The 115,343-nt window shown below is 49.1% G+C and carries 101 protein-coding genes (2 of these 101 cut by a window edge); 61 read left to right on the forward strand and 40 right to left on the reverse strand.

Translation table 11 applies throughout. From position 1 onward, the window contains the following. From ACJJI0_RS00500 to ACJJI0_RS00520, 5 genes are all read right to left on the reverse strand, one after another. On the reverse strand, window positions 1-1,247 hold the 5' portion of the coding sequence (locus ACJJI0_RS00500) for a HupE/UreJ family protein (protein WP_444884201.1). Its footprint begins 106 nt before the window's first position; 1,247 of the gene's 1,353 nt are visible here — the first part of the coding sequence; its start codon is at window positions 1,245-1,247; its stop codon lies beyond the left edge, outside the window. Window positions 1,248-1,277: 30 nt separating this feature from the next. After that, entirely contained in the window at window positions 1,278-3,029 is a 1,752-nt protein-coding gene (locus tag ACJJI0_RS00505) for a hypothetical protein (protein ID WP_444884202.1), read from the reverse strand. Between the two features lie 365 nt (window positions 3,030-3,394). Next, entirely contained in the window at window positions 3,395-4,006 is a 612-nt protein-coding gene (locus tag ACJJI0_RS00510; protein WP_444884203.1) for a TPM domain-containing protein, read from the reverse strand. Continuing rightward, window positions 4,006-4,767 (reverse strand): TPM domain-containing protein, encoded by a 762-nt coding sequence (locus tag ACJJI0_RS00515; RefSeq protein ID WP_444884204.1) that lies wholly within the window; start codon window positions 4,765-4,767, stop codon window positions 4,006-4,008. The genes ACJJI0_RS00510 and ACJJI0_RS00515 overlap by 1 nt, the downstream gene beginning before the upstream one ends. A gap of 17 nt (window positions 4,768-4,784) precedes the next feature. Beyond that, the gene (locus ACJJI0_RS00520) at window positions 4,785-5,399 is read right to left on the reverse strand and encodes a LemA family protein (RefSeq protein ID WP_444884205.1); all 615 of its coding nucleotides are present in this window, start codon (window positions 5,397-5,399) and stop codon (window positions 4,785-4,787) included. A gap of 86 nt (window positions 5,400-5,485) precedes the next feature. On the opposite strand from ACJJI0_RS00520, the gene ACJJI0_RS00525 reads away from it, so the two are divergent. From ACJJI0_RS00525 to ACJJI0_RS00555, 7 genes are all read left to right on the forward strand, one after another. Further along, window positions 5,486-6,022, forward strand: a complete 537-nt coding sequence (locus ACJJI0_RS00525) for a YaeQ family protein (RefSeq protein WP_444884206.1) — start codon at window positions 5,486-5,488, stop codon at window positions 6,020-6,022. A 14-nt stretch (window positions 6,023-6,036) separates the two neighbouring features. After that, window positions 6,037-6,519, forward strand: coding sequence for a YajQ family cyclic di-GMP-binding protein (locus ACJJI0_RS00530; protein ID WP_252082598.1), 483 nt, complete (start codon window positions 6,037-6,039; stop codon window positions 6,517-6,519). Between the two features lie 11 nt (window positions 6,520-6,530). Beyond that, a complete protein-coding gene (locus ACJJI0_RS00535) occupies window positions 6,531-7,466 on the forward strand; it encodes an esterase-like activity of phytase family protein (protein ID WP_444884207.1) in 936 nt (311 codons plus the stop codon). Window positions 7,467-7,819: 353 nt separating this feature from the next. After that, window positions 7,820-8,755, forward strand: coding sequence for a YjiK family protein (locus ACJJI0_RS00540; RefSeq protein ID WP_444884208.1), 936 nt, complete (start codon window positions 7,820-7,822; stop codon window positions 8,753-8,755). Next, window positions 8,756-9,346 carry a uracil-DNA glycosylase family protein gene (locus tag ACJJI0_RS00545; protein WP_444884209.1) on the forward strand — a complete coding sequence of 197 codons (591 nt, stop codon included), beginning with the start codon at window positions 8,756-8,758 and terminating at the stop codon, window positions 9,344-9,346. A gap of 2 nt (window positions 9,347-9,348) precedes the next feature. Then, entirely contained in the window at window positions 9,349-10,071 is a 723-nt protein-coding gene (ung, locus tag ACJJI0_RS00550; RefSeq protein ID WP_444884210.1) for a uracil-DNA glycosylase, read from the forward strand. 332 nt (window positions 10,072-10,403) lie between these two features. After that, window positions 10,404-11,204: a hypothetical protein gene (locus tag ACJJI0_RS00555; protein WP_444884211.1), complete on the forward strand. Its 801-nt coding sequence runs from the start codon at window positions 10,404-10,406 to the stop codon at window positions 11,202-11,204. Between the two features lie 260 nt (window positions 11,205-11,464). Here the strand turns inward: ACJJI0_RS00555 and ACJJI0_RS00560 are convergent, their stop codons facing one another. Beyond that, window positions 11,465-12,400 (reverse strand): LysR family transcriptional regulator, encoded by a 936-nt coding sequence (locus ACJJI0_RS00560; protein ID WP_444884212.1) that lies wholly within the window; start codon window positions 12,398-12,400, stop codon window positions 11,465-11,467. A 69-nt stretch (window positions 12,401-12,469) separates the two neighbouring features. Between ACJJI0_RS00560 and ACJJI0_RS00565 the strand changes: the two genes are divergently transcribed. After that, window positions 12,470-13,207, forward strand: coding sequence for an SDR family oxidoreductase (locus tag ACJJI0_RS00565; protein ID WP_444884213.1), 738 nt, complete (start codon window positions 12,470-12,472; stop codon window positions 13,205-13,207). A gap of 177 nt (window positions 13,208-13,384) precedes the next feature. Here ACJJI0_RS00565 and ACJJI0_RS00570 read toward each other — a convergent pair whose 3' ends face one another. The 3 genes from ACJJI0_RS00570 to ygfZ all read right to left on the reverse strand — a co-directional run bounded on the left by ACJJI0_RS00570 (window position 13,385) and on the right by ygfZ (window position 16,132). Then, entirely contained in the window at window positions 13,385-13,948 is a 564-nt protein-coding gene (locus ACJJI0_RS00570) for a hypothetical protein (RefSeq protein WP_444884214.1), read from the reverse strand. A gap of 247 nt (window positions 13,949-14,195) precedes the next feature. After that, a complete protein-coding gene (locus ACJJI0_RS00575; protein ID WP_444884215.1) occupies window positions 14,196-14,744 on the reverse strand; it encodes a hypothetical protein in 549 nt (182 codons plus the stop codon). Window positions 14,745-15,091: 347 nt separating this feature from the next. Next, window positions 15,092-16,132, reverse strand: coding sequence for a CAF17-like 4Fe-4S cluster assembly/insertion protein YgfZ (gene ygfZ / locus ACJJI0_RS00580; protein ID WP_444884216.1), 1,041 nt, complete (start codon window positions 16,130-16,132; stop codon window positions 15,092-15,094). Between the two features lie 114 nt (window positions 16,133-16,246). Between ygfZ and ACJJI0_RS00585 the strand changes: the two genes are divergently transcribed. Both ACJJI0_RS00585 and ACJJI0_RS00590 read left to right on the forward strand, forming a co-directional pair. Continuing rightward, window positions 16,247-16,492, forward strand: a complete 246-nt coding sequence (locus ACJJI0_RS00585) for an FAD assembly factor SdhE (RefSeq protein WP_252082577.1) — start codon at window positions 16,247-16,249, stop codon at window positions 16,490-16,492. 43 nt (window positions 16,493-16,535) lie between these two features. Further along, window positions 16,536-16,919 (forward strand): protein YgfX, encoded by a 384-nt coding sequence (locus tag ACJJI0_RS00590; RefSeq protein ID WP_444885899.1) that lies wholly within the window; start codon window positions 16,536-16,538, stop codon window positions 16,917-16,919. Between the two features lie 30 nt (window positions 16,920-16,949). Here ACJJI0_RS00590 and nadB read toward each other — a convergent pair whose 3' ends face one another. Further along, a complete protein-coding gene (nadB, locus tag ACJJI0_RS00595) occupies window positions 16,950-18,566 on the reverse strand; it encodes an L-aspartate oxidase (protein WP_444884217.1) in 1,617 nt (538 codons plus the stop codon). A 169-nt stretch (window positions 18,567-18,735) separates the two neighbouring features. Between nadB and rpoE the strand changes: the two genes are divergently transcribed. The 5 genes from rpoE to ycjG all read left to right on the forward strand — a co-directional run bounded on the left by rpoE (window position 18,736) and on the right by ycjG (window position 22,799). Further along, window positions 18,736-19,350 (forward strand): RNA polymerase sigma factor RpoE, encoded by a 615-nt coding sequence (rpoE, locus tag ACJJI0_RS00600; protein WP_226647383.1) that lies wholly within the window; start codon window positions 18,736-18,738, stop codon window positions 19,348-19,350. A gap of 117 nt (window positions 19,351-19,467) precedes the next feature. After that, entirely contained in the window at window positions 19,468-20,172 is a 705-nt protein-coding gene (locus tag ACJJI0_RS00605) for a sigma-E factor negative regulatory protein (protein ID WP_252082571.1), read from the forward strand. 1 nt (window position 20,173) lies between these two features. After that, window positions 20,174-21,349, forward strand: coding sequence for a MucB/RseB family sigma factor regulatory protein (locus tag ACJJI0_RS00610; protein WP_444884218.1), 1,176 nt, complete (start codon window positions 20,174-20,176; stop codon window positions 21,347-21,349). Between the two features lie 5 nt (window positions 21,350-21,354). After that, window positions 21,355-21,807 carry a SoxR reducing system RseC family protein gene (locus ACJJI0_RS00615; protein ID WP_444884219.1) on the forward strand — a complete coding sequence of 151 codons (453 nt, stop codon included), beginning with the start codon at window positions 21,355-21,357 and terminating at the stop codon, window positions 21,805-21,807. A 44-nt stretch (window positions 21,808-21,851) separates the two neighbouring features. Beyond that, the gene (ycjG, locus tag ACJJI0_RS00620) at window positions 21,852-22,799 is read left to right on the forward strand and encodes an L-Ala-D/L-Glu epimerase (RefSeq protein WP_444884220.1); all 948 of its coding nucleotides are present in this window, start codon (window positions 21,852-21,854) and stop codon (window positions 22,797-22,799) included. Here the strand turns inward: ycjG and mpaA are convergent. Beyond that, complete coding sequence (mpaA, locus tag ACJJI0_RS00625) at window positions 22,787-23,491, reverse strand: murein tripeptide amidase MpaA (protein WP_252082561.1); 705 nt, start codon at window positions 23,489-23,491, stop codon at window positions 22,787-22,789. The two genes, ycjG and mpaA, sit on opposite strands and share 13 nt — an antisense overlap. Before the next feature lie 175 nt (window positions 23,492-23,666). Between mpaA and ACJJI0_RS00630 the strand changes: the two genes are divergently transcribed. From ACJJI0_RS00630 to acpS, 8 genes are all read left to right on the forward strand, one after another. Then, complete coding sequence (locus ACJJI0_RS00630) at window positions 23,667-25,061, forward strand: Do family serine endopeptidase (RefSeq protein WP_444884221.1); 1,395 nt, start codon at window positions 23,667-23,669, stop codon at window positions 25,059-25,061. A gap of 133 nt (window positions 25,062-25,194) precedes the next feature. Further along, on the forward strand, window positions 25,195-27,000 hold the full coding sequence (lepA, locus tag ACJJI0_RS00635) for a translation elongation factor 4 (protein ID WP_252082557.1): 1,806 nt from the start codon (window positions 25,195-25,197) through the stop codon (window positions 26,998-27,000). A gap of 43 nt (window positions 27,001-27,043) precedes the next feature. Next, window positions 27,044-27,811, forward strand: coding sequence for a signal peptidase I (lepB, locus tag ACJJI0_RS00640; protein WP_252082555.1), 768 nt, complete (start codon window positions 27,044-27,046; stop codon window positions 27,809-27,811). Between the two features lie 48 nt (window positions 27,812-27,859). Then, on the forward strand, window positions 27,860-28,300 hold the full coding sequence (locus ACJJI0_RS00645; protein WP_444884222.1) for a DUF4845 domain-containing protein: 441 nt from the start codon (window positions 27,860-27,862) through the stop codon (window positions 28,298-28,300). Continuing rightward, window positions 28,293-28,973, forward strand: coding sequence for a ribonuclease III (gene rnc / locus ACJJI0_RS00650; protein WP_444884223.1), 681 nt, complete (start codon window positions 28,293-28,295; stop codon window positions 28,971-28,973). The genes ACJJI0_RS00645 and rnc overlap by 8 nt, the downstream gene beginning before the upstream one ends. A gap of 113 nt (window positions 28,974-29,086) precedes the next feature. Further along, on the forward strand, window positions 29,087-29,986 hold the full coding sequence (gene era / locus ACJJI0_RS00655) for a GTPase Era (protein ID WP_444884224.1): 900 nt from the start codon (window positions 29,087-29,089) through the stop codon (window positions 29,984-29,986). Window positions 29,987-30,010: 24 nt separating this feature from the next. Further along, entirely contained in the window at window positions 30,011-30,760 is a 750-nt protein-coding gene (gene recO / locus ACJJI0_RS00660) for a DNA repair protein RecO (protein ID WP_444884225.1), read from the forward strand. Continuing rightward, a complete protein-coding gene (acpS, locus tag ACJJI0_RS00665) occupies window positions 30,757-31,146 on the forward strand; it encodes a holo-ACP synthase (RefSeq protein ID WP_444884226.1) in 390 nt (129 codons plus the stop codon). The genes recO and acpS overlap by 4 nt, the downstream gene beginning before the upstream one ends. A 35-nt stretch (window positions 31,147-31,181) precedes the next feature. Here the strand turns inward: acpS and ACJJI0_RS00670 are convergent, their stop codons facing one another. Then, a complete protein-coding gene (locus ACJJI0_RS00670) occupies window positions 31,182-33,947 on the reverse strand; it encodes a response regulator (RefSeq protein WP_444884227.1) in 2,766 nt (921 codons plus the stop codon). Window positions 33,948-34,235: 288 nt separating this feature from the next. On the opposite strand from ACJJI0_RS00670, the gene cysM reads away from it, so the two are divergent. From cysM to ACJJI0_RS00730, 12 genes are all read left to right on the forward strand, one after another. Further along, window positions 34,236-35,126: a cysteine synthase CysM gene (gene cysM / locus ACJJI0_RS00675; protein WP_444884228.1), complete on the forward strand. Its 891-nt coding sequence runs from the start codon at window positions 34,236-34,238 to the stop codon at window positions 35,124-35,126. Window positions 35,127-35,801: 675 nt separating this feature from the next. Next, on the forward strand, window positions 35,802-38,048 hold the full coding sequence (gene relA / locus ACJJI0_RS00680; protein WP_444884229.1) for a GTP diphosphokinase: 2,247 nt from the start codon (window positions 35,802-35,804) through the stop codon (window positions 38,046-38,048). A 9-nt stretch (window positions 38,049-38,057) separates the two neighbouring features. Then, on the forward strand, window positions 38,058-38,885 hold the full coding sequence (gene mazG, locus ACJJI0_RS00685) for a nucleoside triphosphate pyrophosphohydrolase (protein ID WP_444884230.1): 828 nt from the start codon (window positions 38,058-38,060) through the stop codon (window positions 38,883-38,885). Between the two features lie 143 nt (window positions 38,886-39,028). After that, window positions 39,029-39,682 carry an adenylate kinase gene (gene adk, locus ACJJI0_RS00690; RefSeq protein WP_444884231.1) on the forward strand — a complete coding sequence of 218 codons (654 nt, stop codon included), beginning with the start codon at window positions 39,029-39,031 and terminating at the stop codon, window positions 39,680-39,682. Window positions 39,683-39,849: 167 nt separating this feature from the next. Further along, window positions 39,850-40,848 carry a ferrochelatase gene (gene hemH / locus ACJJI0_RS00695; RefSeq protein ID WP_444884232.1) on the forward strand — a complete coding sequence of 333 codons (999 nt, stop codon included), beginning with the start codon at window positions 39,850-39,852 and terminating at the stop codon, window positions 40,846-40,848. Window positions 40,849-41,110: 262 nt separating this feature from the next. Continuing rightward, window positions 41,111-41,917 carry a hypothetical protein gene (locus tag ACJJI0_RS00700; protein WP_252082525.1) on the forward strand — a complete coding sequence of 269 codons (807 nt, stop codon included), beginning with the start codon at window positions 41,111-41,113 and terminating at the stop codon, window positions 41,915-41,917. Window positions 41,918-42,082: 165 nt separating this feature from the next. Further along, window positions 42,083-42,781: a tRNA (adenosine(37)-N6)-threonylcarbamoyltransferase complex dimerization subunit type 1 TsaB gene (gene tsaB, locus ACJJI0_RS00705; RefSeq protein ID WP_444884233.1), complete on the forward strand. Its 699-nt coding sequence runs from the start codon at window positions 42,083-42,085 to the stop codon at window positions 42,779-42,781. A 6-nt stretch (window positions 42,782-42,787) separates the two neighbouring features. Further along, window positions 42,788-43,585 (forward strand): undecaprenyl-diphosphate phosphatase, encoded by a 798-nt coding sequence (locus ACJJI0_RS00710; protein ID WP_444884234.1) that lies wholly within the window; start codon window positions 42,788-42,790, stop codon window positions 43,583-43,585. Window positions 43,586-43,590: 5 nt separating this feature from the next. Next, on the forward strand, window positions 43,591-44,472 hold the full coding sequence (locus ACJJI0_RS00715) for an NAD(P)-dependent oxidoreductase (RefSeq protein ID WP_444884235.1): 882 nt from the start codon (window positions 43,591-43,593) through the stop codon (window positions 44,470-44,472). Between the two features lie 84 nt (window positions 44,473-44,556). Beyond that, window positions 44,557-45,693: a tRNA-queuosine alpha-mannosyltransferase domain-containing protein gene (locus ACJJI0_RS00720; RefSeq protein ID WP_444884236.1), complete on the forward strand. Its 1,137-nt coding sequence runs from the start codon at window positions 44,557-44,559 to the stop codon at window positions 45,691-45,693. 141 nt (window positions 45,694-45,834) lie between these two features. Continuing rightward, window positions 45,835-46,593 (forward strand): thiaminase II/PqqC family protein, encoded by a 759-nt coding sequence (locus tag ACJJI0_RS00725; RefSeq protein WP_444884237.1) that lies wholly within the window; start codon window positions 45,835-45,837, stop codon window positions 46,591-46,593. Window positions 46,594-47,013: 420 nt separating this feature from the next. Then, window positions 47,014-47,979 carry a DUF2279 domain-containing protein gene (locus ACJJI0_RS00730; protein ID WP_444884238.1) on the forward strand — a complete coding sequence of 322 codons (966 nt, stop codon included), beginning with the start codon at window positions 47,014-47,016 and terminating at the stop codon, window positions 47,977-47,979. A gap of 91 nt (window positions 47,980-48,070) precedes the next feature. On the opposite strand, the gene ACJJI0_RS00735 is transcribed toward ACJJI0_RS00730, so the two are convergent. The 3 genes from ACJJI0_RS00735 to ACJJI0_RS00745 are packed head-to-tail and all read right to left on the reverse strand — an operon-like array spanning window position 48,071 to window position 50,445. Next, window positions 48,071-49,006, reverse strand: a complete 936-nt coding sequence (locus ACJJI0_RS00735) for a TauD/TfdA family dioxygenase (RefSeq protein ID WP_444884239.1) — start codon at window positions 49,004-49,006, stop codon at window positions 48,071-48,073. Further along, window positions 48,999-49,769, reverse strand: coding sequence for a class I SAM-dependent DNA methyltransferase (locus ACJJI0_RS00740; protein ID WP_444884240.1), 771 nt, complete (start codon window positions 49,767-49,769; stop codon window positions 48,999-49,001). Before ACJJI0_RS00740 ends, ACJJI0_RS00735 begins: the two co-directional genes overlap by 8 nt. Further along, on the reverse strand, window positions 49,747-50,445 hold the full coding sequence (locus tag ACJJI0_RS00745) for an iron-containing redox enzyme family protein (protein WP_444884241.1): 699 nt from the start codon (window positions 50,443-50,445) through the stop codon (window positions 49,747-49,749). The genes ACJJI0_RS00740 and ACJJI0_RS00745 overlap by 23 nt, the downstream gene beginning before the upstream one ends. A 1,065-nt stretch (window positions 50,446-51,510) precedes the next feature. On the opposite strand from ACJJI0_RS00745, the gene ACJJI0_RS00750 reads away from it, so the two are divergent. From ACJJI0_RS00750 to ACJJI0_RS00760, 3 genes are all read left to right on the forward strand, one after another. Continuing rightward, complete coding sequence (locus tag ACJJI0_RS00750) at window positions 51,511-51,753, forward strand: hypothetical protein (RefSeq protein ID WP_444884242.1); 243 nt, start codon at window positions 51,511-51,513, stop codon at window positions 51,751-51,753. A 235-nt stretch (window positions 51,754-51,988) separates the two neighbouring features. Next, on the forward strand, window positions 51,989-53,338 hold the full coding sequence (gene pcaB / locus ACJJI0_RS00755; RefSeq protein ID WP_444884243.1) for a 3-carboxy-cis,cis-muconate cycloisomerase: 1,350 nt from the start codon (window positions 51,989-51,991) through the stop codon (window positions 53,336-53,338). Then, entirely contained in the window at window positions 53,335-53,751 is a 417-nt protein-coding gene (locus ACJJI0_RS00760; protein WP_444884244.1) for a nuclear transport factor 2 family protein, read from the forward strand. Before pcaB ends, ACJJI0_RS00760 begins: the two co-directional genes overlap by 4 nt. A 77-nt stretch (window positions 53,752-53,828) precedes the next feature. Here ACJJI0_RS00760 and ACJJI0_RS00765 read toward each other — a convergent pair whose 3' ends face one another. After that, window positions 53,829-56,936, reverse strand: coding sequence for a cellulose binding domain-containing protein (locus ACJJI0_RS00765; protein ID WP_444884245.1), 3,108 nt, complete (start codon window positions 56,934-56,936; stop codon window positions 53,829-53,831). A 767-nt stretch (window positions 56,937-57,703) separates the two neighbouring features. Between ACJJI0_RS00765 and ACJJI0_RS00770 the strand changes: the two genes are divergently transcribed. Then, on the forward strand, window positions 57,704-59,788 hold the full coding sequence (locus ACJJI0_RS00770) for a neutral/alkaline ceramidase (protein WP_444884246.1): 2,085 nt from the start codon (window positions 57,704-57,706) through the stop codon (window positions 59,786-59,788). Window positions 59,789-59,877: 89 nt separating this feature from the next. Here ACJJI0_RS00770 and ACJJI0_RS00775 read toward each other — a convergent pair whose 3' ends face one another. After that, window positions 59,878-60,795 carry a haloalkane dehalogenase gene (locus ACJJI0_RS00775; protein WP_444884247.1) on the reverse strand — a complete coding sequence of 306 codons (918 nt, stop codon included), beginning with the start codon at window positions 60,793-60,795 and terminating at the stop codon, window positions 59,878-59,880. A gap of 493 nt (window positions 60,796-61,288) precedes the next feature. Between ACJJI0_RS00775 and ACJJI0_RS00780 the strand changes: the two genes are divergently transcribed. Continuing rightward, window positions 61,289-61,774: a hotdog fold domain-containing protein gene (locus ACJJI0_RS00780; RefSeq protein WP_444884248.1), complete on the forward strand. Its 486-nt coding sequence runs from the start codon at window positions 61,289-61,291 to the stop codon at window positions 61,772-61,774. Window positions 61,775-62,016: 242 nt separating this feature from the next. Continuing rightward, a complete protein-coding gene (locus ACJJI0_RS00785; protein ID WP_444884249.1) occupies window positions 62,017-62,499 on the forward strand; it encodes a hypothetical protein in 483 nt (160 codons plus the stop codon). Between the two features lie 114 nt (window positions 62,500-62,613). Here ACJJI0_RS00785 and ACJJI0_RS00790 read toward each other — a convergent pair whose 3' ends face one another. The 6 genes from ACJJI0_RS00790 to ACJJI0_RS00815 form a co-directional block, all read right to left on the reverse strand. After that, the gene (locus ACJJI0_RS00790) at window positions 62,614-63,132 is read right to left on the reverse strand and encodes a 6-carboxytetrahydropterin synthase (protein ID WP_444884250.1); all 519 of its coding nucleotides are present in this window, start codon (window positions 63,130-63,132) and stop codon (window positions 62,614-62,616) included. A 269-nt stretch (window positions 63,133-63,401) separates the two neighbouring features. Next, window positions 63,402-63,989: an endonuclease dU gene (locus ACJJI0_RS00795; protein WP_444884251.1), complete on the reverse strand. Its 588-nt coding sequence runs from the start codon at window positions 63,987-63,989 to the stop codon at window positions 63,402-63,404. A 3-nt stretch (window positions 63,990-63,992) separates the two neighbouring features. Then, window positions 63,993-64,550, reverse strand: coding sequence for a DUF1415 domain-containing protein (locus tag ACJJI0_RS00800; RefSeq protein ID WP_444884252.1), 558 nt, complete (start codon window positions 64,548-64,550; stop codon window positions 63,993-63,995). Between the two features lie 8 nt (window positions 64,551-64,558). Then, window positions 64,559-65,092 (reverse strand): DUF2058 domain-containing protein, encoded by a 534-nt coding sequence (locus ACJJI0_RS00805; RefSeq protein ID WP_252082489.1) that lies wholly within the window; start codon window positions 65,090-65,092, stop codon window positions 64,559-64,561. 144 nt (window positions 65,093-65,236) lie between these two features. After that, window positions 65,237-66,331 (reverse strand): PaaI family thioesterase, encoded by a 1,095-nt coding sequence (locus tag ACJJI0_RS00810; protein WP_252082487.1) that lies wholly within the window; start codon window positions 66,329-66,331, stop codon window positions 65,237-65,239. 119 nt (window positions 66,332-66,450) lie between these two features. Next, entirely contained in the window at window positions 66,451-67,923 is a 1,473-nt protein-coding gene (locus ACJJI0_RS00815; protein WP_444884253.1) for an alpha/beta hydrolase, read from the reverse strand. 786 nt (window positions 67,924-68,709) lie between these two features. Here ACJJI0_RS00815 and ACJJI0_RS00820 point away from each other — a divergent pair. Both ACJJI0_RS00820 and ACJJI0_RS00825 read left to right on the forward strand, forming a co-directional pair. Further along, a complete protein-coding gene (locus ACJJI0_RS00820) occupies window positions 68,710-69,225 on the forward strand; it encodes an RNA polymerase sigma factor (protein WP_252082484.1) in 516 nt (171 codons plus the stop codon). A 609-nt stretch (window positions 69,226-69,834) separates the two neighbouring features. Further along, a complete protein-coding gene (locus ACJJI0_RS00825) occupies window positions 69,835-72,846 on the forward strand; it encodes a TonB-dependent receptor (RefSeq protein WP_444884254.1) in 3,012 nt (1,003 codons plus the stop codon). A gap of 316 nt (window positions 72,847-73,162) precedes the next feature. Here the strand turns inward: ACJJI0_RS00825 and ACJJI0_RS00830 are convergent, their stop codons facing one another. Next, on the reverse strand, window positions 73,163-73,645 hold the full coding sequence (locus ACJJI0_RS00830; RefSeq protein ID WP_444884255.1) for a PraA/PraB family alkane oxidation protein activator: 483 nt from the start codon (window positions 73,643-73,645) through the stop codon (window positions 73,163-73,165). Between the two features lie 1,138 nt (window positions 73,646-74,783). Here ACJJI0_RS00830 and gnd point away from each other — a divergent pair. Further along, a complete protein-coding gene (gene gnd, locus ACJJI0_RS00835; protein WP_252082477.1) occupies window positions 74,784-76,304 on the forward strand; it encodes an NADP-dependent phosphogluconate dehydrogenase in 1,521 nt (506 codons plus the stop codon). A gap of 104 nt (window positions 76,305-76,408) precedes the next feature. Here gnd and rdgC read toward each other — a convergent pair whose 3' ends face one another. The 5 genes from rdgC to ACJJI0_RS00860 all read right to left on the reverse strand — a co-directional run bounded on the left by rdgC (window position 76,409) and on the right by ACJJI0_RS00860 (window position 80,962). Further along, window positions 76,409-77,401: a recombination-associated protein RdgC gene (rdgC, locus tag ACJJI0_RS00840; RefSeq protein WP_444884256.1), complete on the reverse strand. Its 993-nt coding sequence runs from the start codon at window positions 77,399-77,401 to the stop codon at window positions 76,409-76,411. A gap of 695 nt (window positions 77,402-78,096) precedes the next feature. Then, window positions 78,097-78,435: a hypothetical protein gene (locus tag ACJJI0_RS00845; protein WP_444884257.1), complete on the reverse strand. Its 339-nt coding sequence runs from the start codon at window positions 78,433-78,435 to the stop codon at window positions 78,097-78,099. 10 nt (window positions 78,436-78,445) lie between these two features. Then, complete coding sequence (locus ACJJI0_RS00850) at window positions 78,446-78,949, reverse strand: hypothetical protein (protein WP_444884258.1); 504 nt, start codon at window positions 78,947-78,949, stop codon at window positions 78,446-78,448. A gap of 90 nt (window positions 78,950-79,039) precedes the next feature. Next, window positions 79,040-80,140, reverse strand: coding sequence for an alpha/beta hydrolase family protein (locus tag ACJJI0_RS00855; protein ID WP_444884259.1), 1,101 nt, complete (start codon window positions 80,138-80,140; stop codon window positions 79,040-79,042). Between the two features lie 423 nt (window positions 80,141-80,563). Next, window positions 80,564-80,962 carry a VOC family protein gene (locus ACJJI0_RS00860; protein WP_252082467.1) on the reverse strand — a complete coding sequence of 133 codons (399 nt, stop codon included), beginning with the start codon at window positions 80,960-80,962 and terminating at the stop codon, window positions 80,564-80,566. Between the two features lie 462 nt (window positions 80,963-81,424). Between ACJJI0_RS00860 and ACJJI0_RS00865 the strand changes: the two genes are divergently transcribed. The 3 genes from ACJJI0_RS00865 to ACJJI0_RS00875 all read left to right on the forward strand — a co-directional run bounded on the left by ACJJI0_RS00865 (window position 81,425) and on the right by ACJJI0_RS00875 (window position 84,341). Further along, window positions 81,425-82,486, forward strand: a complete 1,062-nt coding sequence (locus tag ACJJI0_RS00865) for a bile salt hydrolase (protein ID WP_444884260.1) — start codon at window positions 81,425-81,427, stop codon at window positions 82,484-82,486. A 74-nt stretch (window positions 82,487-82,560) separates the two neighbouring features. Next, the gene (locus ACJJI0_RS00870) at window positions 82,561-83,433 is read left to right on the forward strand and encodes a GNAT family N-acetyltransferase (RefSeq protein WP_444884261.1); all 873 of its coding nucleotides are present in this window, start codon (window positions 82,561-82,563) and stop codon (window positions 83,431-83,433) included. Continuing rightward, entirely contained in the window at window positions 83,433-84,341 is a 909-nt protein-coding gene (locus ACJJI0_RS00875; RefSeq protein WP_444884262.1) for a polysaccharide deacetylase family protein, read from the forward strand. Before ACJJI0_RS00870 ends, ACJJI0_RS00875 begins: the two co-directional genes overlap by 1 nt. Before the next feature lie 147 nt (window positions 84,342-84,488). Here the strand turns inward: ACJJI0_RS00875 and ACJJI0_RS00880 are convergent, their stop codons facing one another. The 4 genes from ACJJI0_RS00880 to ACJJI0_RS00895 form a co-directional block, all read right to left on the reverse strand. After that, the gene (locus ACJJI0_RS00880) at window positions 84,489-84,815 is read right to left on the reverse strand and encodes a YceK/YidQ family lipoprotein (protein ID WP_444884263.1); all 327 of its coding nucleotides are present in this window, start codon (window positions 84,813-84,815) and stop codon (window positions 84,489-84,491) included. 22 nt (window positions 84,816-84,837) lie between these two features. Then, window positions 84,838-85,359 carry a hypothetical protein gene (locus ACJJI0_RS00885; protein WP_444884264.1) on the reverse strand — a complete coding sequence of 174 codons (522 nt, stop codon included), beginning with the start codon at window positions 85,357-85,359 and terminating at the stop codon, window positions 84,838-84,840. Window positions 85,360-85,645: 286 nt separating this feature from the next. Continuing rightward, on the reverse strand, window positions 85,646-87,118 hold the full coding sequence (locus ACJJI0_RS00890) for an aminoacyl-histidine dipeptidase (RefSeq protein ID WP_444884265.1): 1,473 nt from the start codon (window positions 87,116-87,118) through the stop codon (window positions 85,646-85,648). Between the two features lie 116 nt (window positions 87,119-87,234). After that, window positions 87,235-89,202: a VacB/RNase II family 3'-5' exoribonuclease gene (locus ACJJI0_RS00895; protein WP_444884266.1), complete on the reverse strand. Its 1,968-nt coding sequence runs from the start codon at window positions 89,200-89,202 to the stop codon at window positions 87,235-87,237. Between the two features lie 350 nt (window positions 89,203-89,552). Between ACJJI0_RS00895 and ACJJI0_RS00900 the strand changes: the two genes are divergently transcribed. Both ACJJI0_RS00900 and ACJJI0_RS00905 read left to right on the forward strand, forming a co-directional pair. Beyond that, window positions 89,553-90,641, forward strand: coding sequence for a Glu/Leu/Phe/Val dehydrogenase dimerization domain-containing protein (locus ACJJI0_RS00900; protein WP_252082454.1), 1,089 nt, complete (start codon window positions 89,553-89,555; stop codon window positions 90,639-90,641). Between the two features lie 250 nt (window positions 90,642-90,891). Next, complete coding sequence (locus ACJJI0_RS00905; RefSeq protein WP_444884267.1) at window positions 90,892-93,711, forward strand: M16 family metallopeptidase; 2,820 nt, start codon at window positions 90,892-90,894, stop codon at window positions 93,709-93,711. Window positions 93,712-93,847: 136 nt separating this feature from the next. On the opposite strand, the gene ACJJI0_RS00910 is transcribed toward ACJJI0_RS00905, so the two are convergent. Then, the gene (locus tag ACJJI0_RS00910; RefSeq protein WP_444884268.1) at window positions 93,848-94,459 is read right to left on the reverse strand and encodes a glutathione S-transferase family protein; all 612 of its coding nucleotides are present in this window, start codon (window positions 94,457-94,459) and stop codon (window positions 93,848-93,850) included. Window positions 94,460-94,549: 90 nt separating this feature from the next. Between ACJJI0_RS00910 and ACJJI0_RS00915 the strand changes: the two genes are divergently transcribed. After that, complete coding sequence (locus ACJJI0_RS00915; protein WP_444884269.1) at window positions 94,550-95,911, forward strand: metal-dependent hydrolase family protein; 1,362 nt, start codon at window positions 94,550-94,552, stop codon at window positions 95,909-95,911. Between the two features lie 60 nt (window positions 95,912-95,971). Here the strand turns inward: ACJJI0_RS00915 and ACJJI0_RS00920 are convergent, their stop codons facing one another. From ACJJI0_RS00920 to ACJJI0_RS00930, 3 genes are all read right to left on the reverse strand, one after another. After that, window positions 95,972-96,682, reverse strand: a complete 711-nt coding sequence (locus tag ACJJI0_RS00920) for an SIMPL domain-containing protein (RefSeq protein ID WP_444884270.1) — start codon at window positions 96,680-96,682, stop codon at window positions 95,972-95,974. Window positions 96,683-97,082: 400 nt separating this feature from the next. Continuing rightward, window positions 97,083-97,829, reverse strand: a complete 747-nt coding sequence (locus tag ACJJI0_RS00925; RefSeq protein WP_444884271.1) for an aspartate/glutamate racemase family protein — start codon at window positions 97,827-97,829, stop codon at window positions 97,083-97,085. Window positions 97,830-97,929: 100 nt separating this feature from the next. Next, on the reverse strand, window positions 97,930-99,126 hold the full coding sequence (locus ACJJI0_RS00930; protein WP_444884272.1) for a hypothetical protein: 1,197 nt from the start codon (window positions 99,124-99,126) through the stop codon (window positions 97,930-97,932). Between the two features lie 75 nt (window positions 99,127-99,201). Here ACJJI0_RS00930 and ACJJI0_RS00935 point away from each other — a divergent pair, with 75 nt between their 5' ends. The 8 genes from ACJJI0_RS00935 (at window position 99,202) to ACJJI0_RS00970 (ending at window position 108,535) form a co-directional block, all read left to right on the forward strand. Continuing rightward, the gene (locus tag ACJJI0_RS00935; protein ID WP_444884273.1) at window positions 99,202-99,642 is read left to right on the forward strand and encodes a VOC family protein; all 441 of its coding nucleotides are present in this window, start codon (window positions 99,202-99,204) and stop codon (window positions 99,640-99,642) included. A gap of 60 nt (window positions 99,643-99,702) precedes the next feature. Continuing rightward, window positions 99,703-100,809 carry a hypothetical protein gene (locus ACJJI0_RS00940; RefSeq protein ID WP_444884274.1) on the forward strand — a complete coding sequence of 369 codons (1,107 nt, stop codon included), beginning with the start codon at window positions 99,703-99,705 and terminating at the stop codon, window positions 100,807-100,809. After that, window positions 100,806-101,477, forward strand: a complete 672-nt coding sequence (locus ACJJI0_RS00945; RefSeq protein WP_444884275.1) for a GntR family transcriptional regulator — start codon at window positions 100,806-100,808, stop codon at window positions 101,475-101,477. Before ACJJI0_RS00940 ends, ACJJI0_RS00945 begins: the two co-directional genes overlap by 4 nt. Before the next feature lie 339 nt (window positions 101,478-101,816). Next, entirely contained in the window at window positions 101,817-103,223 is a 1,407-nt protein-coding gene (locus tag ACJJI0_RS00950; RefSeq protein WP_286036970.1) for an aspartate aminotransferase family protein, read from the forward strand. Window positions 103,224-103,346: 123 nt separating this feature from the next. Then, window positions 103,347-104,732, forward strand: coding sequence for a glutamine synthetase family protein (locus tag ACJJI0_RS00955; RefSeq protein WP_444884276.1), 1,386 nt, complete (start codon window positions 103,347-103,349; stop codon window positions 104,730-104,732). 601 nt (window positions 104,733-105,333) lie between these two features. After that, window positions 105,334-106,677, forward strand: a complete 1,344-nt coding sequence (locus ACJJI0_RS00960; RefSeq protein ID WP_444884277.1) for a glycosyltransferase family 4 protein — start codon at window positions 105,334-105,336, stop codon at window positions 106,675-106,677. Then, window positions 106,677-107,429, forward strand: coding sequence for a class I SAM-dependent methyltransferase (locus tag ACJJI0_RS00965; RefSeq protein ID WP_444884278.1), 753 nt, complete (start codon window positions 106,677-106,679; stop codon window positions 107,427-107,429). Before ACJJI0_RS00960 ends, ACJJI0_RS00965 begins: the two co-directional genes overlap by 1 nt. Beyond that, complete coding sequence (locus ACJJI0_RS00970; protein ID WP_444884279.1) at window positions 107,426-108,535, forward strand: prenyltransferase/squalene oxidase repeat-containing protein; 1,110 nt, start codon at window positions 107,426-107,428, stop codon at window positions 108,533-108,535. Before ACJJI0_RS00965 ends, ACJJI0_RS00970 begins: the two co-directional genes overlap by 4 nt. Here ACJJI0_RS00970 and ACJJI0_RS00975 read toward each other — a convergent pair. After that, window positions 108,470-109,087, reverse strand: a complete 618-nt coding sequence (locus tag ACJJI0_RS00975) for a class I SAM-dependent methyltransferase (protein WP_444884280.1) — start codon at window positions 109,085-109,087, stop codon at window positions 108,470-108,472. The two genes, ACJJI0_RS00970 and ACJJI0_RS00975, sit on opposite strands and share 66 nt — an antisense overlap. A gap of 107 nt (window positions 109,088-109,194) precedes the next feature. On the opposite strand from ACJJI0_RS00975, the gene ACJJI0_RS00980 reads away from it, so the two are divergent. Beyond that, on the forward strand, window positions 109,195-109,917 hold the full coding sequence (locus tag ACJJI0_RS00980) for an acyltransferase (RefSeq protein WP_444884281.1): 723 nt from the start codon (window positions 109,195-109,197) through the stop codon (window positions 109,915-109,917). A 44-nt stretch (window positions 109,918-109,961) separates the two neighbouring features. Then, complete coding sequence (locus ACJJI0_RS00985) at window positions 109,962-110,474, forward strand: shikimate kinase (RefSeq protein ID WP_444884282.1); 513 nt, start codon at window positions 109,962-109,964, stop codon at window positions 110,472-110,474. Between the two features lie 72 nt (window positions 110,475-110,546). On the opposite strand, the gene ACJJI0_RS00990 is transcribed toward ACJJI0_RS00985, so the two are convergent. Further along, a complete protein-coding gene (locus ACJJI0_RS00990) occupies window positions 110,547-111,017 on the reverse strand; it encodes an Lrp/AsnC family transcriptional regulator (protein ID WP_152452743.1) in 471 nt (156 codons plus the stop codon). Between the two features lie 277 nt (window positions 111,018-111,294). On the opposite strand from ACJJI0_RS00990, the gene ACJJI0_RS00995 reads away from it, so the two are divergent. Further along, window positions 111,295-114,852: an indolepyruvate ferredoxin oxidoreductase family protein gene (locus ACJJI0_RS00995; protein ID WP_444884283.1), complete on the forward strand. Its 3,558-nt coding sequence runs from the start codon at window positions 111,295-111,297 to the stop codon at window positions 114,850-114,852. A 50-nt stretch (window positions 114,853-114,902) separates the two neighbouring features. Here the strand turns inward: ACJJI0_RS00995 and ACJJI0_RS01000 are convergent, their stop codons facing one another. Further along, window positions 114,903-115,343: the 3' portion of an OprO/OprP family phosphate-selective porin gene (locus ACJJI0_RS01000; RefSeq protein WP_444884284.1), read on the reverse strand. 870 nt of this gene lie beyond the right edge of the window; the window shows 441 of its 1,311 coding nt (coding positions 871-1,311); its start codon lies off the right edge, out of view; its stop codon occupies window positions 114,903-114,905.

Raw genomic sequence — 115,343 nt, forward strand, 5'->3', positions numbered from 1 at the left:
GCACAGCATATAGTGGCAATTGTGTAGCGTAGGTTAGATTCCCAGTTTTTCTGTCGAAGTCTGGCCAAATAAAGCAGAGGCCAGATTGCTAAAATTATTAAAATTTGACCAGCCTCTACGCCGAGATTAAAGGCTAACAAGCTCTGCCAAATATTAGGTGAATTGATGTTGAGTATTTCATGTAATACAAAGGAAAATCCTAGTCCATGTAGTAGGCCCAGCATCAAGGACGTCAAAAAAATTGTACGCTCGGTGGATATAGAGGTGATCGATTTTTGTCTCATTGAAAGCCAGGCAATATAAATTATGGAAATGGCGATTCCGGTTTCAATCAGTGGGACAAACCAGACAGTGTTAGGAATAAAACCAAAGAAACCTACGGATAGGGTAATACTGTGGCCGATAGTGAAGGCCGTGACACGCCAGAATAATAAGGGGAGAGCGAGGGCACCAAGACTAAGACAAAGTACAAAAAGCACATGATCTAGCCCCTGAATAATATGTACCATGCCCTCCTTTAGAAAGGTATTGATGGCATCTATACTGGAATAACGGATTTGAACAGGCTCTCGCATTAGCCCCCTAGAGCGGAAAATCTGGATTTTCCCAGGGTTATAACTGAGGATTAAATTTGCAGTATTTTCTTGATCGGGAAGCCCTGGATTCAGGGAGCTAAAGAGTTGATATTCTTCCAGCGGTTGCTGAGTGGGGTAATGGATGTGGATATCAACCAGTGTGTCACTGACATGGAGCGAGTTGTTAAGTGCTCTCTGTACAAAGTTATTAGAAAGGGCTCGTTTTGCCTCTGCAAGTGTGGCAAAGGCTGGCTCGTTGCCAATAGGATAAAGGCGTACTGACTTTACATGCCCTTTAAGCTCCTGATCAGTAGAGAGGATATGTGTCGCTGCTGCGGCAATATTGCCCAGCCCCTCAGGGTGGATTGTGAACTGTTCGACATCCACATAGTGAACCAATCGATCATTTTCCAGGCTGTTGCGAGTATATGGTACTTGATATGGAATTTTCCCCGAGTAGGGATCAATACCATGTTGCGCCTTATCCGCCAGTAAATAGGAAAGAGGCAGTCTCATATAGAGGCTGGCTCCATTGGCGCTGTGCTCAATATGTAGAATTCTTATATTTAGGTTTAGTGAAAAATGGGCTTCAGTGATTTGAGATATTACAGATAGGTGGAGAGCCAGAGCAAAAGAAAGGAGGTTAATTAAATTTGAGATATTTTTTTTCATAGCACTTGGTTATCAACTCTAGTGGCAACCTTATCGTATAGATAGTGGTGTAAAGGCGGATATCTTCCAATACTTGTCTGATTGGGTTATTTCTATACTTGCTCGAGTTTCTCGCGGTACTTGCTCCATATGTCCCCAGCTGTAATCTTCAATCATTGAATGCCACTTTCCAACAATTCTGAAAGTTTTATTTCCGTTCAGGACCATTTGATCTGCATGCTCAATTTCCAGGTCACGGATAGATCTAATAGAACCCTTATTGCCGCTGTTGGTTAGAGGTTGGTAAACTTGTGACAAGTTTTCGACGGTAAAATCAAATTTTTCGCTGCTTACTAGATTGGCAAGCTGATCGTTTAATTTTTCACTTTGAGGTTCTTCATAGGCAGCGGAAAGACGATCAAGTATTGTCTCGGTAATTTCTTTTATTTCTTGCTTGTTTATGGTGCCGGGCAGGGGGATGCGCAGTTCACTTGGAAGAGTGTAATAAATGGGTACGGCACAAATAATTACAATGCCGTAAAAGAGTATCGGATGTTTGTTTTTTGTCTCAACCTTTTTGCTTCGCAGGGTGAGAATGAAAAATACTGCAAAGCAGAAGGAGAAAAGCACCGCCATGGGTATGGCCGCTATGGTATTCTCAATAGGGATTGGATCACTATTGGGAGCACGGTAATCATATAAATAATTGCGCCATTGAATGTCGGGAAAGTCCGGCATAACATGCGTTGGGAAAGGACCTGCCGGATCTTGTATTAGTGTGGGAACTGATTTGATGGATTCTGTAAAGAGGTTCCAGTCGATAGTAACACTTTGTGGTAGCTCCTTAACATGATATTTTTCCCGGTAACCGATCAGTAATGAACCTATCTCGATTCGCTCATGCTCTCCTATTGCGGTAAAGCCTGTATCGTTTGCCTTGAGAAAAACTGTTTCTGTGCTGATAGGTTCAACCAGCGTTTGGTTGATACTAGTGGGATTTTTTTTCTGTAGGAATTTCTCTGTAGTTGCGCTTAATTCTTTTCTTCGCTTGGCTGTAAGGGGCTTCCAGGCATCAAAGGGTTGTTCGGTCCATTGTAATAAATCTCTTGGGCGCAATAAAATTTCGTGGCGAACCTGGCGAGGTTCCACATAGAGGAAAGATCTAAGGGGGTAGCGATTGTGCCGATTTATAGCTTGGTTTTCAAAGCGAGTATTCCAAGGATCTCCCCAATCAATTTTCAGCTTTTCTATTTGAGACAAATATTGAAAACTGCTTACGGATGTGTGGCCGTGTTGACTGGTAAATCCTATTGTGGCTAAGACAGCCCCATCGGAATCCAGTGGTGGACGTATTTCCAGATTGCTCAAGCCTTTTATTGGAAACTCGATATCTGCCAACAGTATGGTTTTGTCGGCTGGAAAATTCGGCCTTAGCAGGCCTGTCCTTGGATCTATTCTTCCCGCAAAAGGTGAGTTTCTCGGTTTTCTCTCGGCAATTCTGACAGAGGTTATAGTCGGCTCAATTTTACCCTCTGGGGAGTGCACCTCAATGGCGATCTCTTTTTGTGCAAGAGCAAGTCTAGCTATTTCATAAATACTCTTCGTAGGTGGTATTCCCGGCCAAAACGCGTTCGCATCAGCTGCAGAAATCTCTAGGCTGATATAAAGGTTGTTATTGAGTATCTCTATTTCTGCAATATTTGGTGCAGTCTCCGCACCGGTGAGATTGATATAATCGGCGCAGATAGTGGAGGACAGTGAAGCCGATATAAATAGCCAAATTGTAATTAAGATATTTCTCATTAGGTTTTCTAATTTTTTGGTTGCGAGGGATCACCGTCGTTACAGGAGTAACTAGTATTTGGCACTGGAATTTTTTGTGAGCTGGGTGCTTTTATACGGGTATTGAGGTTTTTATTTGACATGTTTTTTATGCTTAATATTGATTGACAAGTCCTGTTAAATTGGCGTGGATGACTTTGTTTTTATCTTGTTTGGTTTTTGCTTTTAATGGTTTTTATAAGTACATAATCACCATAAGCTTTAATTTTTCATAGGGATTATTGCTCCTTTACTGCAGCTTAGTAGAAGGAGTTGTTAAAGCGTAGGTATAGAAGTATTGTGGCGTTAAAATCACGCCTGAAGGGTAAGTAGGGCAGTAAATTAGGTTAGTTAATTAGAATCAGGTGGTTGGGTAACTCATCTTTCACAACACTACAGGGGGCTGCATCTTTTAATAAGTCTCCACATTGTGAAATACAGAGTAACAGTGCTTCCCCAGCCTTACCGCGCTTAATTTCCCGTACAAATTGCTCGATAATAACCTGCCAGTTGTCGTTGGATACATGCTGAGCCAAGCCGCGATCTGCCAGAATTTCTACATAGTGCTCCGCTTCACAAATAAAAATCAACAGACCCAGTCGATCTTTGGTGCTATGTAGTTCTTGTTCAAGAAATTGACGGCGGGCTAGGTTTGAGGCGCGCCAGTATTTGATCTTTTTGGGTACAAGGCGCATGGTTATCGGCCGCCAGCGAAACAGTACTGCCAGCGCGATAAAGAGAACCCACTGTAGCAGAAAGGCTTGCTGAAAGCTGAGCCACCAGGGTAGGAATTGGAATAGTGGCGATAACAGCAGGGTTAAGAAGGCAGCCCAAAGGGTGGAGATATACAAATAGTTATCGGCTTCCCGCGCGACAATAGCTACCAACTCCGCGTCGGTCTGGGTCTCCACTTCTTTGATGGCCTCCGCCACCTGGCGTTGATAGCTATTACTAAGCATTACCATCCTCCCGAAGCACCTCCTCCGCCAAATCCGCCACCTCCTCCACTAAATCCACCGCCTGTACCAGTCCCGGATAAGCCTCCTCTAGGGTGCCCCGCGCCAAAGCCTCCGCTACCATAGTAGCCGCCAAAGCGACCGCGTTTATAATTACGCCCATGAATTGGTGAGCTGAGGACCGAGCTACCAAACAGATGCAGCATTACCAGTAAGAGAAATAGCCCAACTACAAAGGCCAGGCGTCGGCCCTCCTTGGTCTCGATCGGTTCGGCCACATATTCGTTCTTGGTGGCGGCAATTATTGAGTTCACGCCGGCATTAATTCCACCGGCATAACTCCCTTTCTGGAATTCCGGCAGAACCTTGGTCTGAATAATATTGGCAGATAGCGCATCGGTGAGAGCACCTTCGAGGCCGTAGCCAACCTCAATTCGGAGCTTGCGCTCTTTGGGAGCTATCAAGAAGAGAATCCCATTGTTTTTCTTCTTGTGGCCCAGCTTCCACTCTCTTGCCAATTGATTGGCGTATTCCTCTATGGTGATACCCTGGAGCTCTGGGAGGGTGGCCACCACCAGTTGGTTACTGCTCTCAGATTCGTATTGCTGAATCAATTCTGTAAGTTTGTATCTCTCTTCGGCAGTTAGTAGCTCAGCTTTATCCACCACCCTCCCGGATAGAGGAGGGAGCTGTACCTCGGCCCATAGAGCCAAAGCCAGTAATGCTGTAATGAGCGTCAACAAGGTCAGAAGGGAGCGTGTCATAAGGGTTTCCCGGCGGCCTACTGGAAATTGACTTCCGGAGCCTTCTCTGCCTCTTCGCTGGTGGCCTGGAAGGTCTCCCTCAAAGACATATCTCGATATAGGAGTGCGTGCCAAATACGACCGGGAAAAGTGCGAATCTCACGGTTGTAGCGCTGCACTGCCTGGATATAATCCCGGCGCGAGACACTGATGCGGTTTTCGGTGCCTTCTAGCTGGGATTGCAAGCTGAGAAAGTTTTGATTGGCTTTGAGGTTGGGGTAGCGCTCGACCACAAGCAGCAGCCGTGACAAGGCGCTGGATAGTTGTGCCTGTGCGGCTTCGAACTGTTGTAATTTAACCGGATCGTTGAGCAGGTTGCTGTCCAGCTGAAGTGAGTTCACCTTGGCGCGCGCCTCGGTTACGGCCTGAAGGGTTTCCCGCTCATGCCCGGCATAGGCTTGAACGGTTTTCACCAGGTTAGGCACTAGGTCTGCGCGACGCTGGTACTGGTTTTCCACCTGAGCCCAGGCGGCTTTTACCTGTTCGTCATAGGTGGGGATATTGTTTACGCCGCAGCCACTGATGAGACTTGCCATCAGACACAGCATGGTGCAGCGCCAAATTGGCAGGCTGTTGCCGGTAGCAGAGGTCATGCGGAATATCCTTATTCTTCCGTAAACCAACCAAGAATAGTCCGCCTCAGTTGTAGTGCTGAAGGTGGCGTAGAGATGGAGCCGAAATGGCACTAAAAGCAACAATTTTCAAAGCCAAGGTGCAAATAGCCGATATGGACCGTGACTACTACGCGGAACACCAGCTGACCTTGGCGCGCCACCCTTCAGAAACAGATGAGCGTATGATGGTGCGCTTATTGGCGTTTGCACACAATGCATCCGATTTATTGGAGTTTACCCGAGGCCTCTCATCTGATGAGGAGGCGGATTTATGGCAAAAGAGCCTCAGTGGAGAAATCGACCTATGGATAGAAGTGGGTCTTCCAGCCGAGGAGCGCTTGCGCAAGGCCTGTAACCGTGCCGGGCGGGTTTTAGTATACAGTTACGGGCGTCGTGCCGCACCGATCTGGTGGCAAAAGCTGGAGAGTCAGCTCGAACGTTTTGACAACCTTAGAATTTTCCATCTCGCTGCGGACACGACTGAGCAATTGGCGCAGATGGTTGAGCGCAATATGGATTTCAGTATCACCATTCAAGACGGCCATATTTGGTTGGCCGATAACGATCACAATACGGAGATTACTCCGCAAATCTGGAAATAGGAGCCGAGAATTTAATGCCTTCTTTTGACATTGTATCTGAAGTCGACAAGCACCAGCTGACTAACGCAGTGGATCAGGTAAACCGCACTGTTACCAATCGCTTTGACTTTAAAGGCGTGGATGCGGAAGTGGAGATGAGCGATTTCTCTCTGGTGGTCCGTGCCGAGGTGGATATGCAAGTAGACCAAATGGTGGATATGCTGCGTGGTGCCCTGATTAAGTGTGATATCGATCCGCTGGCTATGGATGTAGGTGAAAAAGAGCAGTCTGGTAAGCTGGTTAAAGTGGGAGTGACCCTAAAGAATGGCCTGGACAAAGAATTGTCAAAAAAAATCGTTAAGCTGATCAAAGATGAAAAGCTCAAGGTGCAAGCGGCTATTCAGGGTGAACAGGTGCGGGTTACCGGGAAAAAGCGCGATGATCTGCAACAGGTAATTGCCTTACTTCGTGGTAAGGAACTGGAACAGCCACTGCAATTTAATAACTTCCGCGATTAAATGGCTACACAGTGATCAAAAATTATCTCTCTGGCATTGCTATCGTGCTGTTCTCCCCCTTGCTGGCGGCAGTGGAAATTTCCCCCGCCAAGCTGCAAGCCAGCTATTGGGTGGATAATAGCGAAGGTCTGGATATTTCTGGCCTAAGCTTTTGTGCTGGCAAGTTGCTGGCAGTTTCCGATAAGAATTCTAGAGAGGTTTACTCATTAGAGCTCAGCGAAGGTTCCGCCGATCTGGTGTCCTTTTTGCGTTTGAGTGGTCTAGGAGTGCCGGAACGTGACGAGCCTGTTAATGTCTGGGAGAGCTTTAAAGCGTTTTTCCGCCCCGCAGAAGATCTGGACTTTGAGGGCGTTAGTTGTGGTGAGAATCAGATCTTTCTGGTTAGTGAGCATTACAATCGCATTGCCGTGGTGGACCCAGAGGGGAATGCGCGCTGGCAAGAGCATATCTGGTCGGGTGAAGCCAAATCTCAAGGTTTCTTACAAAAGAGCAACGCTTCCAGTGAGGGCCTGGTAAAAGCTGGCGATACTTTCTGGGTGGCGATGGAGCGTGAGCCAAGGGGCCTGTTGAAGCTGGATTCAGATGGAGAAGCCAGCGCATTCACTTTGCCACAGGTAGAGGGTTTAAATTTTGCTGATCGCTCTGAGGATTTAGCCGGCCTGGACTTCTTTAACGGCGCCCTCTATACCTTGGAGCGCAATGCGCACGCAGTTTGTCGCAGAGTATTGCCCAGTCTACGGGCGGAGTGGTGTCTGGATTATCGCTCGCTTGAAGAGTCTCCAGAGCGTGTTTATGAGGAAACCCGCTATGGAAAAGGTGAGGGATTGGCTGTGGGCGAGAAGGGCATTTTTGTGGTGCTGGACAATAACAATGTTGGCCGTGCGCAAGAGCCTGAAGATAAGCGCGCGTTACTGCTACACCTTGCAATGCCGGAAATGGCAAATTAATTGCAGCTCTATTGGCACTATGCCGATAAATTTCGGCGTCACGTTTATTGCGCTCGGCGTCGAACTCTTTTCATTTCCTCTCCTTTTATTTGCCAACTTTTGGCTTGGGTTTAGTCTGCCTCCTAAATCGGGTATCGTATTATCCTCCTTGTAGCGCAAAAATTGTCGATGGGTATTATGGTGGCTATGCTATTTCCTAGTGATTAGCGATCTAGAGTATGTTGGCAGCGGCTTTATGGAGAGAGACTTTTCCATTTCTCTGAAAGGTAAACGGTGAATTAGAAGATCTAAGAATGCGCCAAATCACTAATTATCCTTTTAGTTCATTCATTTCTCGATGGATTGGAAAAAACGTGATCAAGCGAATTTTATTTTTCTTTATCAGTTTGTTGGTGCCTTCAGCGATGGCTGCTGACATTATTCCCGCTAAAAAAGTACAGCATTATTGGGTAAATGCCAGCGCAGGGTTGAGCCTCTCTGGTTTAACTTTTTGTGATGGCAGACTTCTTACTATTTCAGATAAAAAGTCAGAGAAAGTTTATCAGATCGTTTTAAAGGGTGTTCATGCCAAGCTGGAGCCCTTTGTCACACTCTCTGGTTTGAATGTTCCAAAGAAAGATCGGCCGACAAACGTATGGTACTTTTTATTGGATCTTACCCGACCGGCAGCGGCAATGGATTTTGAAGCAATCAGCTGTGTAGATAATAATTTATATTTATTGAGTGAGCGCTACAACCGCATTGCCGAAGTTGATATGCAGGGGCAGGGCCGTTGGCTGGAAAATATGTGGTCGACCACAGCTAAGGCTCAGGGCTATATGCAGGGGTACAATCTATCAGGCGTAGGCTTACAGAAAGTTGGCGATGATTTTTGGATGGTGCTAGAGCGTGATCCCCGTGCTTTAGTTAAGCTTGGCCCTAAGGGGGGAGTGCAAATTTTTACACCGCCGGCTGTAGAGGGGCTAAATTTTCGCGGACAATCAGAGAACCTGGCGGGTTTGTCCTATTATGATGGCGCGCTGTTTACTCTGGAGCCCAATGCGTCTGCGGTATGTCGGAGAGAATTACCTAGCTTGAAGGCGCAATGGTGCCTGGATTATTGGGAGCAAGAGAACTCTTCTGAATTGGGCTATGAAGTATCCCGCACTGGGGGCAAAGGCGATGGGTTGGCAGTGGGCGATACGGGCATTTTTATAGTATTTGACAACGACAATATCAGTCGTATACATGACCCTCAAGATCGCAGGGCGCTTCTGTTACATCTAGCTTATCCCGAAGGGGCGCAATAGGTGGTCGTCGAGAGGTTACCAACCTTATTGGAGGAGATACGCGCTTGTCGTCTATGTGAGGATCACCTGCCACTGGGAGCCAATCCGGTGCTGCGAGCGGCAGAATCTGCTCGTTTGTTGATCATTGGTCAGGCGCCGGGAACTAAGGTTCATGCCACCAGTATCCCATGGAATGACCCCTCTGGTGATCGTCTGCGCGAGTGGCTGTCGATCGATAGGGATATCTTTTACGATGAATCCCAGATTGCCATTATTCCCATGGGCTTCTGTTATCCGGGGCGAGGTAAGGGAGGAGATTTGCCACCGCGCCCGGAGTGTGCTGTCACCTGGCATAAGCGCTTGCTGCAACAGCTACCTCACTTGCAACTCACGCTGTTGGTGGGACAATACGCCCAGCGACACTACCTGCCGCATTGGTATGGCAATATTACAGAGAATGTGCGCCATTACCGCGATGCCCTGCCCGCAGGGTATTTCCCTTTGCCCCACCCGAGCCCGCGCAACACACTTTGGCTGCGGCAAAGACCTTGGTTTGAAGAGGCTGTGGTGCCCGAGTTGCAAAAGTACGTAAAAAAGATTCTGAAGGTTTGATAATGCCGGTTCCGGAAAAAGTTAAGATTCACCCCTCCTGGTACGATGTGCTGAGCGAGGAGTTCAAGAAGCCTTATATGGCGGAATTACGTCAGTTTCTGCGGGGAGAAAAAGAGGCTGGTAAGCGCATCTATCCACCCGGTGGGCAGATCTTTAACGCTTTCAACTCCACCCCATTTGATCAGGTGAAAGTGGTGATTTTGGGGCAGGACCCCTATCACGGGATAGGCCAGGCGCACGGTTTATGCTTTTCTGTGATGCCCGGCGTACGAGTCCCGCCATCGTTACAAAATATTTACAAAGAATTGCACTCTGATATGGGAATACTTCCAGCGCACCACGGCTGCCTACAACCCTGGGCAGAACAAGGAGTGCTGCTACTCAATGCCACCCTCACTGTAGAGGATAGTAAAGCTGGTGCCCATCAGGGGCGCGGTTGGGAGCAGTTTACCGATGCCGCTATCCATAAGCTGGCCGAGCAGCGTGAAGGTCTAGTGTTTATACTCTGGGGTAGTTACGCACAGAAGAAAGGCGGTTTTATTGATCGCAAAAAGCACCTGGTACTACGCGCCCCTCACCCATCCCCCCTTTCAGCGCATCGTGGTTTTTTTGGCACTAAGCCGTTCTCTCAAGCTAACCATTGGTTGCAGCAGCGAGGTGAAAAGCCCATTGAATGGGCCCTGCCAGAAGAAAATCAGTTAAAAAGAGTTGCTGTAGAAGTCTAATAGCTGCCCCCCTTCGATAAAAATCATTTCTAAAAATAAATACCCAGCTTGCGATCGTTAAGGGTAGGCTGGGCATATTAGGTCAATTAAGTTGAACAGTATTTGTCAGTGTTTAAGGTAAAACCTTTGCGTTGGTGTATTTAAGTGCCTGAAGGGCTCTCTCGCACAGATGGGGGTTATCTGCTTTTTTATAAACTGTCTATAATGATTTTGGCTGAAATATTGCAGTTTTTTATCAGGGCTTATGAGAAGTTTAATCTCATATGTATGGCTAGTGCTGCGTGAAAGCTTTATGAATCTGACGACTTAATTGGGGGGAGCCAGTGCCGCTAATGCTGACCGACTTAGCCGATTCTATTTTGGATTTTCTCTCGGCGCCATTTATGGAAGCCTTTCTCACTACAATTTTTATTGGTTCGGGGGCGGCTTTAAAGAAAACAATTGATACGAGTGCTTTTAGAAGTTTGTGGACTAATTTTTTTAGTGATTCTGACTCTGAAATTCATGTGGTGCTTCCTCTAATAAAGCAAAAAACACTTTTTTCTGATTTTGCCAGTAGGCAAAGCCAGATTCCGGATAATGTGTTGTTTTTGCCTTATGATGAGGCTGTTGGGATGCAGCTTCTAAAAGAGGCTATTGAAAAAGCCTTTCCAAGAAAAAAAGTAATTTGTCATGATTCCAGAAACTTTGTCGGTGATCAAGAAAGTTTTATTTGCATTGGAGGTCCAGCTGTAAATGCTGTGAGTCGTGATTTGTTGCTTACCAGGAAGTTAGATGCAAAATTCAAGATGGATTTTTTGGGTCGATCTGCTTTTGATGAGGTTGATGAGAGTGTTTATAGGTCGAATACATTAAAAGGATCAATCACCGAAGATTACGGATTTATCTTTTTTGCAGAAAATCCTTACCATAAAAATAGCTGTATATGCTTAGTTTTTGGTATATGGTCTCATGGGACTTATTCGGCTGTGCAGGCTTTGTGCCAGAAGGGGAAACCTTTAAAAGAGTTAGTCAGACACCTTAAAAACAATAAATCTTTATTTGCTGTCACAAAATCTACGGTTAGGGGGTTGGTGACAGGCTTTCCAACTGTGGAGAAGGTGAGAAGAATAGAGTCTTCCTGTCAAATCTAAGAGCTTGGTATTTAGTTGATTTCGATGCTTGTTGTTAGAAGAGTAGGCTTTCTGGGTGTTTTCCTGAGAGGCTCTAAATGCAAAGAACTTTGCCTATTGGGATTGTGATTTTGGGCGGAGCCCTTTAAGGGCTTTTGTTATTGTAATGTTACTTGAGATAAGGTTAAAAATTCAGCCCCAAATACTCTTAAGGAATACTCTGGTGGCGATAAAGGTGAGGGGCGATTGGTGGTTGACCGTATAGGATTCCCTTCATGCTGCTAGATACTCCAATTAAATAAATTTTTTTCCTCTGTAAGAAAGTCTAACAATGCAGCGAGTTTCTTGGGTTTATTTAGTCCCTGGCGGTAAACGGCATGAATGTCCATTGGTGGAACATGCCAGTCTGGAAGAATATTAACGAGTGAGCCTTTGCCTAACTCTTCCATAATATTGTTGATTGGTAATTGCGCAATTCCCAGCCCATTGACTGCCGCATTTTTCAGGGCTGAAATATTAGCACAAAAGAAATTCCCATTAACGGGCAAAGTCATTGTCGATTGTTTAGAGGTTAGCGCCCACTCGGTATCTCCAGGGTTAAATTGAAATCTCAGGCAGTTATGGCTTATTAGGTCGCTGGGCTGCTGTGGTTTTCCCTGTGTGGTGAGATATTCAGGGCTGGCTACGAGAATTCGCGTTGAACTGCCAAGCTTTCTGGAAATCAGGCGCTCATCATGTATGTCGCCAACACGAAACGCGAGGTCAATGCCTTGGGAGAAGAGGTCTTCAAAGTCGTAAGTGAGGTTTAGAGAGACGGTAATTTTTGGCCAGCGCTTCAAAAAAGTGGGTAAAACTCTCTTGGAGAGAAATTCACCCAGGGCTGGCGGGGCTGAGATTCGCAATAAGCCTTGGACCTGCTGATCCATTACCAGCACATCATTTTGCATGGTTTTAAAGTCTTCTATCAAATGCAGAGCCCGGTCATAGGCAATAGCCCCCACTTCTGTCAGTGCAACACGCCGGGTGGTACGATCCAATAGTTTGGCTTTTAGGTGGGATTCCAGTCTTGAAACCTCCTTACTAACCGTTGATTTAGGAAGTTCCAGCTGATCTGCAGCCAGCGATAGGTTTAATGTCCTACAGACATGGACAAAAACAGATAAAGTTCTAAGGCTGATTGTTTCCAATTCGCGAATATTCATTTTCTTTTTATACAATTGTTTCCATTTTCTCGAATAATAGAATGCTCCTGTGTTTGAAGCAACCTAACTCACAGGAGATTTACCATGTCTAACGATCGAATTGCATTGATCACCGGTTCAAATCGAGGAATTGGTCTGGAGGCTGCCAAGCAGCTTTCTGACCAAGGAGTCAAAGTAATCCTGTCTGGTCGAGATAAAGCGAAATTGGAGGCCGTTCAAGCTACTTGGAATGGTGAGGTGGCACCAATTGATATTATTGAGCTGGATATTACCAAAGCTGAAGATAGGGCACGAGCTGCTCAAAAGATTGCGGAGCAATATGGTCGGCTGGATATTCTGGTGAATAATGCCGGTGTTATCGTTGAGGGGGAGTGGGGCCAGAACAATAGTGAAACAGTTTCGCAGGAGGATCTGAACACCACTTTTAATATTAACGTATTCGCTCAAATTGGTCTAACGCAAGATCTTCTGCCACTGCTAAAGAAGAGTAAAGCTGGCCGTATCGTGAACGTGAGTAGTATTCTGGGTTCTTTAGCTGTGAATGCTGACCAGAACTCTGGTTGGAGTGCAGTGAAGCCCTTCGCTTACAATGCGTCAAAGGCTGCGCTTAATATGTTTACAGTTTCTTTGAGCCAAAGTCTTGCAGATACTGGTATTAAGGTAAACAGCGCACACCCAGGTTGGGTTAAAACCGATTTGGGTACCAGCGCGGCGCCAATGGATGTGACCGAAGGGGCGAGAACTGTTGTGGAGCTTGCCTTGATTGATAGTGACGGTCCTAACGGTCAATTTATTCACCTTGGTGAAGAACAGCCCTGGTAAATAGTTGAAGTTACAGCTGGGTAGTTTTCAGAGACCCCGTATCTATTATTTGAAAAATAGGTATGGGGTCTTTGGTTTTTGAATGACGGTTGATTTTACTGTGCAGCAGATTTTTTTAGGTCTTGGATCTACTAGAGAATAATTTTTCATGAATTATCCAGAGGCTTCCCTGTGTGGTTAACGGCGCCTTCTTAGGCGCGCGCTATGAAGCTGGCTGGATTCTTTCTTTTCAACGGACTTCCATAAAGGTCGCATTAAGAGCCTGGCAAAGGCGAAGCCGACAAAAAACAAATTACATATGTAAGCAAGAAAATATGGCCCAAACCCTCTTTTGAAAATTATCCCGGTTGCGTTTAGGGTGCTTATGATAACAATGGAGGAAGCTATAGCAAAGAGACCGTAATAGGTGAATTTCATTACGGGAGAAACAAATTTAAAATGTCTTTTTTTCCATAGGTAGACAATAAAACCCATGGTAGCAATTCCCATTATGCTGCTGCTGATAGACCAGACATATCGTGCCTCGACATGAAAATTTAACAGGGCAAGAGAGAATGCAGAAAGTAGGGCGCTACACAAGCTGATATAGACAATCATGGCGAGGGAGACGACATGTCCTCTGGAGATACTTTCCATCTTTCTTGACTGAAATGTCGCAACCATAGCGGCAAAGCCCGCCAGAATAATGGATACTTCGATAATATGTAGCAGTTGTTCAATTTGTCCCGGCAGTGTATCCATCTTCCGCTGGCGCCCTGGGCAGAGATGTTATGTTGTGAGAGATTTATCGGTGTGTAAAGGATAGTTTATGTTTTTTAGTGACTTGCTGTCTTTTTGGGGTTTCAGTTTTCTTTTGAAAATGTCGAAATTTTTAGTGCAAAATCTTTATTGAGGCGTGGGCGTTTTATTCTTTGATGGCACTTTTTATTTTGGTTGAGTTTTTACATGTTTCGACGGTTTATATGTTGTGGTATGAGATTTAGGCCCTTTATTGCGTATTAATTTGTTGTTTTCGTGCGCGCTGCAGTTCGTTTTCTCTTACCACTTCCCATAGGGGGCGCATAAGTAGCCGTGAGAAGGCAAAGCCTACAACAAATAGGTTAAAAACGAAGGATAGGAAGTAAGGCCCATATTCTCTGTTAAAGCCGATTCCAAAGGCGTTCAAAAGATTGATAAAAGCCATGGTCCCAGCGCCCCCAAAGAGTGCAAAATAGATAATTTTTGCCGCTCTGGATACCGTTTTTAGACGCTTTTTTATCCATAAGTAACTTATGGAGAAGGTTGTGGCCAAGAACATGGCAAAGCTACTTGTGGACCATAGGGTTTGATCACTAATCCCAAAATTTGCAAGTGTTAGGGTGAATGCGGCGAGGAGTGCGTTGACCAAGCCGATATAAATTATCATCGCAAGGGAAACAATTCTTCCTTTAGTGATCTTCCTGTTTTTCTTGGGTTGGAGGGTGCCTACGATGGCGGCAAAGCCAGCTAATACGATGCAGGATTCTAGCGCAACAATAATTTGATTCATCTCTTTCAATGGAGTCACCCCTTTCCCTGTATTTACATGGGATATAGCAGGGTAAGACTAGTGGAAAGTAGATAAAGTGTTTTAATGGGGTTAGTAGTAATTACCTTGTTTTAAGTGAAAAGCTTTTGGTCGCATTAGGTAGGTGCTGGTTGATTAATGGTCTGAATGTGAAAGTGGCGACGGGGAATGTCACTTTGTGAGTATTTTGCCTAATATCTGAGTGGATTATCAGGTCTATGGAGGCAATGGTTATTAACATTGGCTAAAGGCCGTGTGGAAAGGTGTTTTCCGCCTGAGACCGGTATGAACTGTATACCGGTCTATCTGCCAAAAGTGAATCAGCCGGTTAATTACCCTTATGCTAAGGGGTCGGCATCAGCATCGTAGGGTAAATCCTGAATCTCCAGAGTGCGGCCATCTTTCAACTTTAAGGTTTCGCCGGCGGCAATTTTGGCGATTGTTAGTACGGCGAGCAATTCTATGCCTTCTTCGCTGTGGCAGGCTTCAACCAGATTGCCGATGCTTTGTTGTCCGTCGGCAAAAATTTCCAGTCCACTGGCTGGGAGATCACCACCCTCACATTTTGCACGGTATAGGCGACGCTTGGCGGCGCCACGGAACTGCATGCGGGCAACAACTTCCTGGCCGGTATAACATCCCTTTTTAAAGCTCACACCGCCAAGTAGGTGCAGGTTAGTCATCTGTGGGATAAACATCTCAGAAGTGGTGGCATCAACCTGGGGGATGCCGGCTTCGATCTGCCCCTTTTGCCACTGGTCGTAACCTGTGGCTTCACTATGGGGAGAGAGTTTTTGCCAGAGTTGTTGTGTTTTATCGCTGGGGCTAAGCAGAGCCAATTGGAACTCATTGACCGATTGGGCGATACAGCACTCGCCACTGAAATTGAAAGTCACTACCTGGCCTGGAGAAGGGGCCTCGAAGCCCAGTAGTTGTGCCGCCTGCTCCGCAACATCCTCTCCCTGTAGGCCTAGCCAATGGGAGTTATCGCTAGTGTCGCTGAGTTCCGCCTTGAAAAATACGGCATACTTCGCCAGCGCCTGCTGGGCGATTGGGGCGAGATTGCGGGGTAGGCGGAGTATAAATTCGCTCTGGGAGAGTTTAAGGGCACTAAAGGCACTGATCATGCGTCCCTTGGGGTTGCAGTGAGCACCCAGTGTGCTGTGCCCGTCGGGAAGATTTACAAGGTCGCAAGTGAGCTGGCCTTGCAGAAACTTCTGACTATCGGGGCCTACTATTGAAACGGCGCCCACGGGGCCGAGGTCGATAAGATGTAAGCCCTGGCGGTCATCATTGCTGGTAAGGGGGAAGTGGGCTCTGCCGCCTTCCCAAATGGCGCCTTCGCTACTGAGAAAATCCTGCCACTGTTGCTGGTCCATAGTGTTGCCACCTCCGGTTGTCTTGGTGGCATTAATTGGGGATTACAGCGCCCCTTTTCAAGTTTGCTCAGCTAGCAGGTATACTGCGCACTTTAATCTGGTTGGAAATGAAGTATGGATCGCAACCGCCTGTTTTGGGCCAGCCGCCGCGGCATGTTGGAGTTAGATCTGGTGCTGCTGCCGTTTCTAGACAATATCTACGAGACCCTGGAGCCCGAAGATCAACAGCGTTATGTGCGACTGATGGACGAGCAGGACCAGGATCTATTTGCCTGGTTCATGCGCCGTGAAGATCCGGCCGACCCGGAGCTATTGCGCATAGTACAGATCATCCGTGACAACACCGGTTTACAGCAGTAGACCGCCGTCTCAAATTTTTGAGCGCAGCGCACGCTTGAGCTGCGTGGTTGCGCGATCGCCTCTCCTTCTTCTCTTTTTATTGCTTGCCACAGGGCAGACGGTATTGCTGCTGTGGTTGAGTGACCTCCCTTCCTGGCTTTTCTGGTCGGCACTGCTGCTTGTGTGCCTCTATGCCTTTGTTGAAAAACGTCGTCTGGAGCGGATGAGCGGGATCTTATCAACCCGAGACCGCCGCTGGTTTTGGCGTACTGAAAGTGGAGTGGAACGAGAATTTGAGTTTTGTGGTGAGCTGGTAGTGTGGCAGTGGTTGCTGGTAATCCGTGGGCGTGATCAGATGGGCGCCTCTCTTTGCTTGGTTTTGGCGCGGGACGCGCTCAATCGGGACGACTGGCGCAGATTGCAGGTGGCTTTGCGCTATTCGCGCTAGGGTGGGCTCTGCCCACCCATACCCCTGTGTTCAGATAAATTGCCTCTGATTGGCGTAGTTTTCCGGTACCAGCACCGTATCCATGGCCAGCTCTCTGAGATCTGGATAATCGAGAGAGTAGTGCAGGCCCCGACTCTCGCGGCGGTCCAGAGCCGAGCGGATGATCAAATCGGAAACCAAGGCCAGATTGCGTAGTTCCACTAGATCATTCGTGATGCGGTAATTGGCATAAAACTCGCGAATTTCCCGCTGCAGGAGTTTTACTCTGTGCTGAGCGCGCAGCAGGCGCTTGCGGGTGCGCACGATTCCCACGTAGTCCCACATAAAGCGCCGCAGCTCATCCCAGTTGTGGGATATCACAACGTCTTCATCAGAGTCTGTAACTCGCGAGGCGTCCCACTCCGGCGCCTTGCGCGGCGCTTGCACCGAGTCGAGATGTTCGTCGATATGCAGGGCCGCAGAACGGGCGTATACCAGGCATTCCAATAGGGAGTTACTAGCTAGGCGATTGGCGCCATGAAGGCCGGTAAAAGTGGTTTCCCCGATGGCATAGAGTTGGTCCAGGTCGGTGCAACCGTGTTGATCTACCATAATTCCACCGCAGGTATAGTGGGCGGCAGGCACCACCGGGATGGGCTCTTTGGTGATATCTATGCCGTATTTCAGGCAGTTGCTATACACGGTGGGGAAGTGCTCACGTACAAAGGTGGAATCTTTGTGGGAGATATCCAAATAGAGGCAGTCGGCACCAAGGCGTTTCATTTCATGGTCAATGGCACGGGCGACGATGTCCCTGGGGGCTAGTTCACCGCGCTTATCAAAGCGTTCCATAAAGCGGCCGCCATCGGGCAGTTTCAACTGTGCTCCCTCGCCGCGCAGGGCTTCTGTAACCAGCAGGGCTTTAGCCTTGGGGTGGTAGAGGCAGGTGGGGTGGAATTGGTTGAATTCCATATTAGCCACCCGGCAGCCGGCGCGCCAAGCCATGGCAATGCCGTCGCCGCTGGCACCATCTGGATTACTGGTATACAGATAGGCCTTGCTGGCACCACCGGTGGCGAGGATCACCGCCTTGGCCTGCAATAGCTCGACTTCTTCAGTATTTTTATTCAGCACATAGGCGCCAGCACAGCGAAAACGCCCTTTCTCGGGGTCTGGTTGGCGTATTAAATCAATGGCGACGTGATGTTCAAAGCAGTCAATATTGGGGCTGTTGAGTACTTTCACCAGCAAGGTGCTATGTACGGCTTTGCCCGTGGCGTCGGCGCTGTGAATGATACGGCGATGGCTGTGCCCACCTTCTTTTGTCAGGTGGTAGTCCTCGCCCTCGCGGGTGAAACTCACGCCTTGGTCAATCAGCCAGCGAATGGCTGCGGTGCTCTCTTCTACCGTGAAGCGGACAGACGATGGGTGGCAGAGTCCGGCACCCGCGTCTAATGTGTCTGCAATATGTGACTCCACCGAATCCATATCGTCTAAGACTGCCGCGATGCCCCCCTGGGCGAACCAGGTGGAACCGTCCTGCAGACGTTGCTTGGAAAGCAAAGCTACGCGGTATTTGGCGGAGAGATGCAGGGCCAGGGTGAGGCCAGCGGCGCCGCTGCCGATGACGAGAACGTCGTAGTTTACCGGGGCATTCATAGATTTCATTTATCTTTAAGGGTCGCGTAGTATAGCGCCTCCTGATTATTCGTCGATTTGACGTGGAACTTATGTCCTATTGTCAGTGTCTTCAACACAGTAAAAGAAACGCCTGCGCCGGCAGCCCCTCAGTAAATCGTTGTGGTGCCCGCAGTGTGGCTGGATATGGGAGTTGGGGATGACAGCGCATCAGGCGTCAACGAGTGACCGTGAGCTGGTGGAGCGGGTTCAAAAGGGAGATAAACGCGCTTTTGACCTGTTAGTACTCAAGTATCAACACAAAATTGTTGCTGTGGTCAGCAGATTTATCAAGGACCACAGTGAGGTACAGGATGTCACTCAGGAGGCTTTTATTAAGGCCTACAGGGCGCTCGCCAATTTCCGTGGCGACAGCGCTTTTTACACATGGATGTACCGGATTGCGATTAATACCGCTAAAAATCATTTGGTTTCCCGTAGCCGCAGGCCCCCGTCTTCCGATGTGGATCTTGAGGATGCCGAGTTCTACTCCGGTGCCGATCTGTTGCGGGATAACGAAACACCTGAGAACCAGATGTTTCGTGACCAGCTTGAATCTGCGGTGCATCGCGCCATTCGCGCACTGCCAGAGGATCTGCGTTCAGCGGTTACGCTGAGAGAGCTTGAGGGACTGAGCTATGAGGAGATCGCCGAGGTAATGGGATGCCCGGTAGGCACAGTGCGTTCGAGAATTTTTCGTGCAAGGGAAGCTATTGACCGGACAGTCCAGGCCGTGATGGCCGGTGAGCCGGAAACACTGGGTGACCGGGGTTAAAATTGCGGAAAATTTTCCCAACTGGGGAAACCAACCGCCGAGAGCCCGGTCTTATCTCATACCAACTATGGTGCGTGTGGGCACCGAATAAATGATTGCACAAGAGGGTTAACCCCTATGTCCCACGGGAATCATCAGGAACGTCTCAACGAGTCGCTCTCGGCGCTTATGGATGGCGAAGTCAGCGAGTTGGAGTTGCAGCGGCTGTTAAAAGCCTCTTCGGCTTCTGAAGAGTTGGGTGAGCGCTGGTCACGCTACCAACTTGCGGCAAGCGTAATGCGCCGCGAACAGGTTGCCCCTGTGAACAGCAGTCTCGCTGCGAACATCTCTGCGGCAATTGATCTCGAAGAGCCCTTGTCGCAAACGGGGAGTGGTGGTGCCGTGGCGGCCAATGGGTTGATCAATAACCGTTGGTGGCGTCCGCTTTCACGCGGTGCGGTAGCGGCCACTGTAGCATTTGCTGCAATTCTTGGGGTTCAACAGATTACCGATACACAGCAGAGCCCAGTGCAGGGCCAGGGTGTGGAATTGATGGCGGAGGTTGAGCGCCCGGCACAGCCGGTAGTGCAATCTGCCCCGCAGCCGTCCGGTTTTTATGTGCCGGCACCATCTACCCGCTCAGTGAGCACAGCCACTCCGAGCTTTGTACCCGAGCAGCGCGGTGTGGTTGGCCAGCAGGTGATTCAGCAGGTGCCTACGCCGGAGCTGATGCGCCATCTGAACCGCGTAATGATGCAACACTCAGAACAGGCCGCGCATGTCGGCAGCCAGGGCATGGTGCCTTTTGCCCGCGCGACCTACGGCGAACAAGTTGGTATGTAGCGTGACGAAAGCCGTTTTCAGGGGGAGTCTTATCCGTATTGGAATTCGCAGGGCCAGTAACCTCTTACTGGCCACCTCACTGCTGGCGCCACTGGCGATCGCTCAGGAGACAGCCAGCACCGATAATGCTATCCAACCCAGTGCGCCGAGTATCGTAAACCTCGATATGGCCAGCACCCAGGCGGCAGCTTCTGCTGCTGAGGTGACAAACCCGAGCAGTGAGCAGGATGCCCTGACTACCGCCAACCCGGAGCCTCCGGCTGTCGACCCCACAGTGCTCTCTGCAGAAGCTCTGGCCAGTCCTGGTGCTGTGTCGGTAGCGGTTGCCGGTAATGAGGTAGAGCAGTGGCTGGCCAAGCTTGCCAAGGCGGTTGCCGAGCTGGAATACAGCGGGCTGGTCACCTTTGAGCACGCCGGCATGCTTGAAACCCTGCAGGTGGTACACGCGGTCCGCGACGGAGAACAGGTAGAGCGTGTGCGCTACCTCAGTGGCGAGCCGCGAGAATTGATTAGCCACGGTAGCAGCAGCAATTGTGACTACGGTGTTTCGCCCAGTGCTCGGGCTACCCTATGGAATGCGGTGGGACAGCAGCAAGTTCAGCGCGCCTACCAGTTTATTTTGCGTGGCGAGGAGCGTATTGCCGATCGCGATGCAGTAGTTATCGAGGCTAGGCCGCGGGATCGCTACCGGCTCGGGCTGGTGGTCAGCTTAGACAGGGAAACCGGCCTGCCCCTTAAAACTATGTTGGTGAGCACCCAGGGCCGAGTGTTGGAGCGCTACCAGTTTGTACAGCTAGACTTGTCGCCGGTAGAGGATGGTGCCCTGGAGGCAGTCTCCAATAATGCGCGACGGGTTGATAATCGAACTAGCTGCGAATCCTCCCAGAGTCGCTGGCAAGTGCGCTGGCTGCCGGAAGGCTTCAAGGTGGTATCGGTTAAACCCCTCTCTGATGGGGATATGATGGTCTTTAGTGATGGGTTGGGTGTATTTACCGTATTTGTGCAACGCCTTGGACCTGAGCTAAAGGATTTTAAAGGCCGAGCCATACGCGGTGCGACAGTGGCCTATATGGACCGGATGGAAGTCAATGGCGTCGCTTATACCGTTACTGTCGTTGGGGAAATCCCCGATGCCACGGCGCGCAGAGTAGCCAGTTCTATTGCTGAAAAAGGCTGAGTGCCGTGCTTGAAGAGCGCGGCCGTATTGTCGCCATAGAGTCCGATGCTGTCTGGGTTGAAACAATCCAGCGTAGCGCCTGCAATGGTTGTGAGGCCAAGTCTGGCTGCGGCACTGGTCTACTTGGTGACTTTTTTTCTTCTTCCACGCGAGTGAGAGCAGTTCTTAACGGCTACCCGGCCGATAAAATTTCCCTGAATGATACCGCCGTAATCGGCATTACTGAGAGTGCCCTTACCAGCAGTACCCTGCTGGTTTATTTGTTACCCCTGGTTTCCCTGGTGCTTGTCGCACTATTGGGGGACTATCTTTTCGCTGAGGCTGGCGCCGTTATAGGCGCGCTAATGGGCCTGCTGGGCGGTGCTCTCGGCGTGCGTTGGTACAGCCGCCGCCAAGCTGCCAATCCCACTTTTACCACGGTGCTGTTGCGCATAGAGCCCAGCAGCGGGCATTCATAACTGAACCTAAACTGATAACTCCAAGGTTTAATCGGAGTCTTTCCATGTTGGCCCGCTGCTATATAGAGCGCTGGCCCCTGCGCACGGCCTTTGTTATCTCCCGCGGAGCTCGCACTGAAGCAGAAGTCGTCGTTGTAGAGGTAAAGCTGGAAGGCCGCGTGGGTATTGGAGAGTGCACCCCTTATGCCCGCTATGGCGAAAGCCCTGAATCGGTTGTGCAGCAGCTGGAACCCTTGCTTTCCGAGCTGGCTGCCGGTTTGAAGCGAAGTGCTTTGGCGTCGCGATTGCCTGCTGGCGCCGCGCGCAATGGCCTCGACTGCGCGCTGGCTGACTGGGAGGCGAAGTACAATAATGTGCCCTTTGCCGGCCCCGATTCCCTGCCCACCGTACAGACTTTGGTGATCGACAGCCCGGAGGCCATGGCTATGGCCGCGGACAATGCGGTATCCCATGGAGTGCAAGTATTAAAGCTCAAGCTGGATGATCATCTGGTCTGTGAGCGGGTGGCGGCCGTACGTGCCGCTGCGCCCAGTGCCCAGTTGGTGATTGATGCCAATGAAGCCTGGCAGAGCATCACTCTGATCGAGCGCTGTCAGCAGTTGGCCGAGTTGGGGGTTGCCATGCTGGAGCAACCCTTGCCTGCGGACGACGATGAATTTCTCACCACATTTCCCCATCCACTTCCTATCTGTGCCGATGAGAGCTGCCATACCCGAGCTGACCTGCCGCGCCTGAAGGGGCGCTATGAGATGGTCAATATTAAGCTCGATAAGACCGGGGGGATTCGTGAGGCTGAGGCTCTGGCGAAGGAGGCATCCGCGCAGGGTTTTGAGCTGATGCTCGGTTGTATGTTGTGTACCTCGCGGGCAATACGTGCGGCTTGGCCTCTGGGGTCAAAGGCGCGCTACCTGGATTTGGATGGCCCCACCTGGCTGGCGAGAGATGCCGAGCCCCCACTGCGCTTTACTGCTGGCAGGGTTTATTGGTCGTAAGTAATCAGGTCGATCAGTATATCCAGATATTCTTCACTGGCTGCATCAGCGGAGATTGGTGGAAACTCCACGGTGATACAGGGCAGGGCGCGCTCGGCGCACCAGGTACCGAAAGAACCCGGTGTTTGGTAGCCTAGCTGTTCGACCAGTGGCAGCTGCATACCTTCGGCCAACCAGGCTCCCAGTGTAGTTTTGTCGGGGTCTTCCACGCAGCCCAGGGGCTCGTGGATGGAGACCGTCCAAGGGGGCGCCAGTTTAGTAATCAACTGGGATAACGCGGAGGTTTCACTCTCAGAGGCGGGCCTGTTGCCGGTACCGAGTTGGACATCGCGGGCATCTGCTGTGCTATTCCAGCGGTAAACATTGCCGCCGCCGTCCCAGTTCTCTGTGGCAAAGTTGCGGTTCAGGTCTACGCCGTTTGCATTGCAGCGGGTACCCAACTGGCAACCATCGGGATTTACCGCCAGTATCACATGGTGTTTGAGCTGATTCGTCGCCAGTGAGCGCAGTGCACAAGAGAGTGCTACCACTGCTGCGACTTCATCGCCGTGGGTGCCGGCCATCACCAGGCCCGGTTTGTGGCCGGATTGAGCGGGAAAATAAAAAAGTGGTGCGCCCAGGGCACTGTATCCGTACAGTTCTTTGGGGAGGTGGAATTGGCCTCGCTGTGGGCGTGGGCGCAGTTTGGACATCGCTGGCCTTTACACAGATTTACATTAGGCGGCAGAACTTTCGTGGCTATACAGCCACTAAATCGTTACTGAATGTCCCTAAAGGGGCCGGAGCCATTCCGTCGAGGCATGCCCTGGAAGGGATTCAAATTCCAATGGTTTCATATTAGAAGGGAACACTAGGGGTAACAAACCTATGGTTAAACGCTGTACACAATATCTCTTGGTACTCTGTCTCTTGGTTTCCGGCGCTGCTAGTGCGCGCGGACTGCCAGAACTTACCGAACTGATAGAGGAAAACTCTCCTGCGGTGGTTAAGATCAACACGGTGGATCGCAGCCGGGTGGCTCGCGGCAACAACTCGCCGCAGTATCAGCAGGAAATCCCCGATATTTTCCGTCACCTGATCGAGCCACGCCGTCGTCAGCGCCCAGTGGCCAGCATGGGCTCAGGTTTCATCATTTCTGAAGATGGTTATATCGTGACCAACAACCATGTGGTCGATGGTGCAGATGAGGTGAGAGTTACGCTAACCGATCGCCGCGAATACGAGGCGAAGGTGATAGGCACCGATGAGCGCTCGGATCTCGCCCTGCTTAAGATCGAAGCCGATGACCTGTCGGCAGTGCGCTGGGGGGACTCAGAGGAGCTGCAGGTGGGTGAATGGGTGGTCGCGATCGGCTCGCCATTCGGCCTCGACTACTCCGCCAGTGCCGGTATCGTGAGTGCTATGGGGCGCAGTATTCCCAATGAGAGTCGTGAAAACTATGTGCCATTCATTCAGACCGATGTAGCCATCAACCCTGGCAACTCCGGTGGGCCGTTGTTTAATCTCGATGGGCGGGTAGTGGGGATCAATTCCCAGATTTATACCCGTAGCGGCGGATCCATAGGGCTGTCTTTCGCTATCCCAGCGAGCCTGGCCCAGGATGTGGTTGCCCAGTTGAAAGAGAAGGGTCGTGTGGATCGCGGCTGGCTCGGCGTTGGTATCCGCAATGTGGATCGTGATATGGCTGAAGCCATGGGGCTCGGTAAACCTTCTGGTGCGCTAGTGGAGCAGGTGAGCCCAGGTACTCCTGCGGCTGAGGCCGGTATTAAACCTGGAGATGTAATTATCCGTTTTGATGGTCGCAAGATTGGTGTACATGGAGACCTGCCACATGTAGTAGGTCAGGTTCGCCCCGGCACCGAGGTTCCTGTGGAGCTGATGCGCAAGGGCAGAACCGAAAAGCTACAAGTGGTTGTCGGTTCTCTTCCGGGTTCTGATGAAGAGCGCAGCCAGGCGTCCAATCAGCCGGCATCCAGAATGGGTGGCCCCCTCGGTGTGGTTGTCGAGGAAATCCCGGAGGGTATGAAGCAGCGCTGGAATGTAGATACTGGCGTGCTTGTACGCCAGGTTATTCCCGGCAAGCCAGGTGCAAAGGCGGGTCTGCGTAGCGGTGATATCATCGCCCAGCTGGGCTTTGAGGAAGTGACTGATATCAGCGACTACGAAACGGTGGTCGATGACCTCCCCAAAGATGAGCTGTTGCCGATCCGCTTTTTCCGAGCTGGCCAGTCAACTTTCCGCACAATTAAGATCGAAAGCTAAGTACAAGAGGCAAATGGTGGCCCATTGGGTCACCTGCCTCTCACCTCTGCTCGGGAGTTCTGTTAGACTTGCGCCACACAGCTGGCAGCTCCGCCAGCTAATCATTTGATTTTTCAAGGGTTTTTATTCCGCAGTGGCCACAGATCTCTCACATATCCGCAATTTCTCCATTATTGCCCATATCGACCACGGGAAATCTACCCTGGCGGACCGCTTTATTCAGGATTGCGGTGGGCTCTCAGACCGCGAAATGGAAGCCCAGGTGCTCGACAGCATGGAGTTGGAGCGCGAGCGCGGTATTACCATCAAGGCGCAGAGTGTAACGCTCGACTACAAAGCGCGGGATGGTAAGACCTACCAGTTGAACTTTATCGATACCCCGGGACACGTGGACTTCTCCTACGAGGTATCCCGCTCCCTGGCAGCCTGTGAAGGGGCGCTGTTGGTAGTGGATGCCGCACAAGGTGTCGAGGCCCAGTCAGTGGCCAACTGTTATACGGCGATTGAGCAGGGCCTGGAGGTTATCCCGGTACTAAACAAGATGGACTTGCCCCAAGCGGACCCGGATAAAGTCGCTGAGGAAATTGAGGAAATCATCGGCATCGATGCAGCTGATGCGACCCGTTGCAGCGCCAAGTCCGGTCTGGGTGTAGAGGATGTCCTTGAGGATCTGGTGCGTCAGGTTCCACCACCCGAGGGTGATGTGGATGCTCCGCTACAGGCCCTAATCATCGACTCCTGGTTCGATAGCTATTTGGGCGTTGTGTCCCTGGTACGAGTAGTGCAGGGCACCCTGAAAACCAAAGACAAGATTGTCACCAAGTCGATTGGTCGCCCCCATGTGGTGGACAACGTCGGTATCTTTACCCCCAAGCGCAAAGAAACTGGTGTGCTGCGTGCCGGTGAAGTGGGTTTTGTTGTGGCTGGCATCAAGGATATCCATGGCGCGCCAGTGGGCGATACCCTGACCCACGCTAAGGGTGCCGATGAAATCGAAATGCTGCCGGGCTTCCAGAAGGTCAAACCACAGGTTTACGCGGGTTTGTTCCCGGTTAGCTCCGACGATTACGAAGGCTTCCGCGATGCGTTGGAGAAGCTTTCTCTTAACGATGCCTCTTTGTTCTATGAGCCTGAGACCTCTGATGCGCTCGGCTTTGGTTTCCGCTGCGGCTTCCTCGGTATGCTGCACATGGAGATTATCCAGGAGCGTTTGGAGCGCGAGTATGATCTCGACTTGATCACCACCGCGCCAACTGTGGTGTATGAGGTTGAGCAGACCGACGGCGAAGTGGTGATGGTGGATAACCCATCGCGCCTGCCGGATGTGGGTAACATTGAGGAGATGCGTGAGCCTATTGCCGAGGTGAATATCCTGGTACCGCAGGAATATCTGGGCAACGTGATTACTCTCTGCGTGGAGAAGCGCGGTATTCAGAAAGATATGCAGTACGTGGGCTCCCAGGTATCCCTGCGCTATGAGCTGCCCATGAGTGAAGTGGTGATGGATTTCTTCGACCGCCTCAAGTCGGTGAGCCGTGGCTTTGCTTCCCTGGATTACAGCTTTGTACGCTTCGAAGCGGCAAAACTGGTGCGTCTGGATATCCTCATTAACGGGGATCGAGTCGATGCCCTGGCGCTGATCGTGCACCGGGAGAATGCCCAGCAGAAGGGGCGTGCCATGGCGGAAAAAATGAAAGAATTGATTCCCCGGCAGATGTTCGATGTGGCAATTCAGGCGGCTATTGGTGGCCAAGTGGTGGCCCGTACCACCGTAAAGGCTCTGCGCAAGAATGTGACTGCAAAATGTTATGGTGGCGATGTCACCCGTAAGAAAAAACTGCTTGAAAAGCAGAAAGCGGGTAAGCGCCGTATGAAACAGCTCGGTCGAGTGGAAGTGCCACAAGAGGCCTTCCTGGCCGTGCTGAAGGTGGATCAATAGCGGCTAGGCCCGCTATTGGCTTCAAGGAAAATAGAGATACATAATGGATATTAATTTACCTCTGATTCTGCTCTGGTTAGTCGTTATCAGTGGCGGTATCTGGCTGGTAGACAGCCTGTTTTTTGCCCGTCGCCGCAAAAAAGAAGGCGGGGGCAAGCAAGAGGATCCAGTGGTTGTGGAGTACGCAAAGTCGTTCTTCCCAATCCTGGCAATCGTTTTTGTGTTGCGTTCTTTTATTGTCGAGCCTTTCCAGATTCCCTCTGGCTCCATGATCCCAACCCTTCAGGTTGGTGATTTTATTCTGGTCAATAAGTATGAGTACGGCTTGCGCTTGCCGGTCTCCCGTAAAAAAGTAGTAGATATCGGCGAGCCTCAGCGCGGCGACGTGATGGTGTTTTTCCCACCGCACATGAATGATACCTACTTTATCAAGCGGGTTATTGGCCTTCCCGGTGACAAAATTGAGCTGAAAAACAATGTGCTCTATGTCAACGGTGAGCTGGCACCGCAGGAGCTGATTCAGGCGATGCCCCCGGTAAATCCGAGACAGGAAATATTGTGGGAAAATCTCTATGGCAAGCGCCATTTAATGCAAAAAAATATCCCTGCCAGTCAGTACGGTAACTTTAGTGGTGTAGTTCCGGAAGGCCATTACTTTATGATGGGCGACAACCGCGATAACAGCCTCGACAGCCGTGCATGGGGCTTTGTCCCTGAGCGTGATGTAGTGGGTAAAGCCTTTGCTATTTGGATGCACTGGGACAACTGGCTCAGTTTGCCCAGCTTTAAACGTGTAGGCTCTATCCAGTAACGAAAATGGCCGGCGTTGTGCCGGCGATATGGATTGAGGGCAAAGGTAATGAGTAGTGTTATCCGGGTTTCACTAAAGCGTCAGCGCGGCATGAGTTACTGGGGTTGGTTGTTGGTTATTGCGGTGTTGGGCTTTGCCCTTACCTGTGTTTCTAAAATGGCCCCAGCCTACGTGGATGCGCGTTATGTGAGTGAGGCCCTGAGAACTCTGGGTGAGAACCCGGAGCTGGAAAATATGTCGACCGGCCAGATCAAGAAAGAGCTGGGCCGTTTCTTTCTGATCAACAATGTGCGCGGAGAGCCCACTAAAGCATTGCAGGTGGTGCGTGGGGCGAAAAGTACTGTGGTCAGTATTAATTACGAGTTGCGCCAGCCGCTGATTTATAACGTGGATGTCGTGATGAAATTTAACAAACAGCTCAATACGGCCAAGCCTGAGCTTTGTTGTGATCCTTCGATAGATCTGGAGCAATTCCGCAAACGTGACTGACCTTTTACTGGAGCGCCTCTGCCAGCGCCTTGGCCACAATTTTGAACAAAGCACTCTTTTGGAGTTGGCGCTTACACACCGATCCCACGGCAGCCGTAACAACGAGCGTTTGGAATTTCTCGGCGATTCCATTCTCGGCTTTACTATTGGTGCCGCACTCTATGAGCAATTTCCCCAGGGTCGCGAGGGCCAGCTGAGCCGTTTGCGCGCGCAACTGGTCAGTGGTGAAACCCTGGCCAAGCTGGCGCGAGAGCTGGATATTGGCGACTGCTTGCGCCTGGGCGAGGGTGAGATGAAAAGCGGCGGCTTTCGTCGTGCCTCTATCCTGGCTGATGCGGTGGAGGCCCTGATCGGTGCTATCTACCTTGATGCCGGTCTGGAGGCAGCGCGCGCTAGAGTACTGGCATGGTTTGCACCACGGCTGCAGGAGCTGTCACTGGAGACGGTGAAAGACCCCAAAACCCGCTTGCAGGAATGGCTCCAGGCCCGTAAAAAGCCACTGCCTGAGTATTCAGTCGTGGATGTGTCCGGTGCTGAGCACGCCCAGCACTTTATCGTAGAATGCCGGGTTAGTGGTTTGGCCCAGCCGGTTCGCGGCGAGGCCAATAGTCGCCGCGCCGCAGAGAAAACTGCCGCGGTAGAGGCTTATAAGCGCCTCACTGGGCAGGACTAACCTTACAATTAGAGCGCAGCGGTTTATCGCCCGGCTCGGACAGACAGCCCCTGTGTGCGGGGGCGAGCAGAGCCCGGTTTCGCTGGGCACTTCAACCCTTTCGGAGAAACTTCTTGAGCGAACAACCCTCTCGCTGCGGCTATGTAGCGATCGTCGGCCGCCCCAATGTGGGAAAGTCCACGCTGCTTAACCATTTGCTGGGCCAGAAGCTGGCGATTACTTCACGCAAGCCCCAGACAACCCGCCACAACATGCTCGGTATTAAAACCGATGGCCCCAATCAGATTATTTTTGTGGACACACCCGGCCTGCATTCGGATCAGGAAAAGGCCATCAACCGCTATATGAACCGTGCGGCTTCCAGTGCCGCGCGGGATGTAGATGTGGTGGTGTTTGTCGTGGAGCGCACCCGCTGGAGTGAGGGAGACCAGCTGGTGGCCGACAAGTTGCGCGGTCTCAAGTGTCCGCTGATTATCGCCGTCAATAAAGTCGATCAGCTGGAGGATAAGAGTGATCTGCTGCCTCAGCTGCAGGCTCTGGCGGAGCAGCATCCTAAGGCTGAAATTGTGCCGATCTCGGCACTGCGCAACGTCAACCTCGATTCCTTAGAAGAGGTAATCCTCAAGCATTTGCCAGAGGGGCAACACTTCTTCCCAGAGGATCAAGTTACTGATCGCAGTTCACGCTTCCTTGCCGCTGAGATTGTGCGTGAAAAAATTATGCGTCAGCTGGGAGCGGAAGTGCCCTACCAGGTCACTGTTGAGGTTGAGGAGTTCAAACAGGAAGGGAAGATTCTGCATATCAGCGCGGCGATCCTGGTGGAGAGATCGGGGCAGAAGCGCATTATCATCGGCAACAAGGGTGAGCGTATCAAGCAGATTGGCAGTCAGGCTCGTGAAGATATGGAGCGCCTGTTCGATAGCAAGATAATGCTGAATTTGTGGGTTAAGGTGAAGTCCGGCTGGTCTGATGACGAGCGTGCCCTACGCAGTCTCGGCTATCGTGACGAGTAACCCTCTTCCCCTGACTCGTCCGCCATGAAGACACCACCGCCGGCGCAGCCGGCGTACATTCTCCACGCCCGGCCCTATCGCGACTCCAGCCTGATTCTTGAGTTATTCACTCCAAACCATGGCCGTATTGGTTGTGTTGCCCGCGGTGCGCGGAGGGATAAGCAGCGGCGCCAGCAGGCGCTGCAACCTTTTACGCCTCTATTAGTTACTCTGCTCGGTGCTGGATCCCTGAAAACCCTCGGGCCCGTGGAGAATGTTGGAGCTCCACTCTGGCTTAAGGGGCGTGCTGTCTATGGCGGGCTCTACGCCAATGAGTTGATGGTGCGCTTGCTACCGGAGGGCGAGGCGCACATAGGTTTGTTTGCCACCTATCAGCGTCTACTACAGGAGCTATCAGATCTGGGCGGTACGGACAGTGCAGAGTTGGAAGGACCACTGCGCAGTTTCGAATTACAGCTGCTCGCGGAGCTGGGTAGTTGCCCACCCTTGGATTATTGTGTGCAGAGTCAGGGCGTTGTGAGTGAGGCCGGCAGCTACAGGTTGGAATTGGAGGTGGGCTTTGTGCCGGTGCACAGGCAGGGTGCCACTGCTCTGCGTGAGCGGGAGTTTTTTGGTTCAGAGCTGCTGGGGATACTGCGGGCTAAAGAGTCTGGCAAGTGGCCGGCAGAAGTATTGGGCCCGGCAAAGCGTTTAACCCGTATTTTGTTGCGCACATTACTGGGGGAGAAGCCCTTGCAGAGCCGCGAGTTATTTAAACAGGTTTACGAGAAATGATTGTTAGCATCGGTACCGACATTTGCAATTACAGCCGTATCGAGTCAGTTTGGCGCCGCCATGGTGATCGTTTCGTGGAGCGTATATTGAGTGGTGGCGAACGCTGTGATTTTGCCGATCTTGCCGAGGCGAATAGAGCGGCCTATTTGTGCAAGCGCTTTGCAGCTAAAGAAGCGGTGGGTAAAGCCTTAGGTACTGGTATTGGAGAAGGTGTTTCCTGGCAGGATATCGAAGTGCGCCGGCGCCAGGCTGCAGCTCCGCAGGTGCTGCTGCGGGGGGGAGCGCAGAGGCGGGCTCAGGCGATGGGAGTGGAGGTGATACACCTCTCCCTTTCCGATGAAAAGGACGCAGCCCTGGCGTTCGTGATTTTTGAAGCTCGCAGTTAGGCCGGAGCATCTCCCCGGCCTTTATTTATTGCGAGTTAGGCAACCTCCAACCCAAACAGTGTGTCGAGATCCTGCTCGGAGGCCCATTCTCGCAGGGCGCGAATTTCCCTGAGTGCTCTATCCAATTTGCGGCGGTCGAGCTGGGGATTCTCCTGATTTTGCTGGATACGTAACTCCTCCTGTAACACACAAGTGGCCTCTCGTAGGCGTGATACGCCACAATAACAGCAGCCGCCGTGCATGCGGTGGGTCAACTCAAACATGCCTTTTATGTCGCCTAGACCCTGTAGTCGCTCCAGTTCCCGTTCATCGGTTATCAACCCATCCACCAGCATTTGCAGCATATCCCTGGCCAGTTTTGCATCGCCATTTGCCAGATTTAGACTCTCGCCGATATCCACCAGGCGCATCTGGTTTGGGCTCAACTTTTCTACCACTTGTGGAGTGATAATTTTGAGCCAGCGTTTAATCATATGGGACAACTGGGCTTCGCTCACTGGTTTGCTCAGGTAGTCGTCTAGCCCAGCGGACAGTAGCCTCGCCTTCTCCTCGGCTCCCACATGGGCAGTGAGTGCAATAATGGGCGTGCGGCGGCCGGTTTCTCGTTCGCGGATGCAGCGGGTAACTTCAATACCGTCCATACCGGGCATCTGGATATCCATAAAGACCAGGTCGAACGTGCTTTGCTGCCAATGTAGTAAGGCTTCCTCTCCACTGGCGGCGATCACCACTTCTACACCCTGGGCGCGCAGTAACTCGCCGACCAGGCGCCGGTTAGCGGCGTGATCATCCACGGCCAGGACACGCGGTGGCGCAGGCCAGGGGAGGGCGGGTACGGCACCATTACTGGGGCGAGGCTGGCTCTGTTGGGGGACGGCTCTTTTCAGTGCGCGAAGCAGGTTCTCGCGGGTTACCGGCTTGCCAAGGAAAGTTAAGGTGCGGGTGCGCAACTGCTCATAGCAGCGGCGCAGCTCTGCTGGGGCACCGAGTACGATTACCCGGCATTGATAGGCATCGACCAGGGACTGTACCTTCATGCTGAAGCTGTCAAAGTCTCCCTTGGCGATGGCGGTATCGATAATCACCGCATCTGGCAGCGCATCGTGCCGCCACATTTGTTCAATTGCTGGCTGCAGAGTATCGGTATCGGCAAGTTCAATGGGTTCAACCTGCCACTGTTTAAGCAGTTGAGCAACCTGGGAGCGGGTCAATTCGTTGGGGTCGGCAATCAGTATGCGGCAGTCTGGGAAAAGCACCCGTGGCGGGATGCCGCGGTTGCGTTCCGGTACCAGGGTCAGTTCCACCCAGCAGGTGCTGGCACCATTTGCAGCTACTTCCATACCCGTGCAACCGCGCATGCGCTCGACGAGGCTGCGAGCGATAGAGATTCCGAGCCCGTTGGCGCTGATCTGCTGCGAATGTTGTGGTGTTTTGGCGTTGAGAATTTGTTCCAGCTCGCGGCGACCGGGCTCATCAATGCGATTTCCCAGGTCGGTAACACTGATTCGCAATACCAGTTCAGAGTCCTTATTGCTCTGCACAATGAGGCGTACCGGGATATTACCATTCTCGGAACTGCGCACGGCGTTACCGAGCAGGTTGGTAAATATTTGCTTTGTACGCAGAGGGTCGCCCACCAGGGTGACAGGCAATTGTGGGTCAATCAGTGGCACCAGCTCCAGGTGATGCTCATAGGCATAAGGGGCAAGGATTTGCAGGGTCTCCTCAAGCAGCTGCCCCAGGTCCATAGGGATATGGTCGAGCACCAAATTGCCAGACTCGATTCGAGAAAAATCCAGGATATCGTTAATTGTGGTGAGCAGGTTTTCTGAGGAGCGCAGAATGGTTTGCAGGTAGTCCTGTTGTAGCTCATCGATCTCGGTTTTAAGCAATAAATTAGTAAACCCGATAATGCCGTTTAATGGTGTACGGATTTCATGGCTGGTATTGGCAAGGAAGGTCGACTTGATACGGCTCGCCTCCTGGGCCCTTTTGCGTGCCAGGTCCAATTCGATATTTTGCTCTTCCATGCTGTCGAGAGACTGGCGTAGATCGTCCATGCTCTGCAGCATGTTGGATTTATAGTCCCGCTGGTAATTGGCAAGACTTTCACCCATCTCGTTAATCTGATCGGCCAGTTGTGCGAGTTCGCGGTTCTCTATCTCGTGAATGCGGCGGTCAAACTCACCGCGCCCCATGGCTTGTAACACCTGTCCCATACGTACCAGGCTGTGAGCAAAACGCTCAGATAAAATCACCGACCAAGCTAGGGCGGCCAAGGTGCAAATAATTAAGCCCACCAAGCCCACGAGTAATACTTGGTAGGTGCCCACAAGAAAATAGGGCCGGTGTAGCTCGATACTAATCCAGCAGGTGGTGATGTCCCCCTTTAATGGCTGTAATACCTGTAGGGTTTCATCATCTTCAAAAATAAAAGCTTCGCGTTGATTGAGTTGGTGGTTTGTAAGCGGGGTGCGTGGTCGTGGGCCCACACTGGCCAGAAGTCCCAGCCCAGTGGATCTATCCAGTGAGATTTTTTTACTTTCCTCAGTGGAATAAATATGCACCGAGCGCACCATGTCCTTTTCCAACATCAGTGCCAGAAGGCTCTTGCGTAACCATTCCATACGCAGATCGAAAGGGTGGCCGCCACTCATTTCAATTAACTCGGCCAGTTGCTCGGCACTTGCCCGTCCGTGGCTGAGTAAGAGCTGACGGCGATCGTGCATTTGTTGCAGTGTGAACACCAGGGCCAGAGTCATGGCCAAAATCAGCGCTGGCGCAACCGTGAAGCGAAACATAGTTGAACGCAACGAGCGGAGCTCTGAAGGAGCCGGCATGGAAGGGTCGGTATTATTTGGGGCCATGAGAAATCAAGGGTCTTGTGCGATTATTTTTTCCCCATTTTACCCCTATGCGAGAGGAGGCGCACTCCTATACGGGCTGCTCTGGGTAAATGTTTTCTGCTTTGCGATTTTTTGATATTTGTAATAACTCGACTATATAGTCCACCAAAATAGTCGGTATTTAGCCCGAGAGGGAGCATCGGGTACACTGTGCGGCCGCAATATGTCTGGACTCAAGGTACTATGGATTACCCAACGATTGCTGACTGCGTAGGTAATACGCCACTGATCAAGCTGCAACGCCTCCCCGGTGATACCAGCAATACGATTTTGCTCAAGCTGGAAGGTAATAATCCGGCCGGTTCGGTAAAAGATCGCCCGGCTCTATCAATGATCAATCACGCCGAGGCAAGAGGGCAGATTAAACCAGGGGATACCTTGATAGAAGCTACCAGCGGCAATACGGGTATCGCACTGGCAATGGCAGCTGCCATTAAAGGTTATCGTATGATTCTGATTATGCCGGACAGTGCCACCGCAGAACGTAAGGCCTCTATGACAGCATACGGTGCCGAGCTGATTTTGGTCAGCGCGGAGGAGGGAATGGAAGGTGCTCGGGATCTGGCTCTTCAAATGCAGGCCGAAGGTCGTGGCCTTGTACTTAATCAGTTTGCCAATACGGATAATCCTCTGGCCCATTACGAGGGTACCGGGCCCGAAATTTGGCAGCAGACCGCTGGGGAAATTACTCACTTTGTCTCTTCTATGGGGACCACTGGTACCATAATGGGCTGCGGCCGCTTTCTGAAAGAGCAGAAGCCGGAGATTCAGATTGTGGGTCTGCAGCCAACCGATGGTTCCAGTATTCCCGGTATTCGCCGATGGCCACAGGCTTACCTACCAAAAATTTTTGTCCCAGAGGAAGTGGATCTCGTTATCGATATGGATCAGCGGGAAGCGGAGGAAATGACACGTAGGCTGGCGCGTGAAGAGGGCATCTTCTGTGGTGTTTCTTCCGGCGGAGCGGTTGCCGGAGCACTGCGCCTTTCCAGCCAAGTGGAGAATGCCATAATTGTGGCAATCATCTGTGACCGCGGTGATCGCTATTTATCCTCGGGATTGTTCAATCAGTAAGGCTGGGAAAAAAGGCACAGTCGGGTGTGCAGATATTTTGTTGCCCCCGACTTTAGTGTGAATTTTTATATGCTTGCCAATCTATCTGCGTATATTTGATATTTTCTCTCTCCGACTTTTATTTTTAGGTTTTTTTGACGCTCTGATTTTAAGCGTGTCCTCAGTTTAAGATTGTCAGTGCGTAGATTGTTTTATTAAAACAAAGACCATTAATTAGCTGTGGGCGGCAGGTGAGGGCTTAAAACTCTCTTTATGTGGCTAATGAATAGGCTTTCACTAAAAAGGCTGTAATAGAGGCTTATTTTCTCAGTTTTTCAGTGTCACCGCTGAGATGTTGAAAATGAGTGGGCCTCTTTGTAAAAGCCTTTCAGCCCGATAAGCTTTCCTTTGGTCGCATTCTCCTCGGTAAGAATCCTCGCTGCTCAATGTGATTGACCAATTGGTATTGTCGTTTGCAGTTTCCAGTATCAAGCCATATCCACTGGGGTGAGTTATCGCTAAATTTCACGCAGCTTGTTGAAAACATAAAGAAAATCGTGGACTTTAGTCTGACCAAACCTATGATAGAAGCGTCCCTAATTTGGGAAGTTATTCTTTTTGCTTGGTTTTGCCATCATGCAAGCCACTGAGCAATGCTAGTAAGCTTACAAATTCCTGTTTCGGCCCGGTTAAAACATGGTTCAAGTCAGAAAACATCATTCCTTTGGAGGTGAGAGAGAGCACGACCTGGAAGCTTGGTTGCGCCATGTGCAAAAACTGGCTGGGCTGGATGGGGCTGCCATAGTGACCTTGCGCCGTGCAGCAGAAGTAAGTGCTGAAGCTGAACAACAGGCTATTGCCGCGGAAAATATTTGGGCAGAGGGTGCCAGCAGTTTTGCCACCGGCCTTGAAATGGCGGAAATCCTGGCGGACTTGCAAATTGATTCTGAAGCACTGGTGGCTGCAGTGCTCTACCGAGCAGTACGAGAGAAGCGCCTCGCTCTTAAAAGCGTTGAAGAGGAGTTTGGGTCGGTTGTAGCCAAGCTTATTCGCGGGGTATTGCGCATGGCGGCGATTCGCAGTCGCAGTGCCGATACTGGTGAGGAAAGCAAAAGCGGTGCGATAGAGGAGCACTCTGAAAATATCCGCCGTATGTTGGTGGCGCTCGTTGATGATGTTCGCGTTGCGCTGATCAAACTTGCCGAGCGGACCTGTGCAATTCGTGCGGCCAAGAATGCTGAGCCCACTAAGCGCCAGCGAGTCGCTCGCGAGGTGGCCGATGTCTATGCACCACTGGCGCATCGCCTTGGCATAGGGCATATCAAGTGGGAGTTGGAGGACTTGTCCTTCCGTTACCTTGAGCCTGAAGACTACAAACAGATAGCGCGCCTTTTAGATGAAAAGCGGATGGCGCGACAAGAATATATCGATGAGGTGCTGGAGCTTCTTCGCTCAGAACTGGCGCGGGCGGATATAGAGGGTGATGTCTATGGCCGCGCAAAGCATATCTACAGTATTTGGCGCAAGATGCGCCGCAAGAATATCGGCTTTTCTCAGGTTTATGATATTCGTGCTGTACGCATACTGGTGCCTACCGTGCGGGATTGTTACGCGGTGCTGGGGATTGTACATAACCTCTGGCGCAATATTCCCAACGAGTTTGATGACTATATTGCCTCTCCGAAGGAGAATGGCTACCGCTCCCTGCACACTGCGGTGATCGGCCCCGAACGCAAGGTGCTGGAAGTGCAAATCCGTACTTTTGCCATGCACGAGGAGGCTGAATATGGGGTCTGTGCTCACTGGCGGTATAAGGGCACCGACCTGAAAACAGAGAGCCAAGATAGCTATGAGCAAAAGATCTCTTGGCTGCGGCAAGTGCTCGACTGGCATGAAGAGGTGGGTGGTAATCCCTTACAAGAAGATCTTCAGACCGGGGAAGGGGACTCCCGTATCTATGTTTTTACTCCCGATGGCCATGTAGTCGATTTGCCCCGCGGAGCCACACCGCTGGATTTCGCCTATAAAATCCACACCGAGATTGGTCATCGCTGTCGCGGCGCTAAGGTGGATGGCCGTATAGTGCCATTAAACCACGAACTGGAAACCGCCAATCAGGTGGAGATCCTCACCGGTAAACGTGAAGCCCCCAGTCGCGATTGGCTTTCGTCCGGTATGGGCTATATAACAACCTCGCGGGCGCGGGCCAAGATTATCCACTGGTTTAAGCAGCAGGCCCGAGATCAAAATATTGCCGATGGTCGCAGTATTTTAGATGGTGAGTTCAAACAGCTTGCTCTGAGTGATTTTAATTTTGAGCAGCTTGCCGCCAAGCTGAATATGCACTCGTTGGATGATCTCTATGCGGCAGTGGGAGCTGGGGATATCGGTGTGGGGCAGGTGCTGAACACCGCCCAGCGTATGGTAAAGGTCGACAATGCGGAGCGTGTGCCTTCACTTACTGCCCCGGTGGCCACGGGGGCGGGCAAAGCCGATGTTTATATCGAAGGGGTTGGCAATTTACTGACGCATATTGCGGGTTGTTGTAACCCTGTTCCCGGTGATGAAATTATGGGTTACATCACTCTTGGTCGCGGGGTATCGATACATCGTAAAGACTGCACGAATATGCTGCGTATGCAGGCAGAGGAGTCTGAGCGAGTACTAGAAGTTAATTGGGCGGCAAAACCGAGGGAGCTCTATGCGGTGGAAATCGTTATCGAAGCCTATGATCGCCTGGGGCTGTTGCGCGATGTCACCGCTATGCTCGATAGTCAGAAAATCAATATTACGGCGATGCAGACACACAGTAATAAGCATAAGCATACTGTAGAGATGGTACTTACCGCCGAGATTCATAATTTTGAAGAGTTGAGTTACGTGTTGCACCGCATTAATCGCCTGCCCAATGTCGCATCGGCGAAGCGGCGTATGCTGCGTTGAGGGGGACCCTTGCAAGACCAATACTCGGTGGAGGATTTACTCCACCTAATGTCCCAGTTGCGCAACCCAAACGGTGGTTGCCCCTGGGATCTGAAACAGACATTTTCCAGTATTGTTCCTTCAACGATTGAAGAGGCCTATGAAGTGGCCGAGGCAATTGAGCTTGAAGATTTCGAACATCTACATGAAGAGCTTGGGGACTTATTGTTCCAAGTGATCTTCTATTCCCAGCTCGGCCGTGAGCAGGGGCATTTCGACTTTTCCCGTATTGTGGACACCTTGGTACGCAAGTTGGTGCGACGCCATCCTCATGTATTCCCCAGCGGGGAGCTCTATGGCGAGAATGGCTCCTCTGCAATTGATGAAGCGCAAGTAAAGCAAAACTGGGAAGCCATTAAAGCTGAAGAGCGCAACGCAAAGGGTGAGAGTGGAGTCCTGGCTGGTGTTACCGCGGGCTTTCCCGCTTTGACGCGTGCGGCCAAATTGCAAAAGCGTGCCTCACAGGTGGGTTTTGATTGGCCAGATATTACCGGTGTGCTGGACAAAATAGAGGAAGAGGTAGCCGAATTACGCGAGGCTATTGCAACCGGTGATCGTGAGCATGCTGGGGAGGAACTCGGCGACTTGTTGTTTTCCTGTGTAAACGCGGCCAGGCATTTGAAAATTGATCCTGAGTCAGCACTGCGACAGTGTAATCGTAAGTTCGAGCGTCGTTTTGGCGCTGTTGAGGCAGCGCTCAGGACAGATGGACGTGGGCCAGAAGATGCCAGCCTGCAAGAGCTTGATCGACTCTGGGAGCGTGCGAAAGACATAGAAAGACAGGATTCAGACAGATAAGTAGCCGTATTGGCCGCAGTTTATTCTGCGGTAATGGCGGTACCACAGTCATAATCTTGCCCAATTTGGGGTGGACGTGTAAGGTAGCGCTCTTTTGGCGCGGCGGCTCTTAGTGCGTCGATAGTTTTGGAGGCTTACTGAACATGCGAATTATTCTCTTGGGGGCACCGGGGGCCGGTAAAGGCACTCAGGCACAATTCATAACAGAGAAGTTCGGCATTCCGCAGATCTCCACCGGCGATATGCTTCGCGCTGCGGTGAAAGCGGGCACACCTCTCGGCTTGCAGGCAAAAGACATTATGGAGGCCGGCAAGCTGGTTTCCGACGACCTGATTATTGCCCTGGTGAAAGAGCGCATCGCTGAGGCAGATTGTGCAAATGGATTCCTTTTCGATGGTTTCCCCCGCACTATTCCCCAAGCGCAAGCACTGCTGGATGCCGATGTGCATATCGATCATGTGCTGGAAATTGCTGTGGACGATGAAGAAATCGTCAAGCGCTTGTCTGGGCGTCGCGTGCACGAGGGTTCAGGCCGCGTCTATCACGTTGTGTACAACCCGCCCAAGAGCGAAGGTGTGGATGATGTGACTGGTGAGGCACTGGTACAGCGCAGTGATGATACCGAAGAGACCGTACGCAAGCGTTTGGCGGTTTATCACGAGCAGACAGCGCCGCTGGTTGGCTTCTACCGAGAGCTGGAAGTGCGCTCCCCTGAAGCAGCTCCGAAATACAGTAAAGTGATGGGAGTTGGCAGCATGGATGAGATCCGCGATAAGGTCATCGAAGCATTGAGCTGATCGCACTGAACATTGTTAAAAAAAGCCCCCGTTTGGGGGCTTTTTTGTATCTTCTCCGATGGTTTCCTTTTTAGTTTCGCAAGCGCTTACCTTGTAGTTGACTGACCAATCATTAAGATGGCCGGCAGGTTATTCCTGGCAAAATTGTATTTCAGACGGGTCTTTGTATGTCCACAGCGATAGTTTTGATGAATCTGGGTACCCCTGCGCAGCCCACGCCGTCCGCCGTAAGAGATTTCTTGCGAGACTTTCTCTCCGACCCCAGGGTAGTGGAAATACCCCGACCACTGTGGCTTACAATACTAAACGGTTTGATATTACCTTTTCGCCCCAAGAGAATTGCTCCGGCTTATGCGGAAATCTGGAATTGCAGCGCGGACGATGCGCAAGTTGAAGGTTCACCACTTCTCTACTATACCCGCCATCAAGCGCAGCTACTGCAAAAGCATTTAAAGGATAAAGGGCGGGATATCGCGGTAGAGTATGCCATGACTTACGGTGAACCGCGCCTCGATAAAGTTATTGAAAGCTTGCGATCAAAAGGCTATGAGTCCTTTGTTGTTTTCCCTTTATATCCGCAGTATTCGGCTACCACTACTGCTGCAATATATGATCAAGTGGCGCAAATTTTCCGAAAGAGTCGTGATATTCCGGATATTTCCCTGGTTCGTGATTATTACCACAACCCTCTATATATTAAATCTCTCGCCAACTCTGTCAGGGAACACTGGCAGAAACACGGCCAGGCTGAAAAATTAATGCTTTCTTTTCACGGTATCCCCAAAGCAAATGTTGATAAAGGGGACCCCTATTTACGCCATTGTCAGGAAACCGCGAGGCTGCTTGCGGAAGAATTACAAATTTCCCCGGAGCGTTGGCAAGTTACTTTTCAGTCACGCTTTGGTAAGGCTGAGTGGTTGCAACCTTATACCGATAAAACTCTGATTGAATGGGGCAAAGGCGGTATCAAGAGTGTTGATGTGATTTGCCCAGCATTTTCGGCCGATTGTTTAGAGACATTGGAAGAAATTTCGGTAGAGAATCGCGCTAATTTTATCGAAGCGGGTGGAAGTGAATACCATTATATTCCCGCGCTAAATTTACGTGCGGATCATATCGAAGCTCTTGCTGCGGTTGTTGAAGATAAGTTGCCAGGCCCAAAATAATTTTTACTTTTAGGTGTTTTGCCTCTTCAAAAGGCAATTTGTTAAGGAAAAGAGACTTATTTGCTGAAAAATTTCTCATTTTTCGCTTTTTTACTTGCAATGCCGTGTATTTTTATTAACTTTGATAAAGTTGTATTGAAATAGGCAGCGCACCGCTCTGTATAAGCAATAAAATAACCCCCGGGTTTTATTCGATAGCTAACAGGCCGCGTTGCCAGCACACTTTTGGAAGTACTTCTTCTTTTTAATGAGGAGACAAGGGATGGCAAGAGTAGTAAAAAAGAGTACACGTGCTAAAAAGGCAACTACATCGACCAAAGCGTCGCCGGTAGTCGTAAAAGCACAGAAAGCCGTGGATGCAGCAAGTAAGTCGCTGGATGCACAAATGGATCGTGTGGCAAAGGCAAAAGCGCGGGCACAAAAAAGTAGTACGGCAGCGGCCAAGGCTTCCTTGACCAGCGCCAATGGTAAAGCAAAAGATTTACGCGCCAAGCTGGCGATGGCAAAAATGGAGCTTGCCAAGGCCAAGACCATGGATGCCGTGCGTCATGCAGAAGAAGCGGCTAAGGAGAAGGTGGCCACCCTTTCTGAAAGCCTTTCTGCCAAGGCAGATAAAGACCTGGCGGCGGCATTGAAGGCGTTCGAAGCGCGCTGGATGAAGTCTCGTGTTAAGGCTCATGCCAAGAAGATCAAAGCCGCCGAGAAAAAAGCTGAGGCTAAGATAAAAGCTGCAGCAAAGAAGGCTGCGACAAAAGCCAAGGAGCTAGAGAAGAAAGCAGCTGCGAAGCTAAAAGCTGATGCTCAAAAAGCTAAAAAGGCGGCGACTAAAAAGACTACTGCGGCCAAGAAAGTAGGCCGCCCCAAAAAGGCTGCTTCTGAAACTAAAGCCACCAAGCGTGTAGGGCGCCCCAAGAAGGCCACCTCCGCAGCAAAGCCAGCGAAAAGAGTAGGGCGTCCGAAGAAGTCTGCTAGCAAAGCGGAGGCGGCCAAGAAAACGCCAACTCGTCGAGGGCGCCCACCTAAGGCCGGTACCGCTCGCCGTGGTCGACCACCCAAGAGTGCGGCTTAATTAAACCTCCTCTAGTTCACAGCATGCCTTAGTGGCATGGCTCACTCTTCATCAACCCCGGTTAATACCGGGGTTTTCTCTTTCCTCAATATCGCTAATCTACATGACTAGACCTTGTGACCGTGCCACAATTCACTCCCTTCGATAACCCGGTTTGAAATAGTTGTGAAGATTCTTGCCCTGGATACCACGTCTGGTGCCTGCTCAGTGGCACTTTATAGTAATGGCCAGATTACCGAACGCTTTGTGCAAGCAGAGCGAGACCATACACGGCGCCTGCTACCAATGGTGGATGAGGTATTGGCTGAGGCCCAGTTGAGCCTTCCCGACCTGGATGCCCTTGCTGTAAGCAGGGGGCCCGGCTCATTTACGGGTCTGCGTATCGCTATCAGTTGTGTACAGGGGCTGGCCTTTTCCGCCGATAAGCCAGTAGTGCCGGTTTCCAGCCTTGCCGCTTTGGCCTTGGGGGCCAGAAGGGCGCACCCGCAGTGGGGAGGAGATCCTATTGTCGCTATGCTCGACGCTCGTATGCAGCAGGTGTACTGGGGTATTTACGGCACCGAGATGCCTAATGACAGCTTGATACCTGAGGCAGTACAGAATCCAGAGCAGGTTCTACTGTCATTGAGTGAGGCCAAGCTGACAAACACATATTACGGTGCCGGTCCCGGTTGGCACTATGAGGCATTAGGCAAGGCTCGAGCGGCAGAGCTGGATCTGAATGCCTTAATCCATGCACGGGATATTGCTGAGCTAGCGGTTCCTCTCTATCGAGCTGGTGCAATGGTATCTGCTGAAGCTTTGGAGCCCGTTTATCTTCGCAATGAAGTTACCTGGCAAAAACGTCAAAAAATTCGATCCTGATAATTCATGGAAATATTTCAGATTGTTGTACTGGCCCTGATCCAGGGCTTGACTGAATTTCTCCCTATTTCAAGCTCGGCACACCTGATCTTGCCTGCAGAAGTTTTAGGGTGGCAGGATCAAGGGCTTGCTTTCGATGTGGCTGTACATTTTGGCTCACTGATCGCGGTAGTCACCTATTTTCGAAAAGATATTTGGCTACTCCTGCGTGATGGTTTAGGGGGGCTTAAATCGAGGCAATTTAGCGATGAAGGACGTTTGGCTTGGCTGATTGTGCTGGCTACGATTCCTGTCGGTTTGGTAGGATTAATTTTTAAAGGCTATATAGAAACGCATTTACGCTCAGCAGCAGTTATAGCTGCCACCACCATCGGTTTTGGTCTGTTGCTTTGGTGGGCTGATGTGCGTGGTGCCAGGGTGCAAACCCTAGCGCAACTTAACTGGAAAAAAGCACTAGTTATTGGTGGTGCGCAAGTATTGGCGCTTATTCCAGGTACTTCCCGCTCGGGTATTACCATGACCGCAGGGCTGATGCTCGGCATGAAGCGCGAAGCTGCTGCGCGCTTCTCTTTCTTGTTATCCATACCGGCGATAGCCCTGCCGGCCATGTTACTGACCTATGATTTACTCGCCCTAGAGTCGGTACCCTGGGGGGATATTTTATTGGGTACTTTGCTTTCTTTTATTAGTGCCTATCTATGTATTCATTTTTTCCTGCAATTTATTAGTCGCATCGGCATGGCGCCATTTGCGATTTACCGCCTGATTTTAGGGGCGGCTCTTATTTGGATGATATGGGGGTAATCAATATGGCAACGGTAGCGTTTATTGGCTTGGGAGTAATGGGTTACCCAATGGCGGGTTACCTGGCAAAAGCGGGTCACTCAGTGCGGGTATATAACCGCACCGCCAGCCGTGCAGAAAAATGGCTGGGCGAGTATGAGGGGGAGAGCTTCGAAACACCCGCTGAGGCCGCAAAAGGTGCAGACGTGGTGTTTGCCTGTGTGGGTAATGATAACGATTTGCGCCAGGTGGTTGCTGGAGAGCAGGGCGCCTTCGCCACTATGGAAAAGGGCACCCTGTTCGTCGATCATACTACTGCCTCGGCAGATGTCGCGCGTGAACTGGCAGCAAATGGCAAAGAGAAAGGTATCGGATTTCTCGATGCCCCAGTATCTGGTGGCCAGGCCGGTGCGGAAAATGGGGTTCTCACCGTAATGGTTGGTGGTGAAGAGACAGATTTTGAACGTGTAAAGCCGTTGATAGACACTTTTGCCCGTGCTGTTACCTTATTGGGCCCGGTGGGCAGTGGCCAGCTTTGTAAAATGGTCAACCAAATCTGCATTGCCGGTGTGGTGCAGGGGCTGGCAGAGGGGCTGCATTTTGCTAAAGCGGCAGGGCTGGATGGCGAACAGGTCGTGGATGTAATTTCCAAGGGCGCGGCACAAAGCTGGCAGATGGAAAACCGCTCAAAAACAATGCTGGCCGGTGAATATGATCACGGCTTTGCCGTGGACTGGATGCGGAAGGATTTGGCCATCGTTTTACAGGAAGCCCAGCATAATGGCGCCCTGTTACCGGTGACGGCACTGGTGGATCAATTTTATAGTGAGGTGCAGGCGATCGGCGGTTCTCGCTGGGATACCTCTAGTCTGTTTGCTCGCCTGATGAATGTGCGCTCTTTCGACTGACTTTACCTCCTCTCAAGCCTATAACGGAGCTGGATACTTCTGTTTCCAGCTCTGTATTTCCGTTCCTTGTTGTTTTAGATTCCCATGAAAGTTTTATTGCTCTCGGCCTATGATGCCGACAGTCACAAGCGTTGGCGTAAAGGCCTGGTTGCTGCCTTCCCCGGGTGGCAGTGGACAGTCTTGACACTGCCCCCGCGCTATTTCAGCTGGCGTATACGTGGCAACAGCCTTTCTTGGGCCAGGGGGGAGACGGCACAAATACTAAAGCAACAGTGGGACCTAATTATTGCCACGTCTATGACCGATCTCAGTGCGTTGCGCGGCTTAGTGCCCGAGATAGTGGGGGTGCCCACGGTGGTCTACTTTCACGAGAATCAGTTTGCCTATCCTGTCAGTTCAGGTGCGTTCCAGTCTATAGAGCCACAGCTCCTCAATATCTATACCGCGCTAGCCGGTGACCTGTTGCTGTTTAATTCGGAATACAACCGCCGCACCCTGATTGAAGGCGCAGCCAAGCTTTTAAAGCGCTTCCCGGACCATGTGCCGGTGGGAATTTGTGAAGAAATTACAAGTAAGTCGAAGGTGCTGCCAGTACCACTAGAGGATGCACTCTTTACTCAAGAGTACACACAAGCTGATTTTTGCTGGGGTCACCGCTGGGGGCAGGGTTATCAGGGAGAAGTAAGCGAGGATACGCTAATCATCAGTTGGGCCGCCCGCTGGGAATATGACAAAGGCGCTGACCGCCTGCTGCAAATTCTTCGGGGCCTAAAAGAGAAAAAGGTAAAATTCTTACTCAACCTGATGGGTCAATCCTTTCGTAATAGCCCAAAAGAGTTTGAGCAGATACAACAGGAGTTTAGTGAGAATCTGCTGGTGATGGGGTACGTGGAGAGTGAATCTCTATACCGACAAACCTTGCATAACAGCCATGTATTTCTATCTACCGCTTATCATGAATTTCAGGGGTTAGCGGTAATGGAGGCCGTCGTAGCAGGTTGTACGCCATTAGTGCCTGATGAACAGTGCTACCCGGAGTTTTATCCTGAGTGGTTTCGTTATTCTGAGATTGAGGATGCGATTTGCAAGCTAAAAAATTTGGCCGCGATTGCCAATTTTGGTACAAGCAGGCAGGTCGATTTAACAAGGTTATCTTGGGGGAGGATTAAGAACGAGTATTATCATTCGCTTTCTGAAGAAAGACTTTACATAGATAAATGAGAAATCAATCTTCAATATATGGTTGTAGATATTTGAGATAGACATTATAGCTTTCAAGTAGCGTGATTATCTCGGCGCAATCTGCGCTAATTACTGATTGAGATGCTATGCTTATCGCTTTAGGTTTTGGAGCGCTATAAGGTGACTTCAGGTTTTTTTATCAGGTTAGGATTTTTTTTTATATTCGCAGTAATAGTTGTGGCGAATTCTGTTGCGGAAACTATTGAGGAGAAACGAAGTAGGGCTGAGAAATTAATCCAACGGATTGAAAATAAATATCTTAGTAATGAAGTTCCTGCCATTCTCCAAAAACTGGAAAAGAATGAGTTGTCAATGTCAGTTATAAACGCTTTTGCACTGGAGCAGCGTTTGATTATTCAATCTGACCTTCGCAATAACGCACTCTCATTGCATCGATTCGGTGATTCTTCAAGTAAGGTGAGTAACAAATTTTTTTATCGTTTAGTTGTTAATGAGATGTCAGCCAGTGAGCAATTACCGGCTCTAATTCAGGCGCTTAATGTCTCGGAAAGTCAAATTGCCAGGTATCGTCCACTAGCTGGAGCACAGGCGTATCCAGCTTATACAACATGGCTGGCAAATTATGCGCAACCTGCAGAGATTGCGGCAGCTCTTTTAATCAACTTTCAAAGTTTTGGTAAAAATGTCGGCCGTATGGCAAAAGCACTTAAACAACATAAGGGATTGTCTGATAGTCAGTTGGAGTTCTTAATCAATTTTAGCACTTTACCTTCTGATTTTAGAGAGCAGGCTATAGCTATAGTGGCACAAGGCTTAGCTTCCGGAGTAAGTGAGTCGGATATTGAAACTCGCGTAAGGCTTATTCAAGCCTATGAGAGTAATTTTTGGAGTGCACTTTCAAGTATTGATAGGAAGTAAATTTATAAGATGTAATGTTGTTGCACGTTGATCTTTACTAATCTTTAATTTGTAGCGCCAATGCTTGGCGGTTAGTCGATTATTCATATTAAATAAATTACATTACCTTTATAGATGCTTTACCCTCATGGGGTGGTATTTATATGCTGATGCATTGTCTTGAAATGAGTTGTTCCAGTAATAAAATCAGTTGATTCAATATGCTCCGCCCCACTTTTTTGGCGCAATAATCACCTTTAGGTTTGTTTCTGGACCTTGTCTATATTTATTCCTATGCTTAATGATTGGTATATGTAGAGATAATAAGGAAGGTTGAGCTATCGAGTTTGGCTTTATTGCTAAGGTAGCTTGCTTTGTCATACAACACTTACCCTTGAATGTGATAAAAGTTTAAGTCGGATTTTCCTATTAAAGGAATAAATGGAAATGATGAATCGTGTAATAGCTCAGAGAATTTCTTTGGTCATGCTTTTTGTTATGTGGAGCTTTGAGGGGTTAGCTAAAGAGGTGACCAGCCCTGTAGACCTTTATTCAGTGTCTTTAGAAGAATCACAAAGATTTGGTTGTGTACAGCAGTATCCGGTGGCTGATTCTAGATGGCATGGCTTTAAACTGCCTAAATTCAAGCAACATCTTTCTACCATTCCATTTGAGGCTGCAGGGGTAGCTGTTTCCACTTTAGCGATTGGTTTAGTGGATTGGGACTGGGGATCTAGTAGTTTTGGTACAACTAGTGAGGGTTTCTTTGAGGATGATACTGCCAATGGTGGTATGGATAAGCTAGGTCATGTCTATGGGAGCTATCTTCTCAGTGAATTCTTTACAGATGCCATTCACTGCAAGGCTGGTAATGCGGTGGGGGCGGAGGCTAGTGCAGTTACTCTAGCTTGGTTGAGTATGTTATTTGTGGAGTTAGGCGATGGTTACTCTAAGGAGCATGGCTTTGCCTGGGAGGACGTTGTTGCCAATACTGCAGGGGTAGGAATCTCTTACCTAAGACGGAATATCCCCGGGCTTAGGGAAAAGCTGGATTTTCGTCTAGAATATCTTCCATCGGGTAATCGCTCTGGCTTTAAGCCACACTCAGATTACTCGGGGCAAAAATATCTACTGGCCTTAAAGTTAAGTGGTTTTGGCTTATCACGGAGAAATCCTCTTAATTATCTGGAGTTACATGGGGGTTACTTTGCTCGGGGTTTCACTTTGAAAGAAAAAGAACGAGACGACCCTTTGCGTAGAGAGCTCTATGTTGGGGTTGGAGTGAATATAGGGGAGCTGCTTTTTGGCAGATCTGGAGTTAGAGAGAGTACTGGAGGCCGATTTGGGCGAAAGTTTTTTGAATATATTCAGCTTCCTCATACTTATGTTGCTAGTGAGAATGATTAAAGCGGATCCGACTTTATAATTACTTACCCAGTAGACTTATGCACCTAATTGCCAGGCCCCCGGAGAAGATTCTCCTGGAGCCTGTAAGCACTTAATCTATCCACACCCTTGTATATATACGTTTTTGCTCGGGTGTGTCTATAAATTCATCGCGATCGTGCAAGACTCTAGTATTGTCAATAAAAATCATATCGCCAGAATTCATATAAAAGCTAACAACATTTTCTTTGTTGTTTAGTTCTCCATCAAGAAGATCCAGTGCTTGAAGTACCTCTGCCGTTAAGGGGTTATTGACTCGTTGATGGCCTTTCTCTATCCAGTAGCGCATATAGCGGATAGAAATTTTGCCATTGGCATAGCTGAAAATCGGGAAATGATTGTTAAGAATATTCTGGATATCTTTATCGCTCCCTGGTGTGACAAGATCTCGAATGTAATTCTTATAGAGCAGCTCTAGCTTTTTAGGTGCCTGTTTCTTGAGATTTTGATGTACCTGGGCTGCAGAAACTACTTTAGATTTACCACCTTGAATCGCGGGGGTAATACAGCAGAGCCCTAAAATATTTGGTTGTATGGCTCGTTGTGAGCTATCTGTATGTACACCAGTTGCTGCGTTAGTTTGTGAAACAGGAATGGCTTCGTCTTTATAGCTTTTGCCCGTATCTAAAATGCCGTAGAGTCTACCGTAGGTATCAATAGTCTGCCCCATTGCCAGGCTGATTTTGAGAAACAGAAGATTTAGTGTTGTTTGATCAAAGCCTTTTACTCCTCGAATCCAAGTAACACCATTGCCTTCATGGATTTCACTTTTGATTTTTTGGGCGAGCTGATCAAACTGAGGAGTGGCAGCAGAATCTGCTTGCAAAGCCCGAATAGGGTTGTCCTGCTCTTTAGACCATTCTTGCAGGGCTTTGATTTCATTTGGCCAGTCATTAGGCCAATTAAATTTCCAGTTGGGTTTAGCTTCCAACTCTGCGGCTGTCCATGCCTGTGCACGGATAGTCTCGTCAGGTGCTATATCAATCATTTACCTTCACCTTAAATAACACATGCAGTGGATAGCCTTTTAGTGGACCAAAAAATTCAGGGTCAAATGCCAGATGTTCATCCGTTACAGCTAATTCTTTGACTTCGGGTAGGCTGTTAAAGCCGGCTTTAGCAAGGGCTTCGAAGTAGTGTGCAAAGGTTTTATGTACACAGCGAACAGAGACCGGTACACCATCTCTACGCCAGATTTTCCCCTCAAAGGTCTTATTTATACCGTCGAGATAAGATTTTTCACCATGTTCAAAGTAAAACGGTGGGCTTTCTTCCCTCATAAAGGGGAGGCATGGATGGGGTACGGTAAAGACAAAAGTACCATCTGCTACCAGCAAAGAGCGTACTTTACTCATTACCTGAGTCATTTCTTCGATAGTCAGGTAATTGAAAAGGAATACGGCAATGGCCTTGTCGAATCTGGTTTGTGGAAATTGATTAAATGAAACTGCATTGCCCACGGTATAAGTTGCATTAGATAGCTTGAGTTCCTTAGCCATCGATTGTGCTTGAGCTATCATTTCAGCAGAAGAGTCAACTCCAAAAATTGACTTGACACCAGCCTCTATCAGCATGCGTGATACATAGCCCTCTCCACAGCCAAAGTCCAGGATATTTTGGTCTTTGATTTTGCCCAGAGCCTCTAAAACACGAGGTCTTGCCGTGAAGTCGCTCAACAGTATTTTTTCTGATCTAAGCCAATTTGTGGCTTGTGCATTATAAATTGATTCAGTTGATATAGGTTGGTTCATCCTGAGCCACTCCTGATACTTGTGTGGTTGTCGAGTTATAATTGTTGTCGATGATTTTTGTAATGTTGTATGCTCGTGCAAGCATGCCATCCCAAAAAGCAGCTCTTAAATTCAGAGCCTTAGTTGCACCCTGGCGAAGACGCCTCCTTCCTTCCTCTGTCTCGGCAAAAGTTAATGCGATCTGGTTGAGACTCTCAGCATGATCATCGTCGATTAGAGTGTGAACGGAAAAGAAGCAGTAGTCCTTGGGCTGAATTTCAGGTAAATGCTTCAACCCCTTTTCTATATATGGATAAATTGTACTTACTACATGCTCTGTTCCTATCCCTAAAGCTCCTATTGCTTCCTCGGTAGAGCCATAAAGTAATACCATTGAAAGCATTTCATACCAGATGATTGCATCATCCGAAAGAGGTGTTTCTTGTTTACCCTGTGTGACCTTTTCTTTAAAGCGGTTAAAAAGATCAGCATGGGGGATATTTTTTATCCACCTTGGATCTATTCCATGGTGATTTAGTATTCGGAGTTCATCCTCCTCATAATTACCAGATTCTTCGTTCAGGTTTTCCAAGAGTATATTTCGGTGCTCCGGAATGGTCAGCTTGGAGATGGCTGCACTTAATAAGTTAATAAATCGGGATGTGTATAGGCTGTATTGTTGTGCAAAATCAGCCACAACATAAGGAAAGTTTGGCAGGGATGCCTCACTAAACCGTATTAAATAGGTATGATTTACAGCCCTATGGTTAAGTACTTCCTCGGATAGATCTTCCAGCCAAACTCGGCTTGTGTTGCTCGTTTTAATGTTAAAATTCCTTTTCTAGATGTTGACGGTATAGCTTGTTTGCTTTTCAGGTTGTCAATGCACATCCTGTGCCCACTAGCTTTAAGTTTATTGTTTTTTGATAGAATTTCAGTATACGAAGTTGGATTTTTATTGGCAATTGTTAAATTGTAATTGATTTCCCATAGGCGCTTCTTATTTTATGGTTTTTTGTTAGCTCTGATTCTTGGTGGTTAGATCTCTATACCTATTTTGGAGTATTTGCTTTCTTTAAGAAAGAGTTGATGCAGCTTTAGTGTTTGTTTTGTTTTCTTTTGAATGGTGAATGATTTTTTGTGTGCTCAAAAAAATTTTAAAAAGCATGCTTTATATTTTGTGCTTTATCGTTTTTGATTGATGCAGCTGTAGGTTTTCTGGTTGTTAATGACTTCATTCTTGATATTTTTATGTTTTTTGATTTCCTGTCTTGAGATGCGGGTTATTGATCTAAATCAATGATTTCAATATCTTATTGGGTTAAGGGGGGCTCTTGTGTTGGTCGGTGTGTGAGAAGGGTATAGTTGTCGCACTTGTAAGTCTCACTGGTAATATTTTTGTGTGATCTAGGTGCTTTAAGGTTGCTGTCTTTAGGGTTTCCAAAGATGGCTTTCTCCTGGTTAGTAGGGGCTGATACTAATTTATTTTCGCCTGCTCGAGTTGACTTCTTTGTAGTTGCAAAAAAGGATTAAGTGGTGGCTTACTCTTGGTGGTTATAGAATATTTATTTTATTTTTTTAGTCAGTAACATTAAAGATAGCTTAAGAATTTGTGGGTATTTGTAGTCAGGTTCTTGAGGGGATGTTCTTATAGAACCAATTACACTAATAGGAATGGTTCGACATAACTATAGTAGGTTTCATGAATTTTTATATTTTATATGCCAAAATTATAGTTCCTTGAGCGGTAATTGGACCAATGATGAAATTGGAAGAAGATGTAGTTGATGCAATTGAAAGTGGCCGAATGATTCAAGCTATGAAGCTTCTGCGTGAATACAAGAATATTAATCTTAAAGAAGCAAGAATAATTGTTAACACCTATGTACGTGAAAAAAACATACAGTCATCACCTGCAGAATTACCTGGTCGGGCGGGATTAATTGGGCTTCTGCTCCTGTTGGCTATTACCGGATACTTAGCATTTGGCCTAGGTGCTGGTTAGCGGCGAATATCTCAACTTTGCTTCAATTTGATTACATAGTCTCTTAATTTGACCCGGTTAAGTTTACCAGCTATGGATCATACCAATGTCTCTGAAAGTTGGGAATATTGTCTACTCTTTAAAGAAAATGTGGCATATGCACACTGATGCTTGTATTTACCTCATTTTATGCTCTTCTTGATTATTACACTTTGCTTTAAAGCGCTGCTGTTACCTGTTATTTGGGAGGTTAACAATGGCTGCAACTCTTATAGACTCGCAGGTCTTTTCTGGTCTCTTTAGCACTCCTGCCATGAGTGAGATCTTTTCTGACCGGCAAAGAGTTCAGTACTACTTGGATGTAGAGGCTGCCTTGGCCAGGGTACAGGCGAGACTTGATATCATTCCCAAAGAGGCAGCAGATGAGATTTGCCAACATTGTCGTGCTGAAGAAATTGACCTTGAGCAGTTGAGATCCCAGACAGAGTTAATTGGCTATCCGGTATTTGGAGTTGTACAGCAGTTAGTTGAGCGTTGTAAGGGGGGGCTAGGGCAGTGGTGCCACTGGGGCACAACAACTCAGGACATTACCGACACCGCTACTGTATTGCAGATTCGTGCAGCATTAATGCTTGTGGAGACGGAAGTATATGAAATCGCCGGTGCGCTGGCCTCTCTAGCCGAGGATTACCGGGATACGCCAATGGTTGCGAGAAGTAACCTTCAACAAGCTGTACCAATTACCTTTGGCTATAAAGCAGCTGTGTGGTTAGCGGGTTTTCATCGGCACCAGCAACGGCTTGCAGAAATTAAGAAACGAGTCCTAGTCGGGGAATTTGGTGGTGCTGCGGGAAACCTAGCCTCCTTGGGAGATCAAGGCCTAGCGGTGCAGGCTGGACTTATGAAGGAGCTTAATCTCGCTATACCTGTTATCGCCTGGCATACCATGCGTGATCGGATAGCTGAAGTCGCCTGTCTATTGGGGTTAATCACCGGCACTCTGAGTAAGATAGCCCTAGATATCAAACTGATGGCACAGACAGAAGTTGGGGAGGTCACGGAGCCCTTCACTGCGGGGCGCGGTGCTTCTAGCACTATGCCGCAAAAGCACAACCCAGTTTCCTCAGTATATATGAGTGGAATAGTGCCCATTGTGCGACAACAGGTGGCGGCGTTACTCAATGCTATGGAGGAAGATCACGAGCGTGCGACGGGAACCTGGGAGATTGAGTGGGTGGTTCTTCCTGAAATCTTTTGTTTATCCGCTGCGGCATTGGCACAGGCGAAGTTCGCGTTGCGGGGTCTCAATGTACACCCAGATAATATGATGCGAAATTTACAGATGACTGGAGGTTTGGTTTCTTCTGAAGCGGTGATGATGGGGCTAGGCCCAAAGATTGGCCGTGAGAAAGCTCACGATCTTGTTTACAAAATTTGCTGTCAAGCAATGGAAACTGATCGACCATTTGCGGATCTATTAAAGGAGAATAATGAGGTTTCTAAGGCCTTAACCGATAATGAAGTGGATAAGCTGCTTGATCCCAATAATTACCTTGGGCTTTGTGGTGAGATGGTGGATCGAACTTTGGCTAGGCAAGATAAATGATGAAGAAACCTGTAGATACTAAAGAGACCGAGCAGCTCTGTTACCAATATCTATCTGCCTTGGAGCGGGGGGACTTGGATACACTTCTTTCACTGTTTACAGAACATGCTTTGGTCTATTCGCCAATTTTTGGGAAATGCTCAGTAGAGAGTTTTTATTCCTATATTTTTCAGTCAATTAGTGATCGTGCTATGAAACTGAACAATATACTTTCGGGTGTGTTAAAGGCTAACCAAGTTGCATTACATCTTAGCTATGCCCGGTCAGTAGAAGGAAGAGGTCCGGCCACAATTGATGTGGTAGACCTCTTCGATTTAACGGAAGATTTCAGTACTTTTATGGCTGTAACAATTATTTATGATACCGCACCAATTCATGGGGACTTTATATCTTGCAAAAATGCTCCGCAATAAATCACTTCTATTTTTTAATGGATACTAGAATTTTTAGAACTCCTTTCTAATAGCTAATAGCTAATAGCTAATAGGGGCTATTTTACTGATACAGCAGCAAAAGCTTGCAGTAATCCAGTTTTTGGTGTGCTATTAGGGGTAGGACAATTAAAATTTTCTGAGTGCCCATAGTTATAGCCATACAGCAAGTTGCAGGCCATAACTTTATGTCCGGCTGTTGTTGGGTGTACAGAATCACCTGTCGGTACAATATTGCCCTGATCAACAAGAAGAATCTTTACCGGAGGAGTGATACTAGCAATAGTACTTTTGATTTTCGTGTTGTAATAGTCCGTACAATGGTTGGAAGGGTCTTGACCATCCAAGTTCGTTCTACGGGGAATGGTGGAAATTACAAAGGCAATTTTATTATCCGGTATACCCATTGCACTTAGGTGGCTGTATATTTTGCCCACCAACGTTGCTTTATCTCGAGTATTATTGCTAGAGATAATGCTTTCCACTACTTCGTCTAGGCGCTTAGCCGTTAGACTCCCAGCCTTCGGAGCCGCACTACATTGGGTAGCGCCATTCCGGTTGAGATGGGTGATATCGTTTGTGCCCAGCTGGATAGGCACAATAATAGCATCTGATGCCGCCAGATTTAGGTTTAATGGGCAGGCTTGGTTGTCTAACCACCCTGCGCTGTTACCACTTTCACGACACATTTCAGTAACGACAGAATTAAAGTAGGCAATAGCATCTGCGCAGCTGGCAGAGCTATAACCTGCTGGGATTTGATGGCCTGTAGGATTAAGAAAGCACTGCATATCGCTCGTACTTGCTCCAGGAATTCCGGTATGCCAGTAATTTCCAGTCTTCTTCTCTACTCCATCGGGTCCGGTTGGGCCACTCACAGTACCAATAGTTTCTACGGGCTGACCATTATAGCTAATGGTCAGGCTGCCGTTATTATCGCTACTGCTTAGGGGAAAGCTGGATTTCCCATCAGAGGCCTCGACGATTTGCTGCCAGATTTGTGAGCGGAACCCCATTGAGTTGTAGGGCAGGGTGGTCATACCATAGGTGATTGAATCCCCTATAAACCAAAGTTTGATTTTACCGGCACCATCCTGAGAGGAGCTTCCGTGATCGTCGGGTTGGTTTCCGGCTACGGGGGGAGTTGCTGGATTGCCGGTGCCAACCTGGGATGAACCGCTGGCTTGGCAGGTGGCATTAAGAGTTGGCTGACTATTGGTTCCGCTATACTCGCCATTAAATCCAAAGGCACGTGCCTCTCCTGGTGGAATAACATCCTGGCCGCTAGCAGTTACCGAGCCAGAGTGGTCAACCACCTTAGCATTCCAAAAGTGGGTTACTTTTTGGTTGCCCGGCCATTGCCATTTTATTTGCCAAGCATCCAGTGGCTGATCCCCGGTATTGCGTATGACAATATTGGCCATAAATCCATTACCCCAGTCATTTTGAATGGCGTATTCCACCGTACATTGACCTGAGGCTTGGGGTTGTTCTGCGGGTGTTGGCTCAGTTCCAGTATTAGTGCCGTTCCCAGTGTTCGTACCTGATGTGGGCTCAGTGGTGTTGTCAGGTTTAGTAGCAGTAGAGGATTCAAACCATTTTAGGGCAAAATCCCGGAATTCAGACTCTGAGGGTAAAGCCCCCTGCTTGGTGTGATAGTTATTTAGATAGCTCTTGGCATCAGTGTAAAAATTCTTGTGGGTTTGATAAATCTCCTTTTTATTGCCATTGTTATCAATCAACCAGTAACCGACAAATTCTTTAATCCAGCTATCGTATTCGTTCCCGTACATCTGCCAGTAAAGAATAAAGGGAGAGCCCCACTCAAGAGAGGTTTTAATTACATTGCGAGACAACATATCTTGCGCTTCACCAGAGCGGGTGCCCCAGTCTTTAAACCAAGATTCACCGTAACCGTATTCACCGATAAACACCCGCTTTTCGAAGGGCAGGCCAGTTTTTTTCGGCAGTTTTGACTCAATAAAGTCCAGTGCTTTAGTTAGCTCGGCGTGTAGGGTGGCGAAATCAGAATGTTTCTCTTTAGTAGTCAGATCATAGGCTGAGTAGGAAACGAGGTCGATATTGGTGTGTGGTAACACGGCGTTGGTGATGCGCTCTTTACCCTGCATTGCGGATTCAACCCGATTCACCTCTACATAATGATACAAGTTGACGTTGGAGTGGGGAATGTTGGCCTTGGCATCTTCAATGGCTTTTTGGCGAATATTGAGCCAGTCGATCAATCCCTGAATACGCAGCGGGTCAATCTTCACTTGGTTGTCGTCCCGTGTTCCATCGGCTTTTTGCACGAGGTTCCAGTCGCCCTCCCAATGACCGATCATAAACGTTTTACCTGAGCCGCTGTATTTCGTTAACAGATACTCGGCCATCGCATAAATCTTATCGTACTGCCAGGTGAGCTCTTCCTGAGACATGCCTTTATTGTCCATCCAAGATCCGGAGTCCTCCACCCAGAACATATAGTGGGAGAAGTCCATATCAAGCACCTCTCGGTAAGCGGGTACTTCTTCCAGCATACGTTTGAACTGGTAGTCAAGGCCCAAGCCGTTAAGCTCATCGTACAAGCCGGTAGACAGGGCGATCTTAAGTAGGTTGGACCCCATTGCGCGGATGGCTTTAGCGGATTCGACTAGAGAGCCTTCGCCTGTGAAACTGTACTTAGGGCTGATAGTCTGGGTGCCCAAAATATAGTTGTAGCTCTCTATTGCTGATAAGGGCGGGCTGGTTTTCGGTGGCTCTGATGTTGTCGGTGGAGGGGTTTGCTGATTCTGACAACTGGCATTGATTTTGGAGGGGACTTGTGTTCCTCCAGAGTAGGCGATATTAAAGCCAAAAGAGCGAGCCTCACCCACAGGAATATTGGCAAAGTCACCTGTACCTTCCGCTGTTGCAGTATTGCCATTTTGGGAAATTTTGGCATTCCAGGAGCCGTCAATTACCTGGTCTCCGGGCCATTGCCAATTAAGGTTCCAGCCATTAATAGGTTCTGTGCCAGTATTGCGGACCACTACAGAGGCCATATAGCCCTTATCCCATTGACTTTGGACAACCATATTGACCTTACAGTTGGTTGCGGCCATGGAGAGAGGTGTGATGCCGAGTAAGAATAGGGAGGTGAAACCCGCTTTGAGTAATTTAATACGCATTTGCTAACCACTGCTTATTCATTATTTGCAACTCATCTTAGGGCCCTTTCTGGGCAATAAAGTTTCTTTCTGGAATATCGGGATTTTCGTGACTAAATAGCCAAGGTATACTTTTCTCTATTTTATCCCATTTGTAGGTCATTTTATCCGGAAAAGACCTGGCCATACTTTGATCCCCTTCCCAGCATTCCTCAGTGATTGTTTACTGGAAGCCTATGAGTTTTATCGGTCTTTTTTTTCATTACGTCCTTTATCGCCATGGTAGATGAGCGGCTGATCAAGTGTTTGTTAGAACGCGCGAGTCATCTTTTTATTGTTGTGCTTTATAAGATGAATAGTGCTGTCAGTTGGTGCAAACAGAAATAATTAATTGTTATTTCTGTTTTTTGTTGGGTTGGTATTACTTTGAAATTTAACATGTCAGATTTATTTTGGCGGCCGTTGAGTTCTGTTAACCACACTGACTGGGATAATTAGAGTATGCTGGCACCCGCGTGCCTTTACAGAATAATAAACGCCTGGTGCGATCAAGGACATCGACCCTGCCGATCATTCTTCGCAGTTTCTAGAATGCTAAGGCAGCGGTATCAGGAAGAGAAAACCGTTGTGAGTAGTTGGTAATTACTCACAGGTATCCACTGGTTCGGCCAGTTTTTATCACACAATATCAAGCTGATTTTTTCGGAAGGGACTGGCTTCTTGGCGCCTTGAAATCAAGGATAGAGGGCCTTTGAAAGGACTTTTCGTATAAAAATTATGGAGAAAAAATGAAGACAAAAATAATTCGATGGTATACCACATTTTTTATACTGTTTGGATTCTCCCCCCTGGCTCTTAGTGCAGAGTGGCTGTTAGGTACGGGTAAATACGATATCACTGGGCCAGCCGCCGATGTTGGTATGGTTGGTTATGGAGAAACCAGTCAGACAACCAAAGGAATTCATAGCCGCTTGTGGTCCCGTGCTTTTGTAATCGCCAATCCTCAGGATAGTCAGCGTCTAGTATTTGTTTCCGCCGATTTACAGAGTATTACTCAAGGTGTTAAACAGGGTGTGGTTGCTAAGCTCAAGAGTAGGTATGGCAACGACCGCTTTACAGATGAAAATGTGATGCTCACGGCCACCCACACCCACGTAGGTCCTGGAGGTTATGATCACTATGTGATGCTCAATATGAGTGCACTGGGTTATGCGGAAGATAACTATAACGCGATCGTAGAAGGTATCTACCAATCTATTGTTATGGCAAATAGCAGTTTGGCAGAGGGCGACATTTACCTGGAGCAAGGTACCTTGCTCAACACGAGTGTCAACCGCAACCCGGAGCCCTACGCGCAAAATCCGGATACGAGCAATTACCAATACGATACCAACAAAACTATGACGCAGCTCAAGCTGGTTAATGCGAATAATAAAGCATTGGGTATTATTAACTGGTTTGCGCTACACAATGTTTCACTCGGTACCAGTCAACGTCAGTTGAGTAGTGATCACAAGGGGGCTGCCAGTTATTTATTTGAGCAATGGGCTTCAAATCAGACAGACTCGACAGGAAATCTTGTTGCGGCCTTTGCCAATAGTAATCTAGGTGACGCTTCTCCCAATATTTGTGGCCCAGGGAATGGTTGTGGCTCCAGTGAATATGAGAGTCTTGAGTTGGCTGCAGAAAAACAGGCAAACAAAGCGAAGTCTCTTTACAGCACCTCGAACAATAAATTATTGAACAATCTTGATTATCGCCATCAATACATATATTTCCCCGGTTATACCGTAGCCGGGGAATATACTGGCGAAGGGCAGCAAAACATTTGCGAAGGTGCCGTGGGCTGGTCATTCACAGCTGGCTCTTCCTGGGATGGTCCCAGTGGGATTGATGGTATTTTCGAGGGGATGTCAGTTGAAAACGAAGGCACTGAGTGGGACCGCAGCGAAAGCCTATTCGAATCAGTGATCAGAGGTTTCCCGCTCTTTGGGTTAATGAACGCTTTCTCTGCGGCTGCAGTTTATAAGGATACACAGGATGATCCTTGCCAATATCCCAAACCCACTTTTGTTGAGCGTAAAGTAATAGGGCAGCAGCTGTATACCCCTTATCTGCCATTTCAGATGTTTCGCATTGGGTCCCTGGTCCTAGTGGCCGCGCCGAGTGAAATGACCACTATGGCTGGTCGCCGCCTGGAAGAAAAGGTATTGGCCTCAATGCAGGGACACGGTGTTACCAGGGTAGTTATTGCCGGTTTGGCCAATGCTTATACCGGTTATGTGACTACTCATGAAGAATTTGACAGACAACACTATGAGGGGGGGCACACGATCTATGGGCCTAATACCTTGGCGGCTTATCAGCAGATTTATACAGGCATGGCCAACGCCATGAATAATAATCTGGCGGTGGATGCAGGGCCGACACCAACAGATTTATCGAATGACCAAATTATTCATGTCATTGGTGTCGTCTACGATGATAAGCGCCTATGGGAATCCTTCGGCCAGGTTTGGAATGATGTACGTAGCAACTATTCTGTTGGTGATACTGTCTCCGCGAGTTTTCGCTCCGGTCATCCCCGTAACGATTTCAGAACGGGAGACACCTTTATAGAGATTCAACGTAAGGTAAATGGCAACTGGGAAACCTATCTTACTGACAATGACTTGGATACTCGCTTTATCTGGGCACGGGATACTGCGGTAGACTGCCTGGCCTGCTCCTTTGCTGAAGGGCAGTGGGTAATTGGTGAGGATACTCCTGCGGGTACTTATCGCATAAAACACAAGGGAAACTGGAAAAGTGGCTGGACAGGGAAGGTTAGCAGCTACTCAGGCAAGTCGAGCAGTTTTACTGTCAATAACTGAGTTGTGTTGATTAAATTATTCGATTAGTAAATCAGGCCGTTAATTCGGCCTGATTTAGATGCAATGAACACTAATTTTTTAACTCTTATCTATTGGGCAGGTTTTTGTAGTTGAAAATGAGATAGGGCTTTTTCAGCAATTTCCTTGCCATATTCCTGTACGAAGTGACCAGCCTCTTCAATCTTGAGAGGCGGAGGACAATTTTTGATAATCCCCCTAAGCATTTCCATTACTTTTTCACCGAGTACGGCATCCCTCATTCCAATTGCCATATAGCTTTCGCCTTCCCAGGTCTTGGACCAGAAATTTCTGGCCTCTAGCCCCAGTTCTACCCCCTCCATGTCGGGATCAACGGGAACAATTGAGGGGAAGCGACGAACACCGGCCTTATAGCGGTTATCGGGAAAGGGAGCATCATAAGCTACTATATCAAATAGATTGATTTCCGATCTGGCATCAGTGGCAATTAAGCCGCCTACCGGTATCTCTGGAACACTGACAGAAAAATTTCTCCATTGATAAAAACCTTCCGAAGCGCCATCCCCCGCTGCAATCGCAGTATTCATTACCAGTAATCGTGTAAATCTTTCCGGCATATCCATTGGCAGAGTGAGGCCTAGAAGTCCACCCCAGTCCTGGCATACCAAAGTGATATTTTTTAGGTCTAGGTGTTCAATAAGTTGTATCAGGCTGTTGCGATGAAAATTAAAGGTGTAAGTATTGTCATCTGTTGGTTTATCGGAACGACCAAAACCAAAGAGATCAGGAGCAATAACCCGGTGCCCAGCTTCTATGAATACTGGAATCATTTTTCGGTACAGATAGCTCCAGGTTGGTTCCCCATGTAGGCAAAGAAATGTTGTTTCTGCATCAGAGGTGCCTTCATCAATGTAGGCCATACGCATTGAATCGTATCCATCCAGAGTATCGATGTATTTTGGTTGATAGGGAAAGCCTGGCAGAAGGGAAAAGCGCTCTTCGGGAGTTCTTAATCGCTCAATAGGCATTGGCAAGCCTCTTTTATTAAATGTTAGTATTTAGACTTTTATGATTTTAACTTACGAAATTAAACAATAACCAGCATACAAGTTAAAGATGGTTTTTAGGTTTTTTTGATTTTGCTGTAGATTCATAGGTAAAATTTCTTCAAGTATTACATGTTGTCGATAAGAAATGGTTCTCACAATTCACAAGCTATAGATAGATATTTAAGTTCCGGTGAATGTGTTTTTAGCTTTTCGACTTTTACTTTCTATTTAAATGCTAATTTCAGTGCAGGGTTGGCATGCATGGTTAAACTGTGGATGAGAGCCTACACAGGCTTGAGTACAGGTCATCTTCCGCTTCCTTTGTCTTTGGGCAACCCCTAGGCGCACTTGAGGGTCAATTACCCTGATAGTTCTGATTACCTGATTTAGAGAAGAGATGTTGTATAGTGCCCCCGTTAACAAGCCCCTTAGCAAAGGGCTTATCAGTAAACGGTTAAGGTAGTGAGACAAGATGGAGTATCAGTCCTCGAAGAGTGCAGTTTTGCAGCTTTGGAAGAAGTTTGGTGGTTCGGCGTTTGGGCGTTGGACAGTTTCGAAGGTGGTCGCTTTCAAAGCACCTTACTTTAGGTCTATTAAGCCCTGCTTTGCTGAGGTATCACCGGGGCGTGTAGAAGTATTGCTGAAGAAACGTTGGGGAGTGACAAACCATATAGGCACAGTGCATGCGATTGCGATGTGTAATGCTGCCGAACTAGCCGGCGGGGTCTGCTTGGATGTTTCTCTGGATCGCCGCTTTCGTTGGATACCCGTGGGGATGGAAGTTAAGTACCTGAAAATGGCAAAAACCAACCTGCGCGCGGTTTGTGAGTATCCAGATTTTTCATCTATTCAGGTTGGTGATGTGGTTATGCCCGTGGGTGTCTTCGATGCTAACGGTGAGGAAGTGTTTCACGCGGACATCACCATGCGTGTATCTCAGCGCCCCACAAACAAGTAAAGGCTGCGGTTGGCAAATGGGGTTAGGTTTTTAGACTGTCACAAGTCGCGGAAATTGACCGAAATTGAGGGCAGGTAGTCCTCATAGTCCTTTTCTGAGTATCTGAAATATAACAGTCTTGGCCTAGATCACTGCTTATAATCTATACAGTCAATTGAACCTCGTAAGTGGATGTACGGAGGCCGTGAACGTCGTAAAATAGTTCACTTGTAAAAGTAATCGATCGACTGGCTGGAGGAGTTATGGGTTTAATTTGGGATATGAGTCATTCGATATCCGCCTTTGAAGCGGTAGAGGGGGATAATACGGAGTATGAAATATATAATGCGGAAAGTCAGGCATTAAGCAGTGAGGGTATTTATCAGGATCTTGCCGAAAGCCTTGAGCTGGCTATTTCCAAGCTAAGTAAAAATGTAAATGACAGTTCTCGTTATTTTCTTATTCAGTGGGAACCCATCAGCTCGCAATTAACCCTGACCGTCACGGATGACCAAAGAAAGAATGATGCCCAGGCTGTTGTTCGCTGTCACTTCACCGCGCTGGAAAAGCAATTTCAAGAATCTCAGTTTAAAACTGATGACGATAAACAATCCGCTATGGCTGCATTTTCTGAAGATTTACACTTTTGGTGCAAGGAGTTTCTTTCAACGGATCAAGGGTTTAGCCAGTTTTCTTTAGTCGCTCTTTTCACCTCTGGCTCGAGGGATAGAGCTGTTATTCTATAGATTGCAGTACCTTTTAATATTCAGGGCTACTTTCATTAAAAACCAGTGAAAATAGCCTTGAAATGTACCCGAGTGGTCCACTCTAAGTGAAACTTGTTTTGCTATCACTCTCCACTATTTTAATTGCAGATCTACAGAGAACTCTGTATACCAATTGTTGGTTTCCCAGACTTTGATCTTTTCGAAATTAATATCTAGGTCTGAGCTATTGGCGGCAACTCTTTGATGAATGGCACCATGCCAAGCTTTAGCGAGGTTTTCGGAGCTTGGTTTAAAGGGTGTTATACACAATTTCCCAATTTTGGAGTTCGCTTGAATAAATTGTGCCTTTTTTTGTTGTTGATGGATTATGCCCATGTATTCTATGGAGTTAATAATTTCCTTTAAAAAGGGGTCTTGATAATCAATAATCGTAGCATGATCGCAGAGATCCTGAATCTCAGCTTTAAATATTTTTTTCAAGAATGACATATCGGTGGGAGGATCTTGGTATTTTGCTCTGCATGTACATTCCACTCGATACCTGTAACCAACAAAGCCTTCTTCCAGCTTATTATCCTCTATATAGGCGTAATTTACTTTCTTGGTGATATTGAGGTCAAGGCAGTAGGTGATATTGAAGTATTGAGGCATTGGAGTGATCCTGATTTACTCAGATTACTATTGCTTGCTGCTGAGTATAATAGATATTTTGAGATATCTTGGGAGGGTTGATCAATATGGGGGAGAGGAGCTGAGCAGAAAGATCGATAAAAGAATTCCTAACAGCCTATTTTGAGATACAGGTCGCCGATAATAGTTTGGTATCCAATGAAAGATGTCCTCACTCTTAGCCTTAATTGGATTGTGGAAAGAATAAATTCAAAGGTGCCAAGGGTAAGAAAATACATTAAAGAGATGTTTCAGGCTCTGTTCCCACTTTGTCCAGTCATTACTGCTGCGCCTATCATATGCGCTAAACGCAGGGCTTCAGGCACATTGCCGTTATCAGTGGCTTGCTCAAGTATCTGGGCGGCAATGTTCGGGACACAGCCCTGTACCTGAAAGTAAAAATTACGGTGAGAATAAACCTTGCCTGCTTTAAGTAGAATCTCCCTGCGTAGTGAATAATCAGGGAAGTTTTTCAGGGCTTTATTAATGGCTGACATATCCGGTGGTTTACGCATTACCGCGATACAGGGGCGCTTCAAGGATTCAGCCAGTTTGGGGAGATCTATGATATTAAAGCCTCCAACGGCGACGCCATCAATCAGTACCACGTTAATCTGGGGGTAAAACTTGCTGCTTTGCAATATTTGCGTGATAACTTCAGTAGCATCCATGCCGTCTTTTTGTACCTCACCCCAGAGCATGCCTTCAAAGCGGGTATCGGTACATATTATCCCGCTGATGTTTACAGGTGAGCCCCGCTCTTTTTGGAAAGGGGCATCGTCAAAGCCAATAATGCGGAGTTTCTTCTTCAGGCGAAGAAGTTCTGCGATGGGCTTCATCGTTTATTTTTTCAGCTGCTGGAAAAGGTAAGGAAAGAGTTTTAGCTTCTCCTCCTGAGTAAGAGACTCTACCTTTTGGACATTATTTTCCGGAATAGCATCCGGGTTTGGGTAAAGATCAATCATTTTGGCTAGGTTTTCTTCCCGCAGCAGGTGCAAAATCGGGTAGGGTGCCCGATTGGTGAGGTTCTCGGCATCCTCTGGGGCAGTACCTGCGAATTGATAGTCCGGGTGGAAGCTGGCCAGCTGATAGATACCTTCGTAATGGTTGCGCTTCAGTAGCCATTCGGCCTGATCGAGGAATTGATTGTAGTCAGCAAAATCCTTTAGGTAATTTGGAATAATCAGCAGGGTAGTCAGGAGTTCGTTTTCCGGCGTACTGTCGAGTCGTTGAAGCTCAGCAAGGAGGTCTGCTAGTAAAGCATCCTCGTTGTTTGCCTTACAGACCTTATAACGAATCTGGCCTGCGCGTAGTGGTTTGCGCGCAAAAGGGCAGAGGTTTAGGCCCACCACAACATCGGTGAGCCATTGTTCCACTGTCTGTGTAACTTGTTGCTCCATGTACCGGCTTACCACATCAGGTCGTCGGGGATCTGGAAGTCGGCGTAGGGGTCGTCTTCGTCCACCGAGGTCGAAGTTTCGGTAGGTTTGACAATGATTTCGGTATTGCGCTCGGCAATTTTGTCGGCGATCACTCTGGGTACCAGTTCAAACTGTTCACCCTGGGCGACAATCACCAACCGGCCGGCAATGAGATGATCCCGCAGGATTTCACTGACATAGATAGTTTTGATTTTTTTATCAAAGGTAAAGTTATAGGCGGTTTCACCTGAGTAGGGCTGGCGGTTATTGTTCACCAGCTGCTTGATTTGTGCTGCGATGGCCTTCTGTTGAGCCGCAGCGTCACGTTCGGCATTCAGGGCGCGATCCCGTGCAGCCTTATCCGCACGCGCTTGCTGCGCGGCTAACTTTGTTTCATCTACCTGTGGTTGTGAAGATTTCTTTGCAACTTTCTGTTGCTTGCGCTTTTCCTTACCGATCTGTTTGGCTTTTTTCTTGTCGACGAGTCCTGCTTGTAACAGCTGGTCTTGCAGTGAGGCCATAGTATGTTTCCTGCAATAGTAATTGGATTGTGCCGCCAGTAAGTTTGGTGGCTACTTGGTCAAAGTGTAATTGGGGACTTACCCCTTTCATAGATGTGGGGCATTTTACCTGAAGATAGCCGCGGTGCTGGCAGGGAATTTGATTTAAGGGGTCCAGGGCTTACCAGAGGTAGCGGTAGCAATGATCTCATCGGGCTCTTTACCATCGCTCAACATTTGTGCACCCCCTGGAATCATTAGTGCTGAGCCCGTGGCAATTGCCACGCGTTTGCCGCTGGGGGTATCGATATTACAAGAGGAAACCCGTAGCTGGCGGCCGCGGTGAAGAACTTGCGCCTCGAGGATCAGGTCCCCACTGTTGAGCTTGGCCGGTCTGGCAAAGCGGATATGCATATCTAAGGTGGCAAATATACTGCCCGCCGGTAAGGTGGAATATACGGCCGCCCCCATAGTGAAGTCCGCCGCCCAGGCCAGCAGTCCTCCGTAGATAGACAGGGTGCCGTTAGAGAACCAGGGGGATGAGGGCATGGTAGAAATACAGCGGCCGTTCTCGATTTCGATGGCGCGGTAACCGGTGAGCAACCATACGGGGTGAATGCGGCCCTCATTGATGGTAGTTCGCTGAAGCTCAATAGGTACCTGTTCCGGTAGATGCCCCATATCACAGAAATAGGGTTTGGGTGGCGGTCTGAGATAGGGGTCTGGGGGATCGGTTGGTCCCAGGTCTGGCAGAGGTAGCTCCTGATCGGGATTGACTGGGAAGTCTGCAATTAGGCAGCGGGTACTTCCATAGGCGAGGGTTCTGCCATCTTGATCGTTGATCTGAATGCTGGAGAGCCCCACCTGGCTACCGGAATGCACAGTCGTGGCCCGGCCAACAATATTCTGGGTGTTGCTGGTAATTGGCCGGATAAAACACATATTCAACTCAGAAGTGCTAAGTACTTTACCGGCCGGGAGAGTCGTCCAAATTGCAGAGGCGAGGGGCGCGTCGGCGAACATCGCGTAAATACCACCCCAGTAGACCCCGGTGCCGTCTGCCAGCCAGGGAGTGATGGGCATTGAGTAAGTGGCTTTGCCCAACCCTGCTTCCGTTGGCTGCATACCTGTGAGCCGCCAAAAGGGCGGTCCCGGCAAGCTTCCACGAATATATCGTTTGAAAGTCTGTAGACCGGGTTGTTGCAACGCTCGCAGGTCGCAGATGGCACCACGATGAACTTCGTCGGTGATATTGGTCATCCCCCGCCTCCAATTTCATCTATTGAAAGATTAATGTGCAAGGGCTGGGTAAACGAGGGAATGTGGGCTGGATATGGCAGCAGGCACTATTGACCTGCCGCTATCTGGGTGGGCAAGCCTTATTGTGGTGAGAAATCTGGTAAATCCACCGTAAGAGTGGTTTTTTCGATTGGGCGCCCCTCCATGAACGAGTTGATGGTGTCTTGTATCGCTGGGGATGCCATAAATAAATTGTGACCGGCATTTTCTACTGTTACCAGTGTGGCATTACTAAGTCCTGCCATTGCCTCTTGCTGGCTCTCTATGTAAGTTCTGCCATCAAGAGTGCCACTGAATAGCAAAATGGGAATATTGCTATGGGGGTTGCTGCGAAAAGCATCACCCAGGTCTAACTGTTCAGCCAAACCATCGTAGTGATAGGAAAAGTTGAGGTAGTCACTTAACAGGGCGGTTTTTGCTTGCTCCTTCACTTCAGACTTTCGCTGTGTGCTTATACCTGAGGCTATATCTATTGCCGTTGGCATGGCACTCAGGGAAATTGGAGAGCCTGGACTCAAGAATCCATCGGGAAAGTAGCGCCTGGGAACTCGATCGAAAGCCGGAACATGCCCCAAATCAAGAGTTCGATAGAAGCCTAACAAGTGGGCGACACTTTTGGGGTCGGCAATAAAAGCGGAGGCAATTTGTTGCATGTCTCTACGCTGAAGCAGGTACTCCAGAGTGTGGCCTTCCCGCTGAGGGATCTGGATTTTGACTGGGGCCCGCTCCAGCTTTGTGTGCACTCTATCGAAAAGAACCTTGATGTCAGGGTAGGCCACTTTGGCTGCGGGTTGCTGGTCCAGGGCGAGTTGCAGTCGATCTAAATAAGAACCCGTTCGTACGGGTAATTTAACAGTTTGATCCAGGCCTTCAGCACTGGAAAGGATCACTCTGTCTATGGAGTCTTCTATCTCCCTTATTGCCGCTAGAGCAAGGTGGCTGCCGTAAGAAGTGCCCCATAACACAATCTTCTCTACCCCCAGATGTTGTTTCAGCGCCTCCAGGTCGCGAGCGTTTTCCAGGGTGTTGTAACCGGCTAGATCGACCCCCTTTTGATGCCAGAATGCTAGGCATTCACGCAGAGCTTCGCGATGATATTCGATGTATTGGGTATCAGTTGTTTTTTTCAGGGTGGGAACAACCTGCCGAGATTCACAGTGAGGCAGATCGTTGGAGCGGCCGGCGCCACGCTGGTCCAGGGCGATCACATCGCCGTACTCCCGCAAAGCCATAAACATATCAAAACGATAGTTGACGGCCATGATGCCCGATCCACCAGGGCCACCGGCAAGATAAATAATCGGCGGGCCCGACTTTTTTCCGGTTGTAGGGAAGCGTACATAGTGAAGTTTCAGTGAGCGGCTCTCCGGATTACTACGATTCTCAATTACCTCAAAGAAGCCCTTATAGCCGTCTGCAGTCTGCTTATTCCAGGTCGTGAAAGTAAATGCCTCTTCATTAACAGGAGATTTGGCATGGGTGGTTGTTGTACCAACAAGGAGACTTAAAAGTAGAAAGACCTTTAAAAAATGGAGATTGAAAGTAAAACTCATTGACTACAATCCTTCCCTAGAGTGAATTTTTTGTATTTTTATACTTGAAAAATCTTGATTGAGCCAGCTGATGGTAAAAGAGGTGAGTCTCTTACCTTTGCTGAAATAATTGAAACCCTTTCATATTCGTAAGCTTGGAGCTTTCAGTCTTGAATGTTATTGAGATTATGAATTGTCATTCAATTCAACCTCTTACTTCAATCGATGGTCCTATGGCTTGATTTCATAACTCTTTACTCTCCGAAGGGTATGCATTTGTACCATCTTGTGATTTGTTTGGTTGGCGCTATCTATATGTGAGGACGGCTTTGCATAGAATGATTGGCAATTCTGAGTTGATGAGCATTGGGAATCTATCGTTGGAACAAGGTGGGGGCGGCACAGTTTGCTTGAAAGGTCCTCGATTGGTAGATTAACTTCGATTAATTTTGTTGATACTCAGGTTGAGGATGAGAAGTGGGAAAATAGTTTTGGAGATTATTTGATTTTTTGCTCTCAGTTATAAAAAGGCGTTTCATTTTGCTCAAATAGTCCTTTCAAGCATTTATCAAAAAATTTTGTGAGGTTATTCTGTTAACTCTCCTTAACGTGGTTGTTTTTAATCTTCTTTCGCTGTGACCAAGTAGTTTTTATGTTTTGCTTGGCCTGATTTTTAGGGGGGAGTTGTTACAGATAAATAACAAGAATAAATTTCTGGATTTCGTGGATTTTGCATTGGTTGTTTGTCTAATCTTTTCTGTGTCTGGGGAGCACTAAATATCATTTGAATCACATGTGTGTTTCACTATGGATAATTTTTATCAAAAAGATATTTCAGCTTGGGTGGATAAGTATCGCCCAGGATTAAAACGATACTTTTCTTCTCGGGTAGCTTCAGCTGATGTTGATGACTTAGTGCAAGAGGTTTTTGCTCAATTACACTGGCACCTTAATCAGTCCGATATAGAGATAGAAAATCCAAGAAACTATATCTATACGGTAGCTAAAAATCTGTTGGTTAGTCACAGTCGGTACCACAAGTCTCGATGTCGAGCCTTCCATGAGTCACTTTCCCTTGATTATGAAATTCCCGATGTTATTACACCGGAGCGTACAGTAATAGGTATGCAGGATTGTCGGTGCGTCTTAAAAGCAATTCTGGGGCTGCCACCACGTGCAGGGGCGGCATTTAAATTTCACCGTTTTGAGGGATTGACTTACCAGGATATTGCCGAGCGTATGGGGATCTCCAAGGAATCTGTAAAGGAACTTATCCAGCGCGCATTAATTAGGGTTAGGCGGGCAGTGGAGGAGGTTTCATAACCTGTTTTTCTCGGATATTTAATCAGGCTATCATCCAATTAAAGATTGGTTAAGTACAAGTGTTTTAAATTACAGGTTAAGTCTATCTGTGCAAATTTTAGAATCTAGTACTTGAATTTACGCCTATTCACCTAAGCATATTGATGTTTGCCTCTCAAATAGAAAACTTCTCTACTTTTATGGTCTCCTTCATCTTCAGATGGTTTTTGCAGATTTAAAGATTTTCTAAAAAGCTATATTTATCCCCAATTGTAAATCCGCTTGCACTTACTTGAACTACACTCGAAAAGACCTTTTGGAGGCTAGTCTTTTTTATTTATGAAAGGTGAGAGCTTCCTGCTTGAAATAAGTTGCCCTTTTTAGTGAGTGTAACGCTGAGAAGACGGATTTTGTAACTTTTGGTCACCGCTATTGTTTGGTTGTGTTAATTGTTGTTTTATTTAATCTCCTTGATTTCTGGGGGCGAATATTTAGTAAATGTGGATCTGAAAAATCTGGGGTTAGATCCCCCCGACTGTGCTGTAAATGCGTCTTAAACCTAGTTAGGCCTGAGATAAGGTGGTGTTTGGCTGACAGAAAAACAGAGAAAATATAATAGAGAGAATCAGAATGATGATGAGCCTGCGTAAGCAAAAAAATTTGATTGCACAAGCGATTCGTGCCACCAATCCGCTCAATCAAACAACGCCCTGGTACAGCGCTGCAATAGCCTGTCTGGTGATGTCTACCGTTTCCACTGCGGCCCTAGCCCAGGAGGAACAGGATACGGAAAGAAGTAGCCGCTCCAAACAGCCGATCGAGGAAGTGACGGTAACGGCCCAGAAAATTGAGGAGAGTATCCAAGATGTTCCTATTGCAGTTTCGGCACTCTCTGGGGATAGCATGGATGCCTTGAAGATCGAACGTGGTGAGGAACTACTACGGGCGATACCGAATGTAAATTTCTCCAAATCAAATTTTAGTACCTATAACTTTTCCATTCGCGGCGTTGGCACCAAGGCAGTTTCTGCCGCCACAGATCCTGCAGTGGCAGTGAGTTTTAATAATGCTCCATTGATTCGTAACAGGTTGTTTGAGCAGGAGTTTTTTGATGTTGAGCGGGTGGAAGTGCTACGCGGACCACAAGGCACATTGTATGGTCGTAATGCCACAGCTGGTGTGGTTAATATGTTGCCGGTTATGCCAGAGGATGAATTTTCCTCTGAAATTAAAGCGGAGATAGGTAGTTATAATTCGAAGCGTACTAGCGGTATGTTTAATTTACCCATTGGGGAGACCATGGGGTTACGTCTCTCCGGTGCTATGACCAAGCGCGATGGATTTGATACTAATACCTATACAGACAATGACGTTAATGATCGTGATCTTTATTCCACTCGGGCAATTTTTGAGTGGGAGCCATCAGAAACATTTAGCGCCAATCTAATTTGGCAGCATTTTGAGGAGGATGATAAGCGTTCACGAACAGGGAAGCAGCTCTGTACGACAGATCCAGGCGTTTCAATGATTGGAGATGTTGAAGTACCAGAAAATTTCACAGGTTTTTTTAGTCAAGGTTGTTTACCCGGCTCAATCTATAGTGATGAAGCATATGGTACAACCAATGCTAAGGGGCTTGCATTTGTTGTTGCTCCGCAAGCACTTCTTCAAGGCTATTATCCGGTAATGAAGGAATTTCTTCCAAATCCTTATGCCAATGCTGAGCAGTCCAGGGATTTGCGTGAAATTGCTACCAGTTTTGATCCTGTGTTTCGTGCTGAGAATGACTTGGTACAGTTAAATTTTGCATGGGAAATGAGTGATACTCTTACATTTTATTCCCAGTCGACTTATGCCAAGGACGACTATTACTCTTCCCAGGATTACAACCGGTATGTGTCAGACTCGATTTTTAGTGATTCTACTGAATATGGATTGGATCCAGGCCCTACGCCCGGTGGGATCTATACCGATCCACAGTTAGGTCCTTCGGATGGCGTCTTGGCAGTGGATATCAGCCGATCTGATAACAAACAGTGGAGTCAAGAATTCAGATTGCAAACATCCTTTGATGGCCCTTGGAATTTTGTTGTGGGAGCTAATTATCTAGATTTTAAAACTCAGGATGATTATTTTGTATTTAATAATATGTTCTCCCTGATTGCCGAGCATGTATATAATGGCGTTGATGATCCTGAGGCTGGTTTGGGTACAGAGAATTGTACGGACCCTCAGAACATTGAGGGTTTTCAAGATTGTATGTATGTGGATTACAACTCATTAGAGAATATTGATGAGGAAGGTCATAATTATTTCCTCAGTCGAAATCTAGTGGAAACACGATCCTGGGCTATTTTTGGTGAAACCTACTGGCAAATTAATAATGATGTAAAGCTTACCACTGGTCTACGCTACACGAATGATCGCAAGCGTTCCACACCGGTGCCCAGTCAGTTATTACTGGGAACAGAAACTGATAATGATACCGGTGAGATCGTTCCTGGCCCTGCCTCTGGAGGGCTGGTTTATAAAGGGTATCCGGAGGGTGATGCCGTTACTCAAAGCTGGAAGGAGTACACTGGACGCGCTGTACTAGACTGGCGTACAGATACGCCCTTTACCGATGAAACTATGCTTTATCTCTCCTTTGCCCACGGTTACAAAGGGGGCGGCACCAATCCCCCTCGCGCAGATATTGATCCCAACGTTGTGCAATACCAACCTTTAGATGAAACTTTTAAGCCTGAATTTGTTAATGCAATTGAAATTGGAACAAAGAATGTTTTACTTGATGGCAGCTTAACTCTCAACGCTAATGCTTTTTACTATGACTATAGCGACTATCAAGTTTCCCAAATTGTTGACCGTATTTCGTTAAACGAAAACTTTGATGCAGAGAGTATGGGGATTGAGCTGGAACTAGCATGGCAGCTTACAGATAACACTCGGCTAGATATGAATATGGGTTACCTAAAGACCCGTATTGCAGATGGTGAAGAGTCTATTGATGTAATGAACCGTACTCAAGGACATGAGGATTGGTTAGTGGTTCGTCCAAGTCTTCAAGTTCCTTCTAACTGTGTTGCGCCGAAAGATGTAGTGGAGGCGACATTTGCAATACCATACCCATTAATGCTTTGGGCTTTATGTGATACTACGGGTAGATGGGGTTCTTTCACACCGGAAATAGAGTCTAGCCAGTATTTCCATGAGTGGCTAAATATCGACCCCTATAACCCGCTCACTGATGCACCGAATGGAGCGAGAGGCTTTGCCGCCGATTTAAGTGGCAATGAACTGCCAAATGCCCCACGGTTCACAGTAAATTTGGGAGTGGAGCATACAATTCCTATCGAAGATTGGGACCTAACTTTGCGAACTGACTATTATCGTCAATCAGAGAGTTACGCAAGGGTTTACAATACAGAGTATGACCGTTTAAAGGCCTGGAGTAACCTCAATGCTTCAGTCAGTTTGAGTCATCCTAACTCAGAATTGTATATGCAGCTCTATGTGAAGAATATATTTGATGATGCACCGATCACAGACATGTTTACTAATAGTGATGATTCAGGTCTCACCACAAATGTATTTACTTTAGAGCCTCGTATTGTTGGGTTCAGTATAAGTAAAGGGTTTTAAACTCTGCGATTATGGTTGATTGACAGATTTAAATGTTAATTACCTCTTTAAGAACACCTTGATCTGTTGGATAGGTTCTTCTGACAGATTGAGGTGCGTTTTTAAATGTAAACTTGCTATTTGATAATTTGCCAGTTTTTTGAATATTTCTTTATGAATTTTTAGCCGATTGCTAAAGCTTAGGTTCTTTGGCTGGTGATGGGTGAGTTGAGGGTGGTTAGGTTAGGTGGGTGTTTTGTTATAAGTCAATTAATTGTATAAGGGGCACCATCATGATTGCTGATAGTACCCCGTGCGTCTAAATTATAGGGGCTATCTAGGGTACAGTGAATGATGATTGTGGATTGGTAGATACAACGCCATTTATAACACAGGGAGATCCTGATCCAGTACTAGGTATTTGGGCATCATTAAAGGTAATTTTGCCTGTTGACTGGTCGAAACTTCCATTCAAATCTCCCGCGCAATTACCTGATACAGCTGCTACGTTTACATTTTTTAGGGTTACAGTATTGTTTGCATGTCCTACAAGGGCATATGGTAGCCCGCTAAAAGAAATAGTGCCGCAAATGTTAAGGAAACCTCCCGAGAGGGCCAGGCTTCCAACTGAGGCATCTGCTCCTGTAGAGTCGACACTTCCAGAAAGTTTACATTGAAGCAGGATACCTTTCTCTACTTCGAGGTTACCATCACTCGCTAGGGCGATTGCACCTGGGGGAGACCAGGTTTCTGCATTCGCCAGCCCGGCTACCCCAAAAGAGGCCAAACAGATAGAAGCAGCGGTAAGGATCTTTTTCATAATAATGGTGTTCCTAATATTTCTGTTAATTATTAATGCAGGCACATTACTTGATGCTTGGTCAATTTATATGCGCTACCTTTTGAAGCGTTCATCATCGCTGGAAAGTGATGAAACTTAGTTGACCTCAATAATAGGAGCCGACCCAGTTCCAACCCCTTCCATTTATAAAGACGAGTTGGGACGACCGTTGGGGGGATGTCTAGCCCAAATAGACGCAGATTTATTTGTGGGGCGTATTTTCTATCCTCAAACTCAATCTATTAATAGGTTGGTTTTATTTATGAATCGTGTGGGGGTAGGTTGGCGTACATAAGAAAAAGGTATTATATTGTTGATAGTGACATTCGCAGATTTATATTATTTTTGTTCTGTGGATCTTTATTAAGATTTCTGATGTGTTTTGAGTTGTGCAAAGATATAGGAATTTAGGAATTGTTCTCTCATTAAATTCAACGAGTTAAGAGTGCTTATATAGCTTTTGGTTTGTCAGTTTTCTCAACTTTATTTTAATCCTTATTTCATGTTTGTTTATAAGGTGTTTCCTGGTGGGGTGTTATGGCTGCTAATAACAAATCACTATCGGTGGCTGGGTTCCTGGTTATGGAAAGGTTTTATTGATTGTAATTTTTCTATTGGGTCGATTTAATCTGTCGATGTATTCCCAGTTCTGAGCAGTTAAGAAAATATCGACTATTTATAGACTTTCGTTAGTCTAATTTTCACTTGAGTTGGGAATTAAAGGAAATATATTTGAAAATATCTAAATAGTTAGAAGCCCGATGAAAAGCATGAGGCTTCCAGTAAATGTCTTGTTGTGGATTGAATTAACATCAACGGACAGCGTGTAATTTTGCATAGGTCTTTTTGTAAAACTTTAAATATCTAAATTAACTCGGGCAGGCTTTTGTGGGGCTTACAGAGCGTGTATTTGGCATTAAAGGATAAAAGCTATCACGTTACCGGCTAATTTGAGGAAGTCCTTGGCGAAGGGCTAAGCTGTACCAGTTTCTACTTCATAAGCCGTTTTTACTATGGCTGGGGACGGTTTTGTTTGGTTTTTGCTCTCCCTGCCCCGGACTCATATTGTTATACTCCGCGCCCTTGAAAGCCCCCCTATCTTATGACGGAGAATTTGATGTCTGATTCACAGTGCGACATTGGCTTTATTGGCGCTGGTGTGATGGGTAAGAACCTGATCTTGAACTTGGCTGATAATGGCTATCGGGTCTGTGCCTTCGATTTGGATCACAACCGGCTCAATGCACTGCTAGAACAGGATAAAAAGGAACGTGGTGATCGGCCTGCGCGCGTGGAAACCTGTAACTCATACACTGAGTTGTTGGCTAAGGTCAAAGCGCCGCACTTGATCATTCTTTCTGTACCTGCAGGGGCGCCAGTAGATGATGTTTGTTGCAAACTGTTGGATGCTGGCCTCAAGGCTGATGATATTGTTGTGGACACGGGTAACAGCCTTTGGACTGACTCCGTAGAGCGTGCCAAGCGCTATGAAGGTAAGCTGATCTTCTTTACAACGGCAGTATCCGGTGGTGAGGTTGGTGCGCGATTTGGGCCGTCTCTGATGCCCAGTGGCGATCGCTACGCCTGGAGCCGTATCGAGCCCGTTTGGCACGCGATTTCGGCCAAAGTGGACAAGGCCAGTGGCCAGCCTATAGAGCGCTTTGAGCCGGGTAATCCGGTGAAAGAGGGTGAGCCCTGCGCGGCTTATATCGGCCCTATTGGTTCTGGGCACTATGTAAAAATGGTGCATAACGGCATCGAGTACGCGGATATGCAAATGATCTGCGAGGCTTACCATGTGATGCGCAGTGCCTTGGCGATGTCACCGGCGGAGATTGCCGAAGTGTTCCGTGAGTGGAATCGAGGCCCGTTAAACAGCTACCTGATTAATATCAGTGCTGAAGTGCTTTCCACCCTAGATTCTGTTACCGAACAACCGCTGGTGGATGTGATTTTGGATCGTGCGGGTCAGAAGGGGACCGGCCTTTGGACGGCTATCAGCAGTCTTGAAGTAGGCTGCCCTGCGCCGAGCATTGCCGAAGCGGTTTACGCCCGCTCCCTATCTACTCGCAAAATTTTGCGCACCCGCGCCGCGCAGAAACTCAAGGGCCCAGTTCTCACCCAGGTAGCGGCAGAGCAGCGTGAGGAAGTGATCCAGCAGCTGCACGATGCCCTTTACTGCGCCAAGATCTGTGTTTACGCCCAAGGTTTTGACCTGATGAAACTGGCTGCGCGGGAGCAGGGCTGGCAGCTGAACTTCTCGGAAATTGCGAGAATCTGGCGTGCCGGCTGTATAATCCGTGCGGTATTCCTGCAATCGATTAGTGACGCCTACGATCGAGACTCCAAACTCTCTAATTTGTTATTAGATGACTTCTTTACCCAGCAGATCGCCGATCACCAGGCTAACTGGCGCCAGGCAGTGGCGAGTGCAACTCTCAATGGCATTCCGGTACCGGCGCTGTCTTCAGCTCTGAGCTATTACGACGCTTTCCGTTCAGAGTCCCTACCAGCCAACTTGCTGCAAGGGCAGCGGGACTTCTTCGGTGCGCACACCTTTTCACGGGTAGATCAGCCCGAGCAGCGCAAATACCATGTGTTGTGGGGTGAGCCGGGCCGACCAGTCGTGGAGATCTGAGCTTCAGAAAGCGACACTTTGACCTTGGGCGGGGCTTTCGTCCCGCTCAGGGTCAGGTTATTGTTCACTGCTCCATTCATTTCTTTTGCAGTAAAACAGGGCTATCAGAAGACCACTTCTTCTACTTCTCGCGCCAGCTCTTCAGCTTCAGAGTGGGAGGCTTTAGCGACCATCTCCTCTACGCTGGCAGATTCGGTATTAACGCCACCAAAGGCATTGAGTAGATCCTTGATTAGGGCTGAAATTTCCAGTGCCATTACTGCAAAATCTGCATCGAAGCGCTGCGCCGCACTTTCGGCATCGGTGTTATCTGCCTTTTCCAGCAGCTCATCGCTGAACTTTACCCGTTTCACGGAGAGTTGGTCGTCCACCAGGAAATCGACCCCGCCGCGCCAAACCAGCCCCAACTTGTGTACCTGCAGGCCAGCAACCAAGTGGTTGTGAATTTCTTCGGCGCATAGGTCTTGGTTTTTGCAGCGGATCACACTGCCGCTGTCCTTTGGGTCGCGCAGTTCGCATTCGTGTCCGAAATCAAATTGAGCGGGGGCCTCGGGAGCGGTGAGCCAGTGGGTCATTGTTTGTTGTGGCAGGTTTTTGGCTGATAGAGGGACTACCGCGAGGCTGCTAATGGCTTCGCGTAGATTTTCCAATAACTCTTCAGCGGCGGAGGCAGAGGAAGCATCAACCACTACCCAGCCCTCCTGCGGGGCGATATAGGCGAAGTGCAAGCGGGACCGTGCAAAAGCCTTGGGGCGCATTTCCAGCAGTACCTCATCTTTGAGGTTTTGACGTTCCTTGCGGCCCACCTGTCGGGCCTCTTTTTCTGAAATGGCCTGGGCCATTTCTTCTACTTTCTCATTGATAACGGCTGCTGGTAGAACTTTTTCTTGCTTCTTGGCGCAGACCATCAGGTAGCCATTGGTGGCATGTACCAATTGACTGCCGTGTCTGCCTAGGGGGGAGACCCAACCGTAGCGGACACTGTCCTGGCTACCGCAAGGCACAAATGCCTGGGCTTCCAGTAGCTCGTTTAGTTTTTCGGCATCCAGAGAGAATTCTTTGGTTAAGCGGTAAATACGAAGGTTCTTAAACCACATACATCAGGCCATTTGGTGTTCAGTTGCGTGTGCGGACGTTAATTATGCGGAAACTGGGGCGCGGCAGCTAGTGAGCTGTTTCCAAATGACGAATTGGTTGTTTTTTGTCCGAAAATTTGGTGGGGCAGGATAGAATGTTCAGCATCAATGCCTGCAGAGATTGTAGGTTATTGTTCTTTCAGCAGGATGGTCGTAACGGGGCCGTTTTCTCTGTGAAAGCCTTTGTGGCTGAGCTGCAATAGTTTGAGTGCAGTCGCAGACACCTGGTTCTGTTAAAGGGTAGGGTCATCGGAGAACTCCCCTAACCGTTTAAAAGTAGGGGGCAGGGCTGCTGGCCAGATTTATCTGAGCCGGCCACACCACGCCAGTAGTCCAACCTTAATCCCATATTTCAGCAAGGCCAATTATTATTCTCTGTTTGCTAATGTGTTTTTAAGCCGCTGGGCGCTTATAGATGTTAACCTTGAAGAGAAAGAGGTAAGCGGATTGACTTATATTTAGCAAGGGATTGCTTCGATATTTCCCGGATGGCTACTTGAATTGTTCGCGGAATCTGAAGCTGATTTAGAGGAGCAGTGTGTCGGTAATGAAGAATGTTATTTCCGTAAAACTGCTTGAAATATAAAAACAATTACATCATGGCATTCCCCACAGTCAGTCCGTGACATTTGTGGGGCTTCATAATTACTGAATGCTCAGGAAGCGATTTTTAATGAAATACCTGTGCAGGCTTCCAATGCGGTCCAAATTACTCCCACGACGGCATTCCAGATTTTTTCTATGGTTACAGCAAGAAGGCCGCGGAGGGTTCTGGCAAAATTCAAAGCCATATCCTCGATAGAATCAAGAAAGTAATCTCTCAAGTCCTCACCAATTTCGTTTTCCACGATGGCTTTGGCAATCAATTTTGCCTGAAGGGCTAGAGCGGATAACTGGCGCTCTGAGAAGCCACGGATTTCTGTGATGTCATGCTCAATAACGGTAGAGGCTGCATCTTTAATATCTGAGATCAATTGGGTTACGTCCAGTGACATGGCAAAGTCCTCAGCGGTTTAAGAAGGATTCGTAAGTTAAAGCCTGGTCCATAGAGATTACAACTTCATTCTTGAAAAGCGCCACAATGGTAGAGCGAAGCCCCTTGTCTTCGTCTTCTTTGCGCATTCGATTAAGGCTGCTAGAGATTTTTTTTAGTGAATTGACACTGGGTGGCTGCTCATTGAAAACGATATCTGCTCCTGTAGAACTAAAATAGTTGTTGATTTTCTTGAGTGTATCTTTATTGGGCATTGGCCGGGTGTTGGATTGCATCGCCAAGGCGTCAATCCTGCCAATTAATGCATGGTAGTTTTGGTCTCTTTTAGCATAGGAGTCTTTATCTGTACCATGAGAAACTGAGGAAAAGAACTGCATGAGTTCTGCATTTACCTCAGTGAGATCTGAATAGAGTTCCGCATCATATCTTGGAGCTAGCTGGGAGCAACTGCTGATGGCTAGTGCCAGAACTATGTATAGCAGAGCGGATGCTACCTTGGGTGGGGTGGACAACATCTGTACTCTCCTTGCTGTTGACGTTTATGGATATTCTGATTGTTACTTCAAGTAAGCGATAGTTGGATGGCTACTATCGCTCAACTTTCATTAAGCTGGTTCTAAGGCTACTTCATTTTTACAAACTTTAGCTGAGTCCTGCCGTTCAAAATATGACAATAGAAATCTGACTGCTTCCTGATTGTCGAAATAGCGGGAATGTACTTTAGCCGCGATTTTATCTGGAAAAGTGCCATAAGAACCGATTACCCTCTCATAGCAATTATGAGCTTCAGGTACGGCTGAGCCGCTGGCAAACCAGTCGGAGTGGGATTTGATATCAATCCATTCAATCAGATCATCGCGCTGGGATAACTCTAGAACTTCGTTTTGTAGCCATGGGGCCTGTTTACCCAGAACTTCGATTAATGAGCCCATGGTTAGAATTCGCACTGGCGTGCCAAAGGAGGGAAGGTCTGCAAAGAGATCCACAGTAACTACGCTACCAAAGCTATGCCCGACTATTGTAACTGATTCATAGTTTTCTAAGGCTAGGCTGCTTTGCAGTTGCTCGCGCACACGTCTGATAATCTCAAAGCGCACAGCGGGTTTACCTCTGGCCGCGGGCTCATTGGTTAGATAGCGCTTACAAAAATCTGAGATATCAACCAGTAGTGATACGGGCATGAGAGCGACAATCGCTGTTGCCACTGCCCAAATACGCCAGCCACCAATATATTCAACAGATCTTTTCAATTCCTCTACCAGAGGGAAGAATGGGTTATCAGCGGCAGGTTCAATAGCTTCAACAAATAGTATAATGGTACCTAGGTACCAAACTATAAAGGCTAGTGCTGACAGGGTTAGCCCAAAGGTGAGGTATTTGCGCCGCAGTACTCCTTTCCAAATATGTAAATTAGCGAGCCAGAACCAGATAAGTGAAAAGCCCCTGGCGAGGCGAGTTTTTAATGTCTGTTGGGTAATACTGGGTACCAGGTCGTTCCAATAAGCTTCAACCAGGTCTAGTTCCATCTCCTGCCCTGCGGAGGTAGCTCGTAAACGCTGAACGCCCGGGGGAATAGTGGGCGCCGCTATGGGGGTGAGTGGTATACGTTCACTCGCGGCAATAAGCCCCTCTGTAAACTCGGACAATTGTGCAGTACTGGTGACACGGGTAAGTCCTGGTACCAGCATTATCAAGTTTCTTTTCATGGTACTTCCAAATGATAGCGTTGAGCCTTGGGCTGCTTCATTCTTTGAGTTAGTGCCCGTAGTTCAATGGCCTGAAGGGCCCAATATGTTTTGAGTGTTATTATGTTAAGAAACAAACTTCCTTTTATTCTTTGGCGCACCAGTTTTGGACTGGTTATGCATACTCCGATGCTGAAAATTTGACCTGTAATTAGCTCGGGTTAGATCAAGAGGTATAAAAGTATAGGACTTGGTACATGTAGAGCGAGTCTTGCCCGATTTATATGTGATAGAGAAAGAGAAGTAAACAGTAAATTTTGCAATAGTATGGCTTCTATACTAACGAATGAATGAGGCGCAGATAGTGAGTTCGGAGAGATTTAAATTGAACCCCTGCCACCGTAGTTGAGTGCTAGCAGTGGCAAGTTTGGTATAAAAAGCAGTTTAATCAACCACTTCTGTTTGCAGCTGGACAAGTATAAACTCATTGCCATACAGGTCTTCAAAATGGGCAAACTCGGCGTTGGAATCTGAGGCTCTTGGCTTAGTGAATTTTACTCCATTATTTATTAGACGCTTATATTCATTATCAAAATCCTCTGTATATATAACTGCACAGGGTTGACCCGCCGTCTGCCTGCCAACCTGATCCAATTGACTATTGGAGGAGGCTTGTAAGAGCCAAATGCCCATGTCTTTCTGTTCGGGTAGGCGAAGGTGAACGAATCTTAATGGCGGAGCCTCTGAATCAATAAATACTTCGAAACCAAGTTTGTCACGGTAAAAAGTAATAGCTTCTTCGTAGTCACGAACAAGAATAACCAATCTTCCTATAGTGTTCATAAAATCCCGTCTTTGCTGATTGAATGTTGATAGAAGGGCTTGATATTAACTGGCTTTATTGTACTGAATACTGCTGCAGTCAGAATTTGATTAAATCACAATGTAGAATTATATGACAGAAATACTCCTGTCGTGCCTAAACACAAGGGATTCTAATTAGATGTATCAAACGGCTGTTGTTCACGTTATCAGATGGTGAGATTCAGGATCGCTTTAATACTTGTGGACGATCTTCATAATGAATATTTAAGCGTCTTTTTATGAGATCAGGGTTAAGTGGAAATATTCAATTAAATCGCTTTCGTCTCTTTCCACATGTTGTCGTTTATGTTGGCAGCTAAAGCTAGACTTGGCCATTAAAGATGGCTTGATCGTTATTGAAGTAGGGTTGATTAGTGGCTGATCGGTGTGGCTTTAAAAATTTAAAAGGAAATTAATGGCATGTATATCAGGGAAAAGATGATGGACAATAAATTTGTTCGCGGTTTACTTGGTACAGCTCTGATCTTGTTTGTTGGGTTGAGCCAAAGCAATGCCAGTGCCTGCACTAGAATTTTTTATGAGGCTGGTGATGGTTCTTATATTACAGGGAGAAGTATGGACTGGAGTGATACCACAGCTGCAATGGACTTTTGGTTGTTCCCAAAAGGGATGCAGAGAAATGGAGGTGTCGGTCAACAGTCGATAACTTGGACTTCGAAGTACGGTTCGGTAGTAATAAGTATTTATGAGGCGGCAACTTCTGATGGCCTTAATGAGGCAGGCTTGGCTGGGAATCTACTTTATCTGGCCGAGGCTGAATATGGGAACCCTCAAAAGCGTGGAAAACCGACAATTTCAGTTGGAGCCTGGCTTCAATATATGCTGGACAATTATGCAACTGTTGAAGAAGTGGTTACAGCGATGGAGGCAGATCCATTTACTGTGATAGGAGCTGATTTGCCTGATGGTAAGCCCGCTACTGCGCATATTTCAATCTCCGATCCCAGTGGGGATTCTGCGATATTCGAGTATATCAATGGAGCACTACAGGTCCATCATGGCAAACAATATAAGGTCATGACCAATTCTCCGATATATAGCCAACAACTGGCGATTAATACTTATTGGAGCCAAATTGGTGGTGAGAATTTTCTGCCAGGTACCATAACTGCAGCAGATCGTTTTGTCCGTGCTAGCTTTGCCCTTGAGTCATCACCAAATTTTAAAGATCATCGAAAGGCAGTTGCCTCAGTCTTCTCACAAATACGCGCTGTGAGTGTGCCACTGGGGATGAGTGATCCAGGGAAACCTAATATTGCCTCGACCCTGTGGCGTTCAGTGATAGATCAAAAGAGAATGCGATATTACTTTGACTCCGTGATTAATCCTTCGGTGGTTTGGTTGGATTTTAGTAATTTAGATTTTAAAAGTGGGGCGAAGGTTTTATCTATGAAGCTGGATACCCCGAGTGATATTGGTGGTGAAATATCTTCGCAGCTTAAGCCAGCAACTCCCTTTAAATTTCTTGCACCAAAGAGTTAATCGGAGTTAAAAAGTCACATTTAACTAGATTATAAATGGAGTTGATCTCAGTCTCTTTATAAATAGGGGTGGATATGAAAGATACAATGACTATACGTAATATGCAGCGCCCTGAAGTGGATGTCTTGGTACATTGGGCAGCTCAAGAGGGCTGGAATCCAGGATTGCATGATGCTGAAACTTTTTGGCAAACGGACTCTAAAGCATTTATCGCTGCACTGGTTCAGGACAAAATGATAGGTGGTGGTGCTATTACCTCGTATGAGGGAATATATGGCTTTATGGGCTTCTTTATTGTGAAGCCAGAGTACCGAGGATTGGGGCTTGGTCGTAAACTTTGGTATTTCCGTCGTCAACGAATGCTTGAAAGGTTAAGCCCAGGAGCTTCAGTGGGGCTGGATGCTGCATTCCAGATGCAGGATTTCTATGGGGAAGGCGGCTTTAAATTCTCTCATCGCAACTTGCGTTTTAGTATGGCCGTGCCTTTAAAAGTGGCTTCAAATAGTAGTGGAAATTTTGAAATATTACCTCTTGCAGAGATTCCTTTCGATCAGCTTCTTCAATATGACATGACCTGCTTCCCTGCAGGAAGGGAAAAATTCTTGCGTACTTGGCTGAATCAAGAAGGGGCTCAGGCTTTGGGGGTATTGCAATCGGGAACGTTGAAAGGTTATGGGGTAATTCGCCGCTGTGGTGAAGGTTGTAAAGTGGGCCCTTTATTTGCCAATAACGGTCAGTTGGCTGAAGCGCTATTGATTAAATTGATAAAGTTTTCTTCAGGAGGGGCTGTATTTTTGGACGTGCCGGAAAATAATCAAGAAGCCATGGCTTTAGTTAAAAAATATAATATGAAAGAGGTATTTGGTTGTGCGCGTATGTACCTAGGCTCTAAGCCCGATATTGCTCATGAGCGTATTTTCGGTGTAACAACCTTTGAGCTGGGTTGATGATTGAGCGTGACTTAGAAGGCTATGCAGGGCAGCCTCCGGATCCAAAATGGCCGAATGGGGCCAGGATAGCCGTTCAATTTGTACTGAATATAGAGGAAGGCGCTGAATCTTGTGTTTTAAACGGGGATGACCAATCGGAAGCTTACTTACATGAACTCTTTGGTAGGGAGCCGCGTTTAGGGGAAAGAGACCTCAGTGTTGAGAGTATGTATGAGTATGGTAGCCGGGCTGGCGTGTGGCGTATCCTCAATATCTTCAACTCGAACAAACTCCCACTAACGGCCTTCGCCTGTGGATTGGCACTGGAATTAAACCCAAGTGTGGCACAGGCATTGGTAGCCGCAGGTCATGAAATAGCAGGGCATGGATATCGCTGGTTAGATTATCGCCATATTGATGAAGCCGTTGAGCGAGAGCATATACGAGCAACCCATAAATGCATTGAAAGACTAACTGGAGAGAGAGAAGTTGGTTGGTATATCGGTCGCACTAGTGCTAATACCCGCAAACTTCTAGGGGAAGTTTCCCAGGTCCTCTATAGTTCTGACTCCTACAGTGATGACTTGCCATACTGGAGTTATACCCCAAAGCCTAGGCTAATCATTCCCTATAGTCTTGTGAATAATGATGTTCGATATCTTTTCCCAAATGGCTGCGCTTCGGCAGAAGATTTTTTTCAAATTTTAAAAGATGCTTTTGATCTTCTCTGGCTAGAAGGGGAGAGTCAGGCGAAAATGTTAACGGTTGGTTTACATGGCCGAATCAGTGGCCACCCCGCTCGTGCAATGGCTTTACTCCAATTTATTGACTATATCCAAAATCATGAAAAAGTTTGGATTTGTAGAAGGTCAGATATTGCCAAACATTGGATTTCTCAGCATCCCTCAGCGGGGGGAAGTAGTTAACCTTATTAAGCTCATTGTGTTGTCGAGGTCAATAGGGTTTTTCAACTGTCATAGGAAATGTTGTTGATTTATAAGAGGCTGGCAGCTATTGATACTTCATGGGACTGCCAGCGGCTTTTATTCTCTGTTTTTACTTAAATACCATTGCTAATACTGACTGCTGGAGACTGAAATATTTCCGTTCTTCCTCTGCTCAATCATGGTAAATGGAAGCACTATTGTGTCAGTTGCGGTGGAAAAGAGGCTGTCTACGAGATACACGCCGAGAAGTAAGTCGACATTTATTGATTCACTGTCTGAATGCATTTTACATATATTGTAGGAAAGACCGCTGTAGACTCTCGGGATGGATTCACAGTTGGATTTTTGCCGTTTTAAATTTGCAGAAATTTCACGGTCTGTGCTGGAGAGGGTGGTGAAAGTCCCACAGCCCGTTAACATAAGAGAGCAAATTGCTAGACTGATAGTTTTCATTAATATCGTTCCCTGTGAATGTTTAGAATTGATAGCCGAAATGTAGTTTTAGCTCGGTCCCATCTCTGAATGAGCCATCTTTATTAGTTTTTAGGTAGGATTTTCCCAAACTGATACCACCTAAGAGGCTGGCCTCGTCATATCTATTGAAGAAGTAAGTGTAAGATCCTGCGATATAGCTTTCATAACGTCCTTTATATTTGAATTCAGATAATGACTTATCGTTCGGCGATGCGCTGAGAAGGTTTGAATTTTCATAAATATAATGTTCCCAATCTAGCTCTTTTGTTCTTATAAGCAAGCCGAGGGAGTGTTTCGGGTTCAAGCTTCTTTCCCATCCAAGGGTTATTCCATACTCTTCATCAAGGTTGTCGGCCAGCCCTCCTCCGATATAAAAAGTGTTGGACCCATAGGTGGTTGAGTACTTGATACCTAAAAGGCCTCCATATTGTGTACCTACACCAAGGCTAAGGTGGTTATTCAGATTTGCAGAGGCGAATGCGAAGGATGGGAAAAGAATACAGGCAAAAATCACACTTTTCATAGTTCTTCCATGTTGTGTTAAAGCGGTTCTATTGACCTAAGGTATTCAAGGGAAGTTCCATAGTGGTTTCTAGAGTAAGAATTTTTATAAAGGCGCTGAGAACCCTTTAGAAAATGAAAAATATTTTATTAATTGATAGAGCAAAAAAGTAAATCAGATTGAGAAAGAAGACTGCTGATTTGATTTTTACTTGTTGGGGGTCGCCTGCCCACTCAGATGATTTGTAGTGGGCAGGCAATAAAAAGGATGATACTGCTAAAGATAGCTCTATAGGTTGATCGTTAAGCTAGCTACGGGCAGGAATGGCCTGCACAACTTTAATAAAATAATCCCAGAAGTTAGCCACACTCTGAATATGCACTCGCTCTTCGGGTGAGTGGGCGCGTCGGATAGTGGGGCCGAATGAGACCATGTCCCAGTTGGGGTATGGCTTGGCTAAAAGACCGCATTCCAGGCCGGCGTGGATGACTTTTACTTCTGCATGTTCTCCAGTCATTTCCTTGTACACTTCCCGCATCATGGCAAGAAGTGGTGATGCAGGGTTTGGCGTCCAGCCGGGATAGGCATTGCCCAGCTTGGTTTTTGCACCTGTCAGCTCGAATATGGCGGCTACGTCGAGTCCATGGTGGTCTCGGGCACTGTCGGAGAGGCTGCGTACCAGGCATTGCATCTTTACTTGATGCTGGCCGTTTTCTTCAACAGTTACCACACGAGCCAAGTTGTTGGATGTATCGGCAATACCATCCAGTGCGGTGCTCATGCGTTCTACACCGTTGGGGCAGGCGCGAATAGCACGGATTAATTTCAGCTGGCTCGCTTCATCCATAACGCTGCTCGGTGCTTCGGCTGCTTCCAAGCAAATCTCCAGCGCTGCTTCATTGTCGAATTCGCGTGCAATTTGCGCGCTCTCTTGCTCAACAACTTCCTGTAACTGTTTCTGTGCGTTATTCGGTACAACCAGAGTGCTGAAAGATTCCCGAGGGATGGCATTGCGCAAGCTGCCACCATCGAGACTGGCAATGCGCAATTGGGGAATGCTTCGCTGAGCGGTATCAATAACACGATTGGCAATTTTATTGGCGTTACCGCGACCTTTGTCAATGTCCAGGCCGGAGTGCCCACCGCGTAGACCGCGTACAGTGAGTTTGAAAGCCTGAGCATCAGCCATCAGAGGCTCGGCGGTGTAGGGTAAGGCGGCATTAACGTCCACTCCACCGGCACAGCCGATGTAGAGTTCTCCCTCATCTTCGGTATCGAGATTTAACAGCAGGTCTGCTTCGAAATAACCTGGCTTAAGATTTTTCGCTCCGGTCATACCCGCTTCTTCATCAATAGTCAGCAGTGCTTCCAGGGCTGGGTGCGGGATATCTGTAGATTCCATCAGGGCGAGGATGGCAGCTACACCGATGCCGTTATCGGCCCCCAGGGTGGTGCCTTCTGCGGTTACCCACTCACCATCGATATAGGGTTTGATGGGGTCCGTCAGAAAATCGTGATCAGTATCGGCATTTTTCTGCGGCACCATATCCACATGGCTTTGCAGTGCCAGTGTCTGGTGGTTTTCCATGCCGGGGGTAGCCGGCTTCTTGATAATGACATTGCCAATTTCGTCGAGCTGAACTTCTAAGCCGCGATTCTTGGCAAATTCCACAATGTGTTCGACAACGCGGTCTTCATGCTTGGATGGGCGGGGAATTTCACAGAGTTTGGCGAAGTGTTGCCATAGCGGTTTAGGGTTCAGCTCAGCAATATTGCTCATTGGTGGCCTCGGGCTTTGTTATGGGTTGGTTTTATGCTCTGCGTTTAAATTGGCGCAGCTAGGGCATAACAGTAAAGAGCCCGGCGGGTGCCGGGCTCTTTGGGGTTCTACTTGGCTTATTTCTCTATAGCTATTTCGTTTGCTGAAGTTTCAGGTAAGAGCTCCAGGGAGATGCGGCGTTTATCGACATCTACAGAGGAAACTTTAACGCTGATAGTTTGTTCCAGCTGGTAGCTCTGTTCGTTGTAGGTAAGGGTAAGGTGCTTGCCGTCAAAATTCGGCAGGTTCTTTTTATCCCCATTTAGGCGAACAAATCCATCGATGCCAAATTCGTCCAGGCGCACACCGAGACCGGCGCCATTGACCAGGGTGATCTTGCCGCTGAACGCCTGTCCAACCTTGTCCTGCATAAATTGGGCATAAAGCCATTGCTCGAGCGCACGATTGGCCTGGCGGCCGCGGGTCAGGCTGTCCTGCAGGGCTTCGATCTGCTCGTCACTAAGCGCCGCAGCAGGGCCGTCTTGTTGGGCGGCACGCAGTACCCGATGGTTATGCAGGTCGTTATATTTGCGAATGGGGGAGGTCGCAGTGGCGTAGGCTTCAAGGCCCAGACCTAGGTGCGCTCCCACTTTGTTGTCGAGTTGGCCCGGGCGCAGCATGCGCTTCAGAACCGACAACAGGTTTTGCATCTGTGCATCGTCATGGCTTTCCAGATACTTAACCAGGGCTAGGTAATGTGGCAATTCGCCGAGGTCTTGCTCTGCATGCTCCGGTAGTAACTCTTTGAGTAGGCTGCGTACCTCACCCATGCGCTCCTCGCGGAAACCCAAGTGTACCGAGAAGCAGCCCTGTTGCAGCTCAGCCAGTTTGCCGCCAATGCTGATATTTGTGGCGAGCATGGCTTCTTCCACCATGCGCTGAGCAATATTGCGCTCCTGCTTTTCGATACGAGCGATCTTACGCTTGTCGTCGAGGTGAATCTCGTAATCGGGGCGGTCTTCCATCGCCAGGGAGTGATTTGCGCGATAGGCAGAGCGAGCTTCAAAAACGGCAGCCAGGTTGTGCAGGCTCTGTTTTTGCTCTTCCGGTACGGCGGATTCGTCGCCCTCAATGAACTGGCTCACTTGGATGTAGCTCAGCTTGTGCTGGGAGCGAATCGCAGCAAATTCATAGCGGCTCTCGCCCAGGCTGCCATCACCGTTGATATCAATATGAACCACCAGGGCCGGGCGCAGTTCTCCGGGTACCAGGGAGAACAGGTTTTCACACAGATTACGCGGCAGCATGGGTAGGGTTTCACCGGGCAGGTATTGGCTGTGAGCGCGCTCGAACGCTTCTTTGTCCAGGGGGCTGCCGGTTTCTATCACACTGGAGGGGTCGGCGATGGCGATATGCAGGGTCCAGCCTTCGTTGCGAGTGGTGACGGCGAGGGCGTCGTCCATATCGCGGGTACTTTCCGCATCGATTGTGGCAAAGCCCAGTTCAGACAGATCCTGGCGCTCGGAGATCACTTCGGCGAGTTGAGCGCTGATTTCTTGCGCCTGGGCCTGCGCAGGCTGGCCAAACTGCTCAGGCAATTTGAATTGCGCTACTACATAAGCATGCTCAATACCGGGGATATCGGGCTTGCCAATGACCGTTTCCACTTTTGCCTGGGCGCGGCCATCTTTGAACGGGTGTCGATTGATTTTACAGGCAATAAACTCTCCCGGCTGTGCTTTACCGCGGGCCTTGGGAGGCAGGAAAATCCAGCGCGACAAGCCGTTCTGGCTGGGCTGGATAAAATGCCCCTGGCCTCGTTGGACATATTGCCCAACCAGATAGTCGAGTTGGCTTTCGATCAGGGTATCCAGCTCAGCGCTGAGCTTGCCTTTTTTCTCTTCCGTGAGGCTGACGCGGACACGATCACCTGGGAAAACCCGTTCCATCTCATTGGGAGGTAAAAAAGCCTCGCGTCCATCTTCTAGCTCCACAAAGCCAAATTTGCCGTTGCTGCCGCGAACCCGGCCCTCGGCAAACTCCTTACTGGAGCGAATATCTGTTTTCAGTTGTGAAAGTTGTTTCAGAGCGTCGGCATTCAGCATCGAGTTGATCTCTCGGGGGTCGATTTAGGCGCGGATTCTACCAGACCAGAATGAAGCGGGTAACAGGGGGCTAAAGAAGGAGAAATCATATCCGTTTGATTAAGCGCAAAGATGCCGGGTTGAAGGGGCAGTCAAGATCGATGACTGTATGGCCCAGTATATTTCCGTAGGGGCCGCTGTCCTAAAAAAAAATAATTCGTGTGAGAATTTAGCTATTACAGCGCTGTTCTGTGCAAAATATGCAAACTTTATCTGCCGAAGCTAGATATAATCTTACCCCTAAATAAAAACAGATAAGGGCTGTGGTTGTTCCCCAGCTGTAGAACCGGCCTTCCGGAGAGGAACAGTTAATGAGTATTTTTTCCCATTCCGCCTACGATAAGCACGAACAAGTGGCGTTTTACCAAGATGCTAAGAGTGGTCTCAAAGCAATTATCGCGGTACACAATACGAATTTAGGTCCCTCCCTGGGTGGTTGCCGCATGTGGCCATACGCCGATGACGGCGAGGCTCTGAATGATGTTCTGCGTCTTTCACGAGGCATGACCTACAAGTCTGCTATGGCTGGCTTGAAGCTGGGTGGCGGCAAATCCGTCATTATTGGCGATCCGCGTAAGGAAAAGACTCCCGAGCTGCTGCGCGCCATGGGTGAGTTCATCAATACCCTGGGCGGCCGCTATATTACCGCAGAGGATTCCGGCACCAGTGTTGCCGACATGAGCGTAATTGGCGAGACCACCGAGTATGTGTCCGGTCTGTTCGCGGGTTCTGAATTCGGCGGTGACCCCTCTCCCTCCACTGCATATGGGGTGTTTGTCGGCCTTAAGGCTGCTGTCGAACACCGCTGGGGCAAAACCGACCTTACGGGTCTGAAGGTCTCTATTCAGGGGGTGGGCAACGTGGGCTTCCGCCTGGGTAAACTACTGAAAGACGCTGGTGCAGAACTGTTTGTGACCGATATCTTCCAGGACAATATCGACCGTGCGGTAACTGAGCTGGGTGCTATTGCCGTGACCGCAGATGAGATCTTTGATCTGGATGTGGATCTGTTTGCTCCCTGCGCTATGGGTGCCATCCTCAATGACGACACCATTTCCCGCCTGAAGGTGGGTGCTGTGGCCGGTGCAGCCAATAACCAGCTGGCCGAGGAGCGCCATGCAGCGGCTCTGCGCGAGAAAGGTATTCTGTATGCGCCAGATTATGTGATCAACGCCGGCGGCATTATTGATGTTTACTATCAGCAAAAAGGTGACTACGACGCCGCAGAGGTGAAGGCCCATATCGAAGAAATCGGTAGCACCATGAAAGAAGTGTTTGTGCGTGCAGACGAGACTGGCGAGACCACAGCGCATGTGGCCGACCGTATTGCTGAAGAACGCTTCGGACACCACTCTGTGACCGGTGATACGGAGAACAAATCCGGCACCGTGGCAGCATAACCTAATTCGGCACGGGAGATGTGCCGATGACCTAATCCCTGGCGATTGGCATCATCGCTTCTCTCTGTGATGTATTTATTTGGGCACTTTAGTGCCCATTTTTTTGTCTCAAGATTGATGTAGTGACCTGGTGCCTCATTCTGGTGCCAGGTTTTTGGTTCGTTACTGCGGAGGGCGAGCCGGTAAATGGATTGGATACTGGCCTAAACTTGCCATCCTGAATCCGCGGTTATTACTAGGGAGTGACAATATGGACTTGCGTCCAGTGTTCTTCAGTGTCGTTATCGCTACTGCCGGTCTTGCCGGCTGTAATCAGTCTACCGATGATACCCCCCACGCTCTTTCCGTGGACAAGGAAGCCGCAGCCAGCAGTAAAGATGCGGCTACGGATCAGAAAGCATTCGTACCGCCTCCTCAACTGGATATTCCCTTTCACAAGGAAGTTTTGCCTAACGGACTGACCGTTATTGTGCACGAGGATCGCAAGGCCCCGGTTGTCTCTACCAACATCTGGTACAAGGTGGGCTCCAAAGATGAGCCGAAGGGTAAAACCGGCTTTGCGCACTTATTTGAGCACCTTATGTTCAATGGCAGTGAGAACTTTCCCGGCGAATACTTTGAACCCTTTCAGCGCTCCGGTGCTACCGATATGAACGGCACCACGAGTAACGATCGCACCAATTACTTTGCCACAGTTCCCAAGGGGGCTCTGGATATGGCTCTGTGGATGGAGTCTGACCGGATGGGCCACTTCCAAGGCGCTATTACCCAGGAGGTGCTGGATGAGCAGCGCGGAGTGGTTAAAAACGAGAAGCGCCAGGGAGAGAATGCGCCCTACGGCAAGGCTTTTGACATTATTGCCAAAAGTACCTTCCCTGCGGATCACCCCTATTCATGGACACCTATAGGTTCCATGGAAGACCTGGATAATGCCAGCCTTGAAGATGTAAAGAAGTGGTTTGCAGATCACTATCAACCGGCCAACGCTACCTTGGTTATTGCCGGTGATATCAGTGTTGATGAGGCGATGGCCAAGGCGCGCAAATATTTTGCTGATATTCCCAGTACTAAAGTGCAGCCTCGAATCAAAAACTGGGAGTTACCCACCCAGGTGAAAAAGCGCGAAGTTGTTCACGACCAAGTACCGCAAACCCGTATTTACAAGGTTTGGAATGTCCCCGCCATTGGTAGTGAGGAAGAGCATGCCCTGGAGCTGATGACTTCGCTGCTGGCAAATCGTAAAAATTCCCTTTTATATCGCCGATTGGTTCGGGATGAAAAAGTAGCAACCAGTGTGAGTGCTTTTTATTACGGTCGCCAGTTGGCAGGTCAGCTGATTATTGTGGTGGATGTAAAGCCGGGGCAGCCTGTCGATAAAGTGGAAAAGCTTTTAGATAAAGAGTTGCAGCAGTTTGCTAAAAATGGCGTCAGCGCAGAAGAGCTGCGCCGGGTTAAGCAGGGTGAATTCGCCAGCCTGGTAAAAGGATTGGAAAAAACCGGTGGCTTTGGTGGTAAGAGCGATATCCTCGCCCGTTCGGAATTTTACTATGACGATCCCGGCGCACTTCTGAAAGGTGTTGAAGAGTATGCCAAGGTTTCCGCTCGTGAGGTGCAGAATGTTGCAGAGCAGTGGCTGAAAGATGACTCTTACACTTTGATTATCCAACCTCAGCAGCAGTTCACCGCAGCCACCGAGGGGGCAGACCGCAGTAAGCTGCCGGAGGTGGATAAAAATGTAGAGCTGGAATTACCTAAGCAGCAGAACTTTACCCTGAAAAATGGTCTTCGGGTTGTTTTGGCTGAGCGCCACGATACGCCGGTTGTGTTAATGAATCTGCAATTTCGCAGTGGCGCCTCAGCAGACAAAAGTAAACCCGGGCTCGCTTCAGTCGCGGCACAAATGTTGAATGAGGGCGCTGGCAATCTCGATAGCTTGGAGTTTAGTGCCAGAGCAGAGGAGCTAGGGGTAAGTATTGGTGGTGGCAGTGGTTTGGATTACAACTCCATCAGTATGAGTGCCCTTAAGTCACAGTTGAAACCCTCACTGGAGTTATTTTCCAAGGTGGTTACCGAGCCCCGTTTCCCCGAGTCCGATCTCGAGCGGGTAAAGTCCAATCGCCTGGATGCTATCGCCCAGGAAAAGGCACAACCCCAGGGATTGGCACTGCGTGAGTTGCCGCCACTGCTCTTTGGTAACGAGCATCCCTATGGCGCCCCCTTGACCGGCTCTGGCACACCTGAAGGCATTAAGTCGATCACTCGCGAAGATCTGGTGAACTTCCAGAATACCTGGGTGCGTCCCGATAACGCCACTCTCACCATTGTTGGTGATGTAACAGAAAAAGAGATCGAACCGCTCCTCAATGAAACTCTGGGTGGCTGGAAAGCGCCTAAAGAGGAGTTGCCACAAATTGATGTGGCCAAGGTGGCGCGTCCGGAAAAGGCCAGGGTTTACCTCCTGGATCGTCCAGGCGCCCAGCAAAGTTTCATCATGGCTGGATTGGTGATGCCACCTTGGCAGCCGCAGGGTGCTGAAGCTTTTGATGCGATGGCCAATACAATTGCTGGCAAGTTTACCTCGCGGGTTAATATGAACCTGCGTGAAGACAAGCATTGGTCCTACGGCGCCCGAGCGGTTTCCATGGATACGGAAGGTCAGCGGCCTTACATTCTGTTTGCCCCGGTGCAGACCGATAAAACAGCCCCGGCTATCAAGGAATTAATCAAAGAATATCAGGAGTATTTGACTAACCGCCCAATTACCGAGAAGGAGTTGGAGGACTATCGAAACGATGAGGTGCTAAAACAGAGCGCACGCTTCCAAACCAAAGGGCAGTTATTGTCCAGTATCAACTGGCAGGTGGAAAAAGGCTTGCCGGAAGATTACATTGCCGATTATCCCCAAAGGGTGGCCGCGTTGAATAAGGAGCAGGTAGAGTCCTCTGCGCAAGAGTTTCTTGCACCAGATCAATTTACTTGGGTCATTGTTGGCGATCTGGAAAAGATTAAGGGAGAGGTTGAAGCCCTGGATATTGGTCCTGTAGAGGTACTACCCGCAAAAGATCAATAAAAAATTGATTTCATACTAAAAACGCCCCGGTTTCTTATAAACCGGGGCGTTTTTTATGGGCGTTTAGTAGTTTTTTTTCAAAACCTGATACCCTCCACTGGGCAGGCTATTCCGAATAGTTTTTCAGAAATTTACCTCAGGCCTTGAAGCTTGGGCGCTGCTTGAGTTGCTCACGCCAGCGGATCAGGTGGGGGTGTTTTTCGGCATCCGGGCGCAGATTTTGTACTTTGCCAAAATCGAGACTGCACACCATGCTGATATCGGCTACTGAGAAATAATTTCCAACCAGAAATTCATGATCAGAGAGGTGGTCGTTTAGAGCTCCCATAAATTTTATCGCGCGTTTACCCGAATCCTCGCCGAATTCAGGATAGACATTCATGCGGTCCTTGAAAAAGCCAGAAACGTGTTGGAAGCACATTCCTACTGGAAACATTAAGTTGAAGTCGGCACGGCGATTCCACATTTCCACTAGGGCTTTTTCTTTTGCATCGCGGCCAAAGAGTGCCGGCTCCGGGTGTAGTTCTTCGAAGTATCGTTGAATCGCTACGGACTCAGAGATATAAGCGCCATCATCCAGTTCCAATACGGGAACTTTCCTGTTGATATCTTTACTGCGATATTCGGGGCTGAGGTTTTCGCCCTTGGTAATATCTACATGGGTAAATTCAACTTCGATGCCTTTTTCCGCAAGATACATGCGAACTCGACGACAATTGGGGGCGCTTGCAAACTCATAGATCTTCATAGGGCTTCCTCTCGCCTCGGCGATTGCGTTAAATTGAGCAGCTGTCCATAAAAACATTACAAATCTAAAAGAGACTTACTGGTGACGACAATGACCACAAGTTCCAAGAGAGGCTGCTTCTTTCGCCGCACAGTCACGGCGCTGGCTGTTTTTGCCGGTCTGTTTTGCCAGCAGGCTTCTGCTGAAGAGCTCGCTATTTATGCGGGAAAACTCTTCAATAGCAGCAATGGAAAACTGTTAGAGAATCGCACCATTCATATTGTGGATGGCCGTATTGAGTCGGTACAAAAAGGGTTTGCCAAGCGGGAGCGGGAAATTCTTGTCGACTTGCGCAATTACACTGTGCTTCCAGGATTGATGGATATGCACAGCCACCTCACTTATGAGTTTGGTCCTCGTGCTTATACGGAATCTTATACCTGGAATCCGGCAGATTTCACTCTGCGCGGTGTCGATGCGGCCAGCCGTACCTTGCAGGCGGGCTTTACCACCATCCGCAATCTGGGTGATCACGATAATGTTACCGTCAGTCTGCGGCGAGCGATTGAAGCAGGCACTATTGAGGGACCGAGGATTTACACTGCGGGAAAATCTATCGCAACCACCGGTGGTCACGCCGACCCCACGAATGGTCGCCGCCATGACTTAGTAGGGAATCCCAGCCCGGCCGATGGTGTTGTGGATGGGCCTATTTCCGCGCGCAAGGCGATTCGTCAGCGCTATAAGGATGGTGCAGACCTCATCAAAATCACTGCTACTGGCGGGGTGCTGAGCGTTGCCAAAAGTGGGCAAAATCCACAATTTATGCAGGATGAATTGGAGGCAATTGTTGCCACTGCCAAAGATTATGGTTTTACCGTGGCGGTACATGCCCATGGTAAGGAGGGGATGATACGTGCTATCCGTGCTGGAGTAGACTCAATTGAGCACGGCACCTACATGGATGAAGAAGTAATGGACCTGATGCGGCGCAATAGTACCTGGTTTGTACCGACACTGATGGCGGGGGAGTGGGTGACTGAAAAATCTGCAATCGAAGGGTTCCTGCCAGATATTGTGCGCCCCAAGGCAGCAACTATGGGCCCGTTAATGCAGGATACTTTTTCCAAAGCTTATAAGCGTGGTGTCAAAATTGCTTTTGGCACCGATACAGGGGTCACCAGGCACGGAGAGAATGCTCGGGAGTTTGTACTGATGGTACAGGGGGGAATGACTCCTGCCGACGCCATCCGCTCTGCAACCTGGAATGCCGCACAATTACTGCAAATTCAAGACGAGCTTGGCAGTATCAGCGAGGGCAAATTCGCGGACATTATTGCGGTTGCAGGAAACCCTCTGGAGGATATCTCCGAATTGCAACGGGTGCAGTTTGTCATGAAGGAAGGCAAGGTTTTTAAATACCCCAGCGAGCCGGCAGTGGAGGTATTTCTGGAGCATGAGGGGAATGGTTGACAGTTGTGAGTAGAATACCGGCACCGCATAGAGTTGCAGGGCCGGTATAGAAGCAATTGATTATTTCAGTTCGAAGACCAGGTCCAAATTGACAGCTACGGTAGTCTCACCGGGGGCAATAGGGGTTGAAGCACTGTCTTTCATTGACTCCATCTGGCCCCTTAACATCATAGGGCGGGGCATACCGCCGCTACCCTGTTCAGAAATACTCACGATTCGACGAACCTTCATGCCCAGTGCTTTAGCGTAAATAGTCGCGCGCTCCTGGGCATCCAATAGGGCTTTTTCGCGAGCCTCAGCTTTTACTGGTTCTGGCTCGCCAATCTCAAAGCTGGGACCGTTAATTTGGTTGGCCCCGGCGGCGGTGAGGTCGTCCAGTACACCTCCCAGCTCACCCAATTTGCGCACTTTGATGTTGAGGGTATTTCGCGCAGTATAGCCGACGATTTTGGGCTTCTGATCTCTCTGATAATGGTAGCGGGGAGAAAGACTGACGCCGCTGGTTTGAATATCTTTCTTGGCAATGCCGGCTTTCTTAATCGCTTTCATTAGCGTAGCCATTTGTTCGGCATTATCTTGCATGGCTTGCTTACTGTCGTCTGCCTCGGTTACCACGCCTACAGACAAATTGGCAACATCGGGAGCCTGACGTGCCTCACCTTGGGCCGCAATAGAGACTAGGGTTCCCCGTTCGGAGGGAGCCTGCCCATTTCCGCAAGCGGCGATAAGCAGAGTAAGTACTGTGATTGTCGAGAATTTTACTAACTTCATGATTTTTCCTTATCAATCGCTATGGATTTGGCATCACTCCGATGCATTAAGCGCCAAATAATATCAGTGCCTTTCTGAACCGCAGCTGAGCAAGAAGGTCAGCATAACGGATCATCGGGGAGCAGTAGACAAGCTGCTTGGCAATATTGGCTTGCCACTTGGCCGGGAAAGTGCTGCCAACTTAATCAGAGCTAAATTTCTTCTGATAAGTTTCATCTTTCTTGGTAGAAAACAAAACCCAGGAGAAGAAGGTATCGACGTCTGTTAGAAACACGTGGCTGCATTCGTTTTTAGGATGCTTAATTGCAAGCTGTATCTGGCTGGCTAAATCCAACCTCCGTAATTCTTTGAGCCAGAGCTATCGGGAGAGTAAAGATTATAAGGAAGTCTTGGAAGAAGCTCAGTCTGTGTGCTCTATTCGCCTGGAGAGGCTATCGGGGAGGCCCAATGTGTCTTTCGCGGGCGGACGGGCGAAACCACCTGCGCGGGCAATACCTGGGTTGAGCCGTACAAGACCCTCTGCTTGCACGACAGCGGCAGGGACTGGATCGACCACAGGAATCGGCAGCCTGCCAGAAATCTTTGTGGCAAGACCGGCGAGCGGCCCTCCAGCGAGGATGGCGACATCTGCTCGGTCAGTATATGCAGCTTCTTCTACGAGCTGAACCAAGCTCTCGCTAAGCTCTTCCTGTACAGTTTCGATTGATTGGAAACACTCGCTAGGTAGGCGAATGCCGGTGAAGCGATTTTCGAGACCGGCACGCAGCACACCATCACGAAACCAGTCCGCCAAACTATCGCTAAATGTGACTATCGAGAAGCGCTGGCCAAGTGCACAAGCGGTCAGCATTGCCGCCTCGGCAACACCGATCACGGGAATGTCGAATAACTGGCGCGCACCAATGAGACCTGGGTCCCCGAATGCAGAGATGATGACTGCGTCTACCTGTGTGTGGTGTTCAGCAATTGTCTCGAGGATATCACTAGCGATAATTTCGGCCTCGACCCGGCTCGAAATATAAGGAAAGCCGATCTTGGCGGTGGTTGCTACGATTTTGGTGCGCGGAGATGCAACCCTTTGTGCGGCGCCCGCCATTAGTGACGTCATAGATTCTGTGGTATTTGGGTTGAGGAGAAGCAGCTTCATGATTAGGTCCGGGCTCTCCAGTTTTTAAGGTTACATCGTCCGCAAAAGTATGGATCAAAGTATTGATCAATAGAGGCTGCCGGCTGGCTTAGCCTGTTAATCAGCATAACAGCGCCTCCGAATTTATTTGGGGAGAGCCAAAAACCTGCTGATAAGTTTCATTTTCATCATGGTAGATAGCAAAGCCCAGGCGCAGCAGCTGTTGGCGCCTGTCGCAAAGGACTGCTCGGGCTTTCAGCTCTTTTTGTAGCTTTTCTGAGTTTTCTGTTGTGCCGCAATCGAACGTGAAAAAGTGGCCATGGCCCTCCTTCAGGTCGTGGTGAATTAGGCGCTCCCGGTTGAGTAGCGGGTGGCTGTTTTTGTCCATTGTGTTCAGGAAGCGACTTTGGGCATTGAGGACATAGCGGTGGATTTTATCTACGGTGATACCTTCGCGTCGGAATAGATCGAAAATGGAAAGACCCTTGTACAGGCAGGAATAATCCATAGTTGCCCCGGCAAATCTCAGCCAGTTGTCCGCATAGCTGACATGGCCACGGCGATTTTCAGGCTCCGCAATTTCGGCAAACCAGCCGGTATTTAGTGGTCGTAGGGAGCAGCCGCGAGGAATGCTCATAAAACACAGCCCTTCGCCGGCACCCAGGTACTTATACGAGCCGGCAGTAAAAAATGCTTTGTCAGCAATACCACTCAGGTCGATTGGGCGGGCAAAAAACCCATGGTAACCGTCGACTACAAACTGGGTTTGGGTTGGCTTCTGCTCGACGATTCGCAATAGGTCGGGGAATACCACGCCAGAATCGAAAAACACCAGGCTGGCATAAGCCAGTTGGTAGTCTCCCGTATGCAGTTCCTGCTCAAAGCGCTCTGCCAGGGTGGAGAAGGGGTGTTTGGGTATATGGGTTACTTGTATGTTGGGCAATTCTTTCAGCCGCTGCAGCTGGCGGGTGAAGCTGTAAAATTCTCCATCTGTAGTGAGGATATGCAGGGGGTCAGTGATGGGAAAGGCACTAAGTAGCCGGTAGACAAGCTCGTGGGTATTGGGGACAATAGCTATTTGAGAAGCGTCGGGGAGGTTTAGTGTTCGCGCGACGGCACTTTGCCAGGCGGGTATTTTTTCCTGGAAAATAGGTCCCCACTTGTCATCGGCGAGCAGTGCCGCATCCTGCCAGTATTGTTGGACTGCCTCCAAGGTTACATCGGGCCAGTAATGATGGGAGTGACAGGCCATGTGCAGCATGGAGGATGGGCTGCCGCTGGGTGCTTGAGAAAATGCACGATAGAATTTTTTATACATTTACTTTTCGCCAGGCGAAGCTGAATTATTTATTATTCCGCGATTGTAGATCCTGGCAACAGGAAGGAGTAGAGGGTGAGATACCTGCACACAATGGTCCGTGTGGCCAACCTGGAAGAATCCTTAAAGTTTTACTGTGAGAAGTTGGGCTTGCAGTTGGTACATCGCAAAGATTATGACAAAGGGCGTTTCACCCTGGTATATCTTGCGGCCCCTGAGGATGTCGATAGTGCTCGCCAGCATAAAGCGCCCACGCTGGAACTCACTTACAACTGGGATTCGGAGCCCTACAGTGGCGGGCGAAACTTCGGCCACCTGGCTTATGGAGTGAATGATATCTACGCCGTCTGCCAGAGAATGATGGATGCGGGGGTTACGATCAATCGTCCCCCTCGCGATGGCCATATGGCCTTTTTCCGTTCGCCGGACGGTATCTCAATTGAACTGTTACAAAATGGCGAGCCCCTGGAACCGAGGGAACCCTGGAAGTCGATGGAGAACAGCGGCGAGTGGTAATTGGCCCTGGCAAGGCTCTCATTTGACTTTGGCTTTTAGGTAAATTGATAAGGAATTTATGTGAAGAACCGCAGTTGCATTTTACTGGCCGGCGCCAAAGCGGCGCGTAGGGTTCGCGAGGAGGGATTACATCAGGGGCAGTTCTCAACCTTGGTGGGAGCTTCTGGGGGTCCCAAGTGGCTGGTTATCAGTCAGCTGGATCGGGTTCTTATGGGGGCTTTTTTCAAAGGTCGCAGTGAGCCTATTGCGACGCTGGGTTCATCAATCGGCAGTTTTCGCAATATGTGCTACGCCATGGAGAATCCTTTGGCGGCGCTGGAACGTCTGGAATATGGATATATTCACCAGAGCTACGGCGATACCAAGCCTACCCCGGCTGAGATTACGGCGACGGGTGGCGCGATTCTACAGGAAGTGTTAGGGGGAAGTGGTGCGCGCGAGGTGGTGGAAAATCCCTTGTGGCAGAGTCACTTCGTGACAGCGCGTGGGCGTGGCCCCTTGGCAAGTGAAAAGCGAGCCATTCTGGCCCCGGCGCTCTTTACGTCTGCGTTGGTCAATGCGGTTTCCAGGCATAGCCTTAAAGCCTTTTGGGAGCGTGTAGTGTTTCACTCCCGGGCCCAGGCTACTGTGAAGTTTGGCAATCTGAGTACGGCGAATGCCCCTCTCACTCGGGAGAATGTTCGTGAGGTGGTGCTCGCTAGTGGTTCTATACCACTGGTAATGGCGGGTGTGCGCAACCCGGCTGGCGCACCCTTGGGAAATTATCGCGATGGCGGGATTACAGACTACCACTTTGATTTGCGCTTCAGTCATCCACGTGGATTAGTGCTCTACCCGCATTTCTTCCCGTTTATGGTGCCCGGTTGGTTCGACAAGGGGTTGTCCTGGCGACGTGTGCGTGGCGATGCCATGATGTCGACACTACTGATCGCACCGTCGCCGGGGTTTGTGGAGCGGTTACCATTTGGCAAGATCCCGGATCGCAACGACTTTTATAAGATGCCCTCGGATGAGCGTGTGCGCTATTGGAAAAAAGTGGTGGAAATGAGCCGGCAGGTGGCAGACGACTTTTATGAAATCTGGCAGACCGGCCGGGTAGCAGATCATCTTATCGAAGTGGGTTCCGATGATTTGCCCCATAAGTTGCAAAAGGTTGGGGCCGCATGAAGATGGCACCAGAATTTAGCCCTCCGCAGGAGGAGTTTCGCACTACTCAAGAGCGTGTGTACTTTCAGGTGCGAGATGCCATTCTGCGTGGCAAGTTTTTGCCGGGGCACCCGGTCACTATCCGGGGTTTGGCGGCGGACTTGAATTGCAGCCCGATGCCTGTTCGTGAGGCCTTGCGGCGCCTGACCTCGGAGCGAGCACTAGAGCTGTCTGATACCCGCCGTGTCACTGTGCCCACTATGACGCCAGAAAAGCTCGCAGAGATTTGTGCGGCACGGGTTGCGCTGGAGTGTCAGGCCGCAGAGCAGGCGCTGCCCTTTGTAGGACGGGGGGCCCTCGAGCGGTTACGACAGCTAGATGCTCGAGTCTCTAAAGCGCTCAGAGAGAAGGATATCGAGGAGTATGTGACGGCCAATCTCGATTTCCACTTTACCCTCTATCGCCTGGGGCATCCCCATATCATCCTCTCGCTGATAGAGAGCCTATGGCTGCAAACAGCTCCCCTGCAGCACCTGGTGTTCCAGCGCTTCGGTGTACAAGAGTTGCCGGACCGCCACGAGGACCTGCTAGGTGCGATTGCCGATGGCGATGTGGCGCGAGTGCGCCTTGCTATTCGTCAGGATATTGAGGAGGGGCTCGGCTCAATTCCCGCCGAAGAATTACTCTAGGGCTTAGGCCAGCGCTTTTACAGTCATTTTTATAGGAGCCAGCCCAGGCCAACAAGCCCGACCTTTTTAGCCATCTTGATAGGTCGCTGTGAGAGTCTTCACGTATCCCTGTTGTAAGGGTTCTTGTTGCCGCAATTTCAGTTCAAGATTTTCTCCTAGCTAAGGGTAACTGCGGTTCTGGACCCTATTGTTACCCTGAGGCATAGATAGATCTTGCGCTTCCGTCAGTCTCGCCACTAGAATGTGATCACAAATTTTGGAAGCAATACCCTGTCCGGCAAAGCACGTTAATGGGCTCCGGAGGGTAGGTGATCAATTGCGGGATGACTCATTCGATGCATGCGGGCTCTCGTCCGGTGCTGTGGAGAGCCCCCAGAGCAAAGCCAGGAGCGAAATATGAACAAAAGTGAGCTGCAACAACACGACCGCGAGCACCTGCTGCACCCCTTTACCGACTTCAATGACTTGGGGCAACAGGGCACCCGGGTGATCACCAGTGCTGAAGGCGCTTATATCACCGATATCGATGGTAATCGTCTACTGGATGGCATGTCTGGTTTGTGGTGCTGCAACCTGGGTTATAGTCGCAAGGAAATTAGCGATGCAATCTATGAGCAGCTGAATACCCTGCCGTTCTATAACAGTTTCTTCCAGTGCACTACCGTGCCATCTATCGAGCTGGCAGATGCCCTGGCAGAAGTAACTCCCGCCAGTATGAGCAATGTGTTCTTCACCGGCTCCGGTTCTGAGGCGAATGACACCAATTTGCGCCTGATTCGCCGTTTCTGGGATCTGCAGGACAAGCCCGAGAAGCGCATTGTGATTTCCCGCAAAAATGGTTATCACGGTTCCACCATCGCCGGTGCCAGCCTGGGTGGCATGAGCGGTATGCACAAACAGTTCCAGCCGCTGGATTACATTGAACACGTGCAGCAGCCTTACTGGTTTGCCGAGGGCGGGGAAATGTCCCCAGAGGAGTTCGGTATTCAAGCCGCGCGCAGCCTCGATGAAAAAATCCAGGAGCTGGGCCCTGAGAAAGTGGCCGCCTTTATTGCCGAACCTATCCAGGGTGCAGGTGGTGTGGTCATTCCGCCGGAAACCTACTGGCCAGAAGTGAAGAAAGTATTGGATCAATACGACATTCTGTTGGTGATGGATGAGGTGATATTCGGCTTCGGGCGCACTGGTGAATGGTTTGGTGCAGATTATTACGGCCTCAAGCCGGACCTGATGACTTTCGCCAAAGCGGTGACCAATGGTTATTTCCCTCTCGGCGGTACCATGGTAGGTGATCGCGTTGCTGATGTGATCAAGAGCAAGGGCGGGGAATTTACTCACGGCTACACCTACTCTGCGCACCCCGCGGCCTGTATGGCAGGCCTGGCCACTATTAATATCCTGCGCAATGAGAAGATTATCGAGAATGTGCGTGATGTGACTGGCCCTTATCTTGCCAAACGTTGGGCAGAGTTGGCAGAGCACCCCATCGTTGGTGAGGCGCGCAGCCTGGGTATGGTCGGCGCTTTGGAGCTGGTGAAAGACAAGGCCAGCCGCGCCCGCTTTGATGATGACTGCACTGCCGGTGGCGTATGTCGTGATCTGAGTATCAAGCACGGTTTGGTTATGCGTGCCGTGGGTGATGCCATGGTGATTGCGCCGCCACTGATTATTACCACTGAGCAGGTGGATGAGCTTGTGGAAAAAGCGCATCGCGCACTTGACGACACCGCTAAAGCTCTAGCGTAAACTCGGGGTCTAGCCCCTTTTTTGGAAGCGGCGCAAGGCTGTCACCCACTATCCGTCAACGGAGAATGCAGGTGACCGCTCTGGGCCGCTTCTGCGGTTTGACAGGATTACCTCAGGCAACTTATGTCACAAGAAAAAGAATTTACTGCCCAACCAGAACTGTTGGAGCAGTCGCGCAAATTCCTGGCAGAACACACGGACCTAAAGTGGATTGAAGGCTTTATGTTCGATATCAATGGTGTCCCCCGCGGCAAATGGCTACCAGCAGAAGCGGCGGAGAAGCTGCTGAAGGGAAGCCTGCAAATGCCGCGTAGCGCTGTCAGCCTGGATATCTGGGGGCGGGATATTGAAGATAGCCCTCTGGTGTTTGCCAGTGGTGACAGTGATGGTGTTTGTCTGCCGGTATCGCCGATCAGTCTGGCGCCCTGGCACCGGGAGGTAACAGCACAGCTGCATATGCAGTTGCACGAGGCGGATGGCTCTTCGCTCTATGCCGATCCACGTGCCCAGCTGCAGCGGGTGGTGGATCGCCTGCAGAAGCTCGGTTATACCGCAGTCTGTGCCACCGAATTGGAATTCTATTTGTTGCGCGATGACGTTGATCACTTGGCGCGCCCGCGCCCAGTCAGCGACAACGATGCCGAACTGGTGCCCTCTACCGATGTATATGATTTGTCTGAGCTGAACGCGCAGCGTCACTTTTTTGCCGATGTGCGTGCCGCTTGTGAGGCGCAGGGTATTCCAGCTGATTCAGTGCTTTCAGAGTGTGCGCCCGGTCAGTTTGAAATCAATCTGTTGCACAGTGCCGATCCTGTCAAGGTGGCGGATCAAACTCTGTTATTTAAGCGCCTTCTGAAAGGCGTGGCGCGCAGTCACGGCTTCCGTGTAAGCACTATGGCTAAACCCTTTGGGGATCAGGCTGGCAACGGTATGCACGTGCATATGAGTTTGATTGATAGCCATGGTAAAAATGTTTTTGATGATGGCAGTGAAGAGGGCTCCGAGCTGCTGCGTCAGGCAGCTGCAGGTATGTTGGCAACCGCCAATGATGCAATGGCATTCTTTGCGCCACACAGCAATTCCTACCGCCGCTTCCAAGAGAGTTCTCACGCGCCGCTGAATTTGTGCTGGGGCTACGACAACCGCACCACCACTTTGCGAGTACCAGCCAGTAATCCCGAGGCTCGTCGTATCGAACACCGCATTGCCGGTGCCGATGTGAATCCCTACTTGGTCTTGGCGGGTATTTTGGCCGGTGTTTGCCACGGAATTGAGAACCAGTTACAGGCTCCCGATCCAGTTGAAGGCGATGCCTATCAGGTGCAAAGCGAGCAACTGATTAATACCTGGAGTGGGGCACTGAAGCGCTTTGATAAGAGTGCGTTGTGGAGAGAATATCTCGATCCTCGGTTTGTCGAACTTTTCCTTATGCTGAAGCGTCAGGAGATGGCGGAGATTGGCGCTCGAGTTACCGATGTGGAATACCAAAGTTATTTGCATCGGGTTTAATCACGGTTTCTCGTGTACCGGCGGCATAAATACTGAACGGCTTTTACGACAGGAATGCCGGCAGGAATACAGGAGAGATCGATACTCTGCTATACCTAAATTTAAGTGCGTAACGTACTTGAAACTCTCCTCCTGAAAGTGTGTTCGAGAAACCTGGCCCGCCTTTTGGCGGGCATTTTTTTGCCGGTCAAAAATAAATACATAGGCTATTTTCTCAGCTCTTTTGCCAAAAAACTCTTGTCACACTTTTCTTTCTATTCATCCTGCCTCTGATGGCTGGGCTGAGAGTAAACCTGGCGCAGGCAAAAATATTTTTAAATGGGGTATGTGCAGCGCAGAGATCTGGTGTAGTTCATCGGCCGATAATGTAATTGATAGAAGTTCGCCGCGTACTTTATTTGGCTTCAGAAGCCACGCGGAAGGGCAGACTGGCCAAGAGAGTGGATTACTTCTGCCTAGCAGTCATTTCCCCGCCAGTGTATTCTTCCGCTTTATCAGCGTAGAGCCCCGGATTGGTCGATTGCTATAGCCAGGCTTCACAGCAGGGCGCTGCCTTTTTGATTAATGAGTGTGGGTCTCAGAACAAGCAGATGGGGAATCTATGACCGCCTTGGGAAATTGTGCAGACGGTCCAATGGCTAGCGAGACACGGCCACTAAAAATATGTCTACTGGGATATCGCAGTCATCCGCACAGTGGTGGCCAGGGAATTTATCTCCGTTACTTGAGTAAGGCTCTGGTTGATGCCGGCCATTCGGTCGATGTGATATCCGGCCAGCCCTACCCAGAGCTGGATGAGCGGGTGAACTTGATCAAGATGCCCGGACTCAATCTCTATGAAGTAGAAAAACCCAGCCGTGCCCTTAGACCAAAACATCTGCTCTCTTGGGCAGACTTCTTTGAATGGCTGAGTAAACTGACCGGCGGTTTTGCCGAGCCATATACTTTTGGTCGTCGCGTGCGTAAATACTTACGTCAGCATGGTCACCAATACGACATAGTTCACGATAACCAATCGCTTTGCTATGGGCTGTTGGATATCGAGCGCAGCGGCCTCCCAGTTGTTGCCACTATTCACCATCCCATTACCCGCGATCGCCAGCTAGCCCTAGATGCGGCGCCGGACTGGCGCTTTCGTTTGTTGGTGCGTCGCTGGCACAACTTCCTGAATATGCAAATCAAGGTTTCGAGGAAGTTGCGCCATATTGTCACGGTATCGCGCCAGTCAGAGCGAGACATCATCGAACAATTCGGGGTGGCGCCGGAGCAAATACACCTGATTTATAACGGTATCGACACAGAGATCTTCAGCCCCGATAACAAGGTGCAACGCCAACCCTTGCGCATTATGACGACCTCTTCGGCGGACCAGCCGCTCAAAGGGCTTGGAGTCTTACTGCAGGCTATGGCCGGATTGCGTGAGCGCTTTCCTGAGCTGGAGCTATTGGTGGTTGGCCGTTTGCGCAAAGGTGGCGCTACCGAAAAGCTGTTGCAGAAGTTGAACCTGCAAGATGCTGTGCAGTTTGTGTCTGGGATTTCCAATGAAGAATTGGTGAACCACTACCGCAGTGCAACAGTAGTGGCCTGCCCATCACTGTATGAAGGGTTTGGTTTGCCTGCGGGTGAAGCGATGGCCTGTGGGGCCCCGGTGGTTTCCAGTGATGGAGGCGCGCTGCCAGAAGTTGTCGGCGACGCCGGCATCGTCGTCCCGGCCGGTGACAGTAATGCGCTGGCGGAGGCCCTTGGTCGTGTTCTGGCGGATAAATCTTTGCAAGCGGATATGGGCGCTCAAGGCAGGGCGCGTATTGAAAATAAGTTCTGTTGGAGTTTGGCGGCATCGAACCTGGTGGCTTACTACCGGGAAATACTTGGCGAGTCTGTCGTGCAACAGCAGAACGAAACGGGCTTAGTCGATACAGATGTTAGCGGTGCGGAGGCTGCTTAATGATTACTGTAGATCCGCAACACCTGAACCTTCGCCCGGGACAAAAAGTTTTGGACCTGGGCTGTGGCGAGGGGCGTCACTCCATTCATTTGATGATCACTGATGAGGTGGATGTATACGGCATCGATTTGTGCCTAGATGATGTGTGTACCGCCAATGAGCGAGCAGAGCCTTTTAATAATTCTGAACACGCCAAAGGGCGCCTGTTACTTGGGGTTGCCAATGGTTTGCAGCTGCCGTTTGCCGACGCCACATTCGATGTAGTGATCTGCTCCGAGGTATTGGAGCACATTCATGAGTACAAAGCGGTTCTCGCAGAAATTGACCGTGTATTGAAACCCTCAGGTATCTTTGCCGCTACTGTGCCGGCGTATTTTCCCGAGTGGGTCTGCTGGCAGCTTAGCGATGCGTATCATCAGGTGGAGGGGGGGCATATTCGTATTTTCCGTGAGCGAGAGCTGCGTCAGAGTATTGAAGCCCTGGGACATCGCCATTTCGCTCGGCACAAGGCGCACGCACTGCACGCGCCCTATTGGTGGTTGAAATGTCTGTTTTGGGATAAGCCAGATAACCGCTTGGTGAAAGCTTACCATCGCTTGTTAGTGTGGGACTTGATGAAGCGGCCCGCACTCACGCGTGTGGCTGAAAAGCTGTTGAATCCTCTTTTGGGGAAAAGTGTCGCGCTCTATTTTGTGAAAGCGGAGCAGCGGGCGCCTGAGCCCCTGGGTTTGGCAGGGGAGGTGAACCCATGAGTGAAACGGTATTGCCCCCCAAAAAGAGTACAAGCCTTTTCCCCGTAGGTTTTGTGCGTGATAGCGCAGCCTATATCCTTTCCCAGCAATTACCCGATGGCTCAATCCCCTGGTTTAAAGGGCACTATGCCGATCCTTGGGATCATGTAGAGGCGGCCATGGGATTGGCTATCGCCGGAGAATTTGGTGCCGCGGAGAAAGCCTATCGCTGGTTGGCGGATATTCAATTGCCGGATGGCAGCTGGTGGGCGGCTTATAAAGATGGAGAGATCGATAACGGTGAGCGCCGGGAGACGAATTTTGTCGCCTACGTAGCCACTGGGGTCTGGCACTATTTCCTGATCAGTGGCGACAAAGGTTTTCTACAGCAGTACTGGTCGATGGTTGAGCGCGCTATCGATTTTGTCCTGGGTCTTCAGACCGAATACGGTGAAATTCACTGGGCCGTGGATGCCGGGGGACAGCCCAAAGAGGATGCCCTGATTACCGGCTGTGCCTCAGTTTTTAAAAGCCTTGAGTGCGCGATCAATATTGCCAGTGTGTTGGGGGTGGCTCGACCGGAATGGGTGCGGGGACGCACGGCATTAGGTGAGGCTCTACAGAGTAAGCCTGAGCGTTTTGACCGTACCTGGGAGAGCAAGGCGCGTTTTTCCATGGATTGGTTTTACCCTGTGCTCACTGGCGCATTTACAGGCGAAGCTGCGCGTGCACGACTACAGCAGCGCTGGGATGAGTTTGTGGTGGCCGGTTTGGGTTGCCGTTGTGTCAATGATGAGCCCTGGGTGACCGTGGCGGAATCCTGCGAGTTGACTATGGCCCTATTGGCCTCGGAGCAGCGGGCACGTGCGGAGATCATTTATCGCGGCCTGCACCGTTGGCAGGACAGCGATGGTGGCTACTGGACAGGGTATGTCTATCGAGACCAGGCGGTTTGGCCCGAGGAGAAAACCACCTGGACCGTGGGTGCGATGTTGCTTGCGGCAGATGCACTTGCCGACCTGACGCCGGCAAGCGGTTTGTTTACCTCGGTGTGCCTGCCTTCAGATACGGCGCAGGATGCCCAGGGTGTCGACAGTTTCGATCAGCTCGAATTGAGCGGAAGCTAGAGCGAGCTTGTAAATGTCATAGGGGGCTTGGCCGCCATCGGCGGGGTCGGGGAATATATCGTGAATGGCCAGGTAGCCGCCTGGCACAATATGCCTGGACCAGCTGCGGTAGTCGGTCAGTGCCGCTTCAAGGGAGTGGCCTCCGTCGATAAATACCAGGCCCAGTGGGGTATTCCAGTGGCGCGCGGCCACCGAGGAGGGAGCTACCACGGGCACAACCCAGTCTTCCAGTTCGGCCGCTCTCATATTGGCTCGAAAGGTTCGGAAGCTGTCCATTAGGTTGGCTTTTTGGTCAAACAAATCGGGATCGTGGTATTCCTCACCCGGTTGATGCTCCTCGGAGCCGCGGTGGTGGTCCACGGCAAACACGACACTGTCGGTTAGTTTGCAGGCTGAGGCTAAGTAGATTGTGGACTTACCGCAGTAGCTGCCTACTTCGAGGCAGGGGCCGAGGCTGCTGGTCTCAGCGGCAAGATGATAGAGCGCTTCGCCCTCGTGGGCAGCGAGGAACCCCTTGATGGCTCGGATATCGATGGGCAAATGAATGGACATATTTTACTGCTTGCTATTTTACTTGGCCCAAACACTAAACCGGCGCTTGCACAAAAGCAATTGCGATTTTTTGTGGGCAGTTTGCCCCATCAAGTAGATATTTAATTATGCGCAAGGATCATAGGCCTTATTGGTTAAAGCGCCTGCAGTTGCGTTGGCGCAATTGGCGCACGCACTATTTTTTACTTCCTCAATTTGATGCGGTAGGTGTTGACCCTGAGGTGATGGACCCTTCTTCAGTACATGTTTTTGGAGGGAATGTTCGCCTGGGTAATTATCCCCATTTAATTTCTAATGCGGAAAAGTGCATTCGCTTTACTACCTTTGGGCACAAGGGGCGCGAGGCTTTTATTACCATTGGGAACTATGTGCTGATTTCTCCCGGAGTGCGGATATCGGCTGCGCAGTCCATAGAAATTGGCGATGCCTGTATGATCGCCGCTAATGTTTATATTTCTGATTCCGATTGGCATGGCCTCTATAATCGTACCAGGCCTTTTCGTTGCACTGCGCCGGTGCGTCTTGGGAATAATGTTTGGATTGGCGATAGTGCGACTATTTGTAAAGGCGTAAGCATTGGTGATAATTCCGTTGTCGGCGCGGGTAGTGTGGTCACCAAGGATGTGCCAGCCAATACAGTGGTAGCAGGGAATCCAGCCAAGCCGATAAAAACCATTAACCCCAAACGGAGAATGATTACCCGCGAGGCGCTTTTTGCCGATGCTTTCCGCCAGGCTCACAATATGGATGAGCTGGATAAATATATGCTGCAAGGTAATAGCCTATTTGGCTGGCTGCGCGCTGTATTTTTCCCTCGCCGCGGCGATTAACGTTGATCACTGCTTCGCTCTGATTTTTGCGAACAGGTAAAAAGATGAAAAAAAGAAAAAGTATTGTTCTGATTGGCATGCCGGGTGCAGGTAAAAGTACTTTGGGTGTGTTGCTGGCCAAAGAGCTGGCCCTGGATTTTGTTGATACAGATGTTTTGATTCAGGCGCGGGAGGGGAAAACACTACAGGAAATTATGGCGGAGAGTGACTACCTCAATTTACGGGCTATAGAGGGGGAGGTCATAGCCGCAGCGCAGCTGCCCAAGCATGTGGTTTCCACTGGGGGGAGCGCGGTCTACAGTGCTGAGGGAATGGCTAATCTGCGTGCGCAGGGCACAGTCGTGTTTTTGGAATGTTCCGCAGATGAACTTCGCCGGAGAATCCACAATTATGAAAGTCGTGGGATAGCCAAAGCACCGGAGCAAAGTTTTGAAAGTTTATTTGAGGAGCGCCAGATCCTCTACCGCAAATATGCGGATATTACTTTGCGCTGTGATGGTTTGAATCTGCAACAGGCATTGGATCAATTAATGCAAAAGCTGCGGGCGTTGGCTTGATAGGTTTTTTGCGCCCCACAAACTATGGGGCTCATTCATGAGGCTCTGGTATTGCCTCAGCCTCTTATTCTGCTAGAGCGGCAACTGAGTGGTATATTTCACTTGTTTAAGGGCGAAGGTGGAATTCACTGAGGCTACATTGGGCAGGTGTACCAGTGAGCGTTTTAACAGTTGCTCGTAATGTTCAACACTGTCCACTACTACACGCAGAACATAGTCCTTGTCGCCACTGGTTGAATAGCATTCGACCACTTCCTGAACATCCTGTACCGCAGTCTCGAAATTATTCAGGGACTCTTCATCGTGGTTGTGGATGGTCACGTAACAATATACTGTGACTCCCAGGTCCAATTTACGCGGGTCCAGCAGGGTGACTCGGCCGCGAATAATACCCTCCGCCTCCAGCCTTTTGATACGGCGCCAGCAGGGGGTGTGGGAAAGACCGACTTTGTCTCCGAGCTCCGCCATGGAATAATCGGCGTTCTCCTGCAGCGCTCGCAGAATCTTGCGGTCGAAATCATCCAGGTCTGTCGAACGCTTCATAAAGACTCCTATCCTATAAAAAATTGCTCGATCGAGATTTTCATCACAAATTTACGCACATTTACGTAAATAAAGCAATGCTCTGTTGCGCTTAACGCACTAGTATGACCTGACCAATCCGTTTCAGCCTGAGCGCTTTTTGTGATTACCCGCCAGAGAGTTTTGCAGGGTGCCGAAAAAGTGATCAGCTAACTACCGAGACGGAGCAATTCGGAAGAATAATGACTTATAACTCGAACTGGGTTTCGAGAAGAATAAATGACCGGAAACTAGGTGTATGACTGAAAAAGTAGCCAGTCCCCAGCGCGCGTTGGACTCCCAGGGGAAAAAACAAATCTCACTGGATGATCGCTTTACCACCCTCAAAGGCCGTGTGCTTCTTTCGGGGATCCAGGCGCTGGTGCGTCTGCCCATTGACCAGATGCGGATGGACCAAGCTCGCGGTTTAAATACCGCAACTTTTATCTCCGGTTACCGCGGCTCTCCCCTCGGTGGGTATGACTTGCAGCTCTCAAGGGCCAAAAAGTTACTGGATCAGCACAATATTCGATTTCAGCCGGGCGTGAATGAGGAGCTGGCCGCGACGGCCGTGTGGGGCTCCCAGCAGGTTGGCCTATTCGATGGCGCTCAAGTCGATGGCGTTTGTGGTATCTGGTATGGCAAGACTCCGGGCGTGGATCGCTCATGTGATGCCTTCCGTCACGCCAATGCTGCGGGTTCCTCGCCAAAGGGTGGTGCTCTTATTATCGCTGGGGATGACCACGGCTGTAAGTCCTCTTCCTACCCGGGGCAGTCGGAATTTGCTTTCGTGGATATGCATCTTCCAGTCTTGAATCCTGCAACTGTGCAGGAGGTCTTGGATTACGGCCACTATGGCCTGGAGCTGTCCCGTTTTAGTGGCTGCTGGGTGGCAATGATCACTCTGGCAGAGAATATGGATAGTTCCGCTACCGTGGAAGTCGATCCCCAGCGGGTGCAGTTCAATTATCCCGAGATCGAGCGCCCCGCAGGTGGCCTGAATATCCGCAAGCAGGATAACCCCCTCGAACAGGAAGAGCGTCTGTGGCGCTATAAGCGCCCGGCGGCTCTGGCCTTTGCTCGGGCGAACAAGCTGAACAAGGTAGTGCTGGAAAACTCTAATGCCACTCTTGGTATCGTCACTACCGGTAAGGCTCACCTGGACTTGATGCAGGCCTTCGAGGACATGGGAATTAATGAGGAAAAAGCCCGGCAATTGGGCATTCGTATCCTCAAAGTGGGGATGACCTATCCCCTCGATGTACCTGGAATTCAGGAGTTTGCCCGCGGCTTAGATACTCTACTGGTGCTGGAGGAGAAGCGTAGTCTGATGGAGGTGCAGCTGAAAGAGGAGCTGTACAACGTCCACCTCAAAGACCCCAATTTCCCGCGTATTCTCGGGAAAGTAGATGAACACGATCAACCGCTGATGCCCGCCTATGGTGAGCTATCTCCGGCCATTATTTCCCAGGTGCTTGGTCTGATTTTGGATCAGGGTAAGCTGGGTGAGCGCGGGCGACATCGCTTGATGCGCCTTAATGCCCTGGCCCAGCGCATCGCGCAACAAGCGGGTTCCAATGTTTCTCGCCTACCCATGTTTTGTGCCGGCTGCCCGCATAACCGTTCCACCAAAGTGCCTGAGGGCAGTCGCGCCCTTGCCGGAATCGGCTGCCACTATATGGCCCAGTGGCTGGACCGCGAGACGTTCACCTTTACTCAAATGGGCGCCGAAGGAGTCAACTGGGTGGGGCAGGCGCCTTTCACCGATGAAAAGCATGTATTTGTGAACCTGGGGGATGGTACTTATTTCCACTCGGGGGTCCTCGCAATTCGCGCTTCTGTCGCCGCTAAGGTAAATATCACCTACAAAATCCTGTTCAACGATGCCGTCGCCATGACAGGTGGCCAGCCCCATGATGGAGAGCTGGCACCGGATATGATTTGCCGCCAAGTGCTGGCCGAGGGTGTGCAGAAGGTTGTTCTGGTGATGGACAACCCAGACAAATATCAGGGCGCCCTGAGCTTCCCTTCCGAGGTAGAGATTCGCCATCGGGATTATATGCCGGCGGTCATGGAGGAGTTGCGTGAGGTGGAAGGGTGTACGGTCATTATTTACGACCAGACCTGTGCTACTGAATTGCGCCGTAAGCGCAAGCGCGGCTTACTACCCCAGGCTGAGGGGCGCCCCTTTATTAATGAGTTGGTGTGTGAAGGCTGTGGCGACTGTGTGCAGCAATCCAGCTGTATTGCCGTGGAAAAGGTTTCTACCGCTTTGGGGGACAAGCGCCGTGTTAACCAGACCGGTTGTAATCAGGATCTCTCCTGTATCAATGGCTTCTGTCCCTCGTTTGTGACGGTAAAAGGTGGGCGCTTGGCTAAAGGTGCGGGCGTTGGCGATGTCTTGCGCACAGAGGCAGAAAAGCTGTCTGCACCACAACTGCCGGGTCTGGATGAGCCCTTTAATTTCCTGGTGACAGGAGTGGGTGGTACCGGGGTGGTGACTATTGGTGCTCTGTTGGCGATGGCGGCCCATATAGAAGGCAAAGCCTGCAGTACCCTGGATCAGACCGGCCTCGCGCAAAAAGGCGGCGCGGTGTATTCCCATATTCGTTTTGCAGCCCACCCAGAAGCATTGCAAGCGGTGCGAATCTCCGATGGTCGCGCCGATGCACTGATGGCCTGTGATTTGATCGCTGCGGGAAATCTCGCCGCCTGTTTGGCCAAGCTGGATGAAACCCACAGTCGTGCGGTGGTGAATACCCACCTGAGCCCCACCGCTGCCACCGTTTTGGGGCGTGAGGATGCTCACTCTCCGCAAGCCGTTCTCGATACCCTAAGTAACGCGGTTAACGCGCTGGATTCTGTTGAGGCTCACCGTCTGACCAAATCTGCACTTGGAGATACTCTGGCGGCCAATATATTTATGTTGGGCTTTGCTTGGCAAAAAGGCCTATTGCCACTTTCCCAAGCGTCGCTGTTACAGGCAATTGAGCTGAATGGTGTGGCAGTGGAGGGCAATCTGCAGGGCTTTGCTGCCGGGCGCCTTGCTGCCGCAGACCGCAAAGCTCTAAACCGGTTGCTTGCTCACGATCGAGCGCCTGTACAGCTACCCAAAGGTCTGGATGAAATTGTTGCTCACCGGGTTGAGCATCTGACTGGCTATCAAAATGTAGAGTTGGCTAAGCGCTACCAAGTTTTGGTGGATAAAGTTAAAGCGGCGGAAACCCTTAAGGTACCCGGGCGCCAAATGGTCGCCGAAGTGGTTGCGCAAAATTATGCCAAGTTGCTCGCTTACAAGGATGAGTATGAGGTTGCGCGCCTCTACACTGACGGGCGCTTTACTCAATCTTTGCGGGAGAATTTTAGCGGAGACTTTGACCTCGAATTCAACTTGGCACCGCCATTACTGGCCCGTTTCGACAAAGTGTTGGGGCGTCCTCGCAAAATGAAGTTTGGTGGTTGGATGCACAAAGCATTCGGAGCCTTGGCCAAATTAAAGTTCCTGCGCGGTACTGCTCTGGATATTTTCGGCTATACCGCTGAGCGACGTATGGAGCGGTCTTTAATCACTGAGTATGAGCAACTGGTTGAGAAAGTGGTGGGGCAGTTGAACGAACAAAACCACCAGGCGGCTATTGAATTGCTCAGTTATCCTGAGGTTATTAAAGGTTACGGGCACATCAAAGAGGCTAATGTATTGGAGGCGCAACGCCAAAGAGAGCAGGCGCTAAGTCGTTTTGAAAATCCTGTTGGTAAAACCGGCCAAGCTAGAGAGGTTGAAATTTTCGACCCCACTAAAGCTCAGCAAGTGGGCTAACGCTCCGCTCCTAATAAAGCCCCGGTGGGTTTTCACCGGGGGTGTTCTGCTTACCAGAATCCCTGCATGCGAATAGCAAGCTGCTTGGTTTGATCGCCGGTAAATTTATCATCCCCGAGAGTCACGTTCAGCATCAGGCGCACTTTGGGATTAAAATAGTAATTAAACCCAAAAACAAAATTACTTACCTTCATGCCGGGAATATCCCGGTTTTCGATGGTATCGTAGCGTGCAGTAATCTCGAAGGCGCTCTCTGGTGGAGTAGGTTTGATAGATCTGAAAACTCCATTTTTCTCATCATAGGGTTTGTGCTGACCAGTGATCGCCCAACTTCCCACGATATACCAAGTGCGTACATCTTGGTCTCCGATAAAACAACCGGTATATGGGTCACAAAAAAAACGAGGCGGCGCACCAAAGAACTCAAAAAATGTAAATTCGGATAAATAGAAATCTCCGGAAAAATTCCCAAAAGCGTATTCAGACTGGGC

It is taken from the genome of Microbulbifer mixtoriginis (SeqCode), assembly GCF_052466695.1.

Bases quoted from the DNA above. Each gene is read 5' to 3' on its own strand.
- ACJJI0_RS00825 (WP_444884254.1), top strand. From the start codon at position 69,835: ATGATGATGAGCCTGCGTAAGCAAAAAAATTTGATTGCACAAGCGATT.
- ygfZ (WP_444884216.1), bottom strand. From the start codon at position 16,132: ATGGACCAGCAACAGTGGCAGGATTTTCTCAGTAGCGAAGGCGCCATT.
- acpS (WP_444884226.1), top strand. From the start codon at position 30,757: ATGATTGTTAGCATCGGTACCGACATTTGCAATTACAGCCGTATCGAG.
- ACJJI0_RS00855 (WP_444884259.1), bottom strand. From the start codon at position 80,140: ATGAAAAGAAACTTGATAATGCTGGTACCAGGACTTACCCGTGTCACC.
- ACJJI0_RS00520 (WP_444884205.1), bottom strand. From the start codon at position 5,399: ATGACCTCTGCTACCGGCAACAGCCTGCCAATTTGGCGCTGCACCATG.
- ACJJI0_RS00950 (WP_286036970.1), top strand. From the start codon at position 101,817: ATGCGGGCTCTCGTCCGGTGCTGTGGAGAGCCCCCAGAGCAAAGCCAG.
- ACJJI0_RS00900 (WP_252082454.1), top strand. From the start codon at position 89,553: ATGAGTATTTTTTCCCATTCCGCCTACGATAAGCACGAACAAGTGGCG.
- ACJJI0_RS00700 (WP_252082525.1), top strand. From the start codon at position 41,111: ATGGCAAGAGTAGTAAAAAAGAGTACACGTGCTAAAAAGGCAACTACA.
- ACJJI0_RS00800 (WP_444884252.1), bottom strand. From the start codon at position 64,550: ATGGAGCAACAAGTTACACAGACAGTGGAACAATGGCTCACCGATGTT.
- lepB (WP_252082555.1), top strand. From the start codon at position 27,044: ATGGATATTAATTTACCTCTGATTCTGCTCTGGTTAGTCGTTATCAGT.
- ACJJI0_RS00910 (WP_444884268.1), bottom strand. From the start codon at position 94,459: ATGAAGATCTATGAGTTTGCAAGCGCCCCCAATTGTCGTCGAGTTCGC.
- ycjG (WP_444884220.1), top strand. From the start codon at position 21,852: ATGTTGGCCCGCTGCTATATAGAGCGCTGGCCCCTGCGCACGGCCTTT.
- ACJJI0_RS00805 (WP_252082489.1), bottom strand. From the start codon at position 65,092: ATGGCCTCACTGCAAGACCAGCTGTTACAAGCAGGACTCGTCGACAAG.
- ACJJI0_RS00750 (WP_444884242.1), top strand. From the start codon at position 51,511: ATGAAATTGGAAGAAGATGTAGTTGATGCAATTGAAAGTGGCCGAATG.
- ACJJI0_RS00775 (WP_444884247.1), bottom strand. From the start codon at position 60,795: ATGCCTATTGAGCGATTAAGAACTCCCGAAGAGCGCTTTTCCCTTCTG.
- ACJJI0_RS00970 (WP_444884279.1), top strand. From the start codon at position 107,426: ATGAGTGAAACGGTATTGCCCCCCAAAAAGAGTACAAGCCTTTTCCCC.
- ACJJI0_RS00905 (WP_444884267.1), top strand. From the start codon at position 90,892: ATGGACTTGCGTCCAGTGTTCTTCAGTGTCGTTATCGCTACTGCCGGT.
- ACJJI0_RS00760 (WP_444884244.1), top strand. From the start codon at position 53,335: ATGATGAAGAAACCTGTAGATACTAAAGAGACCGAGCAGCTCTGTTAC.
- ACJJI0_RS00555 (WP_444884211.1), top strand. From the start codon at position 10,404: ATGCTGACCGACTTAGCCGATTCTATTTTGGATTTTCTCTCGGCGCCA.
- ACJJI0_RS00780 (WP_444884248.1), top strand. From the start codon at position 61,289: ATGGAGTATCAGTCCTCGAAGAGTGCAGTTTTGCAGCTTTGGAAGAAG.
- ung (WP_444884210.1), top strand. From the start codon at position 9,349: ATGCCGGTTCCGGAAAAAGTTAAGATTCACCCCTCCTGGTACGATGTG.
- ACJJI0_RS00955 (WP_444884276.1), top strand. From the start codon at position 103,347: ATGTCACAAGAAAAAGAATTTACTGCCCAACCAGAACTGTTGGAGCAG.
- ACJJI0_RS00530 (WP_252082598.1), top strand. From the start codon at position 6,037: ATGCCTTCTTTTGACATTGTATCTGAAGTCGACAAGCACCAGCTGACT.
- cysM (WP_444884228.1), top strand. From the start codon at position 34,236: ATGGATTACCCAACGATTGCTGACTGCGTAGGTAATACGCCACTGATC.
- ACJJI0_RS00765 (WP_444884245.1), bottom strand. From the start codon at position 56,936: ATGCGTATTAAATTACTCAAAGCGGGTTTCACCTCCCTATTCTTACTC.
- ACJJI0_RS00915 (WP_444884269.1), top strand. From the start codon at position 94,550: ATGACCACAAGTTCCAAGAGAGGCTGCTTCTTTCGCCGCACAGTCACG.
- ACJJI0_RS00845 (WP_444884257.1), bottom strand. From the start codon at position 78,435: ATGTCACTGGACGTAACCCAATTGATCTCAGATATTAAAGATGCAGCC.
- ACJJI0_RS00875 (WP_444884262.1), top strand. From the start codon at position 83,433: ATGATTGAGCGTGACTTAGAAGGCTATGCAGGGCAGCCTCCGGATCCA.
- ACJJI0_RS00885 (WP_444884264.1), bottom strand. From the start codon at position 85,359: ATGAAAAGTGTGATTTTTGCCTGTATTCTTTTCCCATCCTTCGCATTC.
- ACJJI0_RS00945 (WP_444884275.1), top strand. From the start codon at position 100,806: ATGAAGATGGCACCAGAATTTAGCCCTCCGCAGGAGGAGTTTCGCACT.
- ACJJI0_RS00985 (WP_444884282.1), top strand. From the start codon at position 109,962: ATGAAAAAAAGAAAAAGTATTGTTCTGATTGGCATGCCGGGTGCAGGT.
- ACJJI0_RS00895 (WP_444884266.1), bottom strand. From the start codon at position 89,202: ATGCTGAATGCCGACGCTCTGAAACAACTTTCACAACTGAAAACAGAT.
- pcaB (WP_444884243.1), top strand. From the start codon at position 51,989: ATGGCTGCAACTCTTATAGACTCGCAGGTCTTTTCTGGTCTCTTTAGC.
- rdgC (WP_444884256.1), bottom strand. From the start codon at position 77,401: ATGTGGTTTAAGAACCTTCGTATTTACCGCTTAACCAAAGAATTCTCT.
- ACJJI0_RS00795 (WP_444884251.1), bottom strand. From the start codon at position 63,989: ATGAAGCCCATCGCAGAACTTCTTCGCCTGAAGAAGAAACTCCGCATT.
- ACJJI0_RS00740 (WP_444884240.1), bottom strand. From the start codon at position 49,769: ATGAACCAACCTATATCAACTGAATCAATTTATAATGCACAAGCCACA.
- adk (WP_444884231.1), top strand. From the start codon at position 39,029: ATGCGAATTATTCTCTTGGGGGCACCGGGGGCCGGTAAAGGCACTCAG.
- ACJJI0_RS00815 (WP_444884253.1), bottom strand. From the start codon at position 67,923: ATGAGTTTTACTTTCAATCTCCATTTTTTAAAGGTCTTTCTACTTTTA.
- ACJJI0_RS00670 (WP_444884227.1), bottom strand. From the start codon at position 33,947: ATGTTTCGCTTCACGGTTGCGCCAGCGCTGATTTTGGCCATGACTCTG.
- ACJJI0_RS00860 (WP_252082467.1), bottom strand. From the start codon at position 80,962: ATGAACACTATAGGAAGATTGGTTATTCTTGTTCGTGACTACGAAGAA.
- ACJJI0_RS00830 (WP_444884255.1), bottom strand. From the start codon at position 73,645: ATGAAAAAGATCCTTACCGCTGCTTCTATCTGTTTGGCCTCTTTTGGG.
- hemH (WP_444884232.1), top strand. From the start codon at position 39,850: ATGTCCACAGCGATAGTTTTGATGAATCTGGGTACCCCTGCGCAGCCC.
- ACJJI0_RS00510 (WP_444884203.1), bottom strand. From the start codon at position 4,006: ATGCTTAGTAATAGCTATCAACGCCAGGTGGCGGAGGCCATCAAAGAA.
- ACJJI0_RS00980 (WP_444884281.1), top strand. From the start codon at position 109,195: ATGCGCAAGGATCATAGGCCTTATTGGTTAAAGCGCCTGCAGTTGCGT.
- ACJJI0_RS00870 (WP_444884261.1), top strand. From the start codon at position 82,561: ATGAAAGATACAATGACTATACGTAATATGCAGCGCCCTGAAGTGGAT.
- ACJJI0_RS00715 (WP_444884235.1), top strand. From the start codon at position 43,591: ATGGCAACGGTAGCGTTTATTGGCTTGGGAGTAATGGGTTACCCAATG.
- relA (WP_444884229.1), top strand. From the start codon at position 35,802: ATGGTTCAAGTCAGAAAACATCATTCCTTTGGAGGTGAGAGAGAGCAC.
- ACJJI0_RS00735 (WP_444884239.1), bottom strand. From the start codon at position 49,006: ATGATTGATATAGCACCTGACGAGACTATCCGTGCACAGGCATGGACA.
- ACJJI0_RS00790 (WP_444884250.1), bottom strand. From the start codon at position 63,132: ATGCCTCAATACTTCAATATCACCTACTGCCTTGACCTCAATATCACC.
- ACJJI0_RS00565 (WP_444884213.1), top strand. From the start codon at position 12,470: ATGTCTAACGATCGAATTGCATTGATCACCGGTTCAAATCGAGGAATT.
- ACJJI0_RS00960 (WP_444884277.1), top strand. From the start codon at position 105,334: ATGACCGCCTTGGGAAATTGTGCAGACGGTCCAATGGCTAGCGAGACA.
- ACJJI0_RS00525 (WP_444884206.1), top strand. From the start codon at position 5,486: ATGGCACTAAAAGCAACAATTTTCAAAGCCAAGGTGCAAATAGCCGAT.
- ACJJI0_RS00920 (WP_444884270.1), bottom strand. From the start codon at position 96,682: ATGAAGTTAGTAAAATTCTCGACAATCACAGTACTTACTCTGCTTATC.
- rpoE (WP_226647383.1), top strand. From the start codon at position 18,736: ATGACAGCGCATCAGGCGTCAACGAGTGACCGTGAGCTGGTGGAGCGG.
- ACJJI0_RS00645 (WP_444884222.1), top strand. From the start codon at position 27,860: ATGAGTAGTGTTATCCGGGTTTCACTAAAGCGTCAGCGCGGCATGAGT.
- ACJJI0_RS00930 (WP_444884272.1), bottom strand. From the start codon at position 99,126: ATGTATAAAAAATTCTATCGTGCATTTTCTCAAGCACCCAGCGGCAGC.
- ACJJI0_RS00880 (WP_444884263.1), bottom strand. From the start codon at position 84,815: ATGAAAACTATCAGTCTAGCAATTTGCTCTCTTATGTTAACGGGCTGT.
- ACJJI0_RS00865 (WP_444884260.1), top strand. From the start codon at position 81,425: ATGGACAATAAATTTGTTCGCGGTTTACTTGGTACAGCTCTGATCTTG.
- recO (WP_444884225.1), top strand. From the start codon at position 30,011: ATGAAGACACCACCGCCGGCGCAGCCGGCGTACATTCTCCACGCCCGG.
- ACJJI0_RS00570 (WP_444884214.1), bottom strand. From the start codon at position 13,948: ATGGATACACTGCCGGGACAAATTGAACAACTGCTACATATTATCGAA.
- ACJJI0_RS00850 (WP_444884258.1), bottom strand. From the start codon at position 78,949: ATGTTGTCCACCCCACCCAAGGTAGCATCCGCTCTGCTATACATAGTT.
- ACJJI0_RS00770 (WP_444884246.1), top strand. From the start codon at position 57,704: ATGAAGACAAAAATAATTCGATGGTATACCACATTTTTTATACTGTTT.
- ACJJI0_RS00585 (WP_252082577.1), top strand. From the start codon at position 16,247: ATGGATCGCAACCGCCTGTTTTGGGCCAGCCGCCGCGGCATGTTGGAG.
- ACJJI0_RS00820 (WP_252082484.1), top strand. From the start codon at position 68,710: ATGGATAATTTTTATCAAAAAGATATTTCAGCTTGGGTGGATAAGTAT.
- ACJJI0_RS00990 (WP_152452743.1), bottom strand. From the start codon at position 111,017: ATGAAGCGTTCGACAGACCTGGATGATTTCGACCGCAAGATTCTGCGA.
- ACJJI0_RS00730 (WP_444884238.1), top strand. From the start codon at position 47,014: ATGGAAATGATGAATCGTGTAATAGCTCAGAGAATTTCTTTGGTCATG.
- mpaA (WP_252082561.1), bottom strand. From the start codon at position 23,491: ATGTCCAAACTGCGCCCACGCCCACAGCGAGGCCAATTCCACCTCCCC.
- nadB (WP_444884217.1), bottom strand. From the start codon at position 18,566: ATGAAATCTATGAATGCCCCGGTAAACTACGACGTTCTCGTCATCGGC.
- ACJJI0_RS00890 (WP_444884265.1), bottom strand. From the start codon at position 87,118: ATGAGCAATATTGCTGAGCTGAACCCTAAACCGCTATGGCAACACTTC.
- ACJJI0_RS00810 (WP_252082487.1), bottom strand. From the start codon at position 66,331: ATGACCAATATCACCGACGAAGTTCATCGTGGTGCCATCTGCGACCTG.
- ACJJI0_RS00505 (WP_444884202.1), bottom strand. From the start codon at position 3,029: ATGAGAAATATCTTAATTACAATTTGGCTATTTATATCGGCTTCACTG.
- ACJJI0_RS00975 (WP_444884280.1), bottom strand. From the start codon at position 109,087: ATGTCCATTCATTTGCCCATCGATATCCGAGCCATCAAGGGGTTCCTC.
- ACJJI0_RS00965 (WP_444884278.1), top strand. From the start codon at position 106,677: ATGATTACTGTAGATCCGCAACACCTGAACCTTCGCCCGGGACAAAAA.
- ACJJI0_RS00720 (WP_444884236.1), top strand. From the start codon at position 44,557: ATGAAAGTTTTATTGCTCTCGGCCTATGATGCCGACAGTCACAAGCGT.
- ACJJI0_RS00785 (WP_444884249.1), top strand. From the start codon at position 62,017: ATGGGTTTAATTTGGGATATGAGTCATTCGATATCCGCCTTTGAAGCG.
- ACJJI0_RS00630 (WP_444884221.1), top strand. From the start codon at position 23,667: ATGGTTAAACGCTGTACACAATATCTCTTGGTACTCTGTCTCTTGGTT.
- ACJJI0_RS00710 (WP_444884234.1), top strand. From the start codon at position 42,788: ATGGAAATATTTCAGATTGTTGTACTGGCCCTGATCCAGGGCTTGACT.
- ACJJI0_RS00515 (WP_444884204.1), bottom strand. From the start codon at position 4,767: ATGACACGCTCCCTTCTGACCTTGTTGACGCTCATTACAGCATTACTG.
- ACJJI0_RS00995 (WP_444884283.1), top strand. From the start codon at position 111,295: ATGACTGAAAAAGTAGCCAGTCCCCAGCGCGCGTTGGACTCCCAGGGG.
- ACJJI0_RS00605 (WP_252082571.1), top strand. From the start codon at position 19,468: ATGTCCCACGGGAATCATCAGGAACGTCTCAACGAGTCGCTCTCGGCG.
- ACJJI0_RS00925 (WP_444884271.1), bottom strand. From the start codon at position 97,829: ATGAAGCTGCTTCTCCTCAACCCAAATACCACAGAATCTATGACGTCA.
- gnd (WP_252082477.1), top strand. From the start codon at position 74,784: ATGTCTGATTCACAGTGCGACATTGGCTTTATTGGCGCTGGTGTGATG.